General features: G+C 67.5%; 110 protein-coding genes and 1 riboswitch (2 of these 111 cut by a window edge). Of the genes, 59 read left to right on the top strand and 51 right to left on the bottom strand.

Annotated features, from left to right (window positions below; all coding sequences use genetic code 11):
* Together BLS74_RS13600 and BLS74_RS13605 are read left to right on the top strand one after the other, a co-directional pair.
* Window positions 1-158 carry the 3' portion of a hypothetical protein gene (locus tag BLS74_RS13600; RefSeq protein WP_093107004.1) on the top strand. It extends 418 nt beyond the left edge of the window, so the window shows 158 of its 576 coding nt (coding positions 419-576); the start codon falls outside the window, past its left edge; it ends in the stop codon at window positions 156-158.
* A 10-nt stretch (window positions 159-168) separates the two neighbouring features.
* Window positions 169-1,440, top strand: a complete 1,272-nt coding sequence (locus BLS74_RS13605; protein WP_093107007.1) for a biosynthetic peptidoglycan transglycosylase — start codon at window positions 169-171, stop codon at window positions 1,438-1,440.
* Between the two features lie 18 nt (window positions 1,441-1,458).
* Here BLS74_RS13605 and BLS74_RS13610 read toward each other — a convergent pair whose 3' ends face one another.
* Window positions 1,459-2,028 (bottom strand): mobile mystery protein B, encoded by a 570-nt coding sequence (locus BLS74_RS13610; protein WP_244503865.1) that lies wholly within the window; start codon window positions 2,026-2,028, stop codon window positions 1,459-1,461.
* Window positions 2,025-2,306, bottom strand: coding sequence for a helix-turn-helix domain-containing protein (locus BLS74_RS13615; RefSeq protein ID WP_212733660.1), 282 nt, complete (start codon window positions 2,304-2,306; stop codon window positions 2,025-2,027). Before BLS74_RS13615 ends, BLS74_RS13610 begins: the two co-directional genes overlap by 4 nt.
* Window positions 2,307-2,469: 163 nt before the next feature.
* Between BLS74_RS13615 and BLS74_RS13620 the strand changes: the two genes are divergently transcribed.
* The 7 genes from BLS74_RS13620 (at window position 2,470) to BLS74_RS35655 (ending at window position 10,291) form a co-directional block, all read left to right on the top strand.
* The gene (locus BLS74_RS13620; RefSeq protein WP_093107014.1) at window positions 2,470-3,579 is read left to right on the top strand and encodes an ABC transporter ATP-binding protein; all 1,110 of its coding nucleotides are present in this window, start codon (window positions 2,470-2,472) and stop codon (window positions 3,577-3,579) included.
* Between the two features lie 52 nt (window positions 3,580-3,631).
* Window positions 3,632-4,906, top strand: coding sequence for an ABC transporter substrate-binding protein (locus tag BLS74_RS13625; RefSeq protein ID WP_093107017.1), 1,275 nt, complete (start codon window positions 3,632-3,634; stop codon window positions 4,904-4,906).
* Between the two features lie 106 nt (window positions 4,907-5,012).
* On the top strand, window positions 5,013-5,915 hold the full coding sequence (locus tag BLS74_RS13630; protein ID WP_093107019.1) for an ABC transporter permease: 903 nt from the start codon (window positions 5,013-5,015) through the stop codon (window positions 5,913-5,915).
* Between the two features lies 1 nt (window position 5,916).
* The gene (locus tag BLS74_RS13635) at window positions 5,917-6,807 is read left to right on the top strand and encodes an ABC transporter permease (RefSeq protein WP_093107022.1); all 891 of its coding nucleotides are present in this window, start codon (window positions 5,917-5,919) and stop codon (window positions 6,805-6,807) included.
* Window positions 6,807-7,553, top strand: coding sequence for an aspartate/glutamate racemase family protein (locus tag BLS74_RS13640; RefSeq protein WP_093107024.1), 747 nt, complete (start codon window positions 6,807-6,809; stop codon window positions 7,551-7,553). The genes BLS74_RS13635 and BLS74_RS13640 overlap by 1 nt, the downstream gene beginning before the upstream one ends.
* A 32-nt stretch (window positions 7,554-7,585) precedes the next feature.
* Window positions 7,586-8,485 (top strand): pirin family protein, encoded by a 900-nt coding sequence (locus BLS74_RS13645; protein WP_093107027.1) that lies wholly within the window; start codon window positions 7,586-7,588, stop codon window positions 8,483-8,485.
* Window positions 8,486-8,563: 78 nt separating this feature from the next.
* A complete protein-coding gene (locus BLS74_RS35655; protein WP_139191681.1) occupies window positions 8,564-10,291 on the top strand; it encodes a Spy/CpxP family protein refolding chaperone in 1,728 nt (575 codons plus the stop codon).
* 63 nt (window positions 10,292-10,354) lie between these two features.
* Here BLS74_RS35655 and BLS74_RS13655 read toward each other — a convergent pair whose 3' ends face one another.
* A complete protein-coding gene (locus tag BLS74_RS13655) occupies window positions 10,355-10,711 on the bottom strand; it encodes a serine/threonine protein kinase (RefSeq protein ID WP_093107032.1) in 357 nt (118 codons plus the stop codon).
* Window positions 10,712-10,962: 251 nt separating this feature from the next.
* Here BLS74_RS13655 and BLS74_RS13660 point away from each other — a divergent pair, with 251 nt between their 5' ends.
* The 7 genes from BLS74_RS13660 to BLS74_RS13685 all read left to right on the top strand — a co-directional run bounded on the left by BLS74_RS13660 (window position 10,963) and on the right by BLS74_RS13685 (window position 15,697).
* Complete coding sequence (locus BLS74_RS13660) at window positions 10,963-11,691, top strand: endonuclease/exonuclease/phosphatase family protein (RefSeq protein ID WP_093107034.1); 729 nt, start codon at window positions 10,963-10,965, stop codon at window positions 11,689-11,691.
* 2 nt (window positions 11,692-11,693) lie between these two features.
* Window positions 11,694-12,923 carry a cardiolipin synthase ClsB gene (clsB, locus tag BLS74_RS13665; RefSeq protein ID WP_093107037.1) on the top strand — a complete coding sequence of 410 codons (1,230 nt, stop codon included), beginning with the start codon at window positions 11,694-11,696 and terminating at the stop codon, window positions 12,921-12,923.
* Window positions 12,920-13,882 carry a lysylphosphatidylglycerol synthase domain-containing protein gene (locus BLS74_RS13670; protein WP_093107039.1) on the top strand — a complete coding sequence of 321 codons (963 nt, stop codon included), beginning with the start codon at window positions 12,920-12,922 and terminating at the stop codon, window positions 13,880-13,882. Before clsB ends, BLS74_RS13670 begins: the two co-directional genes overlap by 4 nt.
* Window positions 13,879-14,037 carry a uracil-DNA glycosylase family protein gene (locus BLS74_RS33825; protein WP_244503866.1) on the top strand — a complete coding sequence of 53 codons (159 nt, stop codon included), beginning with the start codon at window positions 13,879-13,881 and terminating at the stop codon, window positions 14,035-14,037. The genes BLS74_RS13670 and BLS74_RS33825 overlap by 4 nt, the downstream gene beginning before the upstream one ends.
* A 246-nt stretch (window positions 14,038-14,283) precedes the next feature.
* The gene (locus BLS74_RS13675; RefSeq protein WP_093107041.1) at window positions 14,284-14,772 is read left to right on the top strand and encodes a polyhydroxyalkanoate granule-associated phasin; all 489 of its coding nucleotides are present in this window, start codon (window positions 14,284-14,286) and stop codon (window positions 14,770-14,772) included.
* Between the two features lie 56 nt (window positions 14,773-14,828).
* A complete protein-coding gene (locus BLS74_RS13680) occupies window positions 14,829-15,254 on the top strand; it encodes a MerR family transcriptional regulator (RefSeq protein ID WP_093107043.1) in 426 nt (141 codons plus the stop codon).
* On the top strand, window positions 15,251-15,697 hold the full coding sequence (locus BLS74_RS13685) for a PaaI family thioesterase (RefSeq protein ID WP_093107045.1): 447 nt from the start codon (window positions 15,251-15,253) through the stop codon (window positions 15,695-15,697). The genes BLS74_RS13680 and BLS74_RS13685 overlap by 4 nt, the downstream gene beginning before the upstream one ends.
* Here the strand turns inward: BLS74_RS13685 and BLS74_RS13690 are convergent.
* From BLS74_RS13690 to dnaA, 7 genes are all read right to left on the bottom strand, one after another.
* Window positions 15,666-16,850, bottom strand: a complete 1,185-nt coding sequence (locus BLS74_RS13690) for a metallophosphoesterase (RefSeq protein WP_093107350.1) — start codon at window positions 16,848-16,850, stop codon at window positions 15,666-15,668. The two genes, BLS74_RS13685 and BLS74_RS13690, sit on opposite strands and share 32 nt — an antisense overlap.
* A gap of 92 nt (window positions 16,851-16,942) precedes the next feature.
* Window positions 16,943-17,254 carry a hypothetical protein gene (locus BLS74_RS13695; RefSeq protein ID WP_244503867.1) on the bottom strand — a complete coding sequence of 104 codons (312 nt, stop codon included), beginning with the start codon at window positions 17,252-17,254 and terminating at the stop codon, window positions 16,943-16,945.
* Complete coding sequence (locus BLS74_RS13700; protein WP_093107047.1) at window positions 17,251-17,715, bottom strand: hypothetical protein; 465 nt, start codon at window positions 17,713-17,715, stop codon at window positions 17,251-17,253. Before BLS74_RS13700 ends, BLS74_RS13695 begins: the two co-directional genes overlap by 4 nt.
* Window positions 17,716-17,823: 108 nt before the next feature.
* Entirely contained in the window at window positions 17,824-18,321 is a 498-nt protein-coding gene (locus tag BLS74_RS13705) for a hypothetical protein (protein ID WP_093107049.1), read from the bottom strand.
* 162 nt (window positions 18,322-18,483) lie between these two features.
* The gene (gene gyrB, locus BLS74_RS13710) at window positions 18,484-21,105 is read right to left on the bottom strand and encodes a DNA topoisomerase (ATP-hydrolyzing) subunit B (RefSeq protein ID WP_170855594.1); all 2,622 of its coding nucleotides are present in this window, start codon (window positions 21,103-21,105) and stop codon (window positions 18,484-18,486) included.
* A 137-nt stretch (window positions 21,106-21,242) separates the two neighbouring features.
* Window positions 21,243-22,349 carry a DNA polymerase III subunit beta gene (gene dnaN / locus BLS74_RS13715; RefSeq protein WP_093107051.1) on the bottom strand — a complete coding sequence of 369 codons (1,107 nt, stop codon included), beginning with the start codon at window positions 22,347-22,349 and terminating at the stop codon, window positions 21,243-21,245.
* Between the two features lie 269 nt (window positions 22,350-22,618).
* Window positions 22,619-23,998: a chromosomal replication initiator protein DnaA gene (gene dnaA / locus BLS74_RS13720; protein ID WP_093107053.1), complete on the bottom strand. Its 1,380-nt coding sequence runs from the start codon at window positions 23,996-23,998 to the stop codon at window positions 22,619-22,621.
* Window positions 23,999-24,301: 303 nt separating this feature from the next.
* Between dnaA and rpmH the strand changes: the two genes are divergently transcribed.
* From rpmH to BLS74_RS13755, 7 genes are all read left to right on the top strand, one after another.
* Window positions 24,302-24,436, top strand: coding sequence for a 50S ribosomal protein L34 (gene rpmH / locus BLS74_RS13725; protein ID WP_007834827.1), 135 nt, complete (start codon window positions 24,302-24,304; stop codon window positions 24,434-24,436).
* Window positions 24,437-24,511: 75 nt separating this feature from the next.
* Window positions 24,512-24,898: a ribonuclease P protein component gene (locus tag BLS74_RS13730; protein WP_093107055.1), complete on the top strand. Its 387-nt coding sequence runs from the start codon at window positions 24,512-24,514 to the stop codon at window positions 24,896-24,898.
* Window positions 24,895-25,185 (top strand): membrane protein insertion efficiency factor YidD, encoded by a 291-nt coding sequence (gene yidD / locus BLS74_RS13735; RefSeq protein ID WP_093107057.1) that lies wholly within the window; start codon window positions 24,895-24,897, stop codon window positions 25,183-25,185. The genes BLS74_RS13730 and yidD overlap by 4 nt, the downstream gene beginning before the upstream one ends.
* The gene (gene yidC / locus BLS74_RS13740; protein ID WP_093107059.1) at window positions 25,182-26,861 is read left to right on the top strand and encodes a membrane protein insertase YidC; all 1,680 of its coding nucleotides are present in this window, start codon (window positions 25,182-25,184) and stop codon (window positions 26,859-26,861) included. The genes yidD and yidC overlap by 4 nt, the downstream gene beginning before the upstream one ends.
* A 69-nt stretch (window positions 26,862-26,930) precedes the next feature.
* The gene (gene mnmE, locus BLS74_RS13745; protein WP_093107061.1) at window positions 26,931-28,337 is read left to right on the top strand and encodes a tRNA uridine-5-carboxymethylaminomethyl(34) synthesis GTPase MnmE; all 1,407 of its coding nucleotides are present in this window, start codon (window positions 26,931-26,933) and stop codon (window positions 28,335-28,337) included.
* An 85-nt stretch (window positions 28,338-28,422) separates the two neighbouring features.
* A complete protein-coding gene (locus BLS74_RS13750; protein WP_093107063.1) occupies window positions 28,423-28,890 on the top strand; it encodes a Crp/Fnr family transcriptional regulator in 468 nt (155 codons plus the stop codon).
* Window positions 28,891-28,916: 26 nt separating this feature from the next.
* Window positions 28,917-29,864, top strand: coding sequence for a zinc ribbon domain-containing protein (locus BLS74_RS13755; protein WP_139191682.1), 948 nt, complete (start codon window positions 28,917-28,919; stop codon window positions 29,862-29,864).
* A gap of 25 nt (window positions 29,865-29,889) precedes the next feature.
* Here the strand turns inward: BLS74_RS13755 and BLS74_RS13760 are convergent, their stop codons facing one another.
* Window positions 29,890-31,875 (bottom strand): monovalent cation:proton antiporter family protein, encoded by a 1,986-nt coding sequence (locus BLS74_RS13760; RefSeq protein ID WP_093107068.1) that lies wholly within the window; start codon window positions 31,873-31,875, stop codon window positions 29,890-29,892.
* 68 nt (window positions 31,876-31,943) lie between these two features.
* Here BLS74_RS13760 and BLS74_RS13765 point away from each other — a divergent pair, with 68 nt between their 5' ends.
* From BLS74_RS13765 to BLS74_RS13780, 4 genes are read left to right on the top strand one after another with little or no spacing between them, the layout of a single operon-like run.
* A complete protein-coding gene (locus BLS74_RS13765) occupies window positions 31,944-32,945 on the top strand; it encodes a KpsF/GutQ family sugar-phosphate isomerase (protein WP_093107070.1) in 1,002 nt (333 codons plus the stop codon).
* Window positions 32,945-33,493: a KdsC family phosphatase gene (locus BLS74_RS13770; protein ID WP_093107072.1), complete on the top strand. Its 549-nt coding sequence runs from the start codon at window positions 32,945-32,947 to the stop codon at window positions 33,491-33,493. The genes BLS74_RS13765 and BLS74_RS13770 overlap by 1 nt, the downstream gene beginning before the upstream one ends.
* The gene (gene lptC / locus BLS74_RS13775) at window positions 33,490-34,137 is read left to right on the top strand and encodes an LPS export ABC transporter periplasmic protein LptC (RefSeq protein ID WP_093107074.1); all 648 of its coding nucleotides are present in this window, start codon (window positions 33,490-33,492) and stop codon (window positions 34,135-34,137) included. Before BLS74_RS13770 ends, lptC begins: the two co-directional genes overlap by 4 nt.
* Window positions 34,134-34,907, top strand: a complete 774-nt coding sequence (locus tag BLS74_RS13780; protein ID WP_093107076.1) for an SDR family oxidoreductase — start codon at window positions 34,134-34,136, stop codon at window positions 34,905-34,907. The genes lptC and BLS74_RS13780 overlap by 4 nt, the downstream gene beginning before the upstream one ends.
* A gap of 79 nt (window positions 34,908-34,986) precedes the next feature.
* On the opposite strand, the gene BLS74_RS13785 is transcribed toward BLS74_RS13780, so the two are convergent.
* Window positions 34,987-35,526, bottom strand: a complete 540-nt coding sequence (locus tag BLS74_RS13785) for an RNA recognition motif domain-containing protein (protein ID WP_093107078.1) — start codon at window positions 35,524-35,526, stop codon at window positions 34,987-34,989.
* Window positions 35,527-35,772: 246 nt separating this feature from the next.
* Window positions 35,773-35,958: riboswitch (yybP-ykoY riboswitch) on the top strand.
* A gap of 9 nt (window positions 35,959-35,967) precedes the next feature.
* Between BLS74_RS13785 and BLS74_RS13790 the strand changes: the two genes are divergently transcribed.
* The 5 genes from BLS74_RS13790 (at window position 35,968) to BLS74_RS13810 (ending at window position 39,841) form a co-directional block, all read left to right on the top strand.
* Complete coding sequence (locus BLS74_RS13790) at window positions 35,968-36,534, top strand: TMEM165/GDT1 family protein (RefSeq protein WP_093107080.1); 567 nt, start codon at window positions 35,968-35,970, stop codon at window positions 36,532-36,534.
* Window positions 36,535-36,651: 117 nt separating this feature from the next.
* The gene (locus BLS74_RS13795) at window positions 36,652-37,806 is read left to right on the top strand and encodes a homoserine O-succinyltransferase MetX (protein WP_093107081.1); all 1,155 of its coding nucleotides are present in this window, start codon (window positions 36,652-36,654) and stop codon (window positions 37,804-37,806) included.
* A 55-nt stretch (window positions 37,807-37,861) separates the two neighbouring features.
* Window positions 37,862-38,449, top strand: a complete 588-nt coding sequence (metW, locus tag BLS74_RS13800; RefSeq protein ID WP_093107082.1) for a methionine biosynthesis protein MetW — start codon at window positions 37,862-37,864, stop codon at window positions 38,447-38,449.
* Window positions 38,450-38,459: 10 nt separating this feature from the next.
* Window positions 38,460-39,056, top strand: a complete 597-nt coding sequence (locus tag BLS74_RS13805) for an IMPACT family protein (RefSeq protein WP_093107084.1) — start codon at window positions 38,460-38,462, stop codon at window positions 39,054-39,056.
* A 251-nt stretch (window positions 39,057-39,307) separates the two neighbouring features.
* Entirely contained in the window at window positions 39,308-39,841 is a 534-nt protein-coding gene (locus BLS74_RS13810) for a bactofilin family protein (RefSeq protein WP_093107086.1), read from the top strand.
* Between the two features lie 12 nt (window positions 39,842-39,853).
* Here the strand turns inward: BLS74_RS13810 and BLS74_RS13815 are convergent, their stop codons facing one another.
* Window positions 39,854-40,660 (bottom strand): DUF72 domain-containing protein, encoded by an 807-nt coding sequence (locus tag BLS74_RS13815; protein ID WP_244503868.1) that lies wholly within the window; start codon window positions 40,658-40,660, stop codon window positions 39,854-39,856.
* Between the two features lie 118 nt (window positions 40,661-40,778).
* Between BLS74_RS13815 and BLS74_RS13820 the strand changes: the two genes are divergently transcribed.
* Window positions 40,779-42,272 carry a M20 family metallopeptidase gene (locus BLS74_RS13820; RefSeq protein WP_093107088.1) on the top strand — a complete coding sequence of 498 codons (1,494 nt, stop codon included), beginning with the start codon at window positions 40,779-40,781 and terminating at the stop codon, window positions 42,270-42,272.
* Window positions 42,269-43,120, top strand: a complete 852-nt coding sequence (locus BLS74_RS13825) for an alpha/beta hydrolase (RefSeq protein WP_093107090.1) — start codon at window positions 42,269-42,271, stop codon at window positions 43,118-43,120. Before BLS74_RS13820 ends, BLS74_RS13825 begins: the two co-directional genes overlap by 4 nt.
* On the opposite strand, the gene BLS74_RS13830 is transcribed toward BLS74_RS13825, so the two are convergent.
* The 5 genes from BLS74_RS13830 to BLS74_RS13850 are packed head-to-tail and all read right to left on the bottom strand — an operon-like array spanning window position 43,117 to window position 48,045.
* A complete protein-coding gene (locus BLS74_RS13830; RefSeq protein WP_093107092.1) occupies window positions 43,117-44,295 on the bottom strand; it encodes an MFS transporter in 1,179 nt (392 codons plus the stop codon). The genes BLS74_RS13825 and BLS74_RS13830 overlap by 4 nt on opposite strands.
* Window positions 44,296-44,305: 10 nt before the next feature.
* Window positions 44,306-44,776 carry a YidB family protein gene (locus BLS74_RS13835; RefSeq protein ID WP_093107094.1) on the bottom strand — a complete coding sequence of 157 codons (471 nt, stop codon included), beginning with the start codon at window positions 44,774-44,776 and terminating at the stop codon, window positions 44,306-44,308.
* Between the two features lie 31 nt (window positions 44,777-44,807).
* Window positions 44,808-46,166 (bottom strand): M20/M25/M40 family metallo-hydrolase, encoded by a 1,359-nt coding sequence (locus BLS74_RS13840; protein ID WP_093107096.1) that lies wholly within the window; start codon window positions 46,164-46,166, stop codon window positions 44,808-44,810.
* A 53-nt stretch (window positions 46,167-46,219) separates the two neighbouring features.
* Complete coding sequence (locus BLS74_RS13845; protein WP_093107098.1) at window positions 46,220-46,954, bottom strand: 16S rRNA (uracil(1498)-N(3))-methyltransferase; 735 nt, start codon at window positions 46,952-46,954, stop codon at window positions 46,220-46,222.
* Window positions 46,951-48,045 (bottom strand): aminoglycoside phosphotransferase family protein, encoded by a 1,095-nt coding sequence (locus BLS74_RS13850; RefSeq protein WP_093107100.1) that lies wholly within the window; start codon window positions 48,043-48,045, stop codon window positions 46,951-46,953. Before BLS74_RS13850 ends, BLS74_RS13845 begins: the two co-directional genes overlap by 4 nt.
* Window positions 48,046-48,138: 93 nt before the next feature.
* Here BLS74_RS13850 and BLS74_RS13855 point away from each other — a divergent pair, with 93 nt between their 5' ends.
* Genes BLS74_RS13855 through rsmA form a run of 3 tightly spaced genes read left to right on the top strand, consistent with a single transcriptional unit; the run spans window position 48,139 to window position 52,737 of the window.
* Window positions 48,139-50,529 carry an LPS-assembly protein LptD gene (locus BLS74_RS13855; RefSeq protein ID WP_093107101.1) on the top strand — a complete coding sequence of 797 codons (2,391 nt, stop codon included), beginning with the start codon at window positions 48,139-48,141 and terminating at the stop codon, window positions 50,527-50,529.
* A gap of 10 nt (window positions 50,530-50,539) precedes the next feature.
* Window positions 50,540-51,946 (top strand): peptidylprolyl isomerase, encoded by a 1,407-nt coding sequence (locus BLS74_RS13860; protein WP_093107103.1) that lies wholly within the window; start codon window positions 50,540-50,542, stop codon window positions 51,944-51,946.
* A gap of 17 nt (window positions 51,947-51,963) precedes the next feature.
* Window positions 51,964-52,737, top strand: a complete 774-nt coding sequence (gene rsmA, locus BLS74_RS13865) for a 16S rRNA (adenine(1518)-N(6)/adenine(1519)-N(6))-dimethyltransferase RsmA (RefSeq protein ID WP_093107105.1) — start codon at window positions 51,964-51,966, stop codon at window positions 52,735-52,737.
* A 242-nt stretch (window positions 52,738-52,979) separates the two neighbouring features.
* Here the strand turns inward: rsmA and BLS74_RS13870 are convergent, their stop codons facing one another.
* The 3 genes from BLS74_RS13870 to BLS74_RS13880 form a co-directional block, all read right to left on the bottom strand.
* Window positions 52,980-53,414 carry a barstar family protein gene (locus BLS74_RS13870; protein WP_093107358.1) on the bottom strand — a complete coding sequence of 145 codons (435 nt, stop codon included), beginning with the start codon at window positions 53,412-53,414 and terminating at the stop codon, window positions 52,980-52,982.
* A gap of 47 nt (window positions 53,415-53,461) precedes the next feature.
* Window positions 53,462-53,875, bottom strand: coding sequence for a guanyl-specific ribonuclease (locus BLS74_RS13875; RefSeq protein WP_093107106.1), 414 nt, complete (start codon window positions 53,873-53,875; stop codon window positions 53,462-53,464).
* 180 nt (window positions 53,876-54,055) lie between these two features.
* Window positions 54,056-56,395, bottom strand: a complete 2,340-nt coding sequence (locus BLS74_RS13880) for an NADP-dependent malic enzyme (RefSeq protein ID WP_093107108.1) — start codon at window positions 56,393-56,395, stop codon at window positions 54,056-54,058.
* A 156-nt stretch (window positions 56,396-56,551) separates the two neighbouring features.
* Between BLS74_RS13880 and BLS74_RS13885 the strand changes: the two genes are divergently transcribed.
* The 7 genes from BLS74_RS13885 to BLS74_RS13915 all read left to right on the top strand — a co-directional run bounded on the left by BLS74_RS13885 (window position 56,552) and on the right by BLS74_RS13915 (window position 63,650).
* Window positions 56,552-57,601 carry an SPFH domain-containing protein gene (locus BLS74_RS13885; protein ID WP_093107110.1) on the top strand — a complete coding sequence of 350 codons (1,050 nt, stop codon included), beginning with the start codon at window positions 56,552-56,554 and terminating at the stop codon, window positions 57,599-57,601.
* A gap of 77 nt (window positions 57,602-57,678) precedes the next feature.
* Window positions 57,679-59,157 (top strand): DUF4178 domain-containing protein, encoded by a 1,479-nt coding sequence (locus BLS74_RS13890; RefSeq protein ID WP_093107112.1) that lies wholly within the window; start codon window positions 57,679-57,681, stop codon window positions 59,155-59,157.
* Between the two features lie 21 nt (window positions 59,158-59,178).
* Complete coding sequence (locus BLS74_RS13895; RefSeq protein WP_093107114.1) at window positions 59,179-59,400, top strand: DUF350 domain-containing protein; 222 nt, start codon at window positions 59,179-59,181, stop codon at window positions 59,398-59,400.
* Between the two features lie 97 nt (window positions 59,401-59,497).
* Window positions 59,498-61,039 carry a polyamine aminopropyltransferase gene (locus BLS74_RS13900; protein WP_093107116.1) on the top strand — a complete coding sequence of 514 codons (1,542 nt, stop codon included), beginning with the start codon at window positions 59,498-59,500 and terminating at the stop codon, window positions 61,037-61,039.
* Window positions 61,040-62,635: an FAD-dependent oxidoreductase gene (locus tag BLS74_RS13905; protein WP_093107118.1), complete on the top strand. Its 1,596-nt coding sequence runs from the start codon at window positions 61,040-61,042 to the stop codon at window positions 62,633-62,635.
* Window positions 62,636-62,682: 47 nt separating this feature from the next.
* Entirely contained in the window at window positions 62,683-63,051 is a 369-nt protein-coding gene (locus tag BLS74_RS13910; RefSeq protein ID WP_093107120.1) for a TA system antitoxin ParD family protein, read from the top strand.
* Window positions 63,051-63,650: an ATPase gene (locus tag BLS74_RS13915; RefSeq protein ID WP_093107122.1), complete on the top strand. Its 600-nt coding sequence runs from the start codon at window positions 63,051-63,053 to the stop codon at window positions 63,648-63,650. The genes BLS74_RS13910 and BLS74_RS13915 overlap by 1 nt, the downstream gene beginning before the upstream one ends.
* Here BLS74_RS13915 and BLS74_RS13920 read toward each other — a convergent pair.
* A complete protein-coding gene (locus BLS74_RS13920) occupies window positions 63,647-65,032 on the bottom strand; it encodes an aminopeptidase P N-terminal domain-containing protein (RefSeq protein WP_093107125.1) in 1,386 nt (461 codons plus the stop codon). The two genes, BLS74_RS13915 and BLS74_RS13920, sit on opposite strands and share 4 nt — an antisense overlap.
* 252 nt (window positions 65,033-65,284) lie before the next feature.
* On the opposite strand from BLS74_RS13920, the gene BLS74_RS13925 reads away from it, so the two are divergent.
* Window positions 65,285-67,147: a hypothetical protein gene (locus BLS74_RS13925; RefSeq protein WP_139191683.1), complete on the top strand. Its 1,863-nt coding sequence runs from the start codon at window positions 65,285-65,287 to the stop codon at window positions 67,145-67,147.
* Between the two features lie 1,122 nt (window positions 67,148-68,269).
* Window positions 68,270-70,006, top strand: a complete 1,737-nt coding sequence (locus BLS74_RS13935; RefSeq protein ID WP_093107131.1) for a hypothetical protein — start codon at window positions 68,270-68,272, stop codon at window positions 70,004-70,006.
* A gap of 25 nt (window positions 70,007-70,031) precedes the next feature.
* Here the strand turns inward: BLS74_RS13935 and BLS74_RS13940 are convergent, their stop codons facing one another.
* On the bottom strand, window positions 70,032-70,748 hold the full coding sequence (locus BLS74_RS13940; RefSeq protein ID WP_093107360.1) for a nucleotidyltransferase family protein: 717 nt from the start codon (window positions 70,746-70,748) through the stop codon (window positions 70,032-70,034).
* A gap of 11 nt (window positions 70,749-70,759) precedes the next feature.
* Complete coding sequence (locus BLS74_RS13945) at window positions 70,760-71,152, bottom strand: S-adenosylmethionine decarboxylase family protein (RefSeq protein WP_093107133.1); 393 nt, start codon at window positions 71,150-71,152, stop codon at window positions 70,760-70,762.
* Between the two features lie 103 nt (window positions 71,153-71,255).
* Here BLS74_RS13945 and tkt point away from each other — a divergent pair, with 103 nt between their 5' ends.
* Together tkt and gap are read left to right on the top strand one after the other, a co-directional pair.
* On the top strand, window positions 71,256-73,307 hold the full coding sequence (gene tkt / locus BLS74_RS13950; RefSeq protein ID WP_093107135.1) for a transketolase: 2,052 nt from the start codon (window positions 71,256-71,258) through the stop codon (window positions 73,305-73,307).
* Between the two features lie 45 nt (window positions 73,308-73,352).
* A complete protein-coding gene (gap, locus tag BLS74_RS13955) occupies window positions 73,353-74,354 on the top strand; it encodes a type I glyceraldehyde-3-phosphate dehydrogenase (RefSeq protein ID WP_093107137.1) in 1,002 nt (333 codons plus the stop codon).
* Window positions 74,355-74,402: 48 nt separating this feature from the next.
* Here the strand turns inward: gap and BLS74_RS13960 are convergent, their stop codons facing one another.
* The 5 genes from BLS74_RS13960 to BLS74_RS13980 form a co-directional block, all read right to left on the bottom strand.
* Entirely contained in the window at window positions 74,403-74,654 is a 252-nt protein-coding gene (locus BLS74_RS13960; RefSeq protein WP_139191685.1) for a helix-turn-helix domain-containing protein, read from the bottom strand.
* A gap of 89 nt (window positions 74,655-74,743) precedes the next feature.
* Entirely contained in the window at window positions 74,744-75,052 is a 309-nt protein-coding gene (locus tag BLS74_RS13965; RefSeq protein ID WP_093107141.1) for a putative quinol monooxygenase, read from the bottom strand.
* 82 nt (window positions 75,053-75,134) lie between these two features.
* A complete protein-coding gene (locus BLS74_RS13970) occupies window positions 75,135-75,419 on the bottom strand; it encodes a hypothetical protein (protein WP_170855596.1) in 285 nt (94 codons plus the stop codon).
* 6 nt (window positions 75,420-75,425) lie between these two features.
* Window positions 75,426-76,184 carry an alpha/beta fold hydrolase gene (locus BLS74_RS13975; protein WP_093107145.1) on the bottom strand — a complete coding sequence of 253 codons (759 nt, stop codon included), beginning with the start codon at window positions 76,182-76,184 and terminating at the stop codon, window positions 75,426-75,428.
* Complete coding sequence (locus BLS74_RS13980; protein WP_093107362.1) at window positions 76,181-77,140, bottom strand: M14 family zinc carboxypeptidase; 960 nt, start codon at window positions 77,138-77,140, stop codon at window positions 76,181-76,183. The genes BLS74_RS13975 and BLS74_RS13980 overlap by 4 nt, the downstream gene beginning before the upstream one ends.
* 149 nt (window positions 77,141-77,289) lie before the next feature.
* Here BLS74_RS13980 and BLS74_RS35535 point away from each other — a divergent pair, with 149 nt between their 5' ends.
* Window positions 77,290-77,421 carry a hypothetical protein gene (locus BLS74_RS35535; protein WP_280142631.1) on the top strand — a complete coding sequence of 44 codons (132 nt, stop codon included), beginning with the start codon at window positions 77,290-77,292 and terminating at the stop codon, window positions 77,419-77,421.
* A 13-nt stretch (window positions 77,422-77,434) separates the two neighbouring features.
* Here BLS74_RS35535 and BLS74_RS13985 read toward each other — a convergent pair whose 3' ends face one another.
* Window positions 77,435-77,860: a VOC family protein gene (locus tag BLS74_RS13985; RefSeq protein WP_093107147.1), complete on the bottom strand. Its 426-nt coding sequence runs from the start codon at window positions 77,858-77,860 to the stop codon at window positions 77,435-77,437.
* Window positions 77,861-77,907: 47 nt separating this feature from the next.
* Window positions 77,908-78,315 (bottom strand): VOC family protein, encoded by a 408-nt coding sequence (locus tag BLS74_RS13990; protein ID WP_093107149.1) that lies wholly within the window; start codon window positions 78,313-78,315, stop codon window positions 77,908-77,910.
* Window positions 78,316-78,424: 109 nt separating this feature from the next.
* Between BLS74_RS13990 and BLS74_RS13995 the strand changes: the two genes are divergently transcribed.
* Together BLS74_RS13995 and BLS74_RS14000 are read left to right on the top strand one after the other, a co-directional pair.
* Window positions 78,425-79,069 (top strand): TetR/AcrR family transcriptional regulator, encoded by a 645-nt coding sequence (locus tag BLS74_RS13995; protein WP_244503870.1) that lies wholly within the window; start codon window positions 78,425-78,427, stop codon window positions 79,067-79,069.
* Window positions 79,070-79,074: 5 nt separating this feature from the next.
* Complete coding sequence (locus BLS74_RS14000; RefSeq protein ID WP_093107153.1) at window positions 79,075-79,755, top strand: DNA-3-methyladenine glycosylase; 681 nt, start codon at window positions 79,075-79,077, stop codon at window positions 79,753-79,755.
* On the opposite strand, the gene BLS74_RS14005 is transcribed toward BLS74_RS14000, so the two are convergent.
* The 3 genes from BLS74_RS14005 to BLS74_RS14015 all read right to left on the bottom strand — a co-directional run bounded on the left by BLS74_RS14005 (window position 79,700) and on the right by BLS74_RS14015 (window position 85,961).
* Window positions 79,700-84,928 (bottom strand): non-ribosomal peptide synthetase, encoded by a 5,229-nt coding sequence (locus BLS74_RS14005; protein ID WP_170855597.1) that lies wholly within the window; start codon window positions 84,926-84,928, stop codon window positions 79,700-79,702. The genes BLS74_RS14000 and BLS74_RS14005 overlap by 56 nt on opposite strands.
* Window positions 84,929-85,098: 170 nt before the next feature.
* Complete coding sequence (locus BLS74_RS14010; protein ID WP_093107157.1) at window positions 85,099-85,638, bottom strand: hypothetical protein; 540 nt, start codon at window positions 85,636-85,638, stop codon at window positions 85,099-85,101.
* Window positions 85,635-85,961: a DUF6172 family protein gene (locus BLS74_RS14015; protein ID WP_093107158.1), complete on the bottom strand. Its 327-nt coding sequence runs from the start codon at window positions 85,959-85,961 to the stop codon at window positions 85,635-85,637. The genes BLS74_RS14010 and BLS74_RS14015 overlap by 4 nt, the downstream gene beginning before the upstream one ends.
* An 81-nt stretch (window positions 85,962-86,042) precedes the next feature.
* Here BLS74_RS14015 and BLS74_RS14020 point away from each other — a divergent pair, with 81 nt between their 5' ends.
* Complete coding sequence (locus tag BLS74_RS14020; RefSeq protein ID WP_093107159.1) at window positions 86,043-86,237, top strand: hypothetical protein; 195 nt, start codon at window positions 86,043-86,045, stop codon at window positions 86,235-86,237.
* A 17-nt stretch (window positions 86,238-86,254) separates the two neighbouring features.
* Entirely contained in the window at window positions 86,255-87,100 is an 846-nt protein-coding gene (locus BLS74_RS14025) for a GNAT family N-acetyltransferase (RefSeq protein ID WP_093107160.1), read from the top strand.
* Here the strand turns inward: BLS74_RS14025 and BLS74_RS14030 are convergent.
* From BLS74_RS14030 to BLS74_RS14040, 3 genes are read right to left on the bottom strand one after another with little or no spacing between them, the layout of a single operon-like run.
* Window positions 87,078-87,857 carry a fumarylacetoacetate hydrolase family protein gene (locus tag BLS74_RS14030; protein ID WP_093107161.1) on the bottom strand — a complete coding sequence of 260 codons (780 nt, stop codon included), beginning with the start codon at window positions 87,855-87,857 and terminating at the stop codon, window positions 87,078-87,080. The two genes, BLS74_RS14025 and BLS74_RS14030, sit on opposite strands and share 23 nt — an antisense overlap.
* Window positions 87,854-88,834 carry a Bug family tripartite tricarboxylate transporter substrate binding protein gene (locus BLS74_RS14035; protein WP_093107162.1) on the bottom strand — a complete coding sequence of 327 codons (981 nt, stop codon included), beginning with the start codon at window positions 88,832-88,834 and terminating at the stop codon, window positions 87,854-87,856. Before BLS74_RS14035 ends, BLS74_RS14030 begins: the two co-directional genes overlap by 4 nt.
* Window positions 88,835-88,868: 34 nt before the next feature.
* Window positions 88,869-90,110, bottom strand: a complete 1,242-nt coding sequence (locus tag BLS74_RS14040; protein WP_093107164.1) for a pyridoxal-phosphate-dependent aminotransferase family protein — start codon at window positions 90,108-90,110, stop codon at window positions 88,869-88,871.
* 112 nt (window positions 90,111-90,222) lie between these two features.
* Here BLS74_RS14040 and BLS74_RS14045 point away from each other — a divergent pair, with 112 nt between their 5' ends.
* Both BLS74_RS14045 and BLS74_RS14050 read left to right on the top strand, forming a co-directional pair.
* Complete coding sequence (locus BLS74_RS14045; RefSeq protein ID WP_093107364.1) at window positions 90,223-90,921, top strand: GntR family transcriptional regulator; 699 nt, start codon at window positions 90,223-90,225, stop codon at window positions 90,919-90,921.
* A 14-nt stretch (window positions 90,922-90,935) separates the two neighbouring features.
* Window positions 90,936-93,980 (top strand): FAD-binding and (Fe-S)-binding domain-containing protein, encoded by a 3,045-nt coding sequence (locus BLS74_RS14050; RefSeq protein WP_093107166.1) that lies wholly within the window; start codon window positions 90,936-90,938, stop codon window positions 93,978-93,980.
* A gap of 9 nt (window positions 93,981-93,989) precedes the next feature.
* Here BLS74_RS14050 and BLS74_RS14055 read toward each other — a convergent pair whose 3' ends face one another.
* Together BLS74_RS14055 and BLS74_RS14060 are read right to left on the bottom strand one after the other, a co-directional pair.
* A complete protein-coding gene (locus tag BLS74_RS14055; protein WP_093107366.1) occupies window positions 93,990-94,403 on the bottom strand; it encodes a hypothetical protein in 414 nt (137 codons plus the stop codon).
* Window positions 94,404-94,549: 146 nt separating this feature from the next.
* A complete protein-coding gene (locus BLS74_RS14060) occupies window positions 94,550-95,467 on the bottom strand; it encodes an EamA family transporter (RefSeq protein WP_170855598.1) in 918 nt (305 codons plus the stop codon).
* A gap of 74 nt (window positions 95,468-95,541) precedes the next feature.
* Between BLS74_RS14060 and BLS74_RS14065 the strand changes: the two genes are divergently transcribed.
* The 3 genes from BLS74_RS14065 to BLS74_RS14075 all read left to right on the top strand — a co-directional run bounded on the left by BLS74_RS14065 (window position 95,542) and on the right by BLS74_RS14075 (window position 97,344).
* On the top strand, window positions 95,542-96,054 hold the full coding sequence (locus tag BLS74_RS14065; protein WP_093107168.1) for a MarR family winged helix-turn-helix transcriptional regulator: 513 nt from the start codon (window positions 95,542-95,544) through the stop codon (window positions 96,052-96,054).
* Between the two features lie 209 nt (window positions 96,055-96,263).
* A complete protein-coding gene (locus BLS74_RS14070) occupies window positions 96,264-96,716 on the top strand; it encodes an NUDIX hydrolase (RefSeq protein ID WP_244503871.1) in 453 nt (150 codons plus the stop codon).
* 49 nt (window positions 96,717-96,765) lie between these two features.
* Window positions 96,766-97,344 (top strand): putative pterin-binding protein, encoded by a 579-nt coding sequence (locus BLS74_RS14075; RefSeq protein WP_093107170.1) that lies wholly within the window; start codon window positions 96,766-96,768, stop codon window positions 97,342-97,344.
* Between the two features lie 377 nt (window positions 97,345-97,721).
* Here BLS74_RS14075 and BLS74_RS14080 read toward each other — a convergent pair whose 3' ends face one another.
* From BLS74_RS14080 to BLS74_RS14120, 9 genes are read right to left on the bottom strand one after another with little or no spacing between them, the layout of a single operon-like run.
* Entirely contained in the window at window positions 97,722-98,747 is a 1,026-nt protein-coding gene (locus tag BLS74_RS14080) for a uroporphyrinogen decarboxylase family protein (RefSeq protein WP_093107172.1), read from the bottom strand.
* Between the two features lie 23 nt (window positions 98,748-98,770).
* Window positions 98,771-99,475: an ABC transporter ATP-binding protein gene (locus BLS74_RS14085; protein WP_093107174.1), complete on the bottom strand. Its 705-nt coding sequence runs from the start codon at window positions 99,473-99,475 to the stop codon at window positions 98,771-98,773.
* Complete coding sequence (locus BLS74_RS14090; protein WP_093107176.1) at window positions 99,468-101,216, bottom strand: branched-chain amino acid ABC transporter ATP-binding protein/permease; 1,749 nt, start codon at window positions 101,214-101,216, stop codon at window positions 99,468-99,470. Before BLS74_RS14090 ends, BLS74_RS14085 begins: the two co-directional genes overlap by 8 nt.
* The gene (locus BLS74_RS14095) at window positions 101,216-102,082 is read right to left on the bottom strand and encodes a branched-chain amino acid ABC transporter permease (RefSeq protein WP_093107178.1); all 867 of its coding nucleotides are present in this window, start codon (window positions 102,080-102,082) and stop codon (window positions 101,216-101,218) included. The genes BLS74_RS14090 and BLS74_RS14095 overlap by 1 nt, the downstream gene beginning before the upstream one ends.
* Window position 102,083: 1 nt before the next feature.
* On the bottom strand, window positions 102,084-103,298 hold the full coding sequence (locus BLS74_RS14100; RefSeq protein ID WP_093107180.1) for an amino acid ABC transporter substrate-binding protein: 1,215 nt from the start codon (window positions 103,296-103,298) through the stop codon (window positions 102,084-102,086).
* Between the two features lie 47 nt (window positions 103,299-103,345).
* A complete protein-coding gene (locus tag BLS74_RS14105; RefSeq protein ID WP_093107182.1) occupies window positions 103,346-104,311 on the bottom strand; it encodes a Bug family tripartite tricarboxylate transporter substrate binding protein in 966 nt (321 codons plus the stop codon).
* Window positions 104,312-104,337: 26 nt separating this feature from the next.
* Window positions 104,338-105,474: a CaiB/BaiF CoA transferase family protein gene (locus BLS74_RS14110; RefSeq protein WP_093107183.1), complete on the bottom strand. Its 1,137-nt coding sequence runs from the start codon at window positions 105,472-105,474 to the stop codon at window positions 104,338-104,340.
* Entirely contained in the window at window positions 105,471-106,277 is an 807-nt protein-coding gene (locus tag BLS74_RS14115; protein WP_093107185.1) for a citryl-CoA lyase, read from the bottom strand. The genes BLS74_RS14110 and BLS74_RS14115 overlap by 4 nt, the downstream gene beginning before the upstream one ends.
* Window positions 106,278-106,311: 34 nt before the next feature.
* The gene (locus tag BLS74_RS14120; protein WP_093107187.1) at window positions 106,312-107,199 is read right to left on the bottom strand and encodes a dioxygenase family protein; all 888 of its coding nucleotides are present in this window, start codon (window positions 107,197-107,199) and stop codon (window positions 106,312-106,314) included.
* Between the two features lie 107 nt (window positions 107,200-107,306).
* Between BLS74_RS14120 and BLS74_RS14125 the strand changes: the two genes are divergently transcribed.
* Window positions 107,307-108,215 carry a LysR substrate-binding domain-containing protein gene (locus BLS74_RS14125; protein ID WP_093107189.1) on the top strand — a complete coding sequence of 303 codons (909 nt, stop codon included), beginning with the start codon at window positions 107,307-107,309 and terminating at the stop codon, window positions 108,213-108,215.
* Between the two features lie 93 nt (window positions 108,216-108,308).
* On the opposite strand, the gene BLS74_RS14130 is transcribed toward BLS74_RS14125, so the two are convergent.
* The 3 genes from BLS74_RS14130 to BLS74_RS14140 all read right to left on the bottom strand — a co-directional run.
* Window positions 108,309-109,193: a hypothetical protein gene (locus tag BLS74_RS14130; protein WP_093107191.1), complete on the bottom strand. Its 885-nt coding sequence runs from the start codon at window positions 109,191-109,193 to the stop codon at window positions 108,309-108,311.
* 83 nt (window positions 109,194-109,276) lie between these two features.
* Complete coding sequence (locus BLS74_RS14135; RefSeq protein ID WP_139191687.1) at window positions 109,277-110,041, bottom strand: Crp/Fnr family transcriptional regulator; 765 nt, start codon at window positions 110,039-110,041, stop codon at window positions 109,277-109,279.
* A 27-nt stretch (window positions 110,042-110,068) separates the two neighbouring features.
* On the bottom strand, window positions 110,069-110,084 hold the final stretch of the coding sequence (locus tag BLS74_RS14140; protein WP_093107195.1) for a DedA family protein. It continues 512 nt past the right edge of the window; only the last 16 of its 528 coding nucleotides appear in the window; the start codon falls outside the window, past its right edge — the gene reads right to left on this strand; its stop codon occupies window positions 110,069-110,071.

A 110,084-nucleotide genomic window follows, 5' to 3' on the forward strand; every position in this document is an offset into this window, starting at 1 on the left:
CCGAGGGCCCCGGCGCGCAAAAGTTGCGCGTTTGCGAGCGCATCGTGGACGCCGAAGGCACGGCTTTCACCGACACTTCAGCCTGGTACTGGGCCGCAGTAAGCGGCCGATCCCACGGACCCTGGCAGGCTGTGACCCTGGCAAGACCGATCGAGTGAGAGACATTTCTTGAAGAAAGCGCTGCTCTACCTGTTTTTTGCGTTTCTGGCGCTGGTGCTGACGGCCGCGGTGGCCATCTACCTGGTCGTGAAACTGGCGCTGGCGCCCGGCCCCGACGAGTGGCCGACCCGCGTCAAGACGGGCCCCTTCAGCCTCAACGTCGGCGTTCCCACGGCGATCCGCCTCGCCACCTCCTCGTGGTTCGCGCCCTGGCTCGACGGCCGTTCGCTCGACACGCGCCATGGCGTCATCCGCTTCGGCTGGAACGAGCCCACCACCACGCTCGAACTGCGCTGCGAGCCCTGCAGCGCCTCGGTGCCGGCGCTCGGCAGCGCGCCGATCCGGCTCGACAGCCTGCGCATCACGGCGCGGCGCGATGCCGGTTCGCTCAACGGCATGCTCGAAGCGGCGCCGGCCGCGACCACGGTGTCCACCGTCGCAGGCGACAACGTGCTGCGCGCTCGCTGGGACGGCCGGCTCACGCAGAAGACCCTGCAGCTCCACATCGATGCGCCCGAGGCGCCGATCGCGCGCTGGTACACGGTGCTGGCGCCCGGCCTGCCCGAGCTGCAGCGCGCCCGCATCGGCGGCACGCTGGGCCTGCGCGCGCAGGTCGACCTGCCGGCCGGCAGCTTCTCGCTGCATCCGCGCATCGAGCAGTTCACGGTCGAGGGCCTGGGCACCGAGGCCATGCTCAACGCCCGCAGCAGCTGCGGCGCGCCCGCGCGGCTGGCCAACGACAGCTGGCTCGCGCGCGCCGTGATCGCGGCGGAGGACCAGCGCTTCTTCACCCACCCCGGCTACGACCTGGCCGAGCTCACCGCCTCGATCGAAGCCAACCAGAAGGCCGGCCAGGTGGAGCGCGGCGGCAGCACGCTCACGCAGCAGCTCGCGCGACTGGTCGCGACCGGCGGCGAGCGCAGCGCCGACCGCAAGCTGCGCGAGCTGCTCTATGCGGTCGAGATGGAGCAGACCCTGGGCAAGGCGCGCATCCTGCAGCTCTACCTCGACAACGCGCCCTGGGGCCCCAATCTCTGCGGCGCCGAGGCCGCCGCGCGCCGCTACTTCAAGCGCAGCGCGCGCAACCTCGAGCCGGCCCAGGCGGTCTGGCTGGCCGCGATGCTGAACAACCCGGGCCTGGCGGTCGAGAAGTGGCAGCGCGACGGCAGGATCGACGGCGAACGCGCCAAGTCGGTGGCCGAGGGCTTGCGCGGCATCACGCGGCTCCAGCGCGAGGCGCTGATCCGGAACGTGACCAACGCGCGCTTTGCACCACCCTGAAGCGACCCGCTGTAACGCTCAGCTTCGCGCGAACCGGAGCAAGGGCGCCACCTCGCCCGCATCGGCGGCCCGCAGCGCGTCGAGGTAACGGGTGCGCGGGTCGCCGCTTCCAACCAGCGAGTTGCTGCCCCAGGTGAAGCGCGGACGGGCAAGCCGCAGCACCAGCTCATCGGCCGTCAGGCGCGCGTGGCGTCCGTTGCCGTTGGGGAAGGCATGGATCGATACCAGCCGGTGGTGGAAGCTCACGGCCGTGCTTCGGTGTTCGACCTGGTAGCGCGTGTTGTCGAGCAGGTCGCGCAAGCGCATCGAAACCTGCGTCCAATCGACGCCGATGTTCTTGTTGCTCGAGCGCAGAGTGCCCGCCCACGCCCAAGTCAGGTCGAACATCTTGCGATGCAGATCGCGAACGAAGCCTTCGTCGAGCAGTTCGCGTATTCGCTGGCGTGCCGCCCAGCGCACACCCTGCAGGATGTTGGCTTCTTCCCATGCGTTGAGGTCGGCCTGGGTGGCGATGTGTGCGGGAATGAGGCCTCGTGCTTCGTCTGGACCCAGGGGTGTCGCCCCCTCCGCGTCCACGAACGCCGTCACCACAGCTCCCGCCGCGAACCCTGAAGCAGTTCCCTGGCCGGAAGGTCGCCTTGAACGTCGCTCATCGCTTCCCCTACTTTCTGGTCTTCCAGGGACATCGAGTGCGAGACCGGGTACATGCGCTCGCGCGCGACCTCGAGTGCACGGTCCTGCAGCTGCTGCGAAAGGGATGTCCGGGGGACCAGCGCGTACTTGAGCTCGCAGTCGAGTGCCTGCGCGAGCTTGCGCACACCCGCAGGGGTCAGGCCAAGCCGGCGCGCGAGCGCAGCCCCGCTCATGCCCAAGGCTTCGCGAATCGCCTTCGCCCAGCCGGCGGGCGGCGAGGGAGGAAGAGCCGCTTCTCTCCACGAAATGGCCGCGATGACCGGCGCACCAAGTCGGCGCACGGGCGTTCTGCGAAGACCTGGGGCCGCTGGCACATGTCTTGCGAAGTCGGCATCAATGGATGCTGTCACCGCCCTCCCGCCCGCAGCCGTTGAAATCGTCGCGCTCTCCAAGCGCTATGCCTCCGGCGCACCGCCGGCGGTGGACCAGATCGATCTGCGCATCGCCAGCGGCAGCTACTGCTGCCTGCTCGGCCCCTCGGGCTGCGGCAAGAGCACCACGCTGCGCATGGTCGCTGGGCACGAGTCGGTGTCCGGCGGCGACATCCTGCTGGACAACCGCAACATCACCAACCTGCCCGCCGCGGCGCGCGGCACCGCGATGATGTTCCAGAGCTTCGCGCTGTTCCCGCACCTCTCGGCGCTCGACAACGTGGCCTTCAGCCTCAAGATGAAGGGCGTCTCCAAGACCGAGCGCCACAAGCGGGCGGCGAACCTGCTCGAGCGCGTCGCCATGGGGCACCTGGCCGAGCGCAAGCCGGGCGAGCTCTCGGGCGGCCAGCAGCAGCGCGTGGCGCTGGCGCGGGCGCTCATCACCGAGCCGCGCGTGCTGCTGCTCGACGAGCCGCTGTCGGCACTCGACCCTTTTCTTCGCATCCAGATGCGCGCCGAACTCCGGCGCTGGCAGAAGGAGCTGGGCCTTACCTTCATCCATGTCACGCACTCGCAGGAGGAGGCGATGGCGCTGGCCGACACCATGGTGGTGATGAACCACGGGCTGATCGAGCAGGTCGGCTCGCCGCACCAGGTCTACAACCATCCGGCCAGCGAATTCGTCGCGCGCTTCATGGGGGGCCACAACGTGCTGGACACCCCCGAGGGACTGATCGCGGTGCGCAACGACCACATGCAGATCGCGCCCGCCGGCGCCAACGGCGAAGCCGGCCTCGCAGCCCACGTGACGGACGTCGAATACCAGGGCACCTACGTGCTGATGGGCCTCAGGCTCACGGGCGTGGCGCCGGAGCGCAGCGGCGTCTCGGTGCTGTTGTCGGAGAAGGCCTTCGGCATGCATCCCTATGCGGTCGGCGACGGCGTGTGCCTTTCTTGGTCGCCGGCCGATGCGCGTCCCCTGGGCCCCGGCGCCGTCCGCCCCAAGGGCGAACCGCCCGCCGGGCCGGTGTCGCGGCCTGCGCCCCTGTCCGCACTCGCGGCGATGGCGGCCTGATCGCCGCCGCTCATTTGTCCAGATTCATCACCGCACCATCAGGAGCCAAACCATGTCCGAACCGATCGATTCATCCACCAACAAGGGCGTACAGCGCCGCACCCTGCTCCAGGGCACCGCGGGCATCCTGGCGGCCGGCGTGTTCCCCGCCATCCACGCGCAGGAGAAGATCGTGCTGCGCTACCTCGGCACCGCCGTCAACCAGGACAAGGCGATCGCCGAGAAGTTCAAGGCAGACACCGGCATCGAGATCCAGTACGTGGCCGTCACCACCGACGACGTCACCAAGCGCGCCGTCACTGCGCCCAACAGCTTCGACCTGATCGACACCGAGTACTTCTCGCTCAAGAAGATCGTGCCCACCGGCAACCTGAAGGGCATCGACACCAGGAAGATCAAGAACGCCGACAAGATCACCTCGCTCTTCACCAAGGGCGAAGTGGCCGGCAAGAAAGTGGGCGACCAGGGCACCGCGCCCAAGAAGGTGATCTTTCTCGAGGGCGAGAAGAGCAAGGTGTTCGCGAAGTCGCCGACCCAGTTCATGTCGCTGATCCCGACCGTCTACAACGCCGACACGCTGGGCATCCGCCCCGACCTGATCAAGCGCCCGATCGAATCCTGGGCCGAGCTGCTGAACCCCGAGTTCAAGGGCAAGGCCGCGATCCTGAACATCCCCTCCATCGGCATCATGGACGCGGCAATGGTTGTGGAGTCCAAGGGCATCCACAAATACGCCGACAAGGGCAACATGACCAAGGCGGAGATCGACCTGACGATCAAGACCTTGATCGAAGCCAAGAAGGCCGGGCAGTTCCGGGCACTGTGGAAGGACTTCAACGAGTCGGTCAACCTGATGGCCTCGGGCGAGGTCGTGATCCAGTCGATGTGGTCGCCCGCCGTGACGGCCGTGCGCACCAAGGGCATCGCCTGCAACTTCCAGCCGCTCAAGGAGGGCTACCGCGCCTGGGCCGCCGGCTTCGGCCTGCCGGCCACGCTCTCGGGCAAGAAGCTCGATGGCGCCTACGAGTTCATCAACTGGTTCCTCGACGGCTGGGCCGGCGCGTATCTCAACCGCCAGGGCTACTACAGCGCCGTGCTCGAGACCGCCAAGGCCAAGATGGAGTCCTACGAGTGGGCCTACTGGATGGAAGGCAAGCCCGCCACGCAGGACATCAAGAGCCCCAACGGCGACCTGCTGGCCAAGACCGGCTCGGTGCGCGACGGCGGCAGCTACGAGCAGCGCATGGGCGGCATCGCGTGCTGGAACGCAGTGATGGACGAGAACGAGTACATGGTGAGGAAATGGAACGAGTTCGTTGCAGCGTGAGGGGTTTGACTCCCTCTCCCTCTGGGAGAGGGCGGGGGTGAGGGCCAGCAGCGCCCATCACCTGCCCTCACCCTAGCCCTCTCCCAGAGGGAGAGGGAACAAAACCATGAACCCATCGGCAACTGCAACGAGCATTCAGGCCATCAAGCCTTGGTGGCAGGCTGCGCCCTTCGCGCTGGTCTTCCTGCTCTTCTTCCTGATCCCGCTGGCGCTGATCGCGATGGTCAGCCTCTGGAACTTCAACGAGTACGAGCTGATTCCTGCAATCACGCTGCGCAACTACGCGAGCATCTTCGAAGGCTGCTCGCACCTCACGGACAACGGCGACTTCTGCGTCACGCTCTCCACCTACCTGAGCACGCTCAAGTTCTGTCTCCTGGTCTGGGGCATCACGCTTGTCATCGGCTTCGCGGTCGCCTACTTCCTGGCCTTCCACGTGCGCTCGCCGGGCATGCAGACCCTGCTCTTCGTGCTGTGCACCGTGCCCTTCTGGACCTCGAACGTGATCCGCATGATCTCGTGGGTGCCGCTGCTCGGGCGCAACGGGCTCGTCAACCAGGGCCTGGTGGGGCTGGGCCTGGTCGACGCGCCCGTCGAGTGGCTGCTGTTCTCGAACTTCTCGGTGGTGCTGGCCTTCGTGCATCTCTACACGATGTTCATGATCGTGCCGATCTTCAACTCGATGATGCGCATCGACCGCTCGCTGCTCGAGGCCGCGAGCGACGCCGGCGCCTCCGGCTGGCAGACGCTTTGGAACGTGATCGTGCCGCTCTCGCGAACCGGCATCCTGATCGGCTCGATCTTCGTCATCACCATCGTGATGGGCGACTTCGTGACCATCGGCGTGATGGGCGGCCAGCAGATCGCCTCCGTCGGCAAGATCATCCAGGTGCAGACCTCCTACCTGCAGTTCCCGCTCGCGGCGGCCAACGCGATGATCCTGTTGGCGGTGGTGCTGATGATCATCTGGGGCCTGACGCGCCTGGTCGATATCCGCAAGGAGCTCTGACGTGAGCGCAAGGATCGGCGAGCAGCGCAGCGCAGGCTTCTGGCCGCTGGCCATCGTCTTCGCACTCTTCGTGCTCTTTCTCTACGGCCCGATGATCACGATCTTCGTGCTGAGCTTCCAGGGCCCCGAAGGCGGCCTGACCTTTCCGCTGCGCGGCGTCTCGCTGCACTGGTTTTACAAGCTCGCCGAAGGCCTGGGCACGGTCGACATCGGCGCGGCTTTCCGGCGCTCGCTGATGCTGGGCGCGGTGGTGATGCTGTTCACCGTCGTGCTCTCGGTGCTCGCGGGCCTCGCCTTCCGCAAGAAGCTCGCGGGCGGCAACGCGCTGTTCTTCGTCACGGTCGCGAGCCTGATCATGCCGTCGATCATCGTGTCGCTGGGCATCGGGCTGCAGTTCCGGCTGCTCGACAGCGGCATCAAGGGCGCGCTCGGGGCGGCGGGCGCCGACGGCATGCTCGAGAACTACGGTACCGCGCTGGGCCTGCTCAGCTCGGCGCTCGGCGCCCACCTGACCTGGACGCTGCCCTTCGGCCTGCTGATCATGTTCGCGGTCTTCAATCGCTTCAACCCGGCTTTCGAGGAAGCCGCGCGCGACCTCGGCGCCACCCCCTGGCAGAGCTTCTGCCACGTGGTGCTGCCGCTGATCGGGCCGTCCGTGGTCGGCATCGGCATGTTCGGCTTCACGCTTTCGTGGGACGAGATCGCGCGCACCTCGCAGGCCATTGGCGACGTCAACACGCTGCCGCTCGAACTCCAGGGCCTGACCTCGACCGTCACCACGCCATCGATCTACGCGCTCGGCACGGTCACCACCGTGGTCTCCTTCATGGTGATGGCGCTTGCGCTCGGTTCCGCCGCCTGGCTGCGCCGGCGCGCTACACGGCGGCGCTAATGCCCCGCCTGCTCGTCATCAATCCCAACACCTCGGCGACGGTGAGCGCGCTGCTGCAGCGCCACGTGCAGAACGAAGTGAGCCCGGCCTTGAAGGTGCACACCGTCACCGCCCGCTTCGGCGCGCCCTACATCGCCAGCGAGGCCAGCTACGCGGTGGCACAGCACGCGGTGCTCGATGCCTGGGCCGCAGCGCTGGCGCGCGGCGAGCGGCCCGACGCGGTGCTGATCGGCTGCTTCGGCGATCCGGGCCTGTTCGCCCTGCGCGAAGCCTGCAGCGTCCCGGTTGGCAGCCTCGCGGAAGCGGCCTTCGCGGCCGCGGCCCGGCACGGGCGCTTCGCCGTCGTGACGGGCGGCGAGCGCTGGCGGCCGATGCTCGAGCGCCTGGCCCTGGCGCTCGGTCACGCGCCCTCGCTCGCCGGCATCCACACGGTGGCTGCGAGCGGCGCCGAGCTCGCCGCCGACCCGGCAGGCGCCCACGCGCTGCTCGCCGAAGCCTGCCGCGAGGCGGCAGCGCGTTTCGACGCGCAGGCCGTGATCCTGGGCGGTGCCGGGCTGGCCGGCATGGCCGCCGCCATCGCGCCCGAGCTTGCAGTGCCTTTGATCGACAGCGTGAGCGCAGGCGCGCGCTGGGCGATCGAGGCCGGGCGCGCAGCAGCTGGGCCGCGGGCGGCCGGCCCCGAGGTGGCTTGGCAAGGCGTGTCCTGGGAGCTCGAGGCGCTGAACGGGCGGCAGCCCCACCCCTGACGCGGTCTCCGCTCCGTGCCAACATGGGTTGCATGAGCACCTCCAAGACCACCACCCATGCCGTCGAACCTGCCGCGCTGGCCAGCCCGCGCGGCATCGACCAGATCGTCGCCGGCGTCTCCACCAGCGATGGCGACGGCGTCAAGCTCACGCGCGTGCTGAACCAGACGCTGCAGCAGCGGCTCGATCCCTACCTGATGCTCGACGCCTTCGGCAGCGACAACCCGGGCGACTACATCGGCGGCTTTCCGAGCCACCCGCACCGCGGCTTCGAAACAGTGACTTACATGATCGCGGGCCGCATGCGACACCGCGACAGCGAGGGCCATGAAGGCCTGCTGGAAAACGGCGGCGTGCAGTGGATGACGGCCGGCCGCGGCCTGGTGCACAGCGAGCTGCCCGAACAGGAAGAAGGGCTGATGGAAGGCTTCCAGCTCTGGCTCAACCTGCCGTCCAAGGACAAGATGCGCAAGCCCTGGTACCGCGACATTCAGAGCGACGAGATTCCCGCGTTCACCACACCCGCGGGCGTGCACGTGCGCGTGATCGCGGGCGAAAGCCATGGCATCCAGGGCGCGGTGCAGCGCGAGCACACCGAGCCGCTCTACCTCGATCTCACGCTGCCGCCCGGCACCGAGTTCGCCCAGCCGCTGGCGCCTGACCGCAATGCGTTGCTCCACGTGTTTCGCGAATCGCTCTTTATCGGGAGCAGCGAGATCCCTACCAAGCGCATGGCGATCCTCGCCAACGACCCCGAAAGCGACGGCGTGCTGCTGCGTGCGCCCGCCTCCAACCACAGCCCGGCGCGCGCGCTGCTGATCGCGGGCAAGCCCTTGCACGAGCCGATCGCGCAGTACGGCCCCTTCGTCATGAACACGCGCGAACAGGTGATGCAGGCCGTGCACGATTTCCAGAACGGCAAGCTGAGCTGAACTGTAGTCGCGCGCCTACGGTATTTCGGCCGTGGCGGCGCGGGACCGATGCGCGGCGCGCTGCCTACATTCGGCCGCATGACCGAAGTCCGCAAGGACCAGGCGCCGCCCATGCTCGAACGCGCCGAATTCCACGAACGCTTCATGCAGTCGTACCGGGACCCGGCCTTCCAGGCCGAGGCCGAAGCGCTCGGCCGCATCGAAGTCATCGCCTGGGAGGCCTACCAGCAAGGCCGCAAGGCGCCAGTGACGCGCAAGGCCGGGCTCGGCTATGCGGACCCCGACTACGAGCTCTCGGTCGACTGGCTCGAGGCCAAGGCGCGCATCGAGCGCGCACAGGCTGCATGGGGCAGGCCGGAGACGAAGTCGCGTGTGTTGCTCGTCAATGGCTCGCCGCGCAACGACGGCACCTGCCCCGGCGAGATCTCGAAGACGCATCGCCTGCTGCAGCTCGCCAAGCCGGTGCTCGAGGGCGAGCAGATCGAATGCGATGTGCTCGACCTGAGCCTGCTCGCTTCCGAGTACGGGCGCCAGATCCATCCCTGCAAAGGCTGCGTCTCGACCGCCATGCCGCTGTGCCACTGGCCCTGCAGCTGCTACCCCAATCATTCGCTGCGGCAGACCGGCGACTGGATGAACGAGATCTACGAACGCTGGATGGCCGCGCACGGCGTGATCCTCTTCACGCCGACGCACTGGTACCAGGCGAGCAGCCCGCTCAAGCTCATGGCCGATCGCCTGGTCTGCGCCGACGGCGGCAATCCCGACCCCACCTCCACCCACGGCAAGAAGCCGGACGAGGCCAAGGCGATCGAACTCAAGGGCTGGGACTATCCCAAGCACCTGGCGGGTCGCACCTACGGCCTCGTGGTGCACGGCGACGTCGCCGGCGTCGAGAGCCTGCGCCGCAATCTCAGCGACTGGCTCGACTGGATGGGCCTCGTCGATGCCGGGGCCCAGGCGCGGCTGGACCGCTACATCGGCTACTACACGCCCTATGCGACCAGCCACGACGCGCTCGACGAGGACACCTGCGTGCAGGAAGAAGTGCGCAACGTCGCGCGGGCCGGCTCGATCCGCCCGATGCCGGCCTCGAGCGCGCGCGGCCGAAATAGTGCGCCGCTGGCATCGGTACGCGCCGAAATCTTTCTTTACGCAGGCACAACGCTGAGCTCACTGCCGGGATACAGAGCGCGTCGACACTCCCTATCACCTGCTGCCCATCGGCGGCGGGCTTCTTCGAAAGGAAGCACTCTCATGATTTCGTCTCGCCAAAGCCTTCTCCTGGCCGGCCTGCTTGCCTCGGCCACTTTCGCCTCCTCCGCCGCTTTCGCCCAGGCGCCCCTCGCGGCGCCGGCGCCGCCGGCTGCTGAGGCACAGGTGGGCGCCTCCAAGGCCCCGGCGCAAGCCAAGCGCATGGACCGGGCCCAGCGCTTCGAGCGCATGCAAGCCCATCGCGCCGAGCGCCTGGCCGCGCTGAAGCAGAAGCTCCAGCTCACCCCGGCGCAGGAAGGCGCCTGGAGCAGCTTCGCGACGGCGCAACAGCCGCCGGCCCGCAAGGCAGGACAAGCCCGTCCCGATCGCGCCGAGCTGGCCAAGATGACGACGCCGCAGCGCCTGGATCTGATGCAGACGCGCCACGCCGAACGCAGCGCGATGTTCGCCAAGCACATCGATGCCACGCGCAGCTTCTATGCGGCGCTTACGCCCGAGCAGCAAAAGACCTTCGATGCGGAAGGCATGCGCTTCGGCCATCGCGGACACGGCCATCACCACCATGGCCATGGCGAAGCCGCCAAGAGCTGAGCCCGACACCGGCCCATAAAAAAGCCCGCAGCGATGCGGGCTTTTTCCTGGGCGACTCGCACCTTACTGCGGCGTGCCGGTCTTGTCGGTCGGGTTGGTCGGAACTTCAGGCCGCTCACCCCTCTCCCCAAAGCGCGGCTTGACCTTGCGCGCCTGCTGACTCACGTCCATGCGCGTTTGCTCGCCGGTCGGCTGCGGCATCGCGTTGGGCTGGCTGTTCACGGTGGTGGTCGCCTCGCCCTTGGGCACCGGGTTGTTGGCGTTGTTGCGGTTGTGGGCGCGCGCCTCGGCCCTCACGGCCTCGCGCGAAGCCGGTTCGCTTCCGTCGGGCCGCTGGGTCGCGGTGCTCTGCGCGACGGCGACGCCGGCCAAGCCCATCAGGCCGGCGAGAAGCGTGGTGGCGATGAAACTTTGCTTCATGATGACTCCTTGTCTCTCGAGTTCAATGAATGTGAGCCCCTTCTTCATCAAGACTCCGGATCCAGCGTAGGAGCACCCAAGGCAGCCCCGTGTGGGGATGCGGCAGGCCTGCCTGTAGGAGTTGACCCGCGCTGGGCGCAGGCCGGCGCAAGTTCCTACAGCCGCCATGCGTACCTCGGCTTACAACTGCACATGTGAAGCCCTCTTCCCCTTCGGCCGGCGTGACGGCATCGCCCACCTCCCTCAAAGTCATGACCGTGAACACCCACAAAGGCTTCACGGCGCTCAACCGCAAGTTCATCCTGCCGGAGCTGCGCGAGGCGGTGCGCACGGTGGGTGCCGACGTGGTATTCCTGCAGGAGGTGCTGGGGACCCATTCGCGCCATTCCCGCAAGGTCGACAACTGGCCGGAGGCACCGCACTACGAATTCCTGGCCGACACCATGTGGCCGCAGTTCGCCTACGGCCGCAATGCGGTCTATCCCAAGGGGCATCACGGCAATGCCGTGCTGTCGAAGTTTCCGATCATCCATTTCAAGAACCACGACGTGTCGATCGTGGGCCCCGAGAAGCGCGGGCTCCTGCATTGCGTGCTGCGCCTGCCCGGCCGGCCGGTCGACGTGCACGTGATCTGCGCCCACCTGGGCCTGGCCGAAGGCCACCGGCTGCAGCAACTGGAGCTGCTGTGCCATATGGTGCGCGACGAGGTGCCGGCCGATGCGCCGCTGATCGTGGCCGGCGACTTCAACGACTGGCGCGGCCGCGCGCACGAGATCCTCGAACAGGGCGCGTCGCTGCGGGAGGTGTTCGTGCAGGCCAACGGCAGCGCGGCGAAGACCTTCCCCGCGCGCTTTCCGCTGCTCCCGCTGGACCGCATCTACGTGCGCAATGCCGGCGTGCACGCACCGGTGGTGCTGCCGCGCAAGCCCTGGTCGCACCTGTCGGACCACGCGCCGCTGGTGGCAGAGATCGAGCTGTGACCATGGGCAATCGCTGGGTCGGGGGCAATCGCGTCGAGCTGCTCGAGAACGGCGAGCAGTTCTTCCCACGCGTGTTCGACGCCATCCGACACGCGCAGCGCGAAGTGATCATCGAGACCTTCATCCTGTTCGAGGACAAGGTCGGCAAGGAGCTCCATGGCGCCTTGCGGGCGGCGGCGCAACGCGGCGTGAAGGTCGACCTGATGGTCGACGGTTTCGGCTCGCCCGATCTTTCCGACGAATTCATCGAGGGGCTGACCTCGGCGGGCGTCAAGGTGCGCGTCTTCGATCCGGGCCAGCGCTTCCTCGGCCAGCGGCTCAATGTCTTCCGGCGCATGCATCGCAAGATCATGGTGGTCGACGGCACGCGCGCCTTCGTCGGCGGCATCAACTTCTCCGCCGACCACGTGATGGACTTCGGCCCGAAGGCGAAGCAGGACTATGCGGTCGAACTCGCGGGCCCGATCGTCACCGAGATTCACCGCTTCGTGCTGCGCGCGATCGCGATCGGAGGCAAGGGGCATGGCTGGTTCAGGCGCCGCCTGCGCGCCGCCGCGCCGCACGATAACGCGCCGGCCGGCGATGCCGAGGTGCAGTTCGTCACCCGCGACAACCGCCGCCACACCAACGACATCGAGCGCCACTACCGCGCCGCCATCCGCAGCGCCCGGCAGCGCATCGTGATCGCCAATGCCTATTTCTTCCCGGGCTACCGGCTGATCAAGGAGATGCGGCGCGCGGCGCGGCGCGGCGTCGACGTGCGGCTGATTCTGCAAGGCGAGCCCGACATGCAGATCGTCAAGACGGCAGCCAGCATGCTGTATCACCACCTGCTGCACGCCGGCGTGCGCATCTACGAATACTGCGAGCGCCCGCTGCACGGCAAGGTCGCGCTGGCGGACGAACAGTGGAGCACGGTCGGATCCAGCAATCTGGACCCGCTGAGCCTGTCGCTGAACCTGGAAGCGAACGTGGTCGTGCGCGACCGGGCTTTCAACCAGCTCATGTCGGAGCGGCTCGATCGCCTGATGCGCGACCACTGCCAGCAGATCCAGACCTCGGATCTCACCGAATGGAGCGGCTGGCGCCTGGTGCGCAGCTTCTTCCTCTTCCACCTGCTGCGCTGGTATCCATCCTGGGTCGGCTGGCTGCCGCGCCACGCGCCGCGACTCCATCCCCTCGAAGCGCCCGCGCCACGCGGCGGCGGCGCGACGCAGACGGACACCGCGTGAACCCCTCGCGACGCCACGCCTGGTGGGTCTGGGCGAAGCGGATCGGCAGCTGGGTCTTCCTCGGCCTGGTCGCCTGGCTGCTGCTGCGGCAGGCGCGCGCCATCGACTGGGACGAGGTCTTCGAATCGGTCGGTCAGATCCCGCTGCCGATGCTGCTCGCCGCGGCCGCCCTCGCCGCCTGCAGCTTCACGCTCTACAGCAGCTACGACCTGCTGGGGCGCCACATGACGGGCCACACGCTGGGCACCGGCTCGGTGATGGGCGTCACCTTCATCAGCTATGCCTTCAACCTCAACCTCGGCGCGCTGATCGGCGGCGTGGCCTTCCGCTACCGCCTCTATTCGCGCCTGGGCCTGGGCGGCATCACCATCACGCGGGTACTCGGGTTCAGCATGCTGACCAACTGGCTCGGCTACCTGGTGGTCGCGGGCGCTGCCTTCTGTTTCTGGCCGATGACGCTGCCGCCCGACTGGAAGATCGGAGAGGGCGGCCTGCGCATCCTCGGCGCCACCCTGCTGCTGCTGGCCGCGGCCTACCTGGCGCTGTGCGCGATCGCGCGCGAGCATGTCTGGAACATCCGCGGCCACGAGCTGGAGACGCCGGCGCTGGGCATGGCGCTGCTGCAGCTCGTGATGTCCTGCATCAACTGGTCGCTGATCGGCGGCGTGATCTGGTTCCTGCTGCAGCGGCAACTGCCCTACCCGCACGTGCTCGGCGTGCTGCTGGTCGGCGCCGTGGCGGGCGTCATCACCCACGTGCCGGCCGGCCTGGGCGTGCTCGAAGCCGTCTTCGTCGCGCTGCTCGCGCACCAGTTTCCGCAGAGCCGGCTGCTCGGCGCGCTGCTCGCCTATCGCGCCATCTACTATCTGCTGCCGCTCGCCATCGCCACCGTGGCCTATGCAGTCACCGAGCTGCACGCCAAGCGCCTGCGGGCGTCGCGCCCAAGAGGGCCCGCATGAGCGAACGCGGCCGCTGGCACACCGGCCTGCGCGAGCTTCCGGTGCTGGTCACGCTGCATCCATCGGCACTGCTGCGCGGCGATCCAGCCGAACGCGAATCGGCCTACGCGCAATGGCTGGCCGATCTTGAGCGAGCCGGCGAATACCTCGCCTGAGACAGGGCTCAGAAACGGTACAGATAGCGCACCCGCGCGAAGTTCTCGCCCGGGTTCGGCTTCCTGATGCCGGCATTGCGATCTTCGAAGCGAAAGCGGCAAGGGAGAGCGACCTCCGCGCTCTGCAGCGGACAAGAGAAGCTCGCCGTGACAAAAGGTAGGAAATATTCGCTCAACGGTTGCTGCAGTGCAGCACGCAGCAGTCGATAGGCCTATAGTCGGTGGACCTTTCCACGCAGAACGTCCATGTCGCCCAGCTTCTCTTCTTCCCGCTTCTTCAATCCGCTCATGCTGTGGGTCGACGTCGCCTTCAAGACCCAGGATATGCTGCTGTCTTCCGGCTCGGTAATCCAGCTGCGCACCGAACGCATCGCCCGCGCCGGGCTCTCGCCCAGTGCCGAGGACCTGGCGGAAATGCAGCTCATGGGCCACGAGAAACTCGCGGCAGCGAGCGAATCGGGCGCGGCCATGGCGAACCAGCTGCATAGCACCCAGTTCGCGCTCGTCAACCGCGCTGTCAAGCACTGGCTGGGCGGCGCCGTTGCGCTCTTTTCGCTCAGCACCAGCACCACGCCGACGCAGATCGAGACGCACGGCCGGGCGCTCGCCGGCGCCGCTGCACGCTCCGCCGCCACGCTGACCCAGCTGTCGAGCGCCGGCGCGCGCATCGCACAACGCGGGCTCAAGCCCATCCACGCCAAGGCCACCTCGAACGCGCGACGGCTCGCCGGCTGAAAAAAATCGGCCCGCGCCAAGCTTCGTGCAACGCGAGGCTTGCTAGCCTTGGGCCGATGCGGATCTCGGAACTCGCCCAACGCGCCGGCGTCACGGTGCACGCGCTGCGCCACTACGAGCGGCTCGGCCTGCTGCTGCCGGCACGCACCGATTCGGGCTATCGCGATTACCCTGAATCGATGCGACGCGAAGTGGTGTTCATCGCGATGGCGCGCCGCATCGGCTTCTCGCTTCCGGCGATCGCCGAGCTGCAGCCGGCCTATCGTGCGGGCCGCCTCAGCATCACGCGGATGACCGATGCGCTGGAGGAACGCGTGGCCGCGCTGGACGCGCAGATCGCCGAGCTGCAGGCCCTGCGCGCGCAGGTGATCGAACACGCGGCCTGGCTGCGCGCGCAACGGCCCAAGCCGCCGGCAGCGGCGAAGAAGAAAGCACCCTGGCCCAAGACCTCCACCACATCCTCCTCGAAGGACAAGAGATGACCCGCACCCCTCAGCTTCAACGGATCGAACAGGCCGTGCTCGCGATGCCGATGGCGCGCACACTGGGCCTGCGCTTCACGCAACTCGCACCGGGACAGGTCGAAGTCGAACTCCCGATGGCCGAGCCGCTCACCTTCAGGCCGGGCCAGCTTCAGGCGACGCCGGTCTTCGCGGTCGCCGATTTCGCCGCGGTGTCCGCCGCCGCTTCCGTGCTGCCTGACGGCTGGAGCAACGCGACCGTCGACGCCACGCTGAAGCTCGTCGCACCCGCTGTGGGCCGCGCGGTGCGCGCACGCGGCCGCGTGGTGAGCGCCGGCCAGCTGCTCACCGTGTGCGCGGCCGAGATCTACGCCATTGGCGAGAACGGGGAGGAACGCCTCTGTGCCACGCTCCTGGGCACGGCGCGCAACATCAAGCCGCCGGTACCAGCCGCAGCAGAGTGATTTCGGAAGGCGCGCCGAAGCGCTTGGGCGGTCCCCAGTAGCCGGTGCCGCGGCTGGTGTAGACCCACATCTCGCGCAGCCGGTGCAGCCCGGCCGTGAAAGGCTGCTGCAGCGGCACGAACAGGTTCCACGGAAAGAACTGGCCGCCGTGCGTGTGGCCCGAAAGCTGCAGCTGGTAGCCGGCTTCGGCCGCGGCCGGCGCGCTGCGCGGCTGGTGCGCGAGCAGCAGGCGCGTGCGCACCAGCGGCGGCGCATCGTGCAGCGCGCGCTGCGGATCGCTCGCGTGCGCAGCATCGAAATGCGCGGCGGTGTAGTCGGTCACGCCGGCCACCACCAGCGCGCTGTCGAGCACCTCCTCGTCGGTCTGCGCGCCCCGCACATTGCGCGTCTGCAGCACCACGTGCTCGTTGAGCAGCACGCGCAGGCCCAGGCGGCGCAGCTCGTCGATCCATGCCTGTGCGCCCGCGTAGTACTCGTGGTTGCCGGTCACCACGAAGGTGCCGAGCCGCGCGCGCAGGCCGGCGAGCGGCGCGACATGCTCGCGCAGCTCGGCCACCGTGCCGTCGACCAGGTCGCCCGTGATCGCGATCATGTCCGCGCCCAGCGCATTGACCGCATCGACGATGCGCTGGATGTAGCCGCGCCGGATGGTAGGCCCGACATGGATGTCGCTGAGCTGGGCGATCGTGAAGCCGTTCAGCCCGGAGGGCAGGTTGCGGATCGGCACATCGACCCGCACCACACCGGCGGTGCGCCGCGCGTTGAAGAAGCCGATCAGCGAGATCAGCGTCGCCAGCAGCGGCACCGCCGCCGCGCTCCAGGCCTGCCCGCGCGGCCAATCGATGGCCCAGCCGCCGAGGGCGGTGGCGAGCCAGGTCAGCAGCAGGCCGGCGTCACGCGCCATCGTGAGCACGAACATCGACGAAAACCATCCCATGCAGAGGAGGCCCAGCCATTTCCACCCATCGGCCAGTGGCGCCCGGCCTGCGGAGCGTGCACCGACAAAGGGCAGTGGCATGGTCGCGGCCGAGAGCACCAGCGCCGCCAGCAGCACCGGCCAGGCGCCGGTGAGCAAGGCGAGCGCCGGCAGCAGCCGCAGGCCGATATAGGCGTGCAGCAGCGTGGTGAGAAGAATCAGGGGCGGCAGCGGCATCGAGGCCTTGAAGAGTGCGCACAGTGCGGACACCGCATGTGGGCGCCGCCGCCTTCACATTCAAGGCGCGTGCCAGCAAAGAAAATGGCGCCTCAGTCGATGGCAAAGGCGATCGCGACCGCGCCCAATGCCAGGATCGCGAGGCCGGCCAGAAACAGCAGCTCCGCACGGCGCTCATGGCGCGGTCCTTCGCGCCGGGAACGCATCGACACGAAGGACAGCACCGCGCTCGCCAGGAAGATCAGCGCGTCGAAGGCCAGCAGCTTGTCGATCAGCACGCGCGAGTGGCCGTCGGGACGCAGGTGGCCGATCGACAGCACCGTCATGCACACGCCAATCATCGTGGCCGAGGTCGGCAGGATGTGCGCCGAAAGGCCCCGGCTCTCGAGGATCCGCGGAATCACGAATGCGCGCTCACGTCCGTGCCTGCGGGCCACAGGAAGAGGGTGCGGGTCGGGCTGCCGGCGCGGATCTCGACCGCCTGCTTCAGCGTCCGGCCGGCCAGCGTGGCTTCCACCTCATAGCGGCCGGGCTCGAGGCGCGCCACCATGAACGGGCCTTCGGCCGTCACATGCGCCAGCACGTCGCGGCCGGCGGCATCGCGCACCGACACGGAGACGTCGGCCGCGAAATCCGCGCGCGTGCCGTCCTTGATTGCGAATTCGAAGGTCGCCGGCCATCGCGGCGCGACGCTTTGCATCAGCGCCGCCTCGTCGCTGCTGATGCCGCCGCTCATGTACTCGATGCCGTTCGTCATGCGGATCGGCGGGTTGTAGGCCGCCTGCGCCACCAGTGCACCGAAAAGCGACACGCCACCGATTGCCAGGGCGGCCACGGGCCGCCAGATCCGGGTTGTGTTCTTCATTGCCGTGTCCTTGCTCGGGTTGATGAGATCGGTGGAGGTCAGGCATCTGCACTCCACGCCCGGACTATGGGCGGCAAGACTTAGGCGAAGCTGAATCAGCGAGAGCGCTCAGTCGCTGGTGCGGGCCGCGGCTTGTTGTTCCGGCATGAGCTGCCCGGTCGCGGCGGCGAAATCGACGTTGGATGGCCAGACGAAGGCAGCGCGGGACGCCATTCCGTTGAACACGATCAGCGGCTGCTGCAGCGTGATCCCGGCCAGCGTGGCCTCGACCTCGTAGGCGCCGGGGTCGAGCCGCGCCAGCATGAAGGGAGCGCCCGAAACGGCCTCCATCACCGGCCGGCCCGAATAGCGTTCGCGCACCACCACCTTCACGTCGGCCGGTACTTCGCCCGTTTTGGCACGGTTGACCGAGAACTCCAGCGTCGCCGCCCAGCGCGGCGAGACCATGCGCATGAACGCCGCCTCCGCGCTGCTTTTTCCGCCGCACATGTATTCGATGCCCTGCGCCATGCGGATGGGCGGGTTCGTCGTCAGTGCGTGCGCCGAAGTCCATGCACCAAAGAAAGCCAGAGCCACCGTGGGCCACCAAAACCGGGTTGCTTTCATCGCTTGCTGTCCTCGCTCCAAAAAACGGCGTCAATCCGCCGGAATTTTGCTTAGCAAGAGTCGGGCTAGGTATAGCGTTTACGAGGATTGGCGCGGCGCAGCGGCCTCGGCGGGCGGCTCGGCATGCGGTATTTCACGAACCGGCTTGAGCCGGGTTCGCAATTACACGTCGATGTTCGCCGCCCGCAGCGCGTTCTGCTCGATGAACTCGCGGCGCGGCTCGACCTCGTCGCCCATCAGCATCGTGAACACGCGGTCGGCTTCGATCGCGTCGTCGATCTGCACGCGCAGCAGCCGGCGCACGGCCGGGTCCATGGTGGTTTCCCACAGCTGCTGGGGATTCATCTCGCCCAGGCCCTTGTAGCGCTGGCGCGCGGTGGCGTTTTCGGCCTGGCCGATCAGCCAGCGCACGGCCTCGCGGAAGTCGTTGACCTTTTCTTCCTTGGCCCGGTCGCCCTCGCCGCGCTTGACCACGGCCCCTTCGCCCAACAGGCCGCGGAATGTCTGGGCGGCAGCGGCCAGCGCCGCGTAATCGGCGCCGTGCACGAAATCCTGCGTGATCACGCTGCTCTTGATGTTGCCGTGATGGCGGCGGCTGATGCGCAGGAGCGGCTTGTCGGTGCGCACGTCGAACTCGCTGGCCACCTCTGCGGGGACGCCCGTGGCGTCGAGTTCGCGCAGCTTGTTCTGCAGCGCCACGGCTGAAGCCTCGGCACTGGCCGTGGTATCGAGATCCAGCGACACGCCATCGGCGATGGCACGCAGGGCCGCCGCATCGAGGAACACGCCCAGGCGTGCAATGACCGCTTCGGCCAACTGGTGCTTGCGTGCCAGCTCGGCCAGCGTGTCGCCGCTCAGAGTGGTCGGCTTCTCGCCACCGGTTTCGACGCTGGCATCCTTGAGTGCGACCTTGAGCAGGAAGGCATCGAGCGCCGGCCCGTCCTTCAGGTACTGCTCTTCCTTGCCGACCTTCACTTTGTAGAGCGGCGGCTGCGCGATGTAGATGTGGCCGCGCTCGACCAGCTCTGGCATCTGCCGGTAGAAGAAGGTCAACAGCAGCGTGCGAATGTGGGCTCCATCGACGTCGGCGTCGGTCATGATGATGATGCGGTGGTAGCGCAGCTTCGCGACGTTGAAGTCGTCGGCGCCGCCGCCCGCACTCGTCGCGCCGGCCCGGCCGATGCCGGTGCCGAGCGCGGTGATCATGGTCAGGATTTCGTTGCTGGTCAGCAGCTTCTCGTAGCGCGCCTTCTCGACGTTCAGGATCTTGCCGCGCAAGGGCAGGATGGCCTGGAACTTCCGGTCTCGGCCCTGCTTGGCGGAGCCGCCGGCGGAGTCGCCCTCCACCAGGTAGACCTCGCACAGCGCCGGGTCCTTTTCCTGGCAGTCGGCCAGCTTGCCGGGCAGGCCCATGCCGTCGAGCACGCCCTTGCGCCGCGTCATCTCGCGCGCCTTGCGGGCCGCTTCGCGCGCCCGCGCGGCGTCGACGATCTTGCCGCAGATGATCTTGGCGTCGTTCGGGCGCTCCTGCAGGTAGTCGGTGAGGAGCCGCCCGACGATGTCTTCCACCGGCGCGCGCACCTCGCTCGACACCAGCTTGTCCTTGGTCTGGCTCGAGAACTTCGGTTCGGGCACCTTCACGCTGAGCACGCAGCACAGGCCTTCGCGCATGTCGTCGCCGGTGACTTCGACCTTGGCCTTCTTGGCGAACTCGTTCTCTTCGATGTACTTGTTGATGACGCGCGTCATCGCGGCGCGCAGGCCGGTCAGGTGGGTGCCGCCGTCACGCTGCGGAATGTTGTTGGTGAAGCACAGCACCTGCTCGTTGTAGCCGCTGTTCCACTGCATCGCGACCTCGACGCCGATGTGCGTGCCCGGAATGCCGCCATAGGTGTCGGCCGGCTTCTCGCCCATCGCGTAGAACACGTTGGGATGCAGGACCGTCTTGCCCTTGTTGATGAATTCGACGAAGCCCTTGACGCCACCGGCACCGGAGAAATCGTCTTCCTTGCCGGTGCGCTCGTCGAGCAGGCGGATGCGCACGCCGTTGTTCAGGAAGCTCAGTTCGCGCAGGCGCTTGCTGAGGATCTCGTAGTGGAAGTCGGCGTTTTCCTTGAAGATTTCGTCGTCGGGCAGGAAGTGCACCTCGGTGCCGCGCTTCTCGGTATCGCCCGTGATCTTCATCGGCGACACCTCGACGCCGTTCACCGTCTCGACGATGCGGTTTTGCACGAAGCCTTTGCTGAACTCCAGCGTGTGCACCTTGCCCTCGCGCCGCACCGTGAGGCGCAGCATCTTGCTAAGCGCGTTCACGCAACTCACGCCGACGCCGTGCAGGCCGCCCGAGACCTTGTAGCTGTTCTGGTTGAACTTGCCGCCGGCGTGCAGCTCGGTGAGCGCGATCTCCGCCGCCGAGCGCTTGGGCTCGTGCTTGTCGTCCATCTTCACGCCGGTCGGGATGCCGCGGCCGTTGTCGACCACCGAGATCGAGTTGTCGGTATGGATGGTCACGACGATGTCGTCGCAGTACCCCGCCAGCGCTTCGTCGATCGAGTTGTCGACCACTTCGAACACCAGGTGGTGCAGGCCGGTGCCGTCGGAGGTATCGCCGATGTACATGCCGGGGCGCTTGCGCACGGCTTCCAGGCCTTCGAGGATCGTGATGGAGCCTTCGCCGTAGGAGTTGTCCGCGGTCGGTGTCACTTCGATCGGGATCGCGCTGTCGATCTCGGGGGTGTAAACCGGCTCGGTGTGCGGCACTTCCGGCTTGTTTTCTTCGCTCATCAGGATCCTTCTGTCTATCTCTCGGCGTTTGTTGCGCCATTCCAGGAATACCGCGGAACCGGCCTTGCCGGGCCGCTGGTATTGCCCCCTGCAAGGGGGGTTGGAGGCCACACGAAGTGGGCAAGCCTGGGGGTGCGCTAAATCCTCATCGGCATCACGACGTACTTGAACGACGCGTTGTCGGGAATCGTCATCAGCACCGAACTGTTGGAATCGGCGAGGTCCAGCTTCACCATGTCCTGGCCCATGTTGGCCAGCGCATCGATCAGGTAGGTCACGTTGAAGCCGATTTCGATGGCGTCGCCGCCGTAGTCGATGTCGAGCTCGTCCTGCGCTTCTTCCTGCTCGGCGTTGTTCGACGCGATGCGCAGGGTGCCGGGCTCGATGTTGAGCCGCACGCCCTTGAACTTCTCGCTGGTCAGGATCGCAGTGCGCTGCAGGCTGGCCAGGAGCGGCGCGCGGCCCAGAGTCACGGTGTTCTTGTGGGTCTTGGGGATCACGCGGTTGTAGTCGGGGAACTTGCCTTCGACCAGCTTGGTGACGAACTCCATGCCGCCGAAGCTGAACTTGGCCTGGTTGTTCGCGAACTGCATCTCGATCGCGCCTTCGGCGTCCGACAGCAGGCGCTGCATCTCGAGCACGGTCTTGCGCGGCAGGATGACTTCCTGGCGCGGCACCTCGACGTCGAGCATGGCCGATGCGAAGGCCAGGCGGTGGCCGTCGGTGGCCACCAAGCTCAGCTGCTTGCCCTCGGCCACGAACAGGATGCCGTTGAGGTAGTAGCGGATGTCATGCACCGCCATCGCAAACGAAACCTGGCTCAGCAGGTCTTTCAGCGTCTTCTGCGGCACGCTGAACACCGGGCCGAAGTTGGCCGATTCCTGCACCAGCGGGAAGTCTTCGGCCGGCAGCGATTGCAGCGTGAAGCGGCTCTTGCCGCCCTTGAGCACCAGCTTGCTCGCGCTCGACTCGAGACTCACTGTCTGGTCGGCCGGCATGGTGCGCAGGATGTCGATCAGCTTGCGTGCGCCGATGGTCGTGGTGAAGTTGCCCTCGTCCCCGCCGAGCTCGGCATGGGTGCGGATCTGGATCTCGAGGTCGCTGGTGGTCAGCTGCAGGTCGCCGCCGGTCTTGCGGATCAGCACATTGGCCAGGATCGGCAGCGTGTGGCGTCGCTCCACGATGCCTGCCACCGATTGCAGCGCGGCGAGGACTTTGTCTTGTGTTGCCTTCAATACGATCATGTGTCTTACCTCTTCCTTATTTCTTTAATTCAACTTAGTAGTAGTAGATAAGGGATGCCCTCAGCTGTGGACAGGGCGATTTTCCGCTTTTGCGACAGCCACTTGCGTGAGCCGGCTGGCTGTGTGCAGCCGCGCTTCGCTGCTGTCGCGCAAAGGCGGACAACTTCGTGGTGCGCACCGCGGCTGTGGACAAGCACCCGCTTGTGCCGAAACTGTCCCCAGAGTTGTCCTTTGACAGGCTTTCGTGAATCTGCGATGACGCTCATTCCTCAGCCCTTGAGGGTTTGCTCCAGCACGTGCAGCTGCTGATTGAGTTCGGTGAGCTGCTGGCGCTCGCCCGAGATCTTCCGCACCGCGTGCAGCACCGTCGTGTGATCGCGACCGCCGAACAGCTCGCCGATCTCCGGCAGGCTCTTCTGGGTCAGTTCCTTGGCCAGGTACATGGCGATCTGGCGCGGCCGGGCGATCGATGCCGGGCGCTTCTTCGAATACATGTCGGCGACCTTGATCTTGTAGTAGTCGGCCACCGTCTTCTGGATGTTCTCGACCGAGATCTGCCGATTCTGGATCGAGAGCAAGTCACGCAATGCTTCGCGCGCGAGCGCGATCGAAATTTCTTTCTGGTTGAAGCGCGAGTAGGCGAGGATCTTGCGCAGCGCGCCTTCGAGCTCGCGCACGTTGGAGCGGACGTTCTTGGCGACGAAGAAGGCCACTTCCTCGGGCATCTCGGCGCTTTCGGCGCGCGCCTTGTTGATCAGGATCGCCACGCGCATCTCGAGCTCGGGCGGCTCGATCGCGACCGTGAGGCCGGAATCGAAACGCGAGACCAGCCGCTCATGGATGTCCGCCAGGCCCTTGGGATAGGTGTCGCTCGTCATGACGATGTGCGACTTCTTGGCGAGCAGGGCTTCGAAGGCGTTGAAGAATTCCTCCTGCGTCCGGTCCTTGTTGGCGAAGAACTGGACGTCGTCGATCAAGAGCAGGTCGAGCGAGTGATAGCGCTCCTTGAACTCGTCGAAAGTCTTGCGCTGATAGGCTTTGACCACATCCGAAACGAATTGCTCCGCGTGGATGTAGAGAACTTTGGCGTCCGGCCGGTCGGACAGGAGCCGGTTGCCCACCGCATGCATCAGGTGGGTCTTGCCCAGGCCGACCCCGCCGTAGATGAAAAGCGGGTTGTAAAGATGGCCGGGCATGCCGGCGACGTGCATCGCCGCTGCGCGCGCCATCCGGTTGGCTGTGCCTTCGACCAGCGTGTCGAAGGTGAGGCCGGAGTTCAGCCTGTTCTTGAATGCGGTGCCGCTCAGGTCCTCACCCGGGCCGGCCACGTCGCGCGGCACATCCGTTTCGGAGACGATGGCCATCGATACAGGCCTGGCAACGATTTCTCGAGGAGCGAGCGCTAACTCGATGATCACCGGCTGGCCATAGAGCTTCTCGGCCATGGAGGCGATCTTGCCGGCGTACTGGGCCCGGATCCAGTCGAGCTTGAAGCGGTTGGCGACGAAGACCGTGACCCGTGAAAGATCGTCCGCGACCCTCGCGGTCAGCGGCTTGATCCAGGTATTGAACTGCTGTTCGGACAGCTCCTGCGCGAGCTGGTCGACGCAGGCCTGCCAGAGGCTGTCACCGACGCCGTCACTCGGCATGGGTGCTCTGAAATGTGGTGTGTCCCTCGGCCATTTTTCGTTTTGTGTTTGTGGATAGTCGCACCCGTGATGGGTCGTCGATTCTAACTTGTCAAAACCTTATCCACACCGTTGCGGCGAGCACGAAAACGGCGTGATAGCGGCCTCGGATTGTTGTTCGGCAGAATGTTTGCGATAATCGCGGGTTTCCCTGAAAACCTCTTTGTGTGTTTCGGGGTATCAGCGCAACTAGCAGCACTTTGCAGCACCACCCCGGACCCCTGGGTCGGAAAACCGGCCTCCGGGTCAAGCAGGAAAACCATCATGAAACGCACTTACCAAGCATCCAAAGTCCGCCGCGCCCGTACCCACGGCTTCCTGGTCCGCATGAAGACCCGCGGCGGCCGCGCCGTCATCAACGCGCGCCGCGCCAAGGGCCGCAAGCGCCTCGCCGTCTAACGGCGACTGTAGTTACCGTTGCCAGTCGTAGCGCTGCCGCCGTCATCGTCCGTCGGCGCTTTGCGCTTGGCTCCCATGCAGCGGCTCAAGACCCGCGCGCAATTCCAGGCCGTCCTCGCAGGTGCTACCGTGGCGCGCACCGCCCACTTCGCATTGCACCGTTGCGCGCTCGATGCGCAGCCGGGTGCCGCGCCACTGTTTGAAACGCAGGACGTCTGGCTCGGCGCAATGGTCCCCAAACGCTGGGCCCGCCGTGCGGTCACCCGCAACGCCATCAAGCGCCAGATCTATCAAGTGAGCGCCGCCTCCGAAGCTTTCTTGCCGCCCGCGGCGCATGTCGTGCGCCTGCGTTCTGCTTTCGATCGCAAGGAATTCGTGAGCGCGACCTCCGACAAGCTCAAGGCCGCCGTCCGCGCCGAGCTCCAGCAATTGCTGGAGCGGGCTGCCGCGGCGCGCGCATGATGCGGCGCCTGTTGATCGGCCTCGTGAAGGCCTATCGCCTGTTGCTGAGCCCGTGGCTTGGGTCATCCTGCCGCTTCGAACCCACCTGTTCCGTCTACGCCATCGAGGCGCTCGAGCAGCACGGCGCAGCCGCCGGCAGCTATCTCACCCTGCGCCGCCTCGTCCGCTGCCAGCCCTGGTGCCAGGGCGGCCACGATCCGGTTCCCCCCAAGGCGCAGCGCCAGACCCCGGCTTCGGGCTCGCTGTTTTCCTTTCTCTCTTCCGACGACAAGAAGTCTTCTTCATGAACGATATCCGCCGCACCATCCTGTGGGTGATTTTTGGCTTCTCGCTGGTGCTGCTGTGGGACCAATGGCAGGTCTACAACGGCAAGAACCCCACCTTCCTGCCGTCGACCAAGCCTCCCGTGAGTGCGACGGCACCGGCAGCCCCGCCCGCCGGCGCGGCTTCCGGTGCGGTGCCGCCGGCCAGCGTTGCGGCGGCCGGCAGCAACAGCACCGGCGCCGCGGCCGTTCCGGGCGGCACGACGACGGCGCCTGCGGCGGGCGAGAAAGTCGTGGTCAGCACCGACGTGCTCAAGCTGACCTTCGATACCGAAGGCGGCTCGCTGGCGCAGAGCGAGTTCATCCAGCACGACGACCTGACGGAGAAGGACAAGCCTTTCGTCCTGCTCGACCAGAGTCCGAACCGCTTCTATGTGGCGCAGACCGGCCTGATCGGCGGCGCCTTCCCCACGCACAAGACGCCGATGACCTTCACCGGCGAGCGCGCGCTGAAGGACGGCGCCAATGAACTGGTGCTGCGCTTCGAATCGCCCGACCTGGGCGGCGTCAAGCTGATCAAGACCTGGACGCTCAAGCGCGGCGCCTACGACATGACCGTGCGCCACGAGATCGTCAACACCGGCACGGCGCCGGTGTCGCCGCAGCTCTATCTGCAGCTCGTGCGCGACGGCAACAAGCCGCCGGGCGAGTCGTCCTTCTATTCGACCTTCACCGGTCCGGCCGTCTATACCGAGGCCAAGAAGTTCCAGAAGATCGAGTTCAAGGACATCGAGAACAACAAGGCCGACTTCGTGAAGGAGTCGACCAACGGCTACGTGGCGATGGTGCAGCACTACTTCGCCAGCGCCTGGCTGCTGAAGGACGGCGTCCAGCGCGACCTGTTCGCGCGCAAGGTCGACACCAACCTTTACGCGGTCGGCATGATCACTTCGGCTGGCCCGGTCGCGCCGGGCGCCAGCAAGACGATCGACGCTGACTTCTTCGTTGGTCCGCAGGCCGAGAAGACGCTCGAGGCCGTCGCGCCGGGGCTGGAGCTGGTCAAGGACTACGGCATCTTCACGATCATTTCCAAGCCGCTCTACTGGCTGCTCGACAAGCTGCACGGCATGCTCGGCAACTGGGGCTGGGCGATCGTTGCGCTGGTGGTGCTGCTCAAGGCCGCGTTCTACTGGCTCAACGCCAAGGCCTACGCCAGCATGGCGAAGATGAAGGCCATCAATCCCAAGATCATGGAAATGCGCGAGCGGCTCAAGGACAAGCCGCAGGAGATGCAGCAGGAGATGATGCGCATCTATCGCGAGGAGAAGGTCAACCCGATGGGCGGCTGCTTCCCGATCGTGGTCCAGATCCCGGTGTTCATCGCGCTCTACTGGGTGCTGCTGTCCTCGGTCGAGATGCGCCACGCGCCGTGGATCGGCTGGATCCACGACCTGTCGGCACCCGACCCTTGGTTCATCCTGCCGATCGTGATGACCGCGACCTCGCTGTTCCAGACCTGGCTCAACCCGACGCCGCCCGATCCGATGCAGGCCAAGCTGATGTGGATCATGCCGTTGGCGTTCAGCGTGATGTTCATCTTCTTCCCGGCCGGCCTGGTGCTGTACTGGATCACGAACAACGTGCTGTCGATCGCGCAGCAGTGGTTCATCAACAAGCGCCTGGGCGTGCTGGGCAAATAGCCGCTGCCGAGCGCCGATTTCGAACAAGGGCCGCGAAAGCGGCCCTTTTTGCTGAAAGAATCCTCACCCATGCTTGCGCGCACCACCGATCCGATCGTCGCCGTCGCCACGGCTTCGGGCCGCGGCGCGGTCGGCATCGTTCGCGTGTCCGGCGCACGGGTGGCGCCATTGATCGAGGCCGTCTGCGCGAGAAGCCTCAAGCCGCGCGAAGCCACCTACCTGCCCTTCCGCGATGCCGGCGGCGCGGCCATCGATCACGGGCTGGCCATCCACTTTCCGGCACCGCACTCCTTCACCGGCGAAGACGTGCTCGAACTGCAGGCACATGGCGGGCCGGTGGTGCTGCAACTGCTGCTCGCGCGCTGCCTGGAAGCCGCCACCGAAACCGATCCCGCGACTGGCCGGCCGCGGCTGGCGGGCCTGCGGGTCGCCGAGCCGGGCGAGTTCAGCCAGCGCGCCTTCCTCAATGGAAAGATCGACCTGGCGCAGGCCGAGGCCATCGCCGATCTGATCGATGCGAGCACCGAGGCGGCGGCGCGCAGTGCGGGTCGCTCGCTCTCGGGCGCGTTCTCGATGGAGATCCATGCGCTGCGCGATGCGTTGATCCGCCTGCGCATGCTGGTCGAGGCGACGCTCGATTTTCCCGAGGAAGAAATCGACTTCCTGCAGAAGGCCGATGCCCAGGGCCAGCTGGTGTCGCTGCAGACGCAGCTGAGCGCGGTCCAGCAGCGTGCGCGCCAGGGTGCGCTGCTGCGCGAAGGGATCAAGGTCGTGATCGCGGGTCAGCCTAACGCGGGCAAGAGTTCGTTGCTCAACGCGCTGGCCGGAGCCGAGCTCGCCATCGTGAGCTCGATTCCGGGCACCACGCGCGACGTGGTATCGCAGACCATCCAGATCCAGGGCGTGCCGCTGCACGTGGTCGATACGGCAGGCCTGCGCGACAGCGCCGACGAGGTCGAGCAGATCGGCGTCGCGCGCGCGTGGGGGCAGATCGAGGGTGCCGATGCCGTGCTCTTCCTGCATGACCTGACGCGCGCCGAGCGGCCGGAATACGCGGAGGCGGACGCCGAGATCATGCGCCTGCTGAGCGAGAAGCTGCCTGCGAGCGTGCCGGTGCTCGATGTATGGAGCAAGCAGGACGCGGCGCCTTCGGCCGCAGCGCATACCGGCATCAGCCTTTCTGCCAGGACAGGGTTCGGCATCGAGACGCTCAGGCGCCGCCTGCTCGAGGTCGCGGGTTGGCAAGCCGTGCCTGAAGGCGTCTACCTCGCTCGGGCACGCCATGTGCAAGCGCTGTCGCGGGTCGAAGAACATATCGCCGTGGCGGCCGAGCATCTGGCGGCGCGTGCGCAGGCGCTGGATCTTCTGGCCGAAGAGCTGCGTCTTGCGCAGAATGCGCTCAACGAAATCACTGGGGAATTCGGCGCGGATGACTTGCTGGGCGTGATTTTTTCCCGGTTTTGTATCGGAAAGTAGACGAAAAGTGTTAGTGCTTGTGACTTCTGTCAGCACAAATTAGAGCGATCGCAGATACTCCAGGACGCACAGCAGGGTTTGCAACATGTCATCGAGCATTCAGGATCTTTGCCGCGCCATTGCGCAGAACACCAGTTACGACGCTTTTGCGCCGGCTTTCAACCCGCAGCAGTGGGAAACGCTGGCCAGCTATCTGCAGCCGTTCGACTTGGCCGCCGGCCAGGTGCTAATCGACCAGGGCGCCAACGATCGCACGATCTTCTTCATCGAGAGCGGCGCGCTCAGCGTGCACCTGATCGGCGACAAGGGCCAGATGCGGCTCGCGATCCTCAATCCGGGATCGGTGGTCGGCGAAGGAGCCTTCTTCTCCCGGCTGCCGCGCTCGGCCAACGTGGTGGCTACGGGCGCCGCCCGCGTCTGGCGGATGACGCCCATCCGCTTCTCGGAAATGTCGAATCGCCAGCCCAACCTCGCGCTGGAAATGGCATTGGCGCTCGGCGCCGTCATCGCCAAGCGGATGGTCAACCGGCCCAAGCGCGTCGCGGTGACTTGAAGCTTTTCGCATCGGAGTCGCTGTAGATGGCCGTGGTGTGCGCTTCCTGTCATACGGAAAACCGTGACGGCGCGAAGTTCTGCAAGGGTTGCGGCCACAGGCTGGTCTCGCAGCCGGCGCCCGGTGCACCCGCACCCGCCGAAGAGCGTCCCTCCGGCAGTGACGGGTGGCCTATCACCGAGCGCATGCCGCTGTCGCCGGCGCCCGCGGCGGATGAAGTCACGGTCGTGATGGGCACGGCGGCCTCCTCGCCGCCGCCACCTGCGCCCAAGGCCGCGCGCAAGCCAAAGCCTATCCCGCGACCACCACCCGCCGTGCGGGCAAGCGCGCCGAAGGCGGCGCTGCATGCAGCCGCACTCCCCGGCGCGCGCAAATCCAATGGCGTCTGGATGGGTGTCTTCGGTGTGCTGATGGTGGCCGTGCTTGCGGCAGGCGGCTGGTACGCGTACGGCCAACGAAGCGCCAGCTCGCCGCCTGCGACGCAGCAGGCCGCCGCGCCGACGCCGGTCGTCGTGCCGTCCCCCGCGCCCGCGCCCGCGCCTGCGCCCGCGCCTGCGCCTGCGCCCCCGCCTGTATCCGCGCCCGTCGCCGAGGCGCCGGCGGCCGAGCCCTCACCGCCGGCCGCTCCCGTTGCGCCGCCGGTGGAGCAAGCCGTGCCATCTCCGCGGGCCGAACCGGCCAAGCCCACGGTCACCGCTGCACCCAGGGCACGCAAAGCTGCGCCGGTTGCACCGGTTGCCGCGCCGCCGCCCGCTGCCGTCGCGCCTGCACCCGTCGTGGCGGCAGCACCGGTTGAACCCGCTGCACCCGCGAGCCCGGAAACGACATGCGCAGGCCAGGGCTTCTTCGGCCGTGCGCGCTGCATGGTCGCGCAGTGCGCCAAGGCCGAATACAGGGCAAGCGCCCAGTGCGATGCCGTGCGGCGCCAGCAGCGGATCGACGAAGAGAAGCGCAATCCGAGCCTGCTCAACTGAAGGCCGGCCTGCGCGGGCAGTGTTCTCAGCCCTTCTGCAGCATCTCGATCGCCACGGCGAGCGCGCCCGGCTTGCCAGAGAGCACCAGCGTGTCGCCGTCCGCCAGCACCGTGTCGTCGCGCGCCTCCTCGGCCTTGCCGTCGCGCCGCCGCAAGCTGGCCACCCGTACGCCCACAGCCTGCAGTGCTGCCTGATCCAGCGGCTGGCCCACCGCGCGCGCGCCGGCGGTGAGCGTGAAACTGTTGAGCCGCTCGTGGTCGAGCTCGTCGGCGTTGTCGTCGTCGGCGCCGTGGAAGTAGCCGCGCAGCAGGTTGTAGCGCGCGTCGCGCTGGTCCTGCACCACGCGGATCACGCGCCGCATGGGTACGCCGACCAGCGCCAGCGCGTGGCTTGCCAGCATCAGAGAGCCTTCGATCGCTTCGGGCACCACCTCGGTCGCGCCAGCGGCCTGCAGCTTTTCGAGATCGCGATCGTCCTGCGTGCGCACGATCACCGGCACCTGCGGCGCATGCGCGCGCGTGTTGGCCAGCACCTTGAGCGCGCCCGGCACGTCGAGATAAGTCACGACCACCGCGCTGGCGCGCGCCAGGCCGGCCGCCATCAGCGCCTGCAGCCGCGCCGCGTCGCCGAAGACCACCGAGTCGCCGGCCGCGGCGGCCTGGTGCACGCGATCCGGGTCCAGGTCCAGCGCCAAGTACGGGATGCCCTCGCGCTCCAGTACGCGCGCCAGGTTCTGCCCGCAGCGCCCATAGCCGCAGATGATGACGTGCTTCGCGGTGTTGATGGTCTTGCGCGCGATCGTCGTCATCTGCAACGACTGCTGCAGCCAGTCGCTCGCCACCAGCTTTCGCACGATGCGATTGCTGTACATGATGATGAAGGGCGTTGCGAGCATCGACAGCACCATCGACGCGAGCACCGGGTTCGCGAGCCACGACGGCAAGAGCTCCTGACCCTGCGCCAGCGTCAGCAGCACGAAACCGAACTCGCCCGCCTGCGCAAGGTAGAGCCCGGTTCGCAGCGACACGCCGGCCGTCGCCCCGAGTACGCGCGCCAGCAACGTGACCAGAATCAGCTTGAAGGCCAGCGGCAAGACGAGCAGCCCGGCGATCAGGGCCCATTGCTCCACCACGATGTGCCAGTCGAGCGACATGCCGATCGTGATGAAGAACAGCCCCAGCAGAACGTCGTGAAAGGGACGGATGTCGGTTTCGACCTGGTGCTTGAATTCGGTTTCCGACACCAGCATGCCGGCGACGAAGGCACCCAGCGCCAGGCTCAGGCCCGCAAGCTCGGTCAGCCACGCCAAGCCCAGCGTGACGAGCAGCAGGTTGAGCATGAACAGCTCTTCACTGCGCCGGCGCGCGACGATCGTGAGCCACCAGCGCATCACGCGCGGACCGCCGTAGAGCAGCACGCCGACCAAGAAGCTGGCCTTGAGCCAGGCGAAGGCGAGCGCCTTCAGCATCGTCTCCGGCGGCGCCCCGAGCGCCGGAATCAGCACCAGCAAGGGCACCACCGCGAGATCCTGGAACAGCAGCACGCCCATCACGCGCTTGCCATGTTCGCTCTCGAGTTCGAGCCGCTCGGCCATCAGTTTCACGACGATCGCGGTGCTGCTCATGGTGAGCGCGCCCGAAAGCGCCAGCGCCGTCGGCCAGCCCAGGTGCCAGGCCGGCGGCAGCCAGGTGGCGAGCCACAACGCGCCCACCGTCGCGATCGCCATCGTCAGCATCACCTGGAGCAGTCCGAGGCCGAACACGTGCTTGCGCATGGCACGCAGCTTGGGCAGGTTGAACTCCAGCCCTATTACGAACATCAGGAAGACGACGCCGAACTCGCCCAGGTGCCGGATGCCCTCCGAGTTCTGCGCGAATGCCAGGGCGTGCGGTCCGATCAGCACGCCGGCCCCGAGGTAGCCGAGCATCGGCGGCAGCCTGAGGTACCGGCAGACGACCACGCCGATTACCGCAGCCAAGAGGTACATCAGCGTGAGATCGAACGAGGACATGGGCCGATGCTACTGAATGTGAACCCCTCAGTTCAGACTGGCGAAGCCTTGACCGATAAAATCCCGCGATGAGCTCCCGCCCCGACCTGGCCTCTGCGGCCGAACCCGACGCGATGCTCGCGCGGGCGCGCATTACTTTCGATATCGAAGCAGAAGCCGTGCTCGGCCTCAAGCAGCGCGTGGGCGCGAGCTTCGTCGACGCCGTTCGAAAAATCCTCGAAGTGCGGGGCCGCGTGGTCGTCATGGGCATGGGCAAGAGCGGCCATGTCGGCCGCAAGATCGCGGCCACGCTCGCCTCGACCGGCACGCCGGCGATGTTCGTGCATCCGGCGGAAGCGAGCCACGGCGATCTCGGCATGATCAAGGCGGTCGACCTCGTGCTCGCGATTTCGAACAGCGGCGAAGTCGAGGAGCTCACCACCATCCTGCCCGTGGTCAAGCGCCAAGGCGTGCCGCTGATCGCGATCACCGGACGGGCCGACTCGACGCTGGCGCGCCATGCCGACATCGTGCTCGACAGCGGCGTCGAGAAAGAGGCTTGCCCGCTCAATCTGGCGCCCACCGCCAGCACCACCGCGCAGATGGCGCTCGGTGACGCGCTCGCCGTCGCCTTGCTCGATGCGCGCGGCTTCGGCACCGAAGACTTCGCCCGTTCGCATCCGGGCGGCGCGCTCGGCCGCAAGCTGCTCACCCACGTGGGCGACGTCATGCGCTCCGGCGACGACGTGCCGCGCGTCGGGCCCGGCGCCAGCCTCAGCGAGATCATGCGCGAGATGAGTTCCAAGGGCCTCGGCGCGACGGCCGTGGTCGATCCCGATGGCCGCGCGATCGGCATCTTCACCGACGGCGATCTGCGCCGCCAGGTCGAGACCGGCGCGGACCTGCGCGCCATGACCGCGGCCGATGTGATGCATCGGGGCCCGCGCACGCTGCGTGCCGATGCGCTGGCGGCCGAGGCGGCCGAGCTGATGGAACAGCACCGCATCACGAGCGTGCTGGTGGTCGACGCCGGCGGCATTCTGATCGGCGCGCTCAGCATCAACGACCTGATGCGCGCGAAAGTCATTTGATGGCGCTCGAATTCAAGGCGGAGGCCTTGCTCGCCGCGCAGGACATCCGCGTCGCCTTCTTCGACGTCGACGGCGTGCTGACCGACGGCGGCGTCTACTTCAGCGAGCAGGGCGAAACCCTCAAGCGCTTCAGCATCCTCGACGGTTACGGCCTCAAGCTGCTGCGTGCCGCGGGCATCACGCCGGCGGTGATCACGGGGCGCGACTCGAAGCCGCTGCGCGTGCGCCTGCAGGCGCTGGGCATCGAGCACGTGCGCTACGGCACCGAAAGCAAGCTGCCGGCCGCCGAGGCCATGCTCGCAGCGCTCGGCCTCGACTGGATGCAGACCGCCGCCATCGGCGACGACTGGCCCGACCTGCCCGTGCTGACCCGCGCCGCATTCGCCGCCGCGCCTGCCAACGCCCATGCCGAGGTGCGCGCCATCGCGCACCACGTGACCGCGGCGCGCGGCGGCGAAGGTGCGGCGCGCGAATTCTGCGACCTGCTGCTCACGGCGGGCGGCCACTACCGGCGGCTGCTGGACGGCGCACGGGGCCCGGCGGCATGAAGGCGAAGGTAGTCTGGAATCTGCTGCGGAACGGCTTCGATCGCCTCACCATCTACCTGCCGATCATCCTGACGGCCACGCTGGCTCTGGGTACCTATTGGCTGGTGCGCAACGCGCCGAAGCTGCTCGAGCCGGCGGCCAAGGAGGCGCCCAAGCACGAGCCCGACTTTTTCATGCGCGGCTTCGTGATCAAGAATTTCCTGCCGAACGGCGAATTGCGCAGCGAGCTGTTCGGCACCGAAGGCCGACACTATCCGGACAACGACACGATGGAGGTGGACCAGGTCCGGCTGCGCTCCGTTTCCCCCGAGGGACTGACGACCCGAGCGACCGCCAACCGTGGCTTGTCGAACGGCGACGGCAGCGAAATCCAGCTCTTCGGCAATGCGATCGTGGTGCGCGAAGCTGCCGTCTCGGCCGGCGGCAAGCCCATACCGCGCCTGGAATTCCGCGGCGAATTCCTGCACGCCTTCCTGGACACGGAGCGCGTCAAGTCGCACAAGCCGGTCACCCTGATACGCGGTGCCGACCAGTTCACGGCCGACTCGCTGGACTACGACAACCTGACGGGCGTCGCCAACCTGCAGGGCCGCGTGCGAGGCCTGCTGATGCCTTCGGCGGCAGCGCCGGGGGCGAAGCATTGACGCGGCTGGCTTTCATCACCGGTGCGTCGAGCGGCATCGGCCAGGCGCTGGCCGCGCGCTTCTACCAAGCTGGCTATAACCTCGCGCTGGTGGCGCGGCGCACGCCCGAGATCGAAAGCTGGGCCGGCTCCGCCAAGATCGATGCCCAGCGCTACCGGATCTACGGCGCAGACGTCGCGTGCATCGACAGCATCGTCGCAGCGGGCGCTGCTTGCATCGCGCACCAAGGTGTCCCGGATGTGGTGATCGCGAATGCCGGCATCAGTGTGGGCATCGACACCGAGGACCGCGGCGATCTCGACGTGCTCGCGCAGACATTTGCGATCAACAACGTCGGCCTGGCCGCGACCTTCCATCCCTTCATTGCCGCGATGAGGGCGCGCGGCAGCGGCCGGCTGGTCGGCATCGGCAGCGTCGCGTCGATTCGCGGCCTCCCCGGTCACGGCGCGTACTGCGCCAGCAAGGCGGGTGTGGTGGCCTACTGCGAGAGTTTGCGCGGTGAGCTGCGCGCCGGCGGCGTCAAGGTCGTCACCCTTTGCCCTGGCTACGTCGACACCCCGCTGACGCAAGGCAATCGCTACGGCATGCCCTTTCTGATGCGAGCCGACGACTTCGCCGATCGGGCCTTTCGTGCGATCGAGGCCGGCGCCAGCTACCGGGTGATTCCGTGGCAGATGGGTGTGGTCGCCAAGCTCATGCGCCTGCTGCCCAACGCCTTGTTCGACCGCGCGGTGCAGGGGCGCGGGCGCAAAAAGCGGCGTGGCGAATGAGCCTGGAGCTGTCTGTCGCATCACCATCAAAAAAGGCTCCCGAGGGAGCCTTTCTTCTGCTGCTTGTGGGGCGCGGAATTCAGTAGCCGCTGTTGCCACCGTTGCCGCCGCCACCACCACCGCCGCCGTAGCCGCCGCGACCACCGCCGCGCGGACCGGCGCCGTACGGGCTGCGGAAACCGCCATCGCCGCCGCCGCCACCGCTGCGGCCACCGCCGCCGTAACCACCGCCGCCGCCGCCGTAACCGCCGCCACCACCGCTGCGACCGCCGCCACCACCACCACCGTAGCCGCCACCGCCGCCGCCGCCGCCATATCCGCCGCCACCACCACCGCCGTAGCCGCCGCTGCGCGGCGGACGGGCTTCCATCGGGCGCGCTTCGTTCACGACGACGCTGCGGCCGCCCATGTCCTGGCCGTTCATGCCCTTGATGGCCGCTTGCGCTTCTGCATCGCTGCCCATTTCAACAAATCCGAAGCCCTTGGAACGCGGGGGGCTGGAGTCGCGCTCCATCATGACCTTGGCGCTTGCCACGGTGCCGAACTGGCTGAAGGCGTTGTGGAGATCATCGTCGCGTGCCGAATAAGGCAGGTTACCGACGTACAGTTTGTTGCCCATCAAGGGACTCCTATAAACACATCAAGAAAAGCGATGGAGTCCCGAGAGCACCACCCAAACGAAATCCGCCGAGTCGCGCGAAACTGACCGATCACCGAATCACCGCCCCGAAATCTGAAGGGAGGCTCGTGCATTATGTGTGAAATGCTTCGAGCGCAAGTAGGAATTTGCCCGCAACCGCGCCGCGCTCGAAATTTTTCGAAAGCTAGCGCACGCTTACGAGCATCCTCGGTGCTGCACTACAATCGTGCGGTCATTGGGGAGTAGCCGCCTTCCATCGCGAGAAGGGTTTGCGTCAACAGACTTGTCCTGCCCCGTGCAGGACATGGCGCAGGCAGTGTTCCACCTGGCGAGACCTTTGACCGTGCAACTTCGGATATGGCCGAAGGCGTTGCACGGTCAATTGCGTCCTCGTCCTTCGGCCCAAGGAACCCCTTTCTCGTGGAAGCTTTTCTCGTTGCGACCGGCGTGGTCGCGCTCGCCGAAATGGGCGACAAGACCCAATTGCTCTCGCTCGTGCTCGCCGCACGGTTCCGCAGGCCCTGGCCGATCGTGCTGGGGATCTTCACCGCGACCGTGCTGAACCACGCACTCGCGGGCGCGGTGGGCAACTGGGTCACGCACACGCTCGGGCCCAATGCGCTGCGCTGGATTCTGGGCGGCTCTTTCATCGCGATGGCGCTCTGGATGCTGATCCCCGACAAGCTCGACGAGGACGATATGCCGAAGGCTTCGCACTTCGGCGTGTTCGGCACCACCGTGACGGCCTTCTTTCTCGCCGAGATGGGCGACAAGACGCAGATCGCGACCGTCATGCTCGCCGCGCGCTACGTGAGCGCCTATGTCTGGGTGGTGCTGGGCACCACGTTCGGCATGATGCTGGCGAATGCGCCGGTCGTATGGCTCGGCGAGCGCATCGTGAAGCGCGTGCCGATCCGCCTGGTTCACGGCGTCTCCGCCGTGCTGTTCCTCATGCTCGGCGCCGCCGCGTTGATCGGCTGGGGCTGAGCCGCATATACTCGTCGGACGCGCCGATTTGCTCCAGCTTGCGGGCGCTTAACAAATGCAGCTAAAGACGGATGCCGGACCCGGCTCGTTTTTGGCGAGGCCGGGTCTTTTTCATTCATGTCGTTGGTCGTCTCCTCGCAATCGATGCCGTTCGCAGGCCCGCTGCCTCTCAGCAGCGGCGCATCGATTGCCAACTACATCTTGGCCTACGAAACCTACGGCACGCTCAATGCCGAGCGCAGCAACGCGGTGCTCGTCTGCCATGCGCTGAACGCCTCGCACCATGTCGCGGGCGTCTACGCGGGCCAGGACAAGTCCGAGGGCTGGTGGGACAACATGATCGGCCCCGGCAAGCCGGTCGACACCGACCGCTTCTTCGTGATCGGCATCAACAACCTCGGCTCCTGTTTCGGCTCTACCGGACCGATGCACGTCAACCCTGTGACCGGGCGCGTCTATGGCGCCGATTTCCCCGTGGTCACGGTCGAGGACTGGGTGCGGGCGCAGGCTGCACTGCTCGATGCGCTCGGCATTCGGACGCTCGCTGCGGTGATGGGCGGCAGCCTCGGCGGCATGCAGGCGCTGTCGTGGGCGCTGCAATACCCCGAGCGCGTGCGCCATGCGGTGGTGATCGCCAGCGCGCCCAGCCTGACGGCGCAGAACATCGCGTTCAACGAGGTCGCGCGCCGCGCCATCGTGACCGACCCCGACTTCAACGGCGGCCACTTCTACGAGCACGGCGTGATCCCCAAGCGCGGCCTGCGCATCGCCCGCATGATCGGCCACATCACCTACCAGAGCGACGACCTCATGAACGAGAAGTTCGGTCGCGCGCTGCGCAGTGCGGTCGAGGGCGAAGTGTCGAGCGCGGACTTTCTCTACTCGACCCAGGAGGTCGAGTTCCAGATCGAAAGCTACCTGCGCTACAACGGCGACAAGTTCAGCGAGTACTTCGACGCCAACACCTACCTCCTGATCACGCGCGCGCTCGACTACTTCGATCCGGCGCGTGCGTATGGCGGCGATCTGCGCGCCGCGCTGGCGCAGGCCACGGCCAAGTTCCTGCTCGTGAGCTTCAGCACCGACTGGCGCTTCGCGCCGGCGCGCAGCCGCGAGATCGTGAAGGCCCTGCTCGACAACCGCCGCAACGTGAGCTACGCGGAAATCGATGCGCCCCACGGACACGACGCCTTCCTGCTCGACGATGTGCGCTACATGAGCGTGGTGCGCTCCTACTTCGAGCGCATCGCGAAAGAGGGAGCGGCCGCATGAGCCACCGGGCCGTTCCCAAGGCGAATACCGTAGCGCGCAGCGCGGAGGTTTTCCAATGAGCGATCTGGACACCCAGCGCGTGATCGCCCGGCTCGTTCCCGAGGGCTCGCGAGTGCTCGACCTCGGCTGCGGCGACGGCGCGCTGCTCGACCTGCTGCAGCGCGAACGCGGCTGCAGCGGCTACGGCGTGGAGATCGCCGACGGCAACGTGCTGCAATGCATACGGCACGGCGTCGACGTGATCCAGCTCAACCTCGACGAAGGCCTCGCGATGTTCGACGACGCCTCCTTCGACGTCGTGCTCCAGATCGATACGCTGCAACACCTTCGCAATGCCGAAGTGATGCTGCGCGAAACCGCGCGCGTCGGCCGCATCGGTATCGTCGCCTTCCCCAACTTCGCGCACTGGCCGAACCGCATCAGCATCGCCCGCGGCCGCATGCCGGTCACGCGACGCCTGCCCTACCAGTGGTACGACACGCCCAACATCCGCGTCGGTACCTTCAAGGATTTCGAGGTGCTCGCGCGCAAGAACCGGCTGCGGGTGCTCGATGCCTTTGGCCTGCAGGAGGGCGCCGAGGTGCGCTGGCTGCCGAATGCGCGCGCCAGCACGGCGGTCTTCAAGTTCGAACGCGAACGCTAGCGGGCGAACGATGCCCTTCACGCTCGCCGCGCCGCAGCACAGCGAGCTGCTCGTCAAGAAGAGCCGCTTCATCGGCTGCGTCCAGCCGGTCGCCGATCGTGCCGCGGCGCAGGCGGTCGTCGATGCACTGCGCAGCGCGCATCCCGGCGCGACCCATGTTTGCTGGGCACTGATGGCCGGAGGGCAATCCGCGGCCAACGACGACGGCGAGCCCGGTGGCACCGCCGGCCGGCCGATGCTGGAAGTGCTGCGACATCACGAACTCGAAGGTGTGCTCGCAACGGTCGTTCGCTACTTCGGCGGCATCAAGCTCGGCGCGGGTGGGCTGGTGCGTGCCTACACCGACAGCATCGCGCAGGCGCTCGCCGGTGCAGTGCTGGTGCCGCTGGTGCGCCAGTGCGGCTTGCAGTGCGCCGTGCCGTACGCGCTCGAAGGCGCGCTGCGCCGCGAGATCGCGGCGGCCGGCGCCACGCTGGTCGAAGTTCGCCACGACAGCATGGTGCACTTCTCGCTCACGCTGCCCGAGCCCCGAGCCGCCGGCTTCATCGCCAGGGTCGACGATGCTGCGCAAGGGCGCGCCGTCTGGCAGCGGGCGATCACGCCATAGAAGTTCGTCGCGCGAGGATGACGACCGTCACGCTCGTGACAATCACGGCGATCAAGATCAGGTCGAACAGCCCTCCTGCGCGCGATTCAGAGGTCTAAAGTGAGGAGCGCTGACATTGTTGACGCGCCCTTCACGCAGACGAAAGTTCCCAACGACGCGTGTTCGAGACGTATTCAGTTACGCTTCTTGCGCAATGAAGTGCGAAGCGCCGTAAGCGCCTTCTTACGATAGCCCTTTTGAGGAGCTCCCCATTGGCCACACAGTCCCCCTTCTTCGGCAAGCGTGATCGCGACGCCGACTCCCTCCCCTCCCGTCCCGCGCCGCTGATGGGTTCCGGCACCAACCTTTCGGGCACCCCGGTCAATCCTTCGAACCTGTCGGCCCAAGCGGCCAATGCGGCAGCGAGCACCGCCAAGGAAGGCGGCAGCAAGCTCACCGTCGGCCCCAACATCAAGCTCAAGGGTGTCGAGATCACCGACTGCGACACGCTCGTGGTCGAAGGCCTGGTCGAAGCGACGATGGATTCGCGTGTCATGCAGATCGCCGAACAAGGCGCGTTCAAGGGCTCGGCCGAAATCGACATCGCCGAGATTCGCGGCCTCTTCGACGGCAATCTCACCGTGCGCGAAAAGCTCGTCATCCACTCCACCGGCAAGGTCACCGGCAAGATCCGCTACGGCAAGATCGTGGTCGAAGAAGGCGGCCAGCTGTCCGGCGAGATCAGCTTCGGCGCATCCGCCGGCAGCAGCAGCAGTGCCAAGCCGGCACTGCAAGCCGCCGCCTGACGCGACTTCAGTTCAGCCCAGGCGCTGAATCAAGGCACCTGCTGCGGCCGGTGCCTTTTCTTTTGCGCCGTTGATGAAGTAGATGAACACGTCGCGCGCCGCGGCAGCCTTCGGCGCGGCCTTCTCGACGCGCGGCAACGCAGCCGGCGAACCGCCCTCGGCCCAGATCTTGGCTGCCTCGGCCCATGCATCGAGCGCCTTCGGCGCGTAGCCGCTTTTCAGTTTGGCGTCGCTCATCATCAGCCGCGCATAGACGAACTCGCCGGTCAGGTCGGCGAAGGACGGAAACTTGTCGGCGTCGGTGAAGACCGACGCGGCCTCGTACTTGCGCGCGAGCGCCAGGTACTCCGGCGTCATGAAACTCTCGTGCCGGACATCGAGCACGTGGTGCAGCGTGCGGCTGCCCTCCTTCTTCGGAAGCAGCGCGAGAAAGCCCTCGAAATCCTCCGCATCGAAAGCCTTGGTGGGCATGAACTGCCAGACGATCGGCCCCAGCTTGTTGCCCAGTTCGGCAATGCCGCTCTCGACGAAACGCGCGATCGACTCGCCGGCTGCCGACAGCTGCTTGCGGTTGGTCGCGAAGCGCGATGCCTTGAGCGAGAACATGAAATCGTCGGGCGTCTCGTCATGCCACTTCTTGAAGGTCGGCGGCTTGAAGCTGCTGTAGTAGGTGCCGTTGACTTCGATCGCCGTGAGCTGCCGGCTGGCGTAGCTCAACTCCTGGCTCTGGGGCAGCCCGGCGGGATAGAAATTGTTGCGCCAGGGCTCGTAGGTCCAACCTCCGATGCCGACGCGGATGCGCTTGTTCGTACTGCTCAAGATCTCGCCTTTCGAAAAAGCTGCCACTCTGAAGCAGCGGCGAGATTAGCCCAAGGCCTGCGGGTTTGGCGAGCTGCGCCCATAATTCGCCACGCCCCTTCTCACACGCGGAGACCCCATGAACGCTCCCCTGCACCGCGAAATGCCCTCTGGCCTGCTCGATGCCGAGCGCGCCTTGTCAGATGTCTCGTCCAAGTGGGACCAGGACATCCTCAGGCAACTCACCGGCTACATCGCGATCCCGGCCAAGTCGCCCGGCTTTGACAAGGACTGGGTGCAGAACGGCTATCTCGAAACCGTTCTTCAGAACGCGGCCAGATGGGTCGAGGCGCAAAAAGTCGAGGGCCTGAAGCTCGAGATCGTGCGGCTCGAAGGCCGCACCCCGGTGCTCTTCTTCGAAGTGCCGGCCACCGGCACCGAGATGAAGGAAACCGTGCTGATGTACGGCCACCTCGACAAGCAGCCCGAGTTCACCGGCTGGCGCAACGACCTCGGGCCGTGGACGCCGAAATACGAAGACGGCCTGCTCTACGGCCGCGGCGGCGCCGACGACGGCTACGCGGTGTATGCGAGCGTGGCGGCGCTGCAGGCGCTCAAGGCGCAGGGCGTGGCGCATCCGCGCATCGTGGGCCTGATCGAAACCTGCGAAGAATCCGGCTCCTACGACCTGCTGCCCTACATCGACGCGCTGCGTCCGCGCCTCGGCGAAGTGGGCCTCGTGATCTGCCTCGATTCGGGCGCCGGCAACTACGATCAGCTGTGGCTCACCACCTCGCTGCGCGGCATGGCGAGCGGAACGCTGAAGGTGGAGATCCTGACCGAGGGCGTGCACTCCGGCGATGCCTCCGGCCTCGTGCCCTCGAGCTTCCGCATCATGCGGCAGGTGCTGGACCGCCTCGAAGACAGCAAGACCGGCCGCCTGCTGCCGGAGAGCTTCCATTGCGAGGTGCCGGCCGAAAGGCTCGCGCAGGCGCAGGCCACTGCAGCCATCCTCGGCGACGAGGTCTACAAGCGCTTTCCGTGGGCGCACTACGACTGCGGCGGCGCGACCGCGTTCGCGTTGCCGACCACCAGCGACCCGGTTGAGGCGCTGGTCAACCGCACCTGGAAGCCGACGCTCTCGGTGACGGGTGCCGAAGGCTTCCCGGCATTGAAGGATGCGGGCAACGTGCTGCGTCCTTACACCGCCTTCAAGCTTTCGCTGCGCCTGCCGCCGCTGGTCGATGCCGATCAGGCGGTGCAGCAGCTCAAGACACTGCTCGAAGACAACGCGCCCTACCAGGCCAGGGTCACCTTCGACAGCAACGGCGGCGCCACCGGATGGAACGCGCCCGGCACCGCACACTGGTTCGAGCGTGCACTCAATGCCGCGTCGCAGGCGCACTTCGGCGCCAATTGCGGCTACATCGGCCAGGGCGGCACCATCCCGCTCATGAACATGCTGAGCGTCGGCTTCCCGAAGGCGCAGATGATGGTCTGCGGCGTGCTGGGGCCCAAGAGCAATGCGCACGGCCCCAACGAGTTCCTGCATGTGCCCTATGCGAAGAAGCTGACCGCGGCGGTGGCCGAGGTGATCGCCGCGCTGCCGGCGGCGCACGCCCTCGCCGGTTGAAGTCGCAGCCCACGCAGAACAGCACGCTGCGCACGCCGGACGGCGAAACGTTGGCCGTCCACGAGTGGCCGCTGCCCTCCGACCTTCCTGCAAAGGCCATCGTCCTGCTGGTGCACGGCATCGGTGAGCATGCGGGCCGTTACCGGCGCGTGGCCGAGCGGCTCAACGACTGGGGCTTCGCGGCGCGTGCCGCCGACCACCACGGCCACGGCGCATCGAGCGGTCCACGCGGCGGCTTGCCCAGCGTGATGCGGCTGGTCGACGATCTCGCGCTCGTGGTCGACGACACGCGGCGCAGCCATCCCGGCCTGCCGCTGGTGCTGCTGGGCCATAGCCTCGGTGGATTGGTCGCCGCAAGCTTCGTGGCGCGGGCGGTCCGCAAGGTCGATGCGCTGGTGCTTTCATCGCCGGGGCTGGATCCGGGCCTCGGCGCGTTCCAGAAATTCCTGATCGCGCTGCTGTCGCGCGTGGCGCCCGATCTGCGCGTGGGCAACGGGCTCGACGACCACTACCTCTCGCACGACCCGGCCGTGGTGCAGGCCTACCGCGGCGATCCGCTGTGCCACGATCGCATCGGCGCCCGGCTCGCACGCTTTCTGGCCGACGAAGGTACGGTCGTTCAGGCGGCCGCGCCGCAATGGCAGGTGCCGACGCTCCTGATCTACGCGGGCGACGATCGCCTCGTGAAGCCTGCGGCCAGCCGCGCCTTCGCGGCCGCCGCGCCGGCTTCGGTGCTCAGCGCCACCTGCTTTCCGGCGCTCTATCACGAGATCTTCAACGAGCGCGATGCGACGCCGGTGTTCGAGACGCTGGAGCGCTGGCTCGGCGAGCGCTTCCCGTCTGCCTAGACGGTCGCCGCCGCTGCTGTACTCCGCTGTCGACGTGCAAGCCACAGCAGCGCCGCACCCGTCAGCACCACCGGCACCAGCGAGCCGAAGTTCAGCAGCCGCCAGCCTTGCGTGGTGACCAGCACGCCCGAGGCGAAGGAGCTCAGTGCCAGCGTCGCGAATATGCAGAAGTTGAGTGCGCCTTGGGCGCGGTCCTTTTCTTCGGCCGTGTAGGCCGACAGGGACAGCGTCGTGCTTCCGGTGAAGAGGAAGTTCCAGCCCACGCCGAGCATGAACAGCGCGATCAGGAACTGATGCAGATCCACGCCAGAGAGTGCCACTGCGATGCAGCCGAGGTTGAGCGCGAGTCCCACGCCCATCACGGGCAGCGCGCCGAAGCGGCGGATCAGGTGGCCGGTGAAGAAGCCCGGCGCGAACATGCCGATCACGTGCCATTCGAGCACCAGCGCGATGTCGCCGAAGGGCAGGCTGCAGATCTGCATCGCGATCGGCGTCGCGGCCATCAGCAGGTTCATGACGCCGAAGCCGAGCGCACCCGACACCGCCGCGACGATGAACACCGGCTGGCGCGCGATCTCGGCCAGCGAGCGGCCGCCGGTGGTCGTTCTCTTGGGCGGCGGAGCGGCAAAGTCGATGAAGTGCATCAGGCCCATCGCGAGCAGCGCCACCGCTGCGAGCGCGAGATAGGCGCCCGCGAAGGGCACGGGGAACCAGTCGCGCGTGACGGCGGCGAGGTTCGGGCCCGCCACGGCGCCGAGCAGCCCGCCTGCCATCACCAGCGAGACCGCCTTTTCGCGCCCGTCAGGAGCGGCCAATTCGGCGGCGGCAAAACGGTAGAGGCTGGCGTTCGCGTTGTAGTAGCCGGCCACCACCGTGGCGAAGCACAGCAACCAGAAGTCTTTCCAGACCGCGGCTTGCGCGCACAGCAGAGCCGAGCCCAGCGCCACCGCAAGGCCGATCTGGAACGAGTGGCGCCGCCCGAAGCGCTGCTGCGTGCGCGCCACCAGGCCGGTAGCGAGTGCGCCGCCGACCACGTAGCCCATCACGGGCAGCGTGGCCATCCAGCCGCGCGGTGCGAGCGCCAGGCCCACGAGGCCGTTGATCGCGATGAAGGTGACGTTGTTGGTCAGGAACAAGCCCTGGCAAACGGCGAGCAGCCAGAGATTGCGCTTCATCGAGACCTGTTCAACCCTTCTGCAGCAGGCCGCTCAACGAGGACAGCAGGTCGTCCTGGTTGCCCAGGCCCTCGGCCGGCACCTGGCCCTTGGGCGTGAGCTGATCGATCAGCGTGGGCAGCAGCGTGGCCAGCATCGGCAGCAGCGTCGCCGCGTTGATGCCGAGCTTTTGCGCGATGCTCGAGATCACGTCGCTGCCCAGCACGTCCTGCAGCTGCCCGCCCGAGATCGGTGCGTTCTCGCCCTTGCCGACCCAGGAGCCGATCACGTCGCCCATGCCGGCCTGCTCGAACTTCGAGACCAGGCCGCCCAGACCGCCCTGCTCGCCATTGTTGGCGAGCAGCCCGCCGAGCGCACCCGCGAGGCCGCCGAGATCACCGAGTCCGCCGCCCATGCCGCCGCGGCTGCCTATGCTGCCGTCCTGGGCCTGTGGCTGTGCACCGCCGAGCACCTGTCCGAGTACCGAATCGAGCAATCCCATGGTGGGCTCCTGAAGTAATGGGGGAGATGGCCTACTTCGACCGCGGCGCACGCTTCGGCAGCAGGGGCTCGCTCACGCCTTGCACGCCGACCAGCCCCAGCACGGTCGCCAGGGAATTCTGCGCGCCCTTCCACCCGTCTGTCATGTCGATCCATTCGGAGAGCGCGTGAAAGCCGCCGGTCTTGCCGCCGCCGCCGATGATGATGGCCGGAATGCCGAGCGACATCGGCACGTTGGCGTCGGTGCTGGCACCGGTCAGCAAGGTCTTGTGGCCGAAGGCGCTGTTCGAACGGACGGCCGCCTCGACGATCGGCGAATCCGAAGGCGTGCGCCCGCCCGGCCGATCGCCGATCAGCTTGTTGGACACGGCGAGCGTCGTCACATTCCAACGCTTGTTTTCCTCCGCCACCGCTTCCTCGATCGCGGCCAGCACCTTCTTCTCGGTGTCGAGCAGCGCGCCCATCTCGTCGGAGCGGATGTCGACCGCCATGCGCGCGTCGGGTGCAATGGTGTTGACCGACGTCCCGCCGCCGACGGTGCCGACGGTGAAGGTGGTCTTCGGAAAGCTGGGCGTCTTGATCTCGGCGATCTTGGCGATCGCGCGGCCCATGCCGTGGATCGCGCTGGGCACCTGGCCGAAGGCGGCATAGCTGTGGCCGCCGGGTCCCTTGAAACTCACTTCGTAGCGATGACTGGCGGTGCCGAGGACCAGCACGGTGCCGTCGGGCGCGGGCTCCACGCCCACCATGCCGTCGATGTCGAGGTGGTCGCGGAAGATGGCCTTCATGCCGCGCAAGTTGCCCAGCTCCTCTTCGCCGACGTTGCCGACGAAGAGCAGGTCGCCCACGGTCTGCACCTTGTTGTCGTTGAGCACCTTGAGCCACGACAGGAGCACCGCGAGGCCGCGCGTGTCGTCCGAGATGCCGGGCGCGTGGAGCTTGCCGTCGCGCTCCTTCACCTTGACGTCGGTGCCGGCGGGAAAGACCGTGTCGAGGTGGGCCGAGACCAGCAGCTTCGGTCCGTTGCCCGTGCCCTTGCGCAGGCCCACCACATTGCCCTCGCTGTCGATGCGCGCATCCGCGAGCCCCAGCGCCTTCATGCGGGCGAGAAAGGCCTCGGCGCGCTTCTGCTCCTTGAAGGGCGGCGCTTCGATTTCGGTGAGCAGCTTGAGGTCCTCGATCGAACGCTCGTGGTCGGCCTTGACCGCATCGAGCAGCTGCTTGACAGCGGGCGCGGCCAGGAGTTGCGCATAGGCCTGGTCGACGGCCGGCTTCACCTGCGTGGGCGTCGGCGCCACGGCCGTGCCTTGCGCATGGACGGCGCCGGCGGCGCAAAGGGCGGCAAGCAGAACGGGCGCGAGGCGCGACGGAACGGAATGGAGGGAAGACATGCGTTGGCGGCCTTGGGCTCGATGGGGTGATGGAGGAAAGGAAGAAATTCTGGTCACTGGCCCGCAAGCAATGCAAGCGCCGCGAGGGCCGCGGTTTCGGCGCGCAGCACGCGCGGCCCGAGCGTGAGCGGTGCGAAGCCGCGCGCGATCGCATCCTGCTCCTCGGCGGCGCTCAGGCCGCCCTCGGGGCCGCTCAGAACGCAGGCGCGGCGAAGCGCGGTGACCGACGTCCGCTCGCGGATCTCGCGCATGTCGCAGGTGCCCTCGGCCAGGCTCAGGACGAAGCGCTCCGCATCGTCGATCGGCGGCATGTCGATCCAGCCGGCCAGGGCGCGCACCGGGTGGATCAGCGGCAACCGGTTGCGGCCGCATTGTTCGCAGGCGGCGATGGCGATCGCCTCCCAGTGCGCGCGCTTCTTGTCGGCGCGCTCGCCAGCCAGGCGCAGCACGCCATGGGCGGTCATCAGCGGCTGGATGCTCGCCACGCCGAGTTCGGTGGCCTTCTCGACCAGCCAGTCCATGCGCTCGTTGGCCGGCATGCCGATCGCCAGGTGCACGGCGCGCGGCGCCTCCCGCTCGACGGCGATGTGATTCTCGACCTGGACCGTCACTTCGCTGCGGCCCATGCGCTCCACCGTGGCGGCGTACTCGCCGCCGCTGCCGTCGAACAGCGTCAGCGCATCGCCCGGCTGCATGCGCAGCACCTGCACGTGGCGTGCGGCGCCGGGCGGCAGCGCCAGCGCGCTGCCGGCGGCCAGGGTCACGGCGCAATGGAAGCGCGGCGTCACATCCGCCCGTACGCAAAGCCGGTGGCGGCCTGCGTGCCTTCGACCTCGTCGATCACGCGCAAGAGCGGCGTGAGTTCGCGGTAGCGGCCGGCGGTCGCGCGGATGTAGGCGATGAAGCGCGGGGTGTCGGCCAGGTACCTCGGCTTGCCGTCGCGCAGCGTCAGCCGCGCGAAGATGCCGGCGACCTTCAGGTGGCGCTGCAGGCCCATCCACTCGACTGCGCGGTAGAAGGCGCCGAAGTCCTCGTCGACCGGCAGCCCGGCCTTGCGCGCCTGTTCCCAGTAACGCACCGTGACATCGAGAACGAAGTCTTCGTCCCAGCTCAGGAAGGCATCGCGCATCAGGCTCGCGATATCGTAGGTGATCGGGCCATGGACCGCGTCCTGGAAATCCAGCACCCCGAGCGTGGGGCCGCCGGTGATCATCAGATTGCGCGGCATGAAGTCGCGGTGCACGTAGACGCGCGGCGCGGCCAGGTTGTTCTCGACGATCAGCTTGAAGCTGCGTTCCAGGCGCTCCTGCAGCTGGCCTTCCACGCGCATGCCGCGGTGCCGCGCGATGTACCACTCCGGAAAGAGCGCCAGCTCGCGCTCCAGCAGCGCCCGATCGTAGGGCGGCAGCACGCCGGGCCTGGACGCCAGCTGCCAGCGGATCAGCGCATCGATCGCCTGGGCGTAGAGCGGCCGTGCCGCATCCGAATCGGCCGGGTCGATCACCTCGAGCATGGTCTGCCGGCCGAGGTCGTCGAGCAGCAGGAAGCCCTGGGCCTCTTCCCATTCGAGCACCTGCGGCGCGGTCAGGCCGGCCGCGCGCATCAGCTTGGCGACGTGCACGAACGGGGCGCTGTTCTCCTGGGCAGGGGGCGCGTCCATCACGATCCGCGTCATCGCGGCGTCGCTGGTGTCGATCCTGAAGTAGCGCCGGAAGCTCGCATCGGCCGAGGCGAGGCGCACGGTCGCGGGCAACAGCCGATGCCGCTCTGCGATGTGTTCAAGCCATTGCGCGAAAGCCTTGGCGCGCTCCGGATCGCTCCAGCTGAACGGGTAGGAAGGCGTCGCGGCGCCGCTGGCCGGGGGCGGGGAAGCTGTCATGGATAATCGATTCTACAAATCCGCCCGGCGCGGACCTCCGCAACCCGCCAGCCGCTGGCGCCAATTCCCCGAAGACCTCTCCGTTCCGTACCGATGCCTGACCTGACCCGAGCTGCCTGGCGCCGGTGCCGCCCGCCTTTGCCGCTGGCCGTGCTGTCGCTGGCACTGCTTCAAGCGCACGGCGCGTCGGCGCAGGACGCCGGTCTGGACGCGCCGCTCACTCTCAAGCGCACCCCGCAACTCGTCGAGACCATCCCGCAGGCGCAGCGCGGCCAATTGCCGAGCTTTGTCGACGGTGACCGCATTTCCGGGCGGCCCGATCTCGAAACGGTGGTCGAAGGCAACGCCTCCCTGCGCCGCGGCGAGACCGTGATCCATGCCGACCGGCTCGAGTACTACCAGCCCGACGACCTCGCCAAGGCGCGCGGCAACGTCCGCGTCAACCAGGCCGGCAACGTCTACGAAGGGCCCGAATTGGAGCTCAAGCTCGAGACCTTCGAAGGCTTCTTCAACAACGTGCGCTATCGCTTCCTGGCGACGGGCGGGGGGGGCGATGCCGAGCGTATCGACTTCGTCGACAGCAATATCTCGGTCGCCCGGCGCGCCACTTACACCACATGCCGGCGCGAAGACTATCCTGGCTGGATGCCTGCCTGGCTGCTGAGCGCCGCGACCCTCACGACCGACACCGAAGAGAACGTCGGCGTCGCCACCGATGCGCGCCTGAGCTTCATGGGCATCAGCACCCCGCCCTTTCCGTCGCTGAGCTTTCCGCTCGGCAACGACCGCAAGAGCGGCTGGCTGCCGCCGACCATCGGCATCGACAGCGTGAACGGTGTCGACATCACAGCGCCGTACTACTGGAACATCGCGCCCAATCGCGACGCGACCTTCTACCCGAACCTGATGAGCAAGCGCGGCGTGAATCTCGGCACCGAGTTCCGCTACCTCGAGGAGAAGTACAACGGCGAGGCCCGCGTCGACTACATGCCGACCGACAGCCTGCGCAACCGCAAGCGCTGGGGCATCTGGACGCACCACCAGCAGACCTTCGATGCCAAGTCCTACGGCCTGGACTCGCTGGGCGCCACGATCAACTTCAACCGCGTCAGCGACGACGACTACTGGCGCGACTTCACGCGCACACCCTCGCTGACGCAGCGCCTGCTGTCCAACGATGCCTCGCTCAACTGGAGCAAGGGCGACTGGAGCGGCGCCGCACGCACGCTGAGCTACCAGACGCTGCAGTACGCGCCCTCGCCCATCCTGCCGCCCTACGACCGGCTGCCGCAGATCACCGCCAACTACAACAAGTACGACTGGCACGGTTTCGATTTCTCGCTCAACACCGACTACACGCGCTTCCGCGCCGACCCGGTGCAGCAGGGTCAGCCCAACGGCGAGCGCGTCTTTGCGCTGGCGTCGCTGAGTCGGCCCTTTCTCACGCCCGGCACCTTCGTCATCCCGAAGGTGCAGCTGCATACGACCTCCTACCAGTTCGAGGCACCGCTCGCCAACGGCGCGAGCTCGGCCAGCCGCACGGTGCCGACCTTCAGCCTCGACAGCGGCATGATCTTCGAGCGCGACGCCAACTTCTTCGGCCGCGCGTTCCGCCAGACGCTGGAGCCGCGCGCGTTCTACGTCTACACGCCCTACCGTGACCAGAGCCTGCTGCCGAATTACGACTCGGCGTCCAACGACTTCAACTTCGCGACCGTCTACACCGAGAACGCGTTTTCCGGCAACGACCGCATCTCGGACAGCAACCTGCTCACGCTGGGCGTGACGACGCGCCTGATCGATCCCGAAAGCGGCGCCGAAGCCGCGCGCTTCGGCATTGCCCAGCGCCTGCGCTTCAGCGACCAGCGCGTCACGCTGCCCAATACCACCGCCGTGACCGACCGGCTCAGCGACGTGCTGCTCGGTGCCCAGATCAACTGGACGCCGAAATGGAGCGTGGACACCACGCTGCAGTACAACCCTGACGACCACAAGTCGACGCGGACGGCGATCAGCGCGCGCTACAACCCCGGCTCGTACCGCAACATCAGTGCGGCCTACCGCTACCAGGCGAACAGCACGCCGACCGCGACGGACGGCAACAAGTCGATCGACGTGAGCTGGCAATGGCCGCTGAACGACCTGTGGGGCGACAAGGGCCAAGACCTCGGTCCGGGCCGCGGCCAGGGCGGCGGGCGCTGGTACGCCGTCGGCCGTCTCAACTACAGTCTGCAGGACCGCAAGCTCACCGACGGCGTGCTCGGCTTCGAATACGACGGCTGCTGCTGGATCGGCCGCGTGGTGCTGGAACGCATCAGCACTGGCCAAGTCACGGCCGCGACGCGCATCATGTTCCAGCTGGAGTTCGTTGGATTCGCCGCCATCGGTTCGAGCCCGAAGCGCACGCTGACACAGAACATCCAGCGCTACCAGCCCCTGCGTCAACCGGTGGCTGCACCGAGCCGCTTCACCAATTACGACTGAGCTTCTTGCCATGAACCACATCCGCTCCATCCTCACCCTGGCGTGCCTCGCAACGCTGGCCGCGGCGGCCGGCGCGCAAGGACAAGGGCAGCGCCCCGGCCTCGGCATCACGGACATCATGCGCGCAGGTCCGCGCCTCGCACCGGCGCCCGCCGCACCGCGCACCGCCCCGCCGGCAGCGCCGGTGCAGCGCTCGGCCGAATACATTGTGGCGTTGGTCAATTCGGAGCCCATCACCAACACCGAAGTGCAGACGCGGGTCGAGCGAATCCTGAAGGAAAACGCCGAGGCGCAGCGCGTGCCGCGCGCCGAGCTCACGCGCCTGGTGCTCGAACGGCTCATCGCCGAACGCGCCCAGCTGCAACAGGCCAAGGAAGCCGGCATCAAGGTCGATGAACTCGCGATCGACCAGGCCGAACAGACGGTGGCGCGCCAGAACCAGATGAGCCTGGTCGAGCTGCGCAGCCGCGTCGCGGCCGAGGGCATCTCGCCGCAGACCTTCCGCAACGACCTGCGTGACCAGCTCCTGCTCACGCGCCTGCGCGACCGCGAGGTCGAGGCCAAGGTCAAGGTCAGCGATATCGAGGTCGACCAGTTCATCCGCGACCAGCGGACCTCCCCCAATGCCGCGACGCAGAACATCAATATCGCCCAGGTACTGGTCGCCGTGCCCGAGAGCGCGAGCGACGCGCAAGTCGCTTCGCTGCAGCAGCGTGCGCAGGGCGTCGCGCAGCGTGCCCGCGCCGGTGAAGACTTCGCCAAGCTCGCGCAGGAATTCTCCGATTCGCCGGATCGCGCCGTCGGCGGCGCGTTGGGCATGCGCAGCGCCGACCGCTACCCGAGCCTGTTCGTCGAGGCGACGCAATCGACGGCGGTCAACGGCATCGCAGGGCCGATCCGCTCGGGCGCCGGCTTCCACGTGCTCAAGGTGCTGGCCAAGAGCCAGCCCGGCGCCGCCGATGCCGTCGTCACGCAGACCCAGGTGCGCCATATCCTGCTGCGCAGCGATGCCAAGCGCAGCACGGCGCAAGCCGTCGCCCAGCTGGCCGAGTTCAAGGAGCGGATCCAGAAGGGCACCGGCGACTTCGCCGGCCTGGCGCGGGACAACTCGCAGGATGCCAGCGCCAAGGAGGGCGGCGACCTGGGCTGGTCGCGCCCCGGCCAGTTCGTGCCCGAGTTCGAAGAGGCGATGAACCGGCTGGCGCCGGGCCAGGTCAGCGATCCTGTCGTTTCGCGCTTCGGCGTGCACCTGATCCAGGTGGTTGCGCGGCGCGACGCCAAGCTGAGCCAGGCCGAGCAGCGCGAAGCCGCCCGTGCCGTGCTGCGCGAGAAGAAGGTCGAGGAAGCCTTCGAAACCTGGGCGCAGGAAATCCGGGCGCGGGCCTACGTCGAATACCGCGAGCCGCCGCAGTCCTGACGCGGTGACGCCCTGAGGTGAAACACATCGCGCGCAAGCGCTTCGGGCAGCATTTCCTGTCCGACGCGGGCATCATCGACGCGATCGTGCGCGAGATCGCACCCGAGCCGGGCGATGCCATGGTCGAGATCGGGCCGGGCCTCGCGGCGCTCACGCAACCGCTGGTGGAGCGCCTGGGGCGACTCACAGTGATCGAACTCGACCGCGACCTGGCGCAGCGGCTGCGTGCCCATGGCCAGCTCGAGGTGATCGAGTCCGACGTCCTGAAGGTGGACTTCGCTGCCCTGGCGGCCAGCCTGGTCAAGCCCCCGGCAGCGGCCCTGCGCGTGGTGGGCAATCTGCCCTACAACATCTCGACGCCGATCCTGTTTCATCTGCTGGGCTATGCGCACCTGATTGCCGACCAGCATTTCATGCTGCAGAAGGAAGTCATCGACCGCATGGTCGCGAAGCCGGCCACCTCGGACTACAGCCGCCTCAGCGTGATGCTGCAGTGGCGCTATGCGATGGACAACGTGCTGTTCGTGCCGCCGGAGAGCTTCGAGCCGCCGCCGCGCGTCGACAGCGCGGTGGTGCGCATGGTGCCCTTTGCTGCGCCGCCGCAGGTCGATGCGGCGCGGCTCGGCGAGATCGTGCAGGTCGCTTTCAGCCAGCGCCGCAAGCTGCTGCGCCACACCTTGGGCAAGTGGCTGGAGCAGCACGGCTTTGCCGGCACCTTCGACACGCAGCGTCGCGCCGAGGAGGTCCCAGTGGATGAATACGTTGCGCTCGCACAGGCCGTCCCGCCATGAAAAAAGCCCGTCGAAGACGGGCTTTTTCTTGGTGTGGTGCCGTCAGGCTGCGGCGAGCCAATAGCCGGCGTTGAAGGGGCTGCTCATGCGCAGCGCCAGCGGGGACACGTCGACCAGTTTGTCGGTCGGCATCTTTTCGGCCGCCGGGTCGGTGGGTGGGAGATCGATGCCGGAAACCGGAGCGGCAGCGTTCTGTTGAGCCTCGTTAGCCCGTTCTGCTTGGCTGGTGTGTGCAGAACGGGCTACAGAAAAGAATAGAAGCACCTGAACGGTATCTTCCGGTCCCCCCAGTAGTCGGCGGCGTCGCGGAAGATGTCGAGCAGTTGCTCGCGGGCTTCCTTGTCGAACTTGGCATTGGCCGGAATCTGCTCGAGCACGATGACGAAGCCGGGCTGCGGGCCTGATTTATGCAGCGGGTCGGTCATGCAGTCGTACAGCGCGTCGAAGTTCTTGCCGAAATGCTGCGGAAAGGTGAACTGCTGAGCGATCAGATCGAGCACGTCCTGCTTGGTCTGGGCATTGCCCAGGTTGGCGTAGAGGAAGTGCTGGCCCGCCGCATGCGCCGCCTCCTGCAGGTCGCTCACGCGAAAGGCGCGAATCGACTGCACGATGTTAGGTCGCACGGAACGAAGGGATAGGGTCATCTCCGCTGGTCTTTCCATAGTTGTCGTCGTCATCATTTCTTCTGAGCGCTTGGGTGCGCCGCTCCAATCCAATTCATTGCTCATGGCACGATCCGTCTGAAACTTGCATAGTGGTCTGCCGTGTACCAGCACATCGCCGGCGCCGTGCGCTCGCCTCCGCAGACGATGCGCCGTGCACCACGATCGCGCGAGCCGGGTGTATCGACCGTGTACTCTCGGTAGTGGCCTCGTCGCTCTCGCGGCAACAAGCGTTCGCGGTTGCCGAACACCGTGCCGTCTTTCTCATGCCGGAAGGGACCACCGTTCAATATGGCCCCATAAGTGCGCTGGCCCTGCACCGGCAATTCGGCCAGAGCGATCGTTTCCTGTGCCGGCTGAACGGCGTGGGTGCCGGACCATTCACGGGCCTGGGCTCCGGCAGTGAGGGCTACGAGCATCAAGCTAGTGAGCACAAACTTGGAGACACGGGACGTGATCGAGGCGTAAGCCGCCATGGGGCACCAGAAGGAAAAGAGCGAGGGCCGAATCGGGGGGCAACCTTCGGGTTAACCCGCAAATTCAAGGCCGCAAGTGTGCACCAGGGGCGCACAAATAGCAAGCGCCTGCTCAATCTTTGAGCAGGCGCCAGGGTCTATGCGGGTCTTTGAAGTTAGCGACCGCTGTCGCGTTTGCGCCTATCGTTCGGCGTTTGCGTCGGCAACTGTGAGGGCTGTCATATTCACGATCCGGCGAACAGTCGCGCTCGCCGTGAGAATGTGCACAGGTTTGGCCGCGCCGAGCAGGACCGGGCCGATGGCGATGTTGCCGCCTGCCGCCGTCTTGAGCAGGTTGTAGGAAATATTGGCCGCATCGATGTTCGGGAAGACCAGCAGGTTGGCGTTGCCGGCCAGCGCGCTGTGCGGCATGACGGCGGCACGCTGCTTGCCGTCCAAAGCGACGTCGCCGTGCATTTCGCCGTCGACCTCCAGCCATGGCGCTTGCACACGCAGCAGATCGAGGGTCTGGCGCATCTTGACCGCGCTGGGCTGGTTGCTGCTGCCGAAGTTGGAATGCGACAGCAGCGCCGCCTTCGGCTTGAGGCCGAAGCGCATCATTTCCTCGGCCGCCATGGTGGTGATCTCGGCGAGCTCCTCGGGCGTCGGGTCGTAGTTGACGTGCGTATCGACCAGGAACACCTGCCGGTCGGGCAGGAGCAGGCCATTCATGCAGGCATAGATCGGCACGTCCTGCGGCGTGTTGGGACAGCCGCCCGGGCGCTTGCCGATCACCTGGTCGATGTAATGCAGGTGGATGGCGGTGGTGCCCCAGGTGCCGCAGATCATGCCGTCCACGTCGCCCTTGTGCAGCAGCATGGCGCCGATCAGCGTCAGGCGGCGGCGCATCTCGATCTTGGCGGTCTGCACCGTCGTGCCCTTGCGCTCGGTCATGCGGTGGTAGGTCTGCCAGAAGTCGCGGTAGCGATGGTCGTGCTCGACGTTGACGATGTCGTAGTCCAGCTCTTCCTTGAGACGCAGGCCGAACTTCTCGATGCGCTGGGCGATGATCGCGGGCCGGCCGATCAGCGTGGGACGGGCGAGGCCTTCGTCCACCACGATCTGTGCCGCCCGCAGCACGCGCTCTTCCTCGCCCTCGCAGTAGGCGACGCGCTTCTTCGGCGCGCGCTTGGCGGCGTCGAAGATCGGCTTCATCGTGGTGCCCGAGGCGTAGACGAAGCTCTGCAGCTTGTCGCGGTAGGCGTCCAGGTCCGCGATCGGGCGCAGTGCGACGCCGCTCTCGGCCGCGGCCTTGGCCACGGCCGGCGCGATTTTCATCATGAGCCGCGGGTCGAAGGGCTTCGGAATCAGGTACTCGGGACCGAAGCTGAGCTTTTCGCCGACATAGGCGGCAGCCACGCGCTCGCTCTGCTCGGCCTGCGCGAGTTCTGCGATGGCATGCACCGCTGCGACTTCCATCTCGTCGGTGATGGTGGTCGCGCCGCAGTCGAGCGCGCCGCGGAAGATGTAGGGGAAGCACAGGACGTTGTTGACCTGGTTCGGGTAGTCGGTGCGCCCGGTGGCCATGACCACGTCGCCGCGCACGGCATGCGCGTCCTCGGGCGAAATCTCGGGGTTGGGATTGGCCAGCGCGAAGATCACCGGCTTGGCCGCCATCTTCGCCACCATCGCGGGCTTGAGCACGCCGCCGGCCGAGAGGCCGAGGAACACGTCGGCGCCTTCGATCACCTCGGCCAGCGAGCGCGCCGAGGTCTTTTGCATGTACTGGCGCTTGTCGTCGTCCATCAGCTCGGTGCGGCCTTCGTAGACCACGCCGGCGAGATCGGTCACGAACACGTGCTCGCGCTTCAGACCGACCTTCAGCAGCAGGTTCAGGCAGGCCAGCGCCGCGGCGCCGGCGCCCGAGGTGACGAGCTTGACCTGCGAGATGTCCTTGCCCACCACCTTCAGGCCGTTGAGCATGGCGGCCGCCACCGTGATCGCCGTGCCGTGCTGGTCGTCGTGGAAGACCGGGATCTTCATGCGCTTGCGCAGCTCGCGCTCGACGTAGAAGCAGTCCGGTGCCTTGATGTCTTCGAGGTTGATGGCGCCGAAGGTCGGCTCCAGCGCGGCGATGACCTCCACCAGCCTGGCCGGGTCCTTCTCGTCGATCTCGATGTCGAACACGTCGACGCCGGCGAACTTCTTGAACAGGACGCCCTTGCCTTCCATCACCGGCTTGGCGGCCAGCGGCCCGATGTCGCCGAGGCCCAGCACGGCGGTGCCGTTGGTGATGACCGCGACGAGGTTGCCGCGCGCGGTGTACTTGAAGGCGTTGACCGGGTCCTTGACGATTTCCTCGCAAGGTGCCGCCACGCCGGGCGAGTAGGCCAGCGCCAGGTCGCGCTGGTTGAGCATCTGCTTGGTCGCCGCGATCGCGATCTTGCCCGGGACCGGAAGCTCGTGGTATTCGAGCGCGGCCCGGCGCAATTCGGCGCGCTTGTCTTCGGGCGTGGAAATCGGGGAGGTCAGATCTGACATGTGCCTTGGCTCCGTGCAACGCTTCTTGTGAGGGGCGCCGATTGTAGACCTCGGGCTCCAAGGGCACAGCCCGAGGCGCAGGGCGGCAAAAAGCGCCGAGGCGTCAAGCCGATGTGGCAATATGCCCAGCTCAGAAAAACCTGACGAGGAGCGACCATGGCGCTGATGGATTTCATCAAGAAACAGTTCATCGACATCATCCAGTGGACTGAGACCGGCGACGGAACGCTGGCCTGGCGCTTCCCGATGGCTGAGATGGAAATCCAGAACGGCGCCTCGCTCACCGTGCGCGAGTCGCAGATCGCGGTGTTCGTCAACGAGGGCCAGGTGGCCGACGTGTTCGGTCCGGGCATGTACAAGCTCACGACGCAGACGCTGCCCGTGCTCACCTACCTCAAGAACTGGGACAAGCTCTTCGAGTCCCCGTTCAAGAGCGACGTCTACTTCTTCAGCACGCGCCAGCAGGTCGACCAGAAATGGGGCACGCCCCAGCCGATCACGATCCGCGACAAGGATTTCGGCGCCGTGCGCCTGCGCGCCTTCGGCAACTACAGCTTCCGCATCGGCGACGCCAAGCTGTTTCACACCGAGATCTCGGGCACGCGCGACATCTATTCGGTGGCCGATCTCGACGGCCAGTTGCGCGGCCTGGTGCTGCAGAACATCAGCAACGCGATCGCTTCCAGCGGCGTGCCTTTTCTCGACCTGGCAGCCAACCAGATCCAGTTCGCGCAGGCGCTCGCGGCGCAGCTGGTGCCCGAGTTCGCCAAGATCGGCATCAAGCTCGAGGCCATCACGGTCCAGAACGTCTCGCTGCCGGAAGAGCTGCAGAAGATCCTCGACCAGAAGATCGGCATGGGCATGGTCGGCAACGACATGAGCAAGTTCATGCAGTACCAGACGGCGCAGGCCATCCCGAAGTTTGCCGAGGGCGCCGGTGGCGGCAGCGGCATCGCGGGCGACGCGATGGGTCTGGGCGCCGGCGTGGCGCTGGGCCAGGTGCTGGCGCAGAACCTCGCGCAGGGCCTGAGCCAGGGCGCGCCCGTCGCACCGGTCGCTGCGCCGGCGCAAGCCGCGGTCGCGGTGGTCAGCCCGGCCGACGTGATGACCACACTCGAGAAGCTGGGCGAACTGAAGACCAAGGGCATCCTCACGCAGGAAGAATTCGACGCCAAGAAGGCGGATCTGCTGAAAAAGCTGGTCTGAGCCCGTTCCGTTCGGGCTGAGCTTGTCGAAGCCTCTTCGACGAGCTCGCAGCGAGCGGGCCCCTGCCGTCGCCTTTCGTGGCCACCGACTCCTCCCAGCAGCGCTACTACCGCGCGCCCTGCCCGGGCTGCGGCGCGCCGGTCGAATTCCGTTCGGCGCAGTCGACGCACGCCGTCTGCCCCTATTGCCAGAGCACCGTGGTGCGCCAGGGCGACACGCTCGCGCGCACCGGCAAGATGGCGGAGCTGTTCGACGACTTCAGCCCGCTGCAGCTGTTCGCCGCCGGCCGCATCCAGGACCAGCCCTTCACGCTGGTCGGGCGCCTGCAATACAGCTACGACGGCGGGCGCTGGACCGAGTGGATCGCGGCACTCGACGGCGACCGCACCGGCATCCTGAGCGAGGACAACGGCGCCTTCGTCTTTTCGCTGCCCTTCGAGCTGCAGCGCGAGGCCCCGCGTCCGGCCGAGCTGCGCGTCGGCGCCACCACCGCCTTCAACGGCCAGAGCTACACGGTGGCCTCGAACGAGCAGGTCAGGCTGGTCTCGGCGCAGGGCGAGCTGCCACGGCTGCCCGAACTCGGCCGGCCCTTCGCGGTGGTCGAGCTGCGCAGCGACAAGGGGCTGGTGCTCAGCCTCGACTACGACACCCAGCCGCCGGGCGCCTACCTCGGCCGCGCGGTGCAGCTCGAAGACCTGCAGCTCACCGGCTTGCGCGACGAATCGGCCAAGGACGAGAGGGGCCGCAGCTTCAATTGCCCGAACTGCGGCTCGCCGGTCACCGTCAACCTGGCGAACAGCAAGAGCATCACATGCCGCGCCTGCAACAGCATCATCGACCTGACGCAGGGCATCGGCGGCGAGCTGAAGCATGCTGTACAGGACGAGCCGGTCCAGCCGCTGATCCCGATCGGCACCGTGGGCCAGTTCCAGGGTGCGCAGTGGCAGGTGGTCGGCTTCCAGCACCGCATGGGCGTGGCACCCGGCGACGACGAGCACTTCGGCTGGAACGAGTACCTGCTCTACAACAAGAAGCGCGGCTTCAGCTTCCTGGTCGATGCCGAAGACGGCTGGAGCATGGTCAAGCCCACCACGGGCGCGCCGACCATGGCCGAGAACGGCTCGCGGGCCACCTACCTCGGCAAGGTCTATCAGCAGCAGTACGCCTACAACGCCGAGACCGGCTACGTGGCGGGCGAGTTCTACTGGCAGGTCGAGCGCGGACAGAAGAGCTTCAATCGCGATTTCGCCAGCGGCAGCGCGCTGCTGTCGATGGAGCGTTCGGCCAAGGAGCTGACCTGGTCCTCGGGCAGCAAGGTCGACAGCGCGGCCGTGGCTGCCGCGTTCAAGCTCGACGGCAAGAAAGACATGTTCAAGCGCAGCGATGCGCTGCCCGTGAGCGCAGCCTCCAGCCTCGGCTGCGGCACGATCATCCTGATCATCGTGGTGATCATCATCCTGTTGATCATCCTGAGCACCTGCAGCAGTTCGAGCGGCGGTTCGCGCAGCTCGGGCGGCTCTTTTGGCGGCTATTCAAGTGGCGGCGGCCACAAATGACGTTTTTTTCCGGAGGTCCTCATGTTGGGAATTGAATGGTTACGGCCCGCGGCCTTCCTGGGCTCGCTGCTCTACGCGGTCGTCGGCGTGCTGGTGTTCTGGGTCACCTTCCTGATCATCGACAAGCTCACGCCTTATGACCTGTGGCAGGAGATCGTCGAGAAGCAGAACGTGGCGCTCGGCTTGGTGGTGGCCGCGATGAGTCTCGGCATCTGCGTCATCGTGGCCGCAGCGATCCATTGAGCCCCCCGGCTTGCCACTTCGTGTGCTTCGCCACCCCCCGCGGGGGAGGCTCGGCCGCCTTGGGGCGGCCCGGCGGCGACCGATGAACGAAGCGCCCATGTCCGCGCGCCCCGCTGCGGGGAGCGGCCCGCAGCCCGTCGAAGTCGCGCTGCTCGCCAGCGTGTTCGTGGTCGCGGCCTGCGGGCTGGTCTACGAGCTGAGCGCGGCGGCGCTGAGCTCCTACCTGCTCGGCGACTCGGTGCTGCAGTTCAGCACCATCATCGGCACCTACCTGTTCGCGATGGGCGTGGGCAGCTGGCTCTCGCGCTACTTCGAGCGCCAGCTGCCAGCGCATTTCCTGCGCATCGAGCTGATGGTGGCGCTCGTCGGCGGCGCGCTGCCGGCCCTGCTCTTCATCGCCAACGCCTACGTCCCTGGCGCCTTCCGCCTGCTGCTCTACGGGCTGGTGCTGGTGGTCGGCACGCTGGTCGGGCTCGAGATCCCGCTCGTGATGCGCATCCTGCGGCGCAACGTGATGCTCAAGGAGCTGGTCTCGCAGGTGCTGACCTTCGACTACCTCGGCGCGCTGGCGGTGTCGGTCGCCTTCCCGTTGGTCCTGGTGCCGCAGCTCGGCATGATCCGCACCGGCCTGCTCTTCGGCCTCATGAACGCGGCGGTGGCGCTGTGGGCGCTCTGGCTGTTTCGCCATGAGCTGCGCCGCGTCGGCGCGCATGCGCTGGCCTGCGTGCTGGCGCTGGCCGCGCTGGCCGGCGCCTTCGTGTTCTCCGAGCACATCACGACGCTGGCGGAAGACAAGTTCTACCAGGATCGCATCGTGTTCAGCGCGAGTTCGCCCTACCAGCGCATCGTGGTCACGCGCGGCGCCGCCGGACATCGCCTGTTCCTCAACGGCAACTTGCAGTTCGCGGAGCGCGACGAGTACCGCTACCACGAGGCGCTGGTGCATCCTGTGATGGCCGCGCACGGTGCGCCGAAGAAAGTTGCCGTGCTCGGCGGCGGCGACGGCATGGCGGTGCGCGAGATCCTCAAGTACCCCTCGGTGGAAAGCATCACGCTGGTCGAGCTCGATCCCCACATGACGCGGCTTTTCAGCGAGCACGAGACCCTGGCGGCGCTGAACGGCGGTGCGCTGAAGTCGCCGAAGGTCCGCATCGTCAACACCGACGCCTTCCAGTGGCTGCAGCAGAACAGCGAGATGTTCGACGTGATCGTGGTCGATTTCCCCGACCCGACCAACTTCGCGATCGGCAAGCTCTACACCAACTCCTTCTATGCGCTGCTCGACAAGCGGCTGTCCGCGAGCGGCTATGCCGTGATCCAGACCACCTCGCCGCTGGTGGCGCGCAAGAGCTTCTGGACCGTGGCCGCCACCGTCGAATCGGTCGGCCTGCTGGCGACGCCCTATCACGCTCATGTGCCGAGCTTCGGCGAGTGGGGCTACATCATCGCGAGCCGGCGGCCCTACCGGCTGCCCGATGCCATGCCCGAGGGGCTGCGCTTTCTTGCGCTGCCCGCCTTCCCGCAACTGTTCGAGTTCCCGCGCGACATGGCACGCGTGCCGGCCGAGGTGAACCGGTTGTCGAACCAGACGCTGGTCACGACCTACGAGCGGGAATGGGGCAAGGTCACGGGGCACTAGATGAAGCGCCGCGAATTCCTTGCAGCTACGGCTGCCGGGGCCGCAGCCCTTGGAGGCTGCGAGGCGCCACACGTGATTGAAGGCGGCTTCACCGGCATCGATGTAGAGCGCGGCCACGCGTTGCGCGATGGCGCCTGGCGCGCCGGCGCGCCTGCCGGCGTGCGCCGTACGCGCGTCGTCATCGCCGGCGGCGGCGTGGCCGGCCTCGCCGCCGCACGGGCGTTGCGGCTCGCCGGCATCGAGGACTTCGTGCTGCTCGAACTCGAGGACATGGCCGGCGGGAACAGCCGCGGCGGCCAGGTCGGCGGCATCGCTTGCCCGCTCGGCGCGCACTACCTGCCGGTGCCGGGCGACGAGGCGCATGAAGTGCAGGAGCTGCTCGAAGAACTGGGCATGCGCCGGCGCGTGGCGGGCCGCTGGGAATACGAGGAGCGCCACCTGTGCCACAGCCCGCAGGAACGCCTGTTTTTTCAAGGCACGTGGCAGGACGGCCTGTTGCCCGTGCAGGGCGTGGGCGAGGCCACGCTGACGCAGTACCGCCGGTTTTCGCAGCGCGTGGAGGCCTTGCGGCACACGGCGCGTTTCTCGATACCCGTGCTGCGGGCGCAACCTGCGCCGCTCTTGCTGGCGCTGGACGCCGTCCCCTTCGGTGTCTGGCTCGATCGCGAAGGCTTTACCGATCCGCATCTGCGCTGGTACCTCGATTACAGCTGCCGCGACGACTACGGCGCCGGCATCGCCCAGGTCTCGGCCTGGGCCGGCATCCACTACTTCGCCAGCCGCCATGGCTTCCACGCGCCGGGAGATGATGGCGCCGAGCGCGATGCGGTGCTGACCTGGCCCGAGGGCAACGGCTGGCTCACGCGCCGGCTCGCCGACCCGCTCGGCGATCGCTTGAAGGCGGGCCATGCCGTCGTGCGCATCGCGGACACCCGTTCCGGGGTCGAGGTCGATGCCTTCGATGTCGCCACCCGGTCGCGCGTGCGCTGGCAGGCCGAGCGCTGCATCGTTGCGTTGCCGATGTTCATCGCCGCGCGCGTGGTCGAGAACCCGCCCGAGCTGTTGCGCCACGCGGCCGCGCACCTGGGCTACGCGCCGTGGCTGGTCGCCAACGTGCATCTGCGAGCTCCGCTGGCCGACCGGCCCGGCGCGGCGCCGAGCTGGGACAACGTGATCTACGGCACGCGCGGGCTCGGCTATGTCGACGCGCGCCACCAGGCGCTGGACCCCACGCCGGGTGCCACCGTGCTGAGCTGGTATCGCCCGCTCGGCCCCAGTGCCTACGATGGGCCGGACGGCCGCCGCCGGCTGCTCGATCGCCCATGGACGGCCTGGCGCGACGACCTGCTGGCCGAACTCTCGCTGCCCCATCCGGACCTCGCCGGGCTCGCCACCCGCATCGAGATCACGCGCTACGGCCATGCGATGGCGATACCGGCGCCCGGCCTGCTCGGCCAGCTCGGCCAGCTCGGCGCGCGTGAGCGCGTCGCCGCCGGCCGGCTCGCCTTCGCGCACAGCGACTGGTCGGGCTATTCGATCTTCGAAGAAGCGTTCACGCGCGGACATCTGGCAGCGGCCGGTGGAGCCGCTGCTTGACGTGATTTTGCGGATTGGCGCAAAATGCGCCAATCAGGAGTGAAACCATGTCCACGGCAACCCCCTTTGCTTCCGTCAAGCTTCCGGCCGCGCTGGTCGACAAGGCGCGCAATGCGGCGCAGCCCATGCGCCGGTCGGTGGCCAGCCAGATCGAGTACTGGGCCACCTTGGGCCGCGCGCTGGAGCAAGCGGGCCTGTCCACGCAGGACAGCCAGGCGCTGATTGCGCGCGAGGAATCGGCAGCCTACGCCGGCGAGGTCAAAGTGCAGCCCGCCCTCTCACCCGAACTTGACGCCTTGCACGGCCACGTGCTGGCTTTGGCGCAGTCCGGCGCGTTGGCTGAGCGCGCCAAGGTGGCGGTGGCCGAGAACCGCGCCAAGGCAGCGCCCCGTGCGCGTGGCCGCAACGCGGCCTGATGCCGGTTCTCCACCTGATCGCCGGCCCCAACGGCGCCGGCAAGTCGACGCTCTACCGCTATCTGATCCAGCCGCGCTATCCGCAGCTGCCCTTCATCAACGCCGATCTGTACGAGCGCGAGCAGCTCGGCCATGTCCGCCATGCGGTCCGGCGCTCCGAAGCTGCCCGGGCCTGGGCCGACGCGCAACGCGTGGCGCATCTGCGCGCCGGGCAGTCCTTCGTCAGTGAAACCGTCTTTTCGCATCCTTCCAAGCTGCAGCTCATCGCCGATGCGCGTGCGCTCGGCTTCGAGGTGGTGCTGTACATCGTGTGCCTCGACGAGCCGCGCCGGCTGCTGGAACGCGTGCAGCAGCGCATTCACGAAGGCGGCCACAGCGTGCCCGCGGACAAGATCCTGGCGCGCTATCCGCGCACGCTCGAGAACCTGCGCCAGGCCGTGCGCGAGGTGCAGCTCGCGATGCTGTTCGATGCGACGGACACCGACGCGGGCGGCCCGCACCTCGTGGCCTCGGTGGTCGCGGGCCAACTCCAGCCGCATGGGCCGTGGCTGCCCGGCTGGGCGCGCAAGGTGCTGAGCCCGCTGGGCGACGCGGCTTAGGGCCGCATCAGCGCCTCGATCTCGTCGGCCTTGACCGGCACGCCGCGTGAGATCAGCTCGCAGCCGGTCTCGGTGACGATTGCGTCGTCCTCGATGCGAATGCCGATGTTGTGGAACTGCTCCGGCACGCCCTCGCCTGGACGCACGTAGATGCCCGGCTCGATGGTCAGCACCATGCCCGGCTTCAGGATGCGGCTGGGCCGGTTCTTGATGACTTCGTTCGACAGCGGGTCCTTGCGTTCGCTCACCTCGCCCACCTGGGTCGGCTCGACGTAGCTGCCGCAGTCGTGCACGTCCATGCCCAGCCAGTGGCCGGTGCGGTGCATATAGAAAGGGAAGTAGGCGCGCTGCTCGATCACGTCGTCGACGCTGCCCACCTTGTTGGCGTCCAGCAGGCCCAGGTCCAGCATGCCCTGCGACAGCACCTTCACGGTGGCCTCGTGCGGATCGTTGAAGCGCTGCCCGGCCCGGGTGGCCGCGACTGCCGCGTCCTGGCTCGCCAGCACCAGGTCGTACAAGGCGCGCTGCGGGCCGGTGAACTTGCCGTTGGCCGGAAAGGTCCGCGTGATGTCGCTGGCGTAGCCGTCGAGCTCGCAGCCGGCGTCGATCAGCACCAGTTCGCCGTCGCGTACCGGTGCTGCGTCGGCACGGTAGTGCAGCACACAGGCATTGGCGCCGGCGGCCACGATCGAGCTGTAGGCCGGGTATTGGGAGCCGCCGAGGCGGAATTCGTGCAGCAGCTCGGCGTCGAGGTGGTACTCGCGCACGTCCTTGCCCTCGCGCAGCATGCGCGCCGACAGCTGCATGGCGCGGATGTGGGCCCGGGCGCTGATCTGCGCGGCGTGGCGCATGGTGTCCTGTTCGTGCGCGTCCTTGACGAGCCGCATCTCGTCGAGCGGCCCGCACAGGTCGCGCTGCTCTTCGGGGCACAGCGCGCCGTAGCGCACCCGGGCGCGCACTGCCGACAGCCAGCCGTCGATGCGCGATTCCAGCCCCTTGTGCGTCGCGAAGGGGTACCAGACGGTCGACCTGTTCTCCAGCAGCCGCGGTAAACGGGCGTCGAGTTCGTCGATCGCAAAGGCCTCGTCGACGCCGAGCGCGGCCGGCGCTGCCTCCGGCCCCAGCCGGTAGCCGTCCCAGATCTCCCGTTCCAGATCCTTGGGCGCGCAGAACAGCGTGGCACGACCTTCGCTTGTGAGTACCAGCCAGGCATTCGGCTCGGGAAAGCCCGTCAGGTAATAGAAATAGCTGTCGTGGCGGTACAGGAAGTCGCTGTCCCGATTGCGTTGCCGCTCGGGCGCGGTGGGAATGATGGCGATGCCATCGGCGCCCAAATAAGTAGAAAGACGTACACGGCGCGCGGTTTGATGAGTTGCGGTCATAACGTGACTATGCAATACCTTTGTAACTCCACTGGGGGGGAGTGAAAACACATAAGGAAAAGATTTGCAAGAAGGGTTGCCCGGTAGGACTGCACCCACGTACAAACGCACATCTTTGTCAAATTGGAGGTGTTTTTGTTGAAATTTATCCATAAAAGCGCGCTTCTCCTGGTTGTTGCCGCAGGCGCGTTGTCAGCTTGTGGAGGTGGGGGTGGTGGTGGTGGCGGTGGTGGCTTTTCGGGCCTCGCCGCCGTGAGTGACCCGGGTACTGGCACGACGCCCGGCAGCACGCCGATTCCGAATGACGTGGTCGACAGCTCCGGCAATCTGGCCGCCGACGCCTACAAGGCGACTGCCGCCCAGTTCGCGAAGGATGCAGGCATTGCTTATCGCTATGGCAACGCGCCGGCCGTGAACAACACCGGCATCCCGACCCTGGCAACCCGGCCGGACCAGACGATGAGCTATCACGCCGGCACCTGGCAGGTTGGTGGCCCGGTTCTCAGCGAGGCTGGCCTGTATTCGACCAACCAGGCGCACGTCGGCTTCGTCGCAGACAACACGGCTGCGCGCGTTGGCGTGGGCGATCTGCAGATTTCCGCCATCGACCACAACACCTTCGCGCAGGCGCCGCAGCTGCCCTGGCAGGAAGCGGCAGCCTGGGATGGCAGCGCCGGACGCGACAACTACAACATCAGCACCTACAAAGCTGCCGGGCAGGTGACGGGCGAACCGGTGGCGGTGGCGCGTTGCGGTGGTCGCACCGGCTTCTGCGCGACTTCCCTGGTGGCTTTCCAGAACGGCTTGATCGGCACCGCCGGCACCAACACCGCCAACAATCGCGTCTCGGTGAAGCTGCCTGCCAACAAGGTGCCCACCGGCATGGCCGTCACCAACACCAGCGAATACGCGCTGGTGACGGTGTGGGACACGACGGCGCTGAAGGGCCAGGTGGCGGTGATCTCGCTGGCGGGTCTGTGCAACAACTGCGATCCCTACAACCCCAATGGCGGAAACGCGACGGGCATTCGCGATACGAAGTACAGCGCTTGGTACGACTGGTGGCACGAGTGGATGGGCGTGTACCCGGGCCTGCCGAACATGGGCAACACCGCCTTCATGAAGGTGCTGGGCTACATCGACCTGCCGGGCATGAACGCGCCGACGGAAATCGCCGTCACTACCGGCTTCGATCAGTTCCAGACTTCCTTGCCGGAGAAGAACGGCGAGTTCATGGGGCAGACCTATTCGCCGCTGACGGACGCGGCCAAGCGCGCCAGCTTCAGCGGCTCGGGCAGCAATGCCAACCGGTACGCCAAGTCGGGTGTGGCGGTGGTCATCTCCAAGTCGGAGAAGAAGGCCGCCTTCATCGACCTGAAGCCGTTGTTCAGCTACGTCAACAGCGTCTACTTCGGTACCGGTCCGACAGAGTTCACGAACCTGGGTCAGGCCGACAACCAGTGGCCGTACACCTTCGCCAACAAGCCGCAGCAGACGCCGACGGTGATCACCACGGTGGCGCTGGATGACCGGCCGACAGCGGTCAGGACCACGCTGTTCGGCAGTGTGCACCGCGCCTGGATCGCAACCGAAGCAGGCTCGCTGCGCATCTACGGCCTGGGCAACGTGCCCACCGGCACCACGGCCGCGGATATCACCGAGAAGAGCCGCGTGGCCATCGGCAAGAATCCGACTTCGCTCGCCATATCCAAGATCGATCCGGACGACACCAGCTTCGAACCGCTGAACCGTCAGGTGCTCGTGGCCTCGCGCGGCGATCGCAAGGTCCAGTGGGTAAGGTTCGCGGCCGATGGCAACAGCGGCAGCGTGGTTCGCGAATTGGCAGACAGCCGCATCGTCGACCCCATCTCGGTTGAAGACGCCGACAACTTCTCGAACGTGGGCCACGTGCTGACGATTGCGGACTACACCGGCAAAAAGGTATCCAACTACCGCTATGGCCCGGTGTTCTTCTCTGATCGTGGTGGCTCCTGGACCTGCCAGCCGCCGGGCGGATGCCCGGTCCAAGCGACTGGTGACGTCAAGATCGAGTTCGGCGGCAGCTACACGATGGAAGGCAAACCCTTCCAGCTCAGGACCGCCAACGTGCCTTGATCGGCTGAGAACTGCGCTCAATTGAACTGCGGCCCGCTCCATGCGGGCCGCTTTTTTTTGCGCTCAAGTCTGGCGGCCGTAGCGTCCAGGTCCTTTTCGACCGCCCATATGACAGTAAGAAGTAAGACAACACCGGAGTGCCTGCGTTTGCGTTGAAGTCGTCACCAAGCACAACCTTGGTAACACCGCCCTAGGGAGCCGGAAACACACAGGAAAGGAAGTGCAAGAGAGGTTGCTCGCACCGACCAACCCCCGTAAAAACCCCAACTTAACCAATTTGGAGGGATTTGCGTGAAAGTCACAGATAAAAGCGCGCTTCTGCTGTTTGTTGCAGCAGGAGCGCTCGCTGGTTGTGGAGGTGGGGGAAGTGGCAGCAGCGGTGGGGGCGGCTTTGCTGCCCTGGGCGCTGAAACATCGACTGCTCCGGCTGCTGCTGCGCCGGCAGAGACTACCGCGACCAAGGAAGCAGCGCCGATCAGCAAGCTAGATTCGAGCTGGACCAAGGTCGCGGACGAAAATCAAAGCTTCGTGCTGAGCTCGGCGCAGGTCGTGCAGTACGGCGCGAACGACACCTACACGAACAAGTCGCTGTCGGGCACGGTTGCCTGCAGCAATGCGACCTTTGGCGACCCGCTGCAATATGTGGCGAAAGCGTGCTACGTGCAGACCGCGACGGCACCAGCGCCGGCACCCGCCCCCCCCCCCCCCCCCCCCCCCCCCCCCGCACCCGCACCCGCGCCCGCGCCTGCAGCGGGAACGCGGCTCGCCGGTGAGGGTTCGTCATTTAGTGTCGCCTCTGCCACCCTGGTCCAGTACGGGGCCGGATCATCGTGGGTTCAAAAGACGGTCACCGGCACCGCCAACTGCACGAACGAATACTTCGGCAAGGATCCCGTGCCGTTCGTCGTGAAGGCTTGCTATTCCCTCGGTGCAGCAACTGCGCCGGCTCCGGCTCCGGCTCCGGCTCCGGCGCCCGCCCCGGCACCGGCCCCTGCACCCGCTCCGGCGCCCGCTCCGGCGCCCGCCCCGGCGCCCGCCCCGGCCCCCGCACCGGCACCGGCACCCGTCTCCGGCGACGTCGTCGACAGCGCCGGCAACGTGCAGGCCAGCGCGTACCGTGCCATGGCACCGGTCCTCGCCAAGGCAGAAGGCATCGCCTACCGCTACGGCAATGCGCCGTCCGTGAACAACACCGGCATCCCGACGCTGTTCAAGCGCGCGGACCAGACGATGAGCTACCACGCCGGCACCTGGCAGGTGGGCGGTCCGGTCCTCGCCGACGCAGGGCTTTACTCGACCAACCAGGCCCACGTGGGCTTCGTGGCCGACAACACGACGCTGCGCATGGGCGTGGGCGACCTTCAGGTCTCGGCGATCGACCACAACACCTTCGCGCAAGCGCCGCAACTGCCCTGGCAGGAAGCGGCCGCGTGGGACGGCAGCGCCGGACGCACGAACTACAACGTCAGCACCTACAAGGACGCCGGCCTCACGACCGGCGAGCCGGTGGCGGTGGCGCGTTGCGGCGGGCGCACGGGCTTCTGCGCGACCTCCCTGGTGGCTTTCAACAACGGCCTGATCGGCACCGCCGGCAGCAACACGGCGAACAACCGCGGCTCGGTGAAGCTGCCTGCCAACAAGGTGCCGACCGGCATGGCCATCACCAACACCAGCGAATACGCGCTGGTGACGGTGTGGGACACGACGGCGCTGAAGGGCCAGGTGGCGGTGATCTCGCTGGCCGGCTTGTGCAACAACTGCGACCCCTACAACCCGGCCCAGAACGGCAGCTACGACGCCTGGTACGACTGGTGGCATGAGTGGATGGGCGTGTACCCCGGCCTGCCGAACATGGGCAACATCGCCTTCATGAAGGTGCTGGGCTACATCGACCTGCCGGGCATGAACGCACCGACCGAGATCGCCGTCACCACGGGCTTCGACCAGTTCCAGACGGCACTGCCGGAAAAGTACGGCGAGTTCATGGGGCAGACCTATTCGCCGCTGACGGACGCGGCCAAGCGCGCCAGCTTCAGCGGCTCGGGCAGCAATGCCAACCGGTACGCCAAGTCGGGTGTGGCGGTGGTCATCTCCAAGTCGGAGAAGAAGGCCGCCTTCATCGACCTGAAGCCGTTGTTCAGCTACGTCAACAGCGTCTACTTCGGTACCGGTCCGACAGAGTTCACGAACCTGGGTCAGGCCGACAACCAGTGGCCGTACACCTTCGCCAACAAGCCGCAGCAGACGCCGACGGTGATCACCACGGTGGCGCTGGACAGCAAGCCGACCGCGGTGAAGACGACCATCTTCGGCAACGTGCACCGTGCCTGGATCGCCACCGAAGAAGGCTCGCTGCGCATCTACGGCCTGGGCAACGTGCCCACCGGCACCACGGTCACGGACGTCGTCGAGAAGGGCCGTGTCGCGATCGGGAAGAACCCGACCTCGCTGGCAATCTCGAAGATCGATCCGGAGAACAAGACCATCGAACCGCTGAACCAGCAGGTGCTCGTGGCCTCGCGCGGCGATCGCAAGATCCAGTGGGTGAGGTTCGCAGGCGACGGCAACAGCGGCAGTGTGGTTCGCACCCTGCAGGACTCGCGCATCGTCGACCCGATTGCGGTCGAGGATGCCGACAACTTCGCAAGCGACAACATGGTCTTGAGCATTGCGGACTACACCGGCAAGGTCGTGTCGAACTACCGCTACGGTTCCGTGGTCTTCGCGGGCGGCGGGGCCTGCTCGGCGTCATCGGGCGGCTGCCCGGTGCAGCCGACCGGTGGCATGAACATGGAGTTCGGCGGCAGCTTCACGATGGAGGGCCGGCCCTTCACGCTCAGGTCGGCCAACGTGCCCTGATCGCCCAGACCGTGATCTAGCCTGTCTACGGCCCGCCTCGTGCGGGCCGTTTTTTTTGATTCAGCGCAGCCAGGCGCTCGGGCGTGCCGACGTCGGTCCAGTCGCCGGCGTAGAGCTCGGCGCCGACCCGGCCTTCCTCCATCGCCGCGCGCAGGATGGGCGCGAGCGGCGCCTTGGCGCCCTGGGCATTGCCGGCTGGGATGCCGCAGTACGGCGGCGCGAACAGCCCCGCGCGATAGAGGCCGATGGTGGAGAAGGTGTGCTTGACCGGCGCGTCATTCAACGCCAGCCCGGCCGGCGAAATCCCGAAGTCCCCGCGGAGGTTGTGCGGCGGGTTCGGCACCAGCCACAGGTGGGCAAGCCGTCCGCTGGCCGCGAAGCGGTCGACCGCTTCCCCCGTGAACGCGAACTCCGGCGCGAACACGTCGCCCGCCAGCACCCAGAAGATGTCGCCCAGAAGCGGCAGCGCACGCACGATGCCGCCCGCCGTCTCGAGTGCACCACCAAAATCGCGGCCCTCGTGGGAGTAAGAAATGGCGGAAGCCGCATGGCGGTGCCCGAAGCGAAGCGGGATCTGCTCGCCCAGCCAGTCGGTATTGACCACGAGCTCGGTGAAGCCGCCCGCCGCCAGCGCCTCGATCGGCCACTGCATCAGCGGCTTGCCTTGAACCTCGAGCAAGGGCTTGGGCGTGACATCGGTCAGCGGCCGCATGCGCACGCCGCGCCCGGCGGCGAGGATCATTGCCTTGATGCTCACGCTGCCTCGGCCTTCTCGATCGCGCCGCGCCTCAATGCGTGCCTTTCCGCGTGGCCCGGCACGAACAGCGCCTCCAGGGCCTCCATCACCGCCCTCGCCTTGGCGGAGTGGTCGGCGCCAAAGTTGCACACGTAGACATCGAGCGTCACGCCGCGCTGTTCGGGCCAGGTGTGGACGCACAGGTGCGACTCAGCCAGAAGCACGGTAGCTGTCACGCCGCCCGGACCCAGCGGCGTGGCCGGAAAGGTGTGGAACAGCTTGCCGACCGCCTGCAGCCCGGCAGCCTCCACGGCCTTGGCGCAAGCCGCGCCGACGGCCTGGGCGTCCACCAGCCAATGCGTCCCGCAGCGGCAGTCGTGGAGGTCGGCGGTGAGATGCAAGCCATGCATGGGCGGCACTCTAGCAGCCCGACCTCTGCCCCGGACGGCCCCCCGAAGCTCGCCCGTTAAAATACCGGGTTCCCCCTAACCTGCCCCCCAGAAAGCCGATCAGATGGCCAACCAAGCCTTGATGGCCAACGCGATTCGCGCGCTGGCAATGGATGCCGTACAACTTGCAAACTCGGGGCATCCGGGCGCGCCGATGGGCATGGCCGACATGGCGGTTGCGCTGTGGGGCGAGCACCTCCAGCACAACCCCGTCAATCCGCACTGGTTCGACCGCGACCGCTTCGTGCTGTCCAACGGCCATGCCTCGATGCTCATCTACGCCGTGCTGCACCTCACGGGCTATGCGTTGCCGGTCGAGGAGCTCAAGCGCTTCCGCCAACTGCACAGCAAGACCGCCGGCCATCCCGAAACGGGCGTGACGCCCGGCGTCGAAACCACCACCGGTCCGCTGGGCCAGGGCATCACCAACGCGGTCGGCTTCGCGCTGGCCGAGAAGCTGCTGGCCTCCGAGTTCAACCGCAAGGATCACGCGATCGTCGATCACTACACCTACGCCTTCCTTGGCGACGGTTGCCTGATGGAAGGCATCAGCCACGAGGCCGCGGCGCTGGCCGGCGCCTGGAAGCTGGGCAAGCTGATCGCGCTGTACGACGACAACGGCATCTCGATCGACGGGCGGGTCTTGCCCTGGTTCATCGACAACACCGAAGAACGCTTCAAGGCCTACGGCTGGAACGTGATCGGCCCGATCGACGGCCATGACGTGAAGGATGTGTCCAAGGCCATCGAGAAGGCGAAGAAGCACACCGACCGCCCGACGCTGATCATCTGCAAGACGCAGATCGGCAAGGGCAGCCCGAACCGCGCCAACACCGCCAAGGCGCACGGCGAACCGCTGGGCGCCGACGAGATCGGCCTCACGCGCACCGCGCTGCAATGGGCGCACGAGCCCTTCGAACTGCCGCACGCCGTGTACGAAGAGTGGGATGCCAAGGCCGCCGGCGCCCAGCGCGAAGCCGCGTGGAACGACAAGTTCGCCGCCTACGCGAAGCAGTACCCCGACCTGGCAGCCGAGTTCACGCGCCGCATGAAGGGCGAGCTGCCGAAGAACTTCCATCAGACCGCCTTCGACACCGTGGTCGCCGCCCACACCAAGGGCGAGACCGTGGCTTCGCGCAAGGCCTCGCAGCTCGCGCTCGAAGCCTTCACCGCCGCCCTGCCCGAACTGCTGGGTGGCAGCGCCGACCTGACCGGCTCGAACCTCACCAACACCAAGAGCACGCCCGCCCTGCGCTTCGACAAGGACGGCGCCGTGGTCCGCACCGAAGGCAACGAACAGGTCCCCGACGGCCTGCCGGGCCGCCACATCAACTACGGCGTGCGCGAGTTCGGCATGGCGGCCATCATGAACGGCGTGGCGCTGCACGGCGGCTTCATTCCCTACGGCGGCACCTTCCTCACCTTCAGCGACTACAGCCGCAACGCGATCCGCATGGCGGCGCTGATGAAGCAGCGCGTGATCCACGTCTTCACGCACGACTCCATCGGCCTGGGCGAAGACGGCCCGACGCACCAGTCGATCGAGCATGCCGCCTCGCTGCGCCTGATCCCCAACCTCGACGTCTGGCGTCCCGGCGACACCGCCGAGACCGCGGTGGCCTGGGCCGTCGCGCTGCAGAACGCCGACCGCCCCACCGCGCTGCTGCTGTCGCGCCAGAACCTGCCCTACTCGCCCAAGAAGGACCTGAGCGACATCAGCAAGGGCGCCTACGTGCTGGCCGAGCCCGAGGCCGTCGGCCTCAAGAACAAGAAGCTCAAGGCCGTCATCATCGCCACCGGCTCCGAAGTGCAGCTTGCGCTGAAGGCCCAGGAGCTGCTGGCGGCAAAGAACATCGGCGTGCGCGTGGTCTCCATGCCGTCCACCACCACCTTCGACCGCCAGGATGTGGCGTATAAAAAGAGCGTGCTGCCCAAGGGAACGCCGCGCATCGCGGTCGAAATGGGCGCCACCGACGGCTGGTGGAAGTACGGCGTCGCAGCCGTCGTCGGGATCGACACCTACGGCGAATCGGCACCCGCCGGCGTGCTGTTCAAGCATTTCGGATTCACGGCAGAGAACGTCGCTGCCACGGTCGAAGCGGCGCTCAAGCGCTGACATCGACCGCATCACCCAGTTTTCAACCCTCCAGGAGCAAGGCACATGGCTATCAAACTCGGCATCAATGGCTTCGGTCGCATCGGTCGCAACGTTCTCCGCGCGGCGGTGCAGAACTTCAAGAACGACATCGAGATCGTTGCCATCAACGACCTGCTCGAGCCCGACTACCTGGCTTACATGCTCCAGTACGACTCGGTGCACGGCCGCTTCCAGGGCGAGATCAACGTCGAGGGCAACACGCTTATCGTCAACGGCAAGAAGATCCGCCTCACGCAGGAACGCGATCCCGCGCAACTCAAGTGGAGCGACGTCGGCGCCGACATCGTGCTCGAATCCACCGGCCTCTTCCTGACCAAGGAAACCGCGCAGAAGCACATCGACGCGGGCGCCAAGAAGGTGATCCTGTCCGCGCCCAGCAAGGACGACACGCCGATGTTCGTCTACGGCGTGAACGACAAGAAGTACGCCGGCGAGGCCATCATCAGCAACGCCAGCTGCACCACGAACTGCCTGGCGCCGCTGGCCAAGGTGCTGAACGACAAGTGGGGCATCAAGCGCGGCCTGATGACCACCGTGCACGCCGCCACCGCGACGCAGAAGACCGTCGACGGCCCAAGCAACAAGGACTGGCGCGGCGGCCGCGGCATCCTGGAAAACATCATTCCCTCCAGCACCGGCGCTGCCAAGGCAGTGGGCGTGGTGATTCCCGAGCTCAACAAGAAGCTCACCGGCATGAGCTTCCGCGTGCCGACCTCCGACGTGTCGGTGGTCGACCTCACGGTGGAACTGGTCAAGGAAGCCACCTACAAGGAAATCTGCGCCGAAATGAAGGCGCAAAGCGAAGGCGCGCTCAAGGGCGTGCTCGGCTACACCGAGGACAAGGTGGTCGCCACCGACTTCCGCGGCGACCCGCGCACCTCGATCTTCGACGCCGAGGCCGGCATCGCGCTGGACGGCACCTTCATCAAGCTCGTGAGCTGGTACGACAACGAGTGGGGCTACTCGAACAAGTGCCTGGAAATGGTGCGGGTGGTGGCGAAGTAATTCGCTTCAACCTCAAGCAATAGCGCGCCTTCGGGCGCGTTTTTGTTATCAAGCCGCTTGCAACAGTCGCTTGATCGTTTGCCGCGTCGTCGACGCCACGAATAGCTGTACGCGCCCCGCCAGCGTCTTGGCGCCGGACGCTAGGAAGCGGTTCCCCGTGTTGCCCAACCCCGCGATATCGAGCTGATTCAGTTGCAGAGCGCGCCGACGTTGGCGGATCAGCTCGCCCAGTTCGGTGGTGGAATGCACGACGGTGCCGTTCAAATTACCGACAGGTAAGTTCGAGGCTGATTCGGTCATGGATCTCCCGTTTAATTACCTTTCGGTAATTTTGCGTCTTTGAGCCCGTAGAAAGTCAAGAAATAATGACCGCTCGGTAATTCAAGGTATCACACCGGCTCCAGCACGTGGATGACCCGGTTCTCGGTCCACTCCTTCACCTGGGCGCCGTAGGCCGCCATGTGCGGCGCGGCGGCATGGGCCTGCAGCGCGGCGAGCGTTTCCCACTTCTCGATGACGACGAAGGTGTCCGGGCCGAAGGAGCCGCGTGAGGGCGGCATGCCGGCTGCGTCCACCGTGGCGTTGTATTCGATGCAGCCCTGCTCGGCCAGCACCGCGGGTCGGTTGGCGCGGAAGGCTTCGAGGATCCGATCGCGTTGGCCGGGCTTGGCCGTGATGACGGCGACGACGTGAATCATGGGCAGGTGCTCCTCTTGGAATGGAGCGTCGAATTTAGAGCCAAGAAGCCGTTCGCGCCTGTCGCGTCGGGAGCGGCCCTCGTCAAGCCCTGGCGCCCGCCGGCCCGGCCGGGCGCCACCCGCGCTCGGGCATGTCGTGGGCATGGTGGAGTTGCATGCCTTGCGTCACGAAGCTCATGACGCCGCGGCGCCGAAGGGCGTCGGTCACGATCTTGTGGTCGAAAGGCGTCGTGTCGCGGCCCGCGGAAATGAACGCGGACTTCGTGTAGCGGTGCTGGTCGCGGGGCTGGCGCTCTCCCACGATCCGATCCAGCACACGGCTCGAGAGGTTGTCGGGCCTGCCCTGGTTGGGCACTCTCCGCCGCATGACGCCCTACGCGCCGGCCCGCGCCGCCCAGCGGCCGACCTGCTCGGCCAGCCAGGGCCCGTCGTCCAGCGGCAGGTCATGGCCGGCCGTGGGATGTTCGACCAGCGCCACGCCCCACTGCCGCGCCAGGCGCCGCGAACAGCGCACGTCCACCAGGGCGTCGCGCGCGCTGCCGAGCACCAGCAAGGGCACGGCCGGCGCCTGCACCGGCGCACGGTAACGCGCCGCGGCCAGCAGCTGCCGCAAGGCGTTGGATGGCGACACCGGCCGGGCTTCGCGCAGCGCCGTCCAGTCCTCGATCACGGCCGCGTCCGGCTGCACGTGGCGGCTGGTCAGGCGCAGGATCGTTTGCTCGCGTCCGCGCGCGGCCTGGCGCGCGAACAGAAGATCGAGCAAGGCACCGTAATTCGCCGGACGCAGGCGCCGATACCAGGGGCTGAAAGGGCGCAGGCTGGTGTTGATCAGCACGCAGCCGGCGAGCTCCTGGCGATGCTTCGCGGCCCAGTCCACCGCCACCATCGCACCGAGCGACATCGCAAGCAGATGCCAGGGCGGCTCGACCCCCAGGGCTAGCAGCTGCCGACGGCAGTCTTCCATCGTCGCCTCGATCCGCGCCGGGCTGCGTGCCTGGTTCAGGCGCCCGTTGCCGGGAAGGTCGAGCGCCACGATCCGGGCCCCCGGCAGGCGCTCCTGCAGAAGCTCGGGGAAGTGCCCCCAATGGCCGCTCTCACGCGTCAACCCGCGCAGCAGGACCCAGGTGCTCATAAGGGCTGTCGTCCGTACCACCTGGCCATCGCCTGCTGCCGGTGATGCGCTCTCTGTTCGCCGGCCGGCAGCCATCGTTCGTAGCTGCACACGGCCCGGGTGATGAAGTCCAGCCAGCCGATGTGCCGGCGCAGCACGCGCTGCTGCCGGTGCTCGATCATCGGATTGAAGATGCCGTGGCGCGAGAAGATCTGGCGCGGGTTCTTCTTGATCCACAGCCACGAGCCCATCTCCAGCGTCACCGGCAGGAACACCGTGTCCGGCCGATTGGTGGCGCCGAGGTACAGGTGGTCCCACAGGTCGCCGTGGGCCAGGTACTGGCGGCTCTGCGGTTCCAGCACGTAGCGGTGATGCAGCAGCGTCTGGTCGAGGATCTCGCACAGCGCGTGCATCTCGGGAAGATGCGCGATCGGGCGGGAGGTGTGCGCGTAGGGAAACCAGATGCGGTCGGTCAGGCCGAAGCCGGAGTGGCAATCCACCGCGACGCTCAAGGGCCGGCCCAGCAGCTCGGTCTCGACCAGCGCGCACAGCGCGGCGCTCTCGCATTCCATCGGCTGGCCCTGCGCGCCGCGGTACCACGGCAGGCCGGCGCTGATGCGCTGGCCACCGACCAGGTAGGGCACCCGCTCCTTCGACTCGACCGGCGCATTGCGCATCAGGTCGACGCCGTTGGGATTGGCGCGTGTGCCGAGCCACAGCCCGCCCGGATTGACCAGCGGCATGAACACCAGGCGCATGGCTTCCAGTTGCCGGTGCAGCGTCTCGTCCCACGCGAGCCGCATCACGATGCTGCGCAGGTGGGCGATCGTCACCTCGGCGCCGATGCGCTCCAGGCCATGCACGCCGCCGAAGAAGCCGACCGCCGGGGCATCCGCTCGCGCGCTGCCGAGCACGAAGGCGTGGACCGGAAAGCGCTGCTCGCCGGCCACGACCTCACACAGCACGCGCTGCTCCATCAGCGGGCCCGCCAGCTGGGCGAGCCTCTGCAGCTCCAGCAGTTCAGGCAGATCCGTCGGATTCACTCGTCAAATGGAAGTCGGGTGAAACCAGGATAGCGGCATTGCATGCCATCAACGTGTCATATGACGCTCTTAGGGTGGGACCCATGCCTCACATGCTCTGGCCCACCACGACCCATTCCATCCGCGCACTCGGCGGCGCCCTCGTCTGGGGCGTGGTCGAAGTGGTCGCTCTGGCGCGCTCGCGCTGGAGCGCCCGCAGGCACGCCAGCCACTGAACGCGGGGCGGTCTCACTCCGCCAGCACCATCCACGACACGCCGAAGCGGTCGGCCACCATGCCAAAGGCCGGCGAGAAGAAGGTCTTGGCCATCGGCATCTGCACCTGGCCGCCTTCGCTCAGGGCCGCGAAGAGGCGCCGGGCTTCGGCTTCGTCCTTTGCGGTGAGCGCGAGCGAAATGCCCTCGAACTTGGGTTGTCCCGCGGCCATGCCGTCGGAGGCCAGCAGCTCGGTCTCGCCGATCTGGAAGGACGCGTGCATCACCTTGTCCGGCGAGATGGGCGCGCCGGAGCCGTTGCCGCATCCTTCGGCGCCGGCCGGGTCGGGGTTGTCCTTGAAGCGCATCAGGTCCTTCACCTTGGCGCCTAGCTTGCTGCTGTAGAACTCGAGCGCCTCTTCGCAGCGGCCGTCGAAGAAGAGATAGGACTGGACTTTCATTTCGGATCTCCTTGGGGGTGGGTGGGGGGATATCGCCGATTCCGGCTTCAGCTCTTGGGAAAAGCGCTCATGTCCATGTACGCCAGCTCCCAGAGATGACCGTCCAGGTCCTCGAAGCCGTGCTGGTACATGAAGCCGTGGTCCTGCGCCTTGTTGGGCGTGCTGCCGCCGGCGGCCACCGCCTTGGCGACCTGCGCATCGACCTCGGCGCGGCTGTCGCACGAGAGGCACAGCAGCACCTCGGTGCTCTTCTTGGCGTCGGCGATGGCCTTGGGCGTGAAGGTCTTGAAGTAGCTCTCGACCAAGAGCATCACGTAGATGTTCTCGCTGACGATCATGCAGGTGGCGTTCTCGTCGGTGAACTGCGGGTTGAACTTGAAACCGAGCGCTGTGAAGAACGCGACCGATTTGTCGAGGTTCTTGACCGGCAGGTTCACGTAGATCTGGGTCGCCATGCGTGTCTCCTTTGGAAAGTGCGGTGGAGTTGAGGAAAAGGCATATGTTGTGTACAACGTCCACAAGAAGATAGCAGACATAATGGACGCTGTCCACATGGAATTGAAAATGAGTGTTCCCCGCCCCGTCCCGCCTGCACGCAGCACCTATCGCCATGGCGATCTGCGGCGTGCGCTGCTGGAGGCGGGGGTCGAGTTGGCGCGCAGCGGCGGGCCCGAAGCGGTGGTGCTGCGCGAGGCCACGCGGCGCGCCGGCGTGGTTCCCAATGCGGCTTACCGGCACTTCGCGAGCCGCCAGGCGCTCTTGCAGGCGGTGCGTGCCGCCGCCCTGGCAGCGGTCGCGACCGCGATGGAGGCCGAGCTCGCGGCGCAGCGCACCGATGGCGACCCTGCCGAAGCCGCCCGTGCTGCGGTGCGCGCCATCGGCACCGGCTACCTGCGCTTCGCGCAGACCGAGACCGGGCTGTTCCGCACCGCCTTCGGTGCGCCGGTGGATGTGGAAGACGCGCCGCCCGAGGCCAAGAGCGGCCAGAGCGGGCTGAATCCCTTCGAGCTGCTGGGCGCCGCGCTCGATCAGCTGGTCGCGGCCGGGGCGCTGCCGCCCGAGCGCAGGCCCGGCGCGGAATTCCTGGCCTGGTCGGCGGTGCACGGCCTCGCGCTGCTCATCATCGACGGGCCGCTGCGCGGCATGCCGCGCGAGCAGACGGACGCGCTGGGTCAGCAGCTGCTGGACATGGTCGAAAAAGGTCTCTAGCGACCATGACCGGGCTGCGCCGCGTGAAGCCCCATCGCCCGCTTGCCGCGGCTGCCGCCATCGACTTCGCCGCGCCCTCGCATGAGGTCGCGCGCCTGTTGATCGGCGTCACGCTGCTGGTCGACGGCGTCGGCGGCCGCATCGTCGAGACCGAGGCCTACGACCGCGACGACCCGGCCTCGCACAGCTTCGGCGGCCCGACCCTGCGCAACGCCGCGATGTTCGGGCCGCCGGGGCGCGCCTACGTCTATCGCTCCTACGGCATCCACTGGTGCCTCAACTTCGTCTGCCGCGAGGAAGGGCATGGCGCCGGGGTGCTGATCCGCGCGCTGGCGCCGGCGATGGGGATCGAGCGCATGCGCGAGCGCCGCGGGCTCGAGGACATCCGCCTGCTCTGCGCCGGCCCCGGCCGCGTCGCGCAGGCGCTGGGCATCGACGGCGCCTTCAACGGCCGTGCGCTGGACCGCCCGCCCTTCGTGCTGCTGGCCGCGGCGGACGATCATCCGGCCGTGATGGTCGAGGCCGGGCCGCGCATCGGCATCTCCAAGGCGGCCAACGTGCCATGGCGCTTCGGCGAGCGCGGCTCGCGCTTTCTCAGCAAGCCCTTCCGTCCGGCAGCGCGCGGCGCGATCAGTGCGCCCCCAGGTTCTCCTCGCGGGCGACCTGCTGCAGGCTCTCGTAGATGAGCCGGCGCGGCGCGACCTTCCACCCCAGCAGCGCCTCGATGGCCGCCACCGAGCGCATGGCCATGAGCGAGTGCCCGCCGAGATCGAAAAAGTTGTCGGTGCGGCCGATCTTCTCGACCCCCAGCAATTCCGACCAGATGCCGGCGATGACCTGCTCGCTGTGGGTGACCGGCGGCACGTAGCTGCGCCCGTCGGACAGCACGATGTCGATGACCGGCGCCGGCAGCGAAGCGCGGTCGACCTTGCCGTTCGGCAGCATCGGCATCGCGGCGAGCGCGACGAAATGCTGCGGGATCATGTAGTGCGGCAGGCGCGTGCGCAGGTGCTCTCTGAGCAAGAAGGGCGTCGGCGCCGTGCCGATGCGCGCCACGCTGTAGGCCACCAGCCGCACGTCTTCTTCGCTCTGCGCGTGCGTCACGGCGACGCAATGCGCAAGATCCGGATAGTCCAGCAGCGCGGACTCGATCTCGCCCATCTCGATGCGGTAGCCGCGCAGCTTGACCTGGTGATCGGCGCGGCCCAGGTGCTCGAGCACGCCGTCATGGCGCCAGCGGCCGAGGTCGCCGGTGCGGTAGAGCCGTGCCTCCGCGTCGTCGCTGAAGGGGTCGGGCACGAAGCGCTCGGCCGTCAGTGCGTCGCGGTGGTAGTAGCCGAGGGTGACGCCGGCGCCGCCGACGTACAGCTCGCCCGGCACGCCGATCGGGCAGGCATGGCCATGCTCGTCGAGCACCCAGACCGTGGTGTTGTCGATCGGCCGCCCGATGGCGATGCCATCGCGCGGCGACTCCACCTTCCAGGCCGTGGTCCAGACGGTGGTTTCGGTCGGTCCGTAGATGTTCCAGAGCTCGGCGCTGCGCTCCATCAGCCGCTCCGCCAGGATCGGCGGCAGCGATTCGCCGCCGATCAGCGCGCGGAAGCCGGGCGATCCGGCCCAGCCGGTTTCGATCAGCCCGCGCCACCCCGAGGGCGTGGCCTGCAGCAGCGTGACGCCATGCCGTTCGAGCAATGCGCGCAGCGCAGCCGGCTCGTGCACCTGCTGCTGCGAGGCGATGACCACCTTCGCGCGCACGACCAGCGGCAGCAGCAGGTCGAGCACCGAGGGGTCGAAGGACGGGCTGGTGATCGCCAGGACGCAATCATCGGCCGCGAGCCCCGGCATCTTCACCATGCCGGCCAGGAAATTGACCACGCCGCGGTGCGGCACGCGCACGCCCTTGGGCTGGCCGGTGGAGCCCGAGGTGTAGATCAGGTAGGCCTCGTCGGCCGGCGTGGCATCGAGCTCGGGCTGCGGCTCGAGCGCGTCGCCTGAGCTGCCGGCCGTCAGCCGCTCGTCGTCGACCCGCAGCATCGGCACGTTCAGCCCGTCGAGGATGGCGCTCGCGCTGCGCTGCGTGAGGATGGCAGACAGGTCCGCGTCGGCCGCCATGAAGCGCAGCCGTTCCACCGGATAGTCGGGGTCCAGCGGCACGTAGGCCGCGCCGGCCTTCATCACCGCCAGCTGCGCGATCAGCATCGCGGGGCTGCGCTCGATGCACAGGCCGACGCGCTGGCCGCGCGCGATGCCGCGCGCGCGCAGCACGCGCGCCAGCATGTTCGACTGCGCTTCGATCTCGCCGTAGCCGAGCGTGTCGCCATCGGCGTCGATGACGGCCACGCGCGTGCGAATTTCGGGCGCGCCCAGGTCCAGGTAGCGGTGCACCAGCTGCTGCGCGGGCAGCGGCGCCCTGGCGCCGTTCCAGCCGTGGCGCAGCAGGCTCATCTGCGCCGGCGAGAGCATCTCGTGCTCGGACAGGTGGCGCTCGGGCTGCGCGAGCAGCCGCTCGACCAGCGACAGGTAGTTCTCGAGCATGCGCGCGGCGCTGGCCGCGCTGTAGAGGTCGGTCGCGTATTCGAGGTGGATGCGATGCGCGAACTCGGTGTCGATGTGCATCGACAGATCGAACTGCGCGGCCGTGCGCTCGAAATCGAACTCGTCGACCTCCAGGCCGAACAGCTCCGGCTTGCCCACCGGCGCATTCAGCACGTTGAAGAGCACGCGCACCGGGCCTTCGGGACGCAGCGTGCGGTCGTGTCCCAGCGCATCGATCAGCTCGTCGAAGGGCGCCTCCTGGTGCGTATACGCCTCGAGCGCGTTCCTGCGCACGCGGTGCACGAGTTGCGTGAAGCTCGGGTCGCCCGCGAGGTCGGTGCGCATCACCAGCGTGTTGACCAGCGTGCCGACCAGCTGCTCCGCGGCGAAGCGATGCCGGTTCGCGATCGGCATGCCGATCGCGACGTCGTCGCTCTTGGCCTGCCGCGACAGCATCAGCACGAAGGCCGACAGGTAGATCACGAAAGGCGTGACGGCCTCGCGGCCACCGAATTCGCGCATCGCCTCGCGCAGCCGCAGCGGCAGCTCGGCCGAGACGCGCGCGCCCTTGGCGCTGGCCTTGGCCGGACGCGGGAAATCGGTGGGCAGGTCGAGCTCCGGCAAGTCGCGCAGGCGTTCGAGCCAGTACGCCAGGTGCGGGCGCCGCGCCTCGACCGATTCGGGCCGGCGCTGCCAGGCGGCGTAGTCGGCATAGGCAATCGCGGGCGGCGCCGATTCCGGCCTGCGACCGGCCGCCAGGGCGCCGTACGCCGCCAGCGCTTCGCGCATCAGCAGCGCGCCGGCCCAGTTGTCGGTGATCGCGTGGTGCAGCAGCCAGAACAGCACATGCTCGCGCTCGCCGAGCCGGATCAGGGTCGGCCGGTGCAGCGGCGCCTGCGAGAGATCGAAGGGTTGCGCAATGCGATCCGCCAGCAGCGCGCGCGCCTGCTCGTTGCCCTCGCGGCCGGGCAGATCGCTCAGGTCGATGAACTCGATCGGCACCGCGAGCTTCGGCGCGATGGATTGCATGGGCTCGTCCTCGCCCATCACGAAGGCCGTGCGCAGGCCTTCGTGCCGCTCGACCATGAGGTCGAGCGCCTGCTGGCACAGCGCCGGGTCGAGCGCGCCGCGCAGCCGGATTGCGATTGGCACGTTGTAGGCGGTCGATGCCGGGTCGAAGTGCTGGATCACCCACATGCGGCGCTGCGAGAGCGAGGCCGGCAGCGGCCCGCTGCGCGGCACACGCTCGATGCCGCCGTCATGCGCGGCGGCTGCCCCGCCGCCCGATGCGGCCTGCCGCGCCACCTGCGCCGCCATCGCGGCGACGCTCGCATGCTCGAACAGCTCGGCGAGCGGCAGCTCGACGTCGAAGCGCTGCCGGATGCGCGAGAGCACCTGTGTCATCCGCAGTGAGTTGCCGCCGAGCTCGAAGAAGCTCTCGTGCACGCCGAAGGCGCGCGTGCCCAGCACTTCGCGCCAGATGTCCCAGACGGCCTGCTCGCGCGCGTCGCGCGGCAGCACGGCGCCGGGCCGCTCCTCGGGGGTGGCCAGTGCCTCCTCGTCCAGGGCCGTCGCCTCGTCGCCGCCGGTATCGAGCGGCGCCGCCAGCGGCAGCTCGTTCGCAAGAAAGGCCTCGCGGCAGCGGTGCCGCTGGATCTTGCCGCTCGAGGTGCGCGGCAAGGCGCCGGCGCGCACCAGTGCCACTGCGTGCACCGGCAGCCCGTGCTCCACCGCGATGGCGCGGCGCACCGCGCTGAAGACCGCCTCGGTGTCGGTGGGGACCGGGCGCCGCTGGAGTTCCAGTGCCAGCACCACCGCTTCTCCGCCCGGCGTATCGACCGGGAAGGCGGCGCCGTGGCCCACGCGCAGGTCGGGATGGGCGCGCTCGGCGCTCCATTCCAGGTCTTGCGGATAGTGGTTCTCGCCGTGGACGATGACCAGGTCTTTCAGTCGCCCGGTAACGAACAGCTCGCCGCGGTCGAGAAAGCCCAGGTCGCCGGTGCGCAGGAAAGGCCCGGCGCCATTGGCCAGGTGGCCGCCGAAGACGGCTTCGCTGGCCTCGGGCTGCATCCAGTAGCCTTCGCCGATGCTCGGCGAACCCACCCATATCTCGCCGACCTCGCCGTCGGCACACGGGCGTCCGGCTTCGACGACCAGGAGCTCGGTGTCGGGCATCGCCCGCCCGCAGCCGACCAGTCGGCGCGCGTCGCGCGATGTGTCCGCGGCGGGTTCGAAGCGATGGGCCAGCAATGCGGCCGCATCAGCCGAAACGATGCGAGGCGGCGTGCCCGGCGTCGTCGAACTCACGCCCAGCACGGCCTCGGCGAGGCCATAGGACGGCGCGAACGCATCGGGGCGCAGGCCGGCGGCGCCGAAGACCGCCAGCACGCGCTCTACCGTGGCGGCGCGGATCGGCTCGGCACCGCAGGTCAGCGACACCAGGCTGTCGAGGCGCATGCCGAGCGGCTTGTCGCCCAGTGCCTGCAGGCAGGCGGCGTAGGCCGACTCGGGTGCGCCGCTGTGCGTGATGCGATAGGCCGCGATGGCTTCCAGCCAGCGCAGCGGCCGGCGCAGAAAAGCCACGGGCGACATCAGGTAGCTGGTCGCGCCTGCGATCACGGGCGCCAGCACGCCGAACACCAGCCCGTAGTCGTGGAAGTGCGGCAGCCAGCTGAGCGCCCGGCTGGCGTTGTTTCCATGATTTGACGCGATCACCGCGCGGATGTTGGCAATCACGTTGGCATGCGTCAGCCGCACGCCGCGTGGCGCCGAGGTGGAGCCGGAGGTGTATTGCAGGTAGGCGAGGCTGGCGGGCTCGAGCGCCGGCGGCGCGAAGGCTGGCGTCTCGGCGCTGTCCAGCGACGCCGAATCGGGCAGCGCCATCCAGCGCGCCATCGCGAAGGTGGCCGGGTCCAGCGTGGCGGCCGCCGCATCGAGCAGCGATGCGCTGGTCAGCACCAGCGCGGCGCGCGAATCGGCGATCAGGCTGCGCAGGCGCGGCGCCGCATGGTGCAGCCGCACCGGATCGGGCGCGGGAACCGGCACCGCCACCCGGCCCGAGAGCACGCAGGCCCAGAACACGCGCACGAAGTCCAGCCCGGGCCCGAAGGCGAGCAGCACGCGGTCGCCCGCATGGGTCTGGGTCGACAGCCAGGCGGCGATGCCGTGGACATCGGCCTGGAGCCGGCCATAGCTGCTCTCCTGCGCGACGCTCAGGTCATCCTTGAGAAAGCCGTAGACCAGCTTGTTCGCATGCGCTTCGCACTGCACGTCGAACAGCGATGCCAGGGTGTCGGGCAACACGCGGGGAGCAACGGCGGACAAGGCGGTCTCGGTCGAAGAATGAAACATGGATGGACTTGCCCCTGAGAAGACATCACGCCGGTTAGAACCAAAGCCTTCGCCATTATGTTGCGGTGCAGCGGAATGTCTTTCCTTGCGATCCCGTCGCGGTGTAGGCCAACGCCTATCCGGCACGGGGTCCCGGGTGCGTGTCAAGCGCGATCGAGCACCCGCAGCACACGGCCATCGCCGACGAAGGACTCGTCGACCAGCATCCGGAACACGGCGTCCCGCGGGAAGCGCGGCAGCGCGAGCGCCGGTGTCAGGAACTCGACTTCAAGCGCCTGCGCCGTTCCGCGCCGGAACGCGCGGCCCGGCGCCACCAACCATCGAGCTGAGAAGCCTTCGTTGTCCACCACCAGCGCGCAGCGGTACTCGCCTTCCGCAATGGGCACGTCCTCCGAAGGCAGTTGCGACGCGCGCATCGTGAGTTCGACCAGGGCGTGGGGATGGAATGCGCTTCGGGCCTCGAAACCCGACGAATCGGCGGCTCCGGGCGCCGTACGCCGCAGCTTCGCGAAGAGCCAGGCGACGACGCTGCCGATGACCGGCAGCCACAGCACCATCAGCAGCGTGCCGACGTCGCGCGCGGTCGATCCCGGCGCCGCGAAGTGCCGCAGCAGCGCGCCGCCGGCGGCCACGCACAGCAGCACGATCACGATCAACCTGCGCCGTGCCTGGATGGTCGTCATGGCGCGGCCGGATCGGGGCCGGCGGCCGGCGCGTCCGCGGGCCGGCTGCGGCGATGGCCGGGCTTGGCCAGGATCTCGGCATAGAACTGCGCGCCGCCCTCTTTCGCCACGCCGTCGACCAGCGCCGTGAGCGCGGACAGGTGAACCGGTTCGGCCGCTTCGGGCGTCGGGCCGAACTTGCAATCGAAGTCCCAGAAGTCCGCGCCTTCGGGCAGATCGCGCCGCCGTTCGCGCTTGACGTATTTGCGAAGCTCGTGCTTGACGGCATCCAGAACCCGGTCGGGGTTCTTGCCTTCGATATGGAGCTGGAATGTCTTTTTCATGGGCGATCCTAACGCGCCGGCGGTGCCGTACGCCCTCCGACGCAGTGACAGCGCGGCGCGAAATGCGCGATCATTCGCGCCATGGATCCCATCACCTCCATCGATCGCTACGTACCCGACTACGCGCACGCCTGCGAGGTGTGCGGTACCACGCCGGTGGTGGCCGGCATGAAGGCCGAGAGGCTGGTCTATCTCGCCACCATGTGCGGCCCCTGCCTGTGGAACGAGCCCAAGGCGGTGGACCCGGCGACCTGGAACGAAGCGCCTCCCGATTGATGCGCGGCGCGCACTGAATGGACATCAGGATTCGCACCCTGCGGCGCGGCGAGATGCCCGTCGTCATCGAATTCGCGGCGCGCGAAGGCTGGAACCCCGGGCTGCATGACGCCGACCCCTTCCACGCGGCGGACCCCGGCGGCTTCCTGGTCGCGGAGCATCAGGGGCAGGCGGTGGGCTGCATCGGCGCCGTCTCCTATGCGGGGCGCTTCGGCTTCATCGGCCTGTACATCGTGGCGCCGGACTGGCGCGGGCGCGGCATCGGGCGCCGGCTCTGGGCCAAAGGCATGGCGCGACTGGCGGGCCATGTGGTCGGGCTCGACGGCGTGCCGGCGCAACAGGACAACTATCGCAAGAGCGGCTTCTCCCTGGCATGGCAGAACATCCGCTTTGCCGGTACGGCCCGGCGCAGCGAGCGCACCGGCGACGCGCCGATCGTGCTGCTTCGCGACGTCGACTTCGCGGCGCTTTGCGCCAACGACCGCCGCATCTTTCCCGCGCCGCGCGAGGCCTTTCTGCGCGCCTGGATCGCGATGCCGGAGGCGACGGGTCTGGCCTGGGTGGATCAGGGCCGGCTCGCCGGCTGGGGCCTGATCCGGCGCTGCCGCGAGGGCCACAAGATCGGCCCGCTGGTGGCGGACCGCCCGGAGGTAGCGAGCACTCTCTACGCCGCGCTGTGCGACCGCGTCCCCGAAGGCGACCCCATCTACCTCGACGTTCCCATGCCCAACGCCGACGCATTGGCGCTGGCACGGGCGCTGGGCCTGCGCAGCGTGTTCGAGACCGCGCGCATGTACGCGGGCACGGCACCGGCCTGCGAACTTCAGCGCCTCTACGGCATCACGAGCTTCGAGCTGGGCTGAACAATGCGGCCTCGGCGCGACCGATGCCGGGAAACTCGACCACCACAGCCTCCCCGCGCGCGACCGGCAGCACGCCGACCCAGGAACCGGTCGTGACCACGGTGCCGGCCGGCACGACGGCGCCGTTGCGCGTCGCATGCCGCAGCCAGGTCGGCAGCAGCCAGGCCGGGTCGCCCAGCGGATGCGTGCCGGTGCGCAGCACGGGCTCGCGCGAACCGATGCGCGTCTCGCAGCGCTGCGAGGCCCAGTCGCGCGCGGCATAGGGCACCCATGCGCCCAGCACCAGCGCGCCGTGCGACTGCTGGTCGGCGAGGCGCAACCAGGCCGACGCAAGCGCCGCGTCTTTCCAGCGCGAATCGACGATCTCGATGGAGACGGCCATGGCATCGACCAGCTTGCCGGCGGTCTCCGGCGTCAGTGCGGCGGCCTGCGCCGGCGTCACGCTTTGGCCCAGCCGCAGCGCGATCTCGGCCTCGATGCCCGGTGCGTTGAAGCGCATGTCGCCGAAGTCCGTGGGGCTCGCCCGCACGCCGGCCGGCGGCAGCGGCGCATGCGTGAGCACCGCCTCGCGCGACGGGCCGCCGGACTTCCAGTGCTTGGGTACGGGCGTGCCTTCGAACCATTCCATCGCTGCCGCCACGCGCTCCTGCACCAGGTAGGCCTCTGCCGCGTCGCCCACCTTGTCTTGCCAAGCGGCGGCGTCGAGCGCGCGGCCCTCGCGCCAGGCCGAGGCCAGCGCCTGCGTCACGTCCGTCATGCGTCGACCTTCACCTTGCCGTCCTTGACGACCTTGGCCCACTTCGTGATTTCGCTGGTGATGAATTGCCTGAACTTCTCGCGCGAGCCGCCGCCGTCCTCGGCGCCGTAGGTGTCGAGCCGTTCCTGCACGTCGGGCATCGCGAGCACCGTGTTGACGTCGCGGTTGATCTTGTCGGCAATGCCGGCCGGCAGCTTGCCGGGGCCCGCGAGGCCGTACCAGGTGGTGGCCTCGAAGCCGTCGAAGCCCTGCTCCTGCATCGTCGGTATGGCCGGGTGGCCCTTGGCGCGCTTCATGCGGGTCTGCGCCACGCCGATCACCTTGCCGCTCTTCACGTGCGGCGTGGCCGCGGTCATGGTCTCGAAGCTGTACTGGATCTGGCTGCCCATGAGGTCGGCCAGGAGCGGCCCGCTGCCCTTGTAGGGCACGTGCAGCGCATCGACCTTGGCCTGCAGCTTGAACATCTCCAGCGCCAGGTGCTGCGCCGAGCCGGCGCCGGCCGAGCCGAAGCTCACCTTGCCGGGCTCCGCGGCGCACAAGGCCACGATGTCCTTCACCGTCACCGCCTTCTGCGTCGGGCTCGCGATCAGCAGGTTGGGCGTCACGCCGACCAGCACGATGGGCACGAAGTCGCGCTCCACGCTGTAGCGCAGCTTGGGCTGCAGGCTGGGCGCGAGCGCGTGGCTATTGATGTGCGCCATCAAGAGCGTGCTGCCGTCGCTCGGCTGCGTCGACACGTACTCGGCCGCGAGCACACCCGCCACGCCGCCCTTGTTCTCGACGATCACCGACTGGTTCCACATCGTCGACAGCTTCTGCGCCACCACGCGCGCCAGCGCATCGGTGCCGCCGCCCGGCGGAAAGCCGACCACGATGCGCACCGGCCCGTTGGGCCATTCCTGCGCGAACACGCGCGGCACGCCGAGCGTGACTGCCGCCGCCGCGCCCGCGGCCTGGATGAGGGAACGTCGTTGCATGAGTCGCGGTCTCCTTGTTGGTGAATGAATGGGCTCAGGCGGCCTTCTGCAATGCCGCCGGCGCCGCGTGGCTCGCGAAGTGGTCCATCGTGGCCTGCACGCCGCTCGCGGCGAGCTTCACGCCCGAGAGCTTGAGCCCCATCTCGACGCCGGCCACCATCGCGACCAGCGTGAGGTCGTTGCTGTCGCCCAGGTGGCCCATGCGGAACATGCGGCCCTTGAGCTTGCCGAGGCCGGTGCCGAGCGAGAGATCGAAGCGCTGGTGAATGAGGCGCCGCACCGCATCCGCATCGACGCCCTCGGGCGTGATCACGCCGGTCAGCACCGGCGAGTAGACGGCCGGGTCGGCGCACTGGATCGGCAGGCCCCAGGCCTCGACCGCGGCGCGCACGCCGGCGGCCCAGCGCTGATGCCGCGCGAACACCTTGTCCAGGCCCTCGCCGAGCAGCATGTCCAGCGATTCGGCCAGGCCGTAGAGCAGGTTGGTGTTGGGCGTGTAGGGCCAGTAGCCGTCCTTGTTCATCTCGACGATCTCGTCCCAGGCCCAGAAGGCGCGCGGCAGCTTCGCGCTCTTCGATGCTTCCAGCGCGCGCGGCGAGAGCGCGTTGAAGCTGATGCCCGGCGGCAGCATCAGGCCCTTCTGCGAGCCGCTGATGGTCACGTCCACGCCCCACTCGTCGTGGCGGAAGTCGGCGCTCGCGAGGCCCGAGATGCTGTCCACCATCAAGAGCGCCGGATGGCCCGCCGCATCGATGGCCTTGCGGACCGCGGCGATGTCGGAGGTGACGCCGGTCGAGGTCTCGTTGTGCACCACGCACACGGCCTTGATCTTCTTCTCCGTGTCCTTGGCGAGGCGCGCCTCGATCAGGTCGGCCTGCACGCCGCGGCGCCAGCTCGGCGCATGCGGCAGCTGCTCGTCGCTGCCGGACCAGGCCAGGAACTCGGTCGACAGGCCCAGGCGCGCGGCCATCTTCTGCCACAGCGCGGCGAAGTGGCCGGTTTCGTACATCAGCACGAGGTCGCCGGGGCTCAGCGTGTTGGCAAGCGCCGCTTCCCAGGCGCCGGTGCCCGAGGACGGGTAGATGACGACCGGATGCTTCGTCTTGAAGATCTTCTTGATGCCCGCCAGCACCTGCAGCCCGAGGGCGCCGAACTCGGGGCCGCGGTGGTCGATGGTGGGCAGGCTCATGGCCCGCAGGATGCGGTCCGGCACCGGGCTCGGGCCGGGGATCTGCAGGAAGTGCCTGCCGGTGGGATGGAAGTCGAGTTGAAGCATTCGGGACCGTCCTTTCTTTTTCAGTTTTGCATGCAAAATTCGATCTGTCGTGCTCGTTAACACCTAGTCTCCTCGATTGAGTGGGCCACTATTTGCATTCAAAATGCATTCCATGGCGGAAATCATTGAAATCTCTCGGCTCGCGCTGCATGACCAGGTGGCGTCGCGGCTGCGCACCATGCTGGTCGAAGGCCAGATCGCACCCGGCGCCAAGCTCAACGAGCGCGAGCTCAGCGCGCAGCTGCGCGTCTCGCGCACGCCGCTGCGCGAGGCCATCAAGCTGCTGGCGGCCGAAGGCCTGGTGGACCTGCTGCCGAACCGCGGCGCGGTGGCCGTCAAGCTCACCGAGGCGGACGTGGTCAACACCTTCGAGCTGCTCGCCATGCTCGAAGGCATGTCGGGCGAACTGGCGGCCCAGCGCATCACCGAGGAGGAGCTCGCCGAGCTGCGCGCGCTGCACTACGAAATGATGGCCTGCTTCGCACGCCGCGATCTCTCGGGCTACTACCGCATCAACGCGCGCATCCACACCGCGATCAACGACGCGGCCAGGAACCCCGTGCTCGCGAGCACCTACCGCTCGATCAATGCCCGCGTGCAGTCGCTGCGCTTTCGCACCAACCAGAACGAGGCCAAGTGGAAGAGCGCGGTGGCCGAGCACGAGCGCATGGTCGAGGCCCTGGCCGCACACGACACGGCCGCGATGCGCACGCTGATGATCGAGCATCTCAACCGCAAGCGCGACACCGTGCTGGAGCTGCTGCGCGCCGGCGAGATCTATCCCGCCAAGGCCCAGGCGGCCAAGAGCTGAATCGACGAGAACCCATGCGCATCGAGCCCGCGAGCCATCTCCAGCCAGCCGGTACCGTCTTGCCGCCCAACGAAACCTGCGAAGTGCTGGCACGGCGCCTCGCCGCCGAGACCGAGGGCGAGGTGCTGTTCGACGCCGCCTCGCGCGGCCGCTATGCGACCGACGCTTCGATCTACCAGATCATGCCGGCCGGCGTGCTGGTGCCGAAGACCGAGTGCGACATCGCGACCGCCATCGACATCGCGCGCGACCTCAAGGTGCCGGTGCTCGCGCGCGGCGGCGGCACCAGCCAGTGCGGCCAGACCACGGGCGCGGCGCTCGTCATCGACAACAGCAAGCATTTCCGGCGCGTGCTCGATCTCAACGTCGAGGCGCGCCGCGCCACGGTGGAGCCGGGCATCGTGCTCGACCACCTCAATGCGCAGCTCTTGCCGCACGGGCTCTGGTTCCCGGTCGACGTGTCGACCAGCGCGCAGGCCACGCTCGGCGGCATGGCCGGCAACAACTCCTGCGGCTCGCGCTCCATCGCCTACGGCAACATGGTCCACAACGTGGCGGGCGCGAGCGCCTGGCTGTCCGACGGCGAGCTGGTCGACTTCGGCCCGGTCTCGGAGCTCGGCGCGCGCGCGTCCGACATCGCGCTGCACGTGCAGCAGCTCGCCAGGCAGCACCGACACGAGATCGCCGAGCGCTGGCCCAAGGTGATGCGGCGCGTCGCCGGCTACAACCTCGACATCTTCGACAACCAGAGCGAGAAGCCCTACACCGCCGACGGCAGCGTCAACCTCGCGCACCTGCTGATCGGCGCCGAGGGCACGCTGGCCTACACGCGCAGCCTGACGCTGAAGCTCGCCGAGCTGCCGCGCGCCAAGGTGCTCGGCATCGTCAACTTCCCGAGCTTCCATGCGGCGATGGACGCGGCGCAGCACATCGTGAAGCTGGGGCCGACGGCGGTCGAGCTGGTCGACCGCACGATGATCGAGCTGAGCCTCGCCAACCCCGCGTTCAAGTCCACCGTCGAAACCGCGCTGATCGGCCGGCCCGCGGCCATCCTGCTGGTCGAGTTCTCGGGCAGCGAGAAGGCCTGGCTGCTGCCCAAGCTGAAGGACCTGGCCGACCTGATGGGCGACCTCGGCCTGCGCGGCAGCGTGGTCCAGATGCCCGACGACGCGGCGCAGAAGAACCTGTGGGAAGTGCGCAAGGCCGGCCTCAACATCATGATGAGCCTCAAGGGCGACGGCAAGCCGGTGAGCTTCATCGAGGACTGCGCGGTGCCGCTCGAGCACCTGGCCGAGTACACCGATGGCCTCACCGCCGTGTTCGCCAAGCACGGCACCCGCGGCACCTGGTACGCGCACGCGTCGGTCGGCACGCTGCACGTGCGCCCGATCCTCGACATGCGCACCGACGGCGCCGCGAAGATGCGCGCCATTGCCGAAGAGGCGAGCGAGCTGGTGCGCAAGTACAAGGGCGCCTTCAGCGGCGAGCATGGCGACGGCCTGTGCCGCGGCGAATGGATCGAATGGCAGTTCGGCCCCGCGATCAACGAGGCCTTCCGCGCCATCAAGAACAAGCTGGACCCGCTCAACCTCTTCAACCCCGGCAAGATCATCGATCCGCCGAAGATGGACGACGGTGCCCTGTTCCGCTTCGCGCCGTCGTCGGCGCCGAGGCCCTACAAGCGCATCCCGCTGGTGCCCGTGCTCGACTGGTCGGCCTGGAACGTGCAGGCCGACCCCGTGACCGAGGAGACCACCGCGCCCGGCACCGGCGGCGACGTCAGCGGCGGCTTCGCCAAGGCCGTCGAGATGTGCAACAACAACGGCCACTGCCGCAAGTTCGACGCCGGCACCATGTGCCCGAGCTACCGCGTGACGCGCGACGAGAAGCACCTCACGCGCGGCCGCGCCAACACCTTGCGACTCGCGGTCTCCGGCCAGCTCGGGCCCGAGGCCTTCACCAGCGAGGCCATGTACGAAACCATGGACCTGTGCGTCGGCTGCAAGGGCTGCAAACGCGACTGCCCGACCGGCGTCGACATGGCGAAGATGAAGATCGAGTTCCTGGCCCACTACAAGAAGAAGCACGGCCACACGCTCAAGGACCGGCTGATCGCCCGGCTGCCCGACTACGCGCACGCCGCGAGCCGCTTCCCCTGGCTCATGAACCTGCGCAACAGCGTGCCCGGCGCGGCATGGCTCGGGGAGCGGCTACTGGGCCTCTCGGCCAAGCGCTCGCTGCCCGCATGGCGCAGCGACACCTTCTGGCGCGCCGGCGATGCCTCAATGTTCGTGAATCGCGACATGGCCATCGCCGCCGCCTGCGTGGGACGCAAGGTCGCGGTGCTGTTTGTCGACACCTTCAACGGCACCTTCGAAAGCGAGAATGCATTCGCTGCGGCGCGCGTGCTCAAGGCCGCGGGCTACATGCTGCACACGGTCGAGAAGGACGGCGGCCACCACTGCTGCGGCCGCACCTACCTCGCCAATGGCATGGTGGACGAAGCCAAGGCCCGCGCCGGCGCGCTCGTCGATGCGCTGCTGCCGCTGGCCGAGGCCGGCATCGCGATCGTGGGCCTCGAGCCTTCGTGTCTGCTGACGCTGCGCGACGAAACGCTGGTGATGGGCCTGGGCGCGAAGGCCGAGACGGTCGCGAAAGAAGCGCTGCTGTTCGAGGAGTTCATCGCGCGCGAAGCCAAGGCCGGCCGCTTCAAGCTGGGGCTCAAGCCTGCCGGCAAGCCGATCCTGCTGCACGGCCACTGCCACCAGAAAGCCTTCGGCGCGGTGAGCCCGATCCTCGATGTGCTGCGGCTCATTCCCGACGCGAAACCGGAGTTGATCGAAAGCTCCTGCTGCGGCATGGCCGGCAGCTTCGGCTACGAAGCCTCGCACTACGAGGTGTCGATGCAGATGGCCGAGGCCAGCCTGCTGCCGGCAGTGCGCAAGAACCCCGACGCGATCATCGTCGCCGACGGCACCAGCTGCCGGCACCAGATCGCCGACGGTGCGCAGCGCGAAGCGGTGCACGTGGCGCGGCTGCTCGACGCGCTGAGGGGCTGACCCGACGGCTTAGCGAACGGTCGACATGACCGTGGCACGGCACCTGGGTTGTTCACGCGGCGCCAGCAGGACGCAGTTGTCCAGCGCGCGTCGCTGCATGTCGCTCAGCCTTGGCCGCTCCACGGGGCGTGGACCATACCGATAGTCCGGCTCGTAATAGACCGGCGGTGGCGGTCCGTAGTACCTCGGCGCCGGGCGGTAGTAAGCGGGCGGCGGCGGCGGCTCGTAGTAAGTGGGGGGCGCTGGTTGATAGTAGACCGGCGGCGGGCTCGAGTAGACGGGTTCCGGCTCGTAGTAAGTCGGGGCGTCGATCCCGATGGACCAGCTCACCTCGGCATGGGCCGCAGCGGAAGCCGAGAGTGCGGCGGCCACCACGGCGGTTGAAAAGGCGCCTTTGACAAATGCACAGCGATTGAAGCTCACGGGATTCTCCGAAAGAAGGGCGAAAGCGCCTGCGGCAGTCCCAAACGCTCCATCCGCAGGCTTCGTGGACACGATGATGCTCCTGCAACCGCTGTTCGAGCGGCGTCAGCGCGCGCGCTGAAGGGACGTCGTCGAAGCCTGCGGGCTCAGTAAGTAACCTCCGCGCTGCGCGCTGCGGTATTCGCCTTGGGAACGGCCCGGCGGCTCATGGCCCATTGCACGGCGAGGATGCTGACCGGCACCGCGACCAGCCCCACGAGCGACAGCCCGCGCATCGCCTGGCCCAGCAAGGCCCAGCCGAGGATCACTGCCGTGAGCGGGCTCAGCAGGCCGAGCGAGGACACCGCCACCGGCGACAGGCGCGCGATGCCGCGGAACCACAGCGCATAGGCCAGCAGCGCGCCGACGATCGAGAGATAGGCATAGGCCGCGACTTGCGTGCCGGTCAGCTGCGGGAGCGGCGGATCGATGGCCCAGGTCATGGGCAAGAGAATCAGCCCGCCCAGCAGCAACTGCCAGCCGGTGAGCGCCAGCACCGGCATCGCGGGCTGCCAGCGCCGCGTCAGGTAGGTGCCGGCCGCCATGCAGGCGGCGCCGGCCAGGGCCGCGGCGATGCCGACCGGATCCCACACCGAACCCGGCGACAGCAGCAGCGCCGCCATGCCGGCGATGCCCAGCACCGCGGCGCCGATCGCCAGCTGCGGCGGCCGGCGCTGGTCGAGCGCCCAGGCAAGGCCCATCACCAAGAGCGGCTGGATCGCACCGACCACCGCGGCCAGTCCGCCGGGCAGCCGGTAGGCCGCGACGAAGAGCAGCGCCTGGAAGAAGCCGATGTTCAACGCCGACAGCACGATCAGTCGGCCCCATTCGCCGCGCGCCGGCAGGCGCCGGCAGTACAGCGCCAGCAGCAGGCCGGCCGGCAGTGCGCGCAGCAGGGCCGCGGTGAAGGGCCGGTCGGGCGGCAGCAGCTCGGTCGCGACGATGTAGGTCGAGCCCCAGATGGCGGGGGCGAAAGCGGTCAGGAGGACGTCGGTCCAGGCGATCGAGCCTTGTGTGTTGCGCATCGCATTTATCTCTACGTCAAGATAAATGGAGCCTAGCAGATAATCTTGACTTCAAGATAAATGGGGTTTTGCCGATGGGTGCGAAGAAGCGACCGGCGGATGCGGTGGAGGCGATCCTCGATCAGTGGCGCCGCGAGCGCCCGGACCTCGACGTGGGCGCGATGGGCACCATCGGCCGCATCAAGCGCTGCGCGGCGTTGCTGCAGCGCGAACTGGACCGATGCTTCTCGGACTTCGGCATGACACGCTGGGAGTTCGACGTGCTGGCCACGCTGCGGCGCTCCGGCGCGCCCTACTGCCTGGCGCCGACCGCCCTCTTCTCGTCATTGATGATCAGCTCGGGCACCATGACGCACCGCCTCAAGGGGCTGGAGTCGCGCGGCCTCGTGAAGCGCGTGGCCAACCGCGAAGACGCGCGCAGCATGCTGGTGCAGCTCACGCCCGCCGGCTTGAAGCTGATCGATCGCGCGGTGGACGCGCATGTCGAGAACGAGCAGCGGCTGCTCGCCTCGATCAAGTCCGCAGACCTCGCCGCACTCGATGCGCGGCTGGCCTTGCTGCTGGCCGCGCTGGAGCCTCGGGAGTGATCGATGCTGCTCGATGACACACTGCGTGCCCTGATCGCCGGCCGGCTTGGCGGCTTCGAGCGGCAGGCGCTGAGCGCCTCCGGCTCGAAGCGTGCGGCCGTGGCGCTGGCGCTCGTCGAGGAAGGCTTCGGCGCAGCACTGCCTGGGCTTCGCACACCTGCGGCGTGGAGTCAGGACGCCGCCGTGCTCCTGACCCGACGCCCGTCCACATGCGCAACCACCCGGGGCAATGGGCGCTGCCGGGCGGCAGCATCGACGGCGCCGAGTCGCCGGAAGAGGCCGCGCTGCGCGAACTGCACGAAGAAGTCGGCCTTGAGCTCGACGAGGGCGCGATCCTCGGCCGCCTCGACGACTTCGTCACCCGCTCCGGCTTCGCGATCACGCCGGTCGTCGTCTGGGCAGGCGCCGCACGCGCGCTGGTGCCGAGCGAAGCCGAGGTCGCCAGCATCCATCGCATTCCCCTCACCGAGTTCATGCGCGCGGATGCGCCCCTGCTCGATCCCATCGAGGACAGCGAGCACCCGGTGCTGCGCATGCCGGTCGGAGACACCTGGATCGCGGCGCCGACGGCGGCCTTCCTCTATCAGTTCCGCGAGCTGTGCATCGCCGGGCGCACCGTGCGCGTCGCGCATTTCGAGCAGCCCTTGTTTGCGCGCAAGTAGGGGCTGCGCAGCGATGGACGAATGCAGGCGCACCGCCCACAATCGACCGATGAACAAGCGACACTTCCTTGGCACCGCCACGCTCGCCGGGCTGTTGCCTGCAATTCACGCATCGGCTGCGGAGCCGACCCGCAAGAGTCCGGGTCTGTTGACCGTCAGCGGAGCGATAGCCAAGTCCAACCGAGGCCCCGTCAATCCCGCGCTCGACCAATTGATGGCGAAGCACGGCGTCAAGTTCGACAAGGCCTATGTGTTCGACTCCGAGGCATTGCGCCGCCTGCCGGTCGTTCGAATCAAACCGACGCTCGAGTACGACGCCAAGGCGCATTCGCTCGCGGGCCCGCTGTTGACCAGCGTGGTGGAGGCGGCGGGTGTGGCCGGCGACGCGATGCTGGCCCTTCGTGCGGTGGACGGCTACGTCGTACCGCTGCGCATGGCCGACGTGCGCAGCTATCGGATGATCGTTGCCACCGAGATCGACGGCGCTCCGCTCGCGCTGGGAGGGCTGGGCCCGCAGTGGGCGATCTATGAGGCCGATACGCTCGCCGCGTTCAAGGACAAGCCGCTCAAGGAACGATTCGCCCTCTGCCCCTGGGGGCTCTACAGCATAGAGGTCACGCGCGGTTGATTGTTGGCGAAGGTGCGTGGGCTTCGGTGTCGGCCGTGGAGAAAAGAAGCGTACTCAATGCAAGAGCAAAGCATGCGAGCAGCACGGGCCAGCCAAAGGCAAGGACCAATGCCAACGTCGCAAGGGGGCTGAAAAGGAGGGCGGCAGATCGCATACGTGTCTCCGAATTTGATTGCTACTGACAGACCCGTCGCGTCAATTCGAGTGGCGGGCCTTGCCTGGGGCCTCAATGTAGGCGTGAAGGCAAACGTGGACATGAGCGCTGCGCCCTTGTTTGAGGAGGACAGAACGCTTGTCTTCGTGCTGCTTCAGGCATGACAAAACGCTTACCAAGGTGCTCGCTGCCTTCGGCGAGCGGCCGGCACCACGCGCGGGCCCTAGGTCGCGTGTTCCCTGCGCAGCACCTTCGCCGCCTCGACCATCGCGCGCAGCTTGCCAATGGCCGCGTCGCGCGGCAGGTACTTCATGCCGCAGTCGGGCGCGAGGATCACGTTCTCGGGCTTCACGTAGGGCAGCGCGCGCTGGATGCGCTCGACGATGGTGTCGACCGATTCGACCTCCGGCGTCGAGAGGTCGATGCAGCCCACCATCACCCTCTTGCCGTCCAGCGCGGCCAGGGCCGAGCAGTCCAGGTGCGATTGCGCGGTCTCGATCGACACCTGCTTGCAGCTGCACTGCGCGAGCTCGGACAAGAAGGAATAGCCGCTCGGCCGCTCGTGGATGATGGCCGCGTAGCCGAAGCAGATGTGCACCGCCGTCGTGCCGGTGATGCCTTCGAGCGCGCGGTTCAGCGCGTTCAAGCCGTACTGGCGCGCCTTCTCGGGCCGCGCCTGCATGTAGGGCTCGTCGATCTGCACCACGTCGGCGCCGGCGGCGAAGAGATCGCGGATCTCCGCGTTCACCGCGTCGGCATAGTCCATCGCCGCCTCTTCCTCGCTGCCGTAGAAGTCGTTCTGCGCCTGCTGCAGCATCGTGAACGGCCCGGGCACGGTGATCTTCACCTGGCGGTCGGTGTGGGCGCGTAGGAACTTCAGGTCGTCGACCTCCACCGCATGGCGGCGGCGGATGCGGCCCACGATGCGCGGCACCGGGTTCGGATGGCCCGAGCGGTCCAGCGCCGTGCCCGGGTTGTCGAGGTCGATGCCGTCGAGCGCGGTCGCGAAGCGGTTCGAATAGCTCTCGCGCCGGATCTCGCCGTCGCTCACGATGTCGAGGCCCGCCTCTTCCTGCGCGCGGATCGCCATCAGCGTGGCGTCGTTCTGCGCCTCCTCCAGGTACTGCGGCGGAATGCGCCACAGCTCGCGCGCCCGCACCCGCGGCGGAAAGCGCCCCGCCAGCTTGGCGCGGTCGATCAGCCATTCGGGCTGCGGGAAACTGCCGACGATGGTGGTGGGGAAGAGCATGGGTTTCTCCAGATAAGAGTGGTTCAAACGCCCAGGTAGGCGCGCTGGATCTCGGGCCGCGCCAGCAGCTCGTCGGGCACGCCCTCGGCCACGATGCGGCCTTCCTCGAGCACGTAGGCGCGCTGCGAGACCTCCATCGCCATCGCGACGTTCTGCTCCACCAGCAGCACCGACATGCCGTCCGCATTGATGCGCCGGATCGCGGCGAACATGTCGCCCACGATGCGCGGCGACAGGCCGAGCGACGGCTCGTCGAGCAAGAGCAGCCGCGGCCGCGCCATCAGCGCGCGCGCGATCGCGACCATCTGCTGCTGTCCGCCCGAGAGCTCGCCCGCCGGACTGGCGAGCTTCTCGCGGATCACCGGGAACAGCTCGATCACCTGCGCCAGCGTCTCCTGCCGCTTCGCCTTGGCATGCGGCAGGTAGCTGCCGAGCTCCAGGTTCTCCTGCACGCTCATGCCGGTGAAGAGGCGCCGGCCCTCGGGCACCAGCGCGATGCCGGCCTCGCAGAAGCGGTGCGCGGGCAGCTGCGTGATGTCCTGCCCGTTGAGCACGATGTGCCCGCTGCGTGCACGCAGCATGCCGGCGATGGCGTTGATCAGCGTGGTCTTGCCGGCGCCGTTCGGCCCCACCACGCACAGCAGCTCGCCGGGCCGCACCTCGAGCGACACGCCCCACAGCGCCTGCGCCGCGCCGTAGGCCACTTGCAGATCGCGTACCTCAAGCATGGGCGGCCTTTCCCAGGTAGGCGGTCATCACCTCGGGCCGCTGCATCACGTCGGTGGCCGCGCCCTCGGCCAGCAGCTCGCCGTGGTTGAAGACCACGATGCGATCGGTCAGCGCCATCACCGCGCGCATCACGTGCTCGACGAAGACGATGGTGGAGCCCTGCTCGCGGATGCGCCGGATCAGCGCCACCGCGCCGTCGATCTCGTGCGGCGTCAGGCCGCACAGCACTTCGTCGAGCAGCACCAGCCGCGGCCGCGAGGCGAGCGCGCGGGCGAGTTCGAGGAACTTGCGCTGGTGCAGGTTGAGGTCGTCGGGCCGGGCATGCGCCTTGTCCTCGAGGCCGGTGAATTCCAGCCAGGTCCGCGCCTGCTTCGCGGCCGCCGTCGGGTCGCGCACCGCGCCGCCAAACATGGTCGCGATCGCCACGTTCTGCAGCACGTTCAGGTGGCCGAAGGGCCGCGGGATCTGGTAGGTGCGCGCGATGCCGCTGCCCGCGATGCGGTGTGCCGGCAGCCCGTTCATGCAGCGGCCCTCGAACCAGATCGCGCCACCGGTGGGCGCGTAATGGCCGCTGACGACGTTGATGAAGGTCGACTTGCCCGAACCGTTGGGCCCCAGCAGGCCGAGGATCTCGCCGCGTCGCACGTCGACGTCGACGCCGCCGAGCGCGCGCACGCCCTTGAAGGCCTTGCTCAAGCCCTGCACGCGCAGCAGCACGTCGCCCTGCGCGACCGCGGTTGAAGTGCGGACCGGCACCTCGGCCGCTGCAGGCAAGGCCGGCTTCGCGGCCGATGCGCGCCACAAAGTGCGTCCCAAGATGCGCCGAACGCGTTCCAGGATGCCGTCGGGCATGAACAGAATCGCCGCGATCAGGATGACGCCGATCAGCGCCTTGCCGGCCACTGCATGGTCGGCGGCCGTGAAGCTGTAGAGCAGCCCGGTGATCGCGACCGCGCCGATCGCCGGCCCGGCCCAGTGGCGCGTGCCGCCGAGCACGCTCATCAGCACCACCGTCAGCGGCACCGTGATCGTGAACACCTCGCCCGCCGTCACGTACGAGAGGAACAGCGCGTGGATGCCGCCCGCCACGCCGGCCAGCGCGCACGAGACGGCCAGCGCCATCAGCTTGTAGCGGTAGGTCGGCACGCCCATCACCTCGGCCGCGTCCTCGTCGTCGTGGATCGCGAACAGGCCGGCGCCGAACTTCGACACCTGGATGCCCCACGCGATCAGCAGCGTGCCGATCGCTGCAGCAAGCGCGAGCAGGTAGAAGGTCGACGACGGCGTCGGCCCGATCTTCGGCACCGGCACCGCGGCAAGCGAGACGCCGTTGCCGCCGTCCAGCGGTGTGTTGACCACGATGGTGCCGATCACGAAGGTGATCGCCAGCGTGAGCAGCGCGAACAGCTCGCCGCGCACGCCCTTGACGCGGAACACCACCGCACCCAGCGCCACGCCCAGCACCGCGGCCACCAGCGCAGCCGCGGGCAGCGTCCACAGAAAGGGCCAGTCGTAGCGCGCCATCAGGTTGGCGCTGGTGTAGATGCCGGCGCCGAAGAAGGCACCGTGCCCGAAGGAGAAGTAACCCGAGTAGCCCGACAGGATGTTCCACGAGGTCGCGAGCACGATCCAGTGCAGCATCAGGTAGAGCAGCGAGTCGTAGAAGGCCGGCAGGCCGAGCTGCGGCACGACGGCCAGCGCGACGCCCGCGGCGAGGATGATCAGTGGAGTGCGTTTCATCAGCCTGTCTTCCCCGGCCTGAAGATCAGGATCACGATCAGCAAGGTGAACGAGACGATCGGCGCCCACGAGGGCGCGGTCACCGCCATCGTGATGGCCTCGCTCACGCCGATCAGCGTGCCCGCGACCAGCGGCCCGAGCGCGCTGCCCAGCCCACCGAGCATCACGGCCGCGAACACCACGCCGACCCACGCGTACATCTGCGAAGGCGCGAGCGTGAAGCTCAATGCCAGGCACACGCCGGCCACGCTGGCGAGCGCGGCGCAGGTGCCGGCGAGCACCAGCCCCAGCGCCTTCTGGTTGACGCCGAAAGCCGCGGCCACCGGCGCGTCTTGCGCGGCGGCGCGCATCGCGCGGCCCAGGTCGGTGAAGCGCAGCACCGCCCACACCGCGAAGGCGAGGCCCACGGCCAGCACCAGCGTGATGAGTTCGGGCACCGGCACGAAGAGCCCGCCGATCCTGAACTTCTCTTCGCCGTAACTCGATTCGAGTTTGCGGAAGTCGGCGGTCCAGATCGACTGGATCACGCTCTCGGCGATGCCGGTGAGCCCGAAGGTCAGCAAGAGCGAATTGAAGGGCGTGACCTTGAAGCGCACCATCACCCAGTGCAGGCCGGCGCCGAGCGCGAAGAAGAAGGGCACGATGACGGCGAGCGTCAGCAGCGGGTCCATGCCCATCGTCGCCATCTGGTAGCAGAGGTAGGCGGCGAGAAAGGCAAAGGCGAAGTGCGCGAGGTTGATGAGCCGGAGCAGGCCCCAGCTCAGGCTGAGGCCCAGGCCCATCAGCCCGTACAGCGCGCCGACGAAGATGCCCGAGAGGACGGACTGGGACAGCAGCGAGATGCTGGGCAGCGTGAAGCCCGACATGTCAGTGCGTGATCAGCTTGGCGCCGCCGGAGGTGACCTCCTTGGGCCACACCACCACCCACTTGCCGCCCTGGATCTGCTTGATGCGCATCAGGTCGTCGCCGAAGTTGCCGGTGCCGTCGAAGCGCAGCTTGCCCTGCAGCGTGTCGACCTTGTTCGCCTTCAGCCAGGTGCCGATCGCCTTGTCGTCCAGGCTCTTGGTCGCGACCACGCCGGCCTCGAGGATCTGCCACGCGGTGTACGAGGCAGCGGCCTGGGTCTCGACCGAGGTGTCGGTGAAGCCGGCCTTCGCGGCTCGCTCGGCGTAGAGCTTGACGAATTCGGCCGCGCCGAAGTTGGAAGTGAAAGGCGGCTGCGCCTCGAAGATCGTGGCCGAGAGCGCGTTCTTCGCATCCGGCGACGCGAGCAGCGGCCCGGGCGCGGGGTACAGGTAGAAGTGCTGCGGCGGCGAATAGTCGATCTTCTTCATCGCGTCGAGCAGCAGGTTGCCCTCCAGGCCGATGGCGCCGACCCACACGAAGTCGGGCTTGGCGTCCTTCACGCGGTTGGCGATCGGGCCGAAGTCGCGGTTGCCGAAATCCCATTCGAGGAACAGCACTTCGGTCAGGCCGCGCTTCTTGATCACCTCGCGCGCACCCGCGCTCATGAACTGGATCGAGGGGAACTTGCTGGTCACCACCGCCACTGTCTTCGGCGGCTTGGGCGAGGCGGCGAGCGCGTCGAACAAGGTGTTGGGCACGGTGGTCGCCGGGTCGGAGCCGATCGACCAGGCGGGGAACTGCATGTCGTACTTGGCGAGCGAGGGAATGCCCAGCGTGTGGTGCACCAGCACCTTGTTGTAGCGCTGCGCCACGCCCATCGCCGAGAGGATGGCGCCGGTGGCGTAGGGCCCCATCAGCAGGTCGACCTTGTCGGCGGTGACGAGCTGCTCGTACAGCGTGCGCGCCAGGTCGGGCTTGGACTGGTCGTCCTTCACCACCCACTCCACCGGCCGGCCCAGCAGGCCGCCGCGCTTGTTGAGCTGCTCGATGTAGATGTCGCCTACCACCTTGTGGATCTGGGCCGTGGCCGAGAGCGGCCCGGTCAGTGCCAGCGTGCTGCCGATGCGGATCGGCGCACCCGTTGGCTGCTGTGCCAGCGCGAAGCCGGCCGCGGCCAGTGCGATGGCGCCCATGGCGGTGCGCCGCCCGATGCTTCTGAGGTTCTGCGTCTTCATGGTTCCTGTCTCCTTTAGGTTCTTGTGAGCGAAACGAACGAAAGCTGTCAGTCGACTTGCGCGCCCGAGCGCTTGACCAGCCCGGCCCATTTGCCGAGCTCGGTCTTGTTGAAGGGCCGCATCTCCTCGGCGCGCATCGGCTTCGACTCGATGCCCTGGTCACGCAGGCGCGCCATCACATCGGGCTGCGCGAGCGCAGCGGCGCTGGCCGTGCGCAATTGCGTCAGCGTGGCGTCGGGCGTGGCGGCCGGCGCGTAGAGCATGAACCAGGCGACCAGGTCGAAGTCGGCAATGCCCTGCTCCATCAGCGTCGGCACATCGCTCGCCGCCGCGCTGCGCACCGCACCGCTGGAACCCAGCGCGCGCAGCTTGCCCGCCTTGATCTGCGGCATCACCGCGGCCGGGTGATAGAACATGAAGTCGACCTGCGACGAGATCACGCCCGTCAGCGCCATGGCGCCTTCCTTGAAGGGCACGTGGAGCATCTTGCCGCCCAGGCGCTGCGCCAGCAGCTCGCCCGCGAGGTGCCCCGAGGTGCCGTTGCCGGCCGAGGCGAAGGTCACGCCCTGCGGCCGCGCGGCGGCCTGGGCCAGGTCCTTCAGCGACTTGAGCGGCGACTCGGCCGCCACCACCAAGAGCGTGGGCGTATAGCCGATGAAGGCCACCGGCGCGAAGTCGCGCATCGGGTCGTAGGGCAGCTTGCTGAAGAGCGCGGCGTTGATGGCGTGCGTGCCCACCGTGCCCATCACCAGCGTGCGGCCGTCGGGGGCCGACTTGGCGACCGTGTCGCTGCCGGTCGAGCCGCCCGCGCCCGCGCGGTTGTCGACGATCACCGTCTGCTGCAGCGCCTTGCCCAGCCCCTCGCCGACCACGCGCGCCACCGTGTCGGTGGTGGTGCCGGCGCCGAAGGGAACGACCATCTTGATCGGCCCCTTGTCTTGCGCCTGAGCCGTGCCCAGCATGAGCAGCACGCCCGCGGCGAGCAGGGTGCGCATCGTTGTCTTGAATCTCATCGCTTGTCTCCGTTGTCTCTATTTATCTACTTGCGTTTCAGCGCGGCGCGTATCTCGTCGCTGTGCTCGCCCAGCATCGGCGGCGGCCGCACCTCAAGCGCGCGCTCGCCGTCGAAGCTGACCGGCGAACGCACCGTGCGAAACAGCCCCATCACCGGATGCTCGGCCGAGGTCATCAGCTGCAGGTGCTTGGCCTGCGGGTCTTCCAGCGCCTCGCTGGTGTCGTACATCGGCGCGTTGGGCACGTCCTCGCGCTGCAGGCGGCGGCACCATTCGTCGCGCGTCTGCGTGCGGAAGCGCTCGCCCAGCAGCGCGATCAGCGCCTCCTGGTTGTCGATGCGCGCGTCGCGGGTCGCGAAGCGCGGGTCCTGGAAGATGTCGGGCTGCTCGATCGCCACTGCCAGGCCTTGCCAGAACTTCTCGGGCGAGGACATGTGCAGCGCGATCCACTTGTCGTCCGCGCAGCGCAGCACGTAGGACTGCGACACGCTCGGCCGGCTGTACGGCCCCATCACCTCGTCGACCTGGAAGAAGTGCGTGAACGCATCGAGGTTGAAGTGCGCCATCGCCTCCAGCATCGACACCTCGACCTTGCGGCCGATGCCGGTGCGGCTGCGCTCGTACAAGGCTCCCAGCACGCCGTAGGCCGCGTAGAAGCCGGTCAGCGAATCAGCAATGGCAGGGCCGACCACGCGCGGGTTCTCGGGGTTGACCAGCAGATTGAGAAACCCGCTCGCCGCCTGCGCGACGGTGTCATAGGCCGGCCGGTTGGCCGCAGGCCCGGTGGCGCCGAAGCCGCTGATCGCGACGTAGATGAGCTTCGGGTTCAGCGCCTGCAGCCGCTCCGCGCCCACGCCCAGCTTCTCCGCCACGCCGGGCCGGAAGTTCTGGATGTAGACGTCGGCATCGGCAATCAGCGCGTCGAGCACTTCACGATCGGCGCTGTCCTTGGTATCGAGCGTGATGCTGCGCTTGTTGCGGTTGTAGGTCTGGTAGTGCGGGCTGTACAGGCCGTTCTTGAAGGCGCGGAAGGGGTCGCCCGTCTTCGGCTGCTCGACCTTGATCACGTCGGCCCCCAGGTCGCCCAGCAGCATGCCGGCCGCCGGCCCCGTGATGAAGGTGCCCTGCTCGATGACCTTGAGGCCTTTCAATACAGGGATCATTCGTGCTTCCCGAAGCCCGGAGGCAGCTCGCCGTCGTATTCCATCTCGCGCGTCGCCTGGTAGGAGAGCGCAAAGCCGATCGGCTGGCGGATCTCTTCCACCATGTGCGCGATCAGCCCCGCGGTGCGCGCGAGCATCGGCACGCCCTTGAGCCCTTCGACCGGAAAGCCCGCGCCCAGCAGCACCGAGGGGATCGCGCCCGAGACGTTGAGCTTGAGCGGCTTGCCCAGCACCTCGGGCAGCAGCCTTTCGCATGCTTCCGCGATCTCGACGAAGCGCAGGTCGGTGCCCGCCGTCTTGGCCACATCGAACAGCGCGCCCACGCGCTCGTCGCGCTCCTTGTGCAGCGGATGGCCGTAGCCGGGAATCGAACGGCCCGCCGCGCGCCAGGCCTTCATCACCGAAAGCGCCGCCTCGTCGAGCGCCCTGCCGGCCTGTACCTGCTCATCGATCTCGACATACATGCGCCCCGCCGTCTCCGACGAGCCCAGGACCACCGAGCCGCAGCCGAGGATGCCCGCCGCCACCGCGCCCTGCATCGCATCGGGCGCCGCGGCGAAGGTCATGCGCGCGGCCTGCACGCTGGGCACCAGCCCATGCTCTGCGATCGCGACCAGCGTGGCGTTGAGCACCGCGGCCTGGCCCGGTGTCGGCATCTCCCCGGTGAGCAGCAGGAAGAAATGGTCGACGAAGGAGAGCTTGCCGATCAGCTCCTTCGACAGGTCATGGCCGCGAATGACGATGGTGTGGGCGTCCGAAGTGCAGATGGACGTGCGCGGCACGGTGGCCTTGCCGATCTTCATAAAAATCCTTGCAAAAAAAGAAGAGAAGTGGAGTTCAGGCCGACACCGGCGCAAGCCGCACATCGAAGCTCGCCGAGTGGTACGGCACGCGCATCTCGCGCCCGTCCACCGCCTTGCCCGGTGCATGCGTCTCGAAGTCGACCACCAGGCTGTCGCGCTTGCCGAAGACCGCGTCCTGATCGATGTAGGGGCTGCCGCCCACGAACACCTGCGTCGTCAGCGTCACATGGCCCGGCGCCGAGACCTGCAGGTGGATGTGGCCGGGGCGGTAGATGCTGCGCTCAGTGGCATGCATCATCTGGCCCACCGGGCCGTCGTCGGGAATCGGGTAGTAGGCGGGCCGGATCGACCAGAACCAGTAGCGCCCCTGCGCATCGGTGCGAAAGCGCCCGCGCGCGGCCATCGTGGGCTCGCTGCTCAGCTGCACGTCGTACTTGCCCTCGCCGTCGCCCGACCACACGTCGAGCAAGGCGCCTTCCAGCGGTGCGCCGTGCACATCGGTCACCCGACCCATGTAGAAGGTCGGCTCGCCGCGCGCGCTACCGCTGATGTCGGCGCCCAGCGGCATGTCGGGCGCGCCGGGCCAGTAGAACGGGCCCTCCACCGTGGCCTCCGTCGCCTCGGTCGCGCCCTGTGCGCCGCCGCTGGCGCGCGCCTGATCCAGCGCCACCACCATCATCGACAGGCCCAGCGTGTCGGAGAGCAGGATGAACTCGGGCCGCTTGTCGGTCGAGATCTGCCCCGTGGCTTCGAGAAACTTCATCGCCGCCAGCCACTCGTCGGGCTTCAGGTCGACCTCGCGCGCAAAGGCGTGAATGTGCTTGACCAGCGCCGTCATCAGCTCGCGCAGGCGCGGGTCGGGCGTCGCCGCGAAAGCCTCGAGCACGTCCTGCGTGATGCTGTCCTGGTTGTAGTCCGCCATGTCTTGTCTCCTGGTTCTGGCCGGACGATAGGCCGCGCAGGTGGCCCCGACAAATGATGAATTTCCATGGATATGATCGATGGCATCGATCATTCGCGGGGGTTTGTATGGAGATGAGGCATCTGCGCTACTTCGTCGCGCTGGCCGATTGCCTGAGCTTCACGCGCGCGGCCGAGCGCGTGCACGTGACCCAGTCGACCCTTTCGCACCAGATCAAGCAGCTCGAGGACGAGCTGGGCCAGCCGCTCTTCGAGCGCATCGGCAAGAAGGTGGTGACCACCGAGGCCGGCGAGCTGCTGCGCGGCTACGCCTCGCGCGCATTGAAGGAGGTGGACCAGGGCGTGGCGCTGCTCAAGCCCGGCGCCGGCAACCTCACGGGCAAGGTGCGCATAGGCGCCACGCACACCTTCAACATCGGCCTCATCCCCGAATGCGTGGCGCAGTTCCTCGCGCGCCATCCGACCGTGCGCATCAGCGTGGAGGAACTCGCCGCGGAAGTGATCGCCGCACGGCTTAGGGACGGCGAGATGGACCTCGGCATCTCCTACCGACCGCAGGACTCGGCCGGCCTGTGGTTCGAGCCGCTCTACAACGAGGAGATGGTGCTGGTCGTCTCCACTCACCATCCGCTCGCCGGCCGCAAGCGCATCCGCATGGTGGAGCTGCACCGGCAAGACCTGGTGCTCGTCTCATCCGCCTTCTCGACCCGCACCATGCTCGACGAGTGCTTCCACGCCTGCGGCGCCGAGCCGACCGTGGTGGCCGAGATGTCGACCGTGGCGCCGATGCTCGCGCTGGTGGCGCGCACGATGATCGGCTCGATCGTGGCGATCAACGCGGTGCCGGAGGCGATGGCGGGGCTGAAGGTGATTCCGCTGGAGAGCCCGACGCCGATACGCACGCCAGGGATCTTGTGGCGGCTGAAGGAGGCGAAGCCGGCTGCCGTGCAGTCGTTTGCTGTGATATTGAGGAAGACGGCGTTGAGTAACAGCCTCAGGCGCGAAGGGCCGGGGTAAGGGAGGCTGCCGGTGACGAGCTAGATGGAATCCCTTTGCTTCTCGATTGGGATGACGTGCGGCAGGCTCTAGTGCGATTCCGCCCCGGCGCGCTTACTCCGGCAAGGGGTTTGCAAGGCGCTTGTATTCGTTGCGCTTCATGGCGAGATAGTCGTCCCGCTCCACTTCGTGCAGTTGCCGCGCATAGCGCTCCGTGCTGTCGAACCATGCCGCGAGGCGCGGCGCCAGTTGTTTGGGGGCGTCCATGTAGGCGTCGATGGCGAGGTAGTAGCGCATGGTGTTGCGCTCCACCACGCCGCGCACGCCGCCCACGTATTCCGCCTGGCCCGCCGAGTCCTTGCCCATCGCGGTGAATCCCACCTTGTCTGCGCCGATGGTCGCGAGGTAGCCCCGCATCGCGATGCGCGCTGCCACCCCGTAGGCATAGGCGTAGCCGAGATGAATGAAGGTCTTGCCGTTGCCGAGCGGCGTCGCCTCGAGTTCGATGCGGTAGTCGCGGGTGGACAGCGGCCCCTTGTCGGCGCTCAATCGCACGCTGAGGTAGTCGTCGGTGATGGTCGGCGGCTGCCAGACGAAGTTGACGCGCTGCGCCTCCGAAAGCGGCTGGTCGAATTTGCGGCCAACCGAGACGACGAGTGTCCTGGCACTTTCTGTCCCGCGCACCACACAGTACTTGGTGTTGAGGTGCAGCATCAGCACATCGCACCAGACGCCGGGCTGGCTCAACGAACCGTTCACCTGGTCGACCGGGTGATTCAACACTGCGAAGATATCGCCGCTCAATTGACCGGCGGCTTCCGTCGATTCGAGCACCAGCGGTCGCCCAAAGGCGTTCTGGTCGAACTGCGACTGAACGGCGTCATATTTGGCCCGCAAGGCAGCGGCGCTTCCGAGCTGTGCCTGCGCCTGGGCGAGCACCGGCAGGATCAGGAGCCAGACCCACAGCGCCAGGCGGCGAAGTGTTGTCGCGCGTTTCATGATGTTTCACATTGTCATCCCGCATCGGGAGCCTGGCTAGTTGTTGAGGTGCAATAGGTTGTTCGCGCTGGGTCATCGCATGATCAGGTGACCAGGGATTCGGCCGCGAGCCGGTCTTCCAGGCGCTGCCGGTCAGCCAGGAGCCGTCCAGCCACCAAGGTCACCACCTCGAATCCAAAGGCCGGGTTCTGGAAATAGAGCGACTTGAAAGTCATCTCGTCCATCTGCAGCACGGTGCAGTTCGTGGCGCAGCGGGCGGTCAGCGTGCGTTGCTTGTCAGGCGCAAAGAACCCAATCTCGCCGAACAAGCGGCCAGGCTCCATGGTCTGCCCGATCTCGACAAACTCGATCTGCCCTTCAGCGAGGAAGTACAGGCGCTTTGCCGCATCGCCTTTGCGGAACAGGATTGCATCTTTCTTCAGTCGCCGCCGGCGCATGTAGGGGCGCAGCCAGACGCCGGAAAAGTCGCTCGACGCCGCCGCGACCTGCACGCGGCGCGTGAGGCGGACCATCTGGGCTGCGCGGAAAATGTTGATCGGCAGCAGTGCGCCGTGCAGGAGCACCAGGATCAGCGACGGATGCAGCGCGCCGTAGATCAGAAAGCCCAGGTTGCCGCCGATCGCAAGGCAGCGCAGGGGGATCATGGTCTTTACGAAGGAACTCACGATCACCAGCGTGCCGGCGGCCCCAGCCGAGCAGAGCGCAACGATGCCGGACGGAGTGGCCAAGGCCGAGGTCAAGCCGGCAACCGCGGTGTCGAACAGTGCGAGCGTTGACATGAGCTTTCCCTCTCGGTGCGGTCCTGGACGGTGTGATGATGAACGAACTGAGCGTTGGTGGACGTTCAATTGCAATCCGAACTCACCCCGAGCTCTTCACACCCACTGCTGC

Source organism: Variovorax sp. CF079, from assembly GCF_900101545.1.
Taxonomy (GTDB): domain Bacteria; phylum Pseudomonadota; class Gammaproteobacteria; order Burkholderiales; family Burkholderiaceae_C; genus Variovorax.

Excerpts from the sequence above, each read along its gene's own strand:
- BLS74_RS14120 (WP_093107187.1), bottom strand. The coding sequence starts at position 107,199 with ATGGCGGACTACAACCAGGACAGCATCACGCAGGACGTGCTCGAGGCT.
- BLS74_RS13935 (WP_093107131.1), top strand. The coding sequence starts at position 68,270 with ATGGCACCGGTCCTCGCCAAGGCAGAAGGCATCGCCTACCGCTACGGC.
- BLS74_RS14085 (WP_093107174.1), bottom strand. The coding sequence starts at position 99,475 with ATGCTTGAGGTACGCGATCTGCAAGTGGCCTACGGCGCGGCGCAGGCG.
- BLS74_RS13770 (WP_093107072.1), top strand. The coding sequence starts at position 32,945 with ATGGCGCTCGAATTCAAGGCGGAGGCCTTGCTCGCCGCGCAGGACATC.
- BLS74_RS13880 (WP_093107108.1), bottom strand. The coding sequence starts at position 56,395 with ATGTCAGATCTGACCTCCCCGATTTCCACGCCCGAAGACAAGCGCGCC.
- BLS74_RS14105 (WP_093107182.1), bottom strand. The coding sequence starts at position 104,311 with ATGAGATTCAAGACAACGATGCGCACCCTGCTCGCCGCGGGCGTGCTG.
- lptC (WP_093107074.1), top strand. The coding sequence starts at position 33,490 with ATGAAGGCGAAGGTAGTCTGGAATCTGCTGCGGAACGGCTTCGATCGC.
- BLS74_RS13860 (WP_093107103.1), top strand. The coding sequence starts at position 50,540 with ATGAACCACATCCGCTCCATCCTCACCCTGGCGTGCCTCGCAACGCTG.
- BLS74_RS13755 (WP_139191682.1), top strand. The coding sequence starts at position 28,917 with ATGGCCGTGGTGTGCGCTTCCTGTCATACGGAAAACCGTGACGGCGCG.
- mnmE (WP_093107061.1), top strand. The coding sequence starts at position 26,931 with ATGCTTGCGCGCACCACCGATCCGATCGTCGCCGTCGCCACGGCTTCG.
- BLS74_RS35655 (WP_139191681.1), top strand. The coding sequence starts at position 8,564 with ATGACCGAAGTCCGCAAGGACCAGGCGCCGCCCATGCTCGAACGCGCC.
- BLS74_RS13795 (WP_093107081.1), top strand. The coding sequence starts at position 36,652 with ATGTCGTTGGTCGTCTCCTCGCAATCGATGCCGTTCGCAGGCCCGCTG.
- BLS74_RS13870 (WP_093107358.1), bottom strand. The coding sequence starts at position 53,414 with ATGACGACGACAACTATGGAAAGACCAGCGGAGATGACCCTATCCCTT.
- BLS74_RS14015 (WP_093107158.1), bottom strand. The coding sequence starts at position 85,961 with ATGAAAAAGACATTCCAGCTCCATATCGAAGGCAAGAACCCCGACCGG.
- BLS74_RS14020 (WP_093107159.1), top strand. The coding sequence starts at position 86,043 with ATGGATCCCATCACCTCCATCGATCGCTACGTACCCGACTACGCGCAC.
- yidC (WP_093107059.1), top strand. The coding sequence starts at position 25,182 with ATGAACGATATCCGCCGCACCATCCTGTGGGTGATTTTTGGCTTCTCG.
- dnaA (WP_093107053.1), bottom strand. The coding sequence starts at position 23,998 with ATGCCGAGTGACGGCGTCGGTGACAGCCTCTGGCAGGCCTGCGTCGAC.
- BLS74_RS14070 (WP_244503871.1), top strand. The coding sequence starts at position 96,264 with ATGCGCAACCACCCGGGGCAATGGGCGCTGCCGGGCGGCAGCATCGAC.
- gap (WP_093107137.1), top strand. The coding sequence starts at position 73,353 with ATGGCTATCAAACTCGGCATCAATGGCTTCGGTCGCATCGGTCGCAAC.
- BLS74_RS13675 (WP_093107041.1), top strand. The coding sequence starts at position 14,284 with ATGTCGCCCAGCTTCTCTTCTTCCCGCTTCTTCAATCCGCTCATGCTG.
- tkt (WP_093107135.1), top strand. The coding sequence starts at position 71,256 with ATGGCCAACCAAGCCTTGATGGCCAACGCGATTCGCGCGCTGGCAATG.
- BLS74_RS14100 (WP_093107180.1), bottom strand. The coding sequence starts at position 103,298 with ATGAAGACGCAGAACCTCAGAAGCATCGGGCGGCGCACCGCCATGGGC.
- BLS74_RS13640 (WP_093107024.1), top strand. The coding sequence starts at position 6,807 with ATGCCCCGCCTGCTCGTCATCAATCCCAACACCTCGGCGACGGTGAGC.
- BLS74_RS13805 (WP_093107084.1), top strand. The coding sequence starts at position 38,460 with ATGCCCTTCACGCTCGCCGCGCCGCAGCACAGCGAGCTGCTCGTCAAG.
- BLS74_RS13630 (WP_093107019.1), top strand. The coding sequence starts at position 5,013 with ATGAACCCATCGGCAACTGCAACGAGCATTCAGGCCATCAAGCCTTGG.
- BLS74_RS13965 (WP_093107141.1), bottom strand. The coding sequence starts at position 75,052 with ATGATTCACGTCGTCGCCGTCATCACGGCCAAGCCCGGCCAACGCGAT.
- BLS74_RS13840 (WP_093107096.1), bottom strand. The coding sequence starts at position 46,166 with ATGTCTTCCCTCCATTCCGTTCCGTCGCGCCTCGCGCCCGTTCTGCTT.
- BLS74_RS13765 (WP_093107070.1), top strand. The coding sequence starts at position 31,944 with ATGAGCTCCCGCCCCGACCTGGCCTCTGCGGCCGAACCCGACGCGATG.
- BLS74_RS14045 (WP_093107364.1), top strand. The coding sequence starts at position 90,223 with ATGGCGGAAATCATTGAAATCTCTCGGCTCGCGCTGCATGACCAGGTG.
- BLS74_RS13700 (WP_093107047.1), bottom strand. The coding sequence starts at position 17,715 with ATGAAGAACACAACCCGGATCTGGCGGCCCGTGGCCGCCCTGGCAATC.
- BLS74_RS13900 (WP_093107116.1), top strand. The coding sequence starts at position 59,498 with ATGTCCGCGCGCCCCGCTGCGGGGAGCGGCCCGCAGCCCGTCGAAGTC.
- BLS74_RS13905 (WP_093107118.1), top strand. The coding sequence starts at position 61,040 with ATGAAGCGCCGCGAATTCCTTGCAGCTACGGCTGCCGGGGCCGCAGCC.
- metW (WP_093107082.1), top strand. The coding sequence starts at position 37,862 with ATGAGCGATCTGGACACCCAGCGCGTGATCGCCCGGCTCGTTCCCGAG.
- BLS74_RS14000 (WP_093107153.1), top strand. The coding sequence starts at position 79,075 with ATGACCGGGCTGCGCCGCGTGAAGCCCCATCGCCCGCTTGCCGCGGCT.
- BLS74_RS13615 (WP_212733660.1), bottom strand. The coding sequence starts at position 2,306 with ATGAGCGGGGCTGCGCTCGCGCGCCGGCTTGGCCTGACCCCTGCGGGT.
- rpmH (WP_007834827.1), top strand. The coding sequence starts at position 24,302 with ATGAAACGCACTTACCAAGCATCCAAAGTCCGCCGCGCCCGTACCCAC.
- BLS74_RS13855 (WP_093107101.1), top strand. The coding sequence starts at position 48,139 with ATGCCTGACCTGACCCGAGCTGCCTGGCGCCGGTGCCGCCCGCCTTTG.
- BLS74_RS13915 (WP_093107122.1), top strand. The coding sequence starts at position 63,051 with ATGCCGGTTCTCCACCTGATCGCCGGCCCCAACGGCGCCGGCAAGTCG.
- BLS74_RS33825 (WP_244503866.1), top strand. The coding sequence starts at position 13,879 with ATGAGCGAACGCGGCCGCTGGCACACCGGCCTGCGCGAGCTTCCGGTG.
- BLS74_RS14095 (WP_093107178.1), bottom strand. The coding sequence starts at position 102,082 with ATGTCGGGCTTCACGCTGCCCAGCATCTCGCTGCTGTCCCAGTCCGTC.
- BLS74_RS13835 (WP_093107094.1), bottom strand. The coding sequence starts at position 44,776 with ATGGGATTGCTCGATTCGGTACTCGGACAGGTGCTCGGCGGTGCACAG.
- BLS74_RS13820 (WP_093107088.1), top strand. The coding sequence starts at position 40,779 with ATGAACGCTCCCCTGCACCGCGAAATGCCCTCTGGCCTGCTCGATGCC.
- BLS74_RS13990 (WP_093107149.1), bottom strand. The coding sequence starts at position 78,315 with ATGGCGACCCAGATCTACGTGAACCTGCCGGTCAAGAACCTCGACAAA.
- BLS74_RS14060 (WP_170855598.1), bottom strand. The coding sequence starts at position 95,467 with ATGCGCAACACACAAGGCTCGATCGCCTGGACCGACGTCCTCCTGACC.
- dnaN (WP_093107051.1), bottom strand. The coding sequence starts at position 22,349 with ATGATCGTATTGAAGGCAACACAAGACAAAGTCCTCGCCGCGCTGCAA.
- BLS74_RS13625 (WP_093107017.1), top strand. The coding sequence starts at position 3,632 with ATGTCCGAACCGATCGATTCATCCACCAACAAGGGCGTACAGCGCCGC.
- BLS74_RS14065 (WP_093107168.1), top strand. The coding sequence starts at position 95,542 with ATGGGTGCGAAGAAGCGACCGGCGGATGCGGTGGAGGCGATCCTCGAT.
- BLS74_RS14115 (WP_093107185.1), bottom strand. The coding sequence starts at position 106,277 with ATGAAGATCGGCAAGGCCACCGTGCCGCGCACGTCCATCTGCACTTCG.
- BLS74_RS13685 (WP_093107045.1), top strand. The coding sequence starts at position 15,251 with ATGACCCGCACCCCTCAGCTTCAACGGATCGAACAGGCCGTGCTCGCG.
- BLS74_RS13750 (WP_093107063.1), top strand. The coding sequence starts at position 28,423 with ATGTCATCGAGCATTCAGGATCTTTGCCGCGCCATTGCGCAGAACACC.
- BLS74_RS14010 (WP_093107157.1), bottom strand. The coding sequence starts at position 85,638 with ATGACGACCATCCAGGCACGGCGCAGGTTGATCGTGATCGTGCTGCTG.
- BLS74_RS13785 (WP_093107078.1), bottom strand. The coding sequence starts at position 35,526 with ATGGGCAACAAACTGTACGTCGGTAACCTGCCTTATTCGGCACGCGAC.
- BLS74_RS14035 (WP_093107162.1), bottom strand. The coding sequence starts at position 88,834 with ATGCAACGACGTTCCCTCATCCAGGCCGCGGGCGCGGCGGCGGCAGTC.
- BLS74_RS14080 (WP_093107172.1), bottom strand. The coding sequence starts at position 98,747 with ATGCTCTTCCCCACCACCATCGTCGGCAGTTTCCCGCAGCCCGAATGG.
- BLS74_RS13760 (WP_093107068.1), bottom strand. The coding sequence starts at position 31,875 with ATGTCCTCGTTCGATCTCACGCTGATGTACCTCTTGGCTGCGGTAATC.
- gyrB (WP_170855594.1), bottom strand. The coding sequence starts at position 21,105 with ATGAGCGAAGAAAACAAGCCGGAAGTGCCGCACACCGAGCCGGTTTAC.
- BLS74_RS14075 (WP_093107170.1), top strand. The coding sequence starts at position 96,766 with ATGAACAAGCGACACTTCCTTGGCACCGCCACGCTCGCCGGGCTGTTG.
- BLS74_RS13705 (WP_093107049.1), bottom strand. The coding sequence starts at position 18,321 with ATGAAAGCAACCCGGTTTTGGTGGCCCACGGTGGCTCTGGCTTTCTTT.
- BLS74_RS13660 (WP_093107034.1), top strand. The coding sequence starts at position 10,963 with ATGACCGTGAACACCCACAAAGGCTTCACGGCGCTCAACCGCAAGTTC.
- BLS74_RS14025 (WP_093107160.1), top strand. The coding sequence starts at position 86,255 with ATGGACATCAGGATTCGCACCCTGCGGCGCGGCGAGATGCCCGTCGTC.
- BLS74_RS14125 (WP_093107189.1), top strand. The coding sequence starts at position 107,307 with ATGGAGATGAGGCATCTGCGCTACTTCGTCGCGCTGGCCGATTGCCTG.
- BLS74_RS13970 (WP_170855596.1), bottom strand. The coding sequence starts at position 75,419 with ATGCGGCGGAGAGTGCCCAACCAGGGCAGGCCCGACAACCTCTCGAGC.
- BLS74_RS13875 (WP_093107106.1), bottom strand. The coding sequence starts at position 53,875 with ATGGCGGCTTACGCCTCGATCACGTCCCGTGTCTCCAAGTTTGTGCTC.
- BLS74_RS13940 (WP_093107360.1), bottom strand. The coding sequence starts at position 70,748 with ATGATCCTCGCCGCCGGGCGCGGCGTGCGCATGCGGCCGCTGACCGAT.
- BLS74_RS13995 (WP_244503870.1), top strand. The coding sequence starts at position 78,425 with ATGAGTGTTCCCCGCCCCGTCCCGCCTGCACGCAGCACCTATCGCCAT.
- BLS74_RS13895 (WP_093107114.1), top strand. The coding sequence starts at position 59,179 with ATGTTGGGAATTGAATGGTTACGGCCCGCGGCCTTCCTGGGCTCGCTG.
- clsB (WP_093107037.1), top strand. The coding sequence starts at position 11,694 with ATGGGCAATCGCTGGGTCGGGGGCAATCGCGTCGAGCTGCTCGAGAAC.
- BLS74_RS14110 (WP_093107183.1), bottom strand. The coding sequence starts at position 105,474 with ATGATCCCTGTATTGAAAGGCCTCAAGGTCATCGAGCAGGGCACCTTC.
- BLS74_RS14030 (WP_093107161.1), bottom strand. The coding sequence starts at position 87,857 with ATGACGGACGTGACGCAGGCGCTGGCCTCGGCCTGGCGCGAGGGCCGC.
- BLS74_RS13830 (WP_093107092.1), bottom strand. The coding sequence starts at position 44,295 with ATGAAGCGCAATCTCTGGCTGCTCGCCGTTTGCCAGGGCTTGTTCCTG.
- BLS74_RS14050 (WP_093107166.1), top strand. The coding sequence starts at position 90,936 with ATGCGCATCGAGCCCGCGAGCCATCTCCAGCCAGCCGGTACCGTCTTG.
- BLS74_RS13910 (WP_093107120.1), top strand. The coding sequence starts at position 62,683 with ATGTCCACGGCAACCCCCTTTGCTTCCGTCAAGCTTCCGGCCGCGCTG.
- BLS74_RS14040 (WP_093107164.1), bottom strand. The coding sequence starts at position 90,110 with ATGCTTCAACTCGACTTCCATCCCACCGGCAGGCACTTCCTGCAGATC.
- BLS74_RS35535 (WP_280142631.1), top strand. The coding sequence starts at position 77,290 with ATGCCTCACATGCTCTGGCCCACCACGACCCATTCCATCCGCGCACTC.
- BLS74_RS13655 (WP_093107032.1), bottom strand. The coding sequence starts at position 10,711 with ATGAAGCAAAGTTTCATCGCCACCACGCTTCTCGCCGGCCTGATGGGC.
- BLS74_RS14130 (WP_093107191.1), bottom strand. The coding sequence starts at position 109,193 with ATGAAACGCGCGACAACACTTCGCCGCCTGGCGCTGTGGGTCTGGCTC.
- BLS74_RS13645 (WP_093107027.1), top strand. The coding sequence starts at position 7,586 with ATGAGCACCTCCAAGACCACCACCCATGCCGTCGAACCTGCCGCGCTG.
- BLS74_RS13960 (WP_139191685.1), bottom strand. The coding sequence starts at position 74,654 with ATGACCGAATCAGCCTCGAACTTACCTGTCGGTAATTTGAACGGCACC.
- BLS74_RS13975 (WP_093107145.1), bottom strand. The coding sequence starts at position 76,184 with ATGAGCACCTGGGTCCTGCTGCGCGGGTTGACGCGTGAGAGCGGCCAT.
- BLS74_RS13620 (WP_093107014.1), top strand. The coding sequence starts at position 2,470 with ATGGATGCTGTCACCGCCCTCCCGCCCGCAGCCGTTGAAATCGTCGCG.
- BLS74_RS13985 (WP_093107147.1), bottom strand. The coding sequence starts at position 77,860 with ATGAAAGTCCAGTCCTATCTCTTCTTCGACGGCCGCTGCGAAGAGGCG.
- yidD (WP_093107057.1), top strand. The coding sequence starts at position 24,895 with ATGATGCGGCGCCTGTTGATCGGCCTCGTGAAGGCCTATCGCCTGTTG.
- BLS74_RS13730 (WP_093107055.1), top strand. The coding sequence starts at position 24,512 with ATGCAGCGGCTCAAGACCCGCGCGCAATTCCAGGCCGTCCTCGCAGGT.
- BLS74_RS13980 (WP_093107362.1), bottom strand. The coding sequence starts at position 77,140 with ATGGAGCAGCGCGTGCTGTGTGAGGTCGTGGCCGGCGAGCAGCGCTTT.
- BLS74_RS13680 (WP_093107043.1), top strand. The coding sequence starts at position 14,829 with ATGCGGATCTCGGAACTCGCCCAACGCGCCGGCGTCACGGTGCACGCG.
- BLS74_RS13850 (WP_093107100.1), bottom strand. The coding sequence starts at position 48,045 with ATGACAGCTTCCCCGCCCCCGGCCAGCGGCGCCGCGACGCCTTCCTAC.
- BLS74_RS14090 (WP_093107176.1), bottom strand. The coding sequence starts at position 101,216 with ATGAAACGCACTCCACTGATCATCCTCGCCGCGGGCGTCGCGCTGGCC.
- BLS74_RS13885 (WP_093107110.1), top strand. The coding sequence starts at position 56,552 with ATGGCGCTGATGGATTTCATCAAGAAACAGTTCATCGACATCATCCAG.
- BLS74_RS13920 (WP_093107125.1), bottom strand. The coding sequence starts at position 65,032 with ATGACCGCAACTCATCAAACCGCGCGCCGTGTACGTCTTTCTACTTAT.
- BLS74_RS13690 (WP_093107350.1), bottom strand. The coding sequence starts at position 16,850 with ATGCCGCTGCCGCCCCTGATTCTTCTCACCACGCTGCTGCACGCCTAT.
- BLS74_RS13945 (WP_093107133.1), bottom strand. The coding sequence starts at position 71,152 with ATGCATGGCTTGCATCTCACCGCCGACCTCCACGACTGCCGCTGCGGG.